This is a genomic window from Candidatus Clostridium helianthi (genome assembly GCF_045310795.1).
Classification (GTDB): domain Bacteria; phylum Bacillota; class Clostridia; order Clostridiales; family Clostridiaceae; genus Clostridium; species Clostridium helianthi.
The window spans coordinates 57,672-139,016 of record NZ_JBJIAB010000010.1 but is presented as its reverse complement, the minus strand read 5'-3'; the positions used below and the strand labels follow the sequence as shown (position 1 = coordinate 139,016).

At 30.1% G+C, this 81,345-nt stretch carries 75 protein-coding genes and 1 riboswitch (1 of these 76 cut by a window edge); of the genes, 3 read left to right on the top strand and 72 right to left on the bottom strand.

Going from position 1 to position 81,345, the window contains the following annotated elements:
• Nucleotides 1-33: 33 nt before the first annotated feature.
• Nucleotides 34-1,230 (bottom strand): glycan biosynthesis hexose transferase WsfD, encoded by a 1,197-nt coding sequence (gene wsfD / locus ACJDTP_RS10410; protein WP_406761128.1) that lies wholly within the window; start codon nucleotides 1,228-1,230, stop codon nucleotides 34-36.
• Between the two features lie 193 nt (nucleotides 1,231-1,423).
• Between wsfD and ACJDTP_RS10405 the strand changes: the two genes are divergently transcribed.
• Nucleotides 1,424-2,197, top strand: coding sequence for an HAD family hydrolase (locus ACJDTP_RS10405; protein ID WP_406761127.1), 774 nt, complete (start codon nucleotides 1,424-1,426; stop codon nucleotides 2,195-2,197).
• 589 nt (nucleotides 2,198-2,786) lie between these two features.
• Here ACJDTP_RS10405 and ACJDTP_RS10400 read toward each other — a convergent pair.
• Nucleotides 2,787-3,833, bottom strand: coding sequence for a DNA polymerase IV (locus ACJDTP_RS10400; RefSeq protein WP_077855374.1), 1,047 nt, complete (start codon nucleotides 3,831-3,833; stop codon nucleotides 2,787-2,789).
• 838 nt (nucleotides 3,834-4,671) lie between these two features.
• On the opposite strand from ACJDTP_RS10400, the gene ACJDTP_RS10395 reads away from it, so the two are divergent.
• Entirely contained in the window at nucleotides 4,672-5,103 is a 432-nt protein-coding gene (locus ACJDTP_RS10395; RefSeq protein ID WP_012060399.1) for a hypothetical protein, read from the top strand.
• Between the two features lie 21 nt (nucleotides 5,104-5,124).
• On the opposite strand, the gene ACJDTP_RS10390 is transcribed toward ACJDTP_RS10395, so the two are convergent.
• The gene (locus tag ACJDTP_RS10390; RefSeq protein ID WP_406761126.1) at nucleotides 5,125-7,710 is read right to left on the bottom strand and encodes a calcium-translocating P-type ATPase, SERCA-type; all 2,586 of its coding nucleotides are present in this window, start codon (nucleotides 7,708-7,710) and stop codon (nucleotides 5,125-5,127) included.
• A 756-nt stretch (nucleotides 7,711-8,466) separates the two neighbouring features.
• Entirely contained in the window at nucleotides 8,467-8,697 is a 231-nt protein-coding gene (locus tag ACJDTP_RS10385) for a hypothetical protein (RefSeq protein ID WP_406761125.1), read from the bottom strand.
• A gap of 193 nt (nucleotides 8,698-8,890) precedes the next feature.
• Here ACJDTP_RS10385 and ACJDTP_RS10380 point away from each other — a divergent pair, with 193 nt between their 5' ends.
• On the top strand, nucleotides 8,891-9,799 hold the full coding sequence (locus tag ACJDTP_RS10380) for an AraC family transcriptional regulator (protein ID WP_406761124.1): 909 nt from the start codon (nucleotides 8,891-8,893) through the stop codon (nucleotides 9,797-9,799).
• A gap of 267 nt (nucleotides 9,800-10,066) precedes the next feature.
• Here ACJDTP_RS10380 and ACJDTP_RS10375 read toward each other — a convergent pair whose 3' ends face one another.
• From ACJDTP_RS10375 to ACJDTP_RS10040, 68 genes are all read right to left on the bottom strand, one after another.
• Entirely contained in the window at nucleotides 10,067-10,873 is an 807-nt protein-coding gene (locus ACJDTP_RS10375) for a YitT family protein (protein ID WP_406761129.1), read from the bottom strand.
• 478 nt (nucleotides 10,874-11,351) lie between these two features.
• The gene (locus ACJDTP_RS10370) at nucleotides 11,352-12,998 is read right to left on the bottom strand and encodes a putative manganese-dependent inorganic diphosphatase (RefSeq protein ID WP_168980819.1); all 1,647 of its coding nucleotides are present in this window, start codon (nucleotides 12,996-12,998) and stop codon (nucleotides 11,352-11,354) included.
• Between the two features lie 781 nt (nucleotides 12,999-13,779).
• Nucleotides 13,780-14,547: a flagellar basal-body rod protein FlgG gene (locus ACJDTP_RS10365; RefSeq protein ID WP_406761123.1), complete on the bottom strand. Its 768-nt coding sequence runs from the start codon at nucleotides 14,545-14,547 to the stop codon at nucleotides 13,780-13,782.
• Nucleotides 14,548-14,729: 182 nt separating this feature from the next.
• Nucleotides 14,730-15,500, bottom strand: a complete 771-nt coding sequence (locus ACJDTP_RS10360; protein WP_271812056.1) for a flagellar basal-body rod protein FlgG — start codon at nucleotides 15,498-15,500, stop codon at nucleotides 14,730-14,732.
• A 195-nt stretch (nucleotides 15,501-15,695) separates the two neighbouring features.
• The gene (locus ACJDTP_RS10355) at nucleotides 15,696-16,316 is read right to left on the bottom strand and encodes a hypothetical protein (protein ID WP_271812053.1); all 621 of its coding nucleotides are present in this window, start codon (nucleotides 16,314-16,316) and stop codon (nucleotides 15,696-15,698) included.
• Nucleotides 16,317-16,710: 394 nt separating this feature from the next.
• Complete coding sequence (locus ACJDTP_RS10350) at nucleotides 16,711-17,439, bottom strand: FliA/WhiG family RNA polymerase sigma factor (protein ID WP_271812051.1); 729 nt, start codon at nucleotides 17,437-17,439, stop codon at nucleotides 16,711-16,713.
• Nucleotides 17,440-17,564: 125 nt separating this feature from the next.
• Nucleotides 17,565-18,206: a flagellar brake protein gene (locus ACJDTP_RS10345; RefSeq protein ID WP_270562962.1), complete on the bottom strand. Its 642-nt coding sequence runs from the start codon at nucleotides 18,204-18,206 to the stop codon at nucleotides 17,565-17,567.
• Nucleotides 18,207-18,218: 12 nt separating this feature from the next.
• Nucleotides 18,219-19,079 (bottom strand): MinD/ParA family protein, encoded by an 861-nt coding sequence (locus tag ACJDTP_RS10340; protein ID WP_168980813.1) that lies wholly within the window; start codon nucleotides 19,077-19,079, stop codon nucleotides 18,219-18,221.
• On the bottom strand, nucleotides 19,073-20,419 hold the full coding sequence (gene flhF, locus ACJDTP_RS10335) for a flagellar biosynthesis GTPase FlhF (protein ID WP_406761122.1): 1,347 nt from the start codon (nucleotides 20,417-20,419) through the stop codon (nucleotides 19,073-19,075). Before flhF ends, ACJDTP_RS10340 begins: the two co-directional genes overlap by 7 nt.
• Nucleotides 20,420-22,486 carry a flagellar biosynthesis protein FlhA gene (gene flhA, locus ACJDTP_RS10330; protein ID WP_406761121.1) on the bottom strand — a complete coding sequence of 689 codons (2,067 nt, stop codon included), beginning with the start codon at nucleotides 22,484-22,486 and terminating at the stop codon, nucleotides 20,420-20,422.
• A gap of 60 nt (nucleotides 22,487-22,546) precedes the next feature.
• The gene (locus tag ACJDTP_RS10325; RefSeq protein WP_406761120.1) at nucleotides 22,547-24,388 is read right to left on the bottom strand and encodes a fused FliR family export protein/FlhB family type III secretion system protein; all 1,842 of its coding nucleotides are present in this window, start codon (nucleotides 24,386-24,388) and stop codon (nucleotides 22,547-22,549) included.
• Nucleotides 24,389-24,401: 13 nt separating this feature from the next.
• A complete protein-coding gene (locus tag ACJDTP_RS10320; RefSeq protein WP_012060412.1) occupies nucleotides 24,402-24,671 on the bottom strand; it encodes a flagellar biosynthetic protein FliQ in 270 nt (89 codons plus the stop codon).
• Nucleotides 24,672-24,682: 11 nt separating this feature from the next.
• On the bottom strand, nucleotides 24,683-25,462 hold the full coding sequence (fliP, locus tag ACJDTP_RS10315) for a flagellar type III secretion system pore protein FliP (protein WP_017211341.1): 780 nt from the start codon (nucleotides 25,460-25,462) through the stop codon (nucleotides 24,683-24,685).
• Nucleotides 25,452-25,850: a FliO/MopB family protein gene (locus ACJDTP_RS10310; protein WP_023973274.1), complete on the bottom strand. Its 399-nt coding sequence runs from the start codon at nucleotides 25,848-25,850 to the stop codon at nucleotides 25,452-25,454. The genes fliP and ACJDTP_RS10310 overlap by 11 nt, the downstream gene beginning before the upstream one ends.
• A 9-nt stretch (nucleotides 25,851-25,859) precedes the next feature.
• Entirely contained in the window at nucleotides 25,860-26,351 is a 492-nt protein-coding gene (locus ACJDTP_RS10305; protein WP_017211339.1) for a flagellar basal body-associated FliL family protein, read from the bottom strand.
• Between the two features lie 80 nt (nucleotides 26,352-26,431).
• Nucleotides 26,432-26,623: a flagellar FlbD family protein gene (locus ACJDTP_RS10300; protein WP_017211338.1), complete on the bottom strand. Its 192-nt coding sequence runs from the start codon at nucleotides 26,621-26,623 to the stop codon at nucleotides 26,432-26,434.
• A 247-nt stretch (nucleotides 26,624-26,870) separates the two neighbouring features.
• Entirely contained in the window at nucleotides 26,871-27,962 is a 1,092-nt protein-coding gene (locus tag ACJDTP_RS10295) for a flagellar hook-basal body complex protein (RefSeq protein ID WP_406761119.1), read from the bottom strand.
• Nucleotides 27,963-28,121: 159 nt separating this feature from the next.
• Nucleotides 28,122-28,520: a flagellar biosynthesis protein gene (locus ACJDTP_RS10290; protein WP_023973277.1), complete on the bottom strand. Its 399-nt coding sequence runs from the start codon at nucleotides 28,518-28,520 to the stop codon at nucleotides 28,122-28,124.
• Nucleotides 28,521-29,531, bottom strand: a complete 1,011-nt coding sequence (locus ACJDTP_RS10285) for a flagellar hook capping FlgD N-terminal domain-containing protein (RefSeq protein WP_406761118.1) — start codon at nucleotides 29,529-29,531, stop codon at nucleotides 28,521-28,523.
• 11 nt (nucleotides 29,532-29,542) lie between these two features.
• A complete protein-coding gene (locus tag ACJDTP_RS10280) occupies nucleotides 29,543-30,889 on the bottom strand; it encodes a flagellar hook-length control protein FliK (protein WP_406761117.1) in 1,347 nt (448 codons plus the stop codon).
• A 94-nt stretch (nucleotides 30,890-30,983) separates the two neighbouring features.
• Nucleotides 30,984-31,421, bottom strand: coding sequence for a flagellar export protein FliJ (fliJ, locus tag ACJDTP_RS10275; protein WP_406761116.1), 438 nt, complete (start codon nucleotides 31,419-31,421; stop codon nucleotides 30,984-30,986).
• Nucleotides 31,422-31,695: 274 nt separating this feature from the next.
• On the bottom strand, nucleotides 31,696-33,012 hold the full coding sequence (gene fliI / locus ACJDTP_RS10270) for a flagellar protein export ATPase FliI (protein WP_406761115.1): 1,317 nt from the start codon (nucleotides 33,010-33,012) through the stop codon (nucleotides 31,696-31,698).
• 142 nt (nucleotides 33,013-33,154) lie between these two features.
• Nucleotides 33,155-33,940, bottom strand: a complete 786-nt coding sequence (locus ACJDTP_RS10265; RefSeq protein WP_406761114.1) for a FliH/SctL family protein — start codon at nucleotides 33,938-33,940, stop codon at nucleotides 33,155-33,157.
• Nucleotides 33,924-34,940, bottom strand: coding sequence for a flagellar motor switch protein FliG (fliG, locus tag ACJDTP_RS10260; protein ID WP_077309146.1), 1,017 nt, complete (start codon nucleotides 34,938-34,940; stop codon nucleotides 33,924-33,926). The genes ACJDTP_RS10265 and fliG overlap by 17 nt, the downstream gene beginning before the upstream one ends.
• Before the next feature lie 5 nt (nucleotides 34,941-34,945).
• The gene (fliF, locus tag ACJDTP_RS10255; protein ID WP_406761113.1) at nucleotides 34,946-36,514 is read right to left on the bottom strand and encodes a flagellar basal-body MS-ring/collar protein FliF; all 1,569 of its coding nucleotides are present in this window, start codon (nucleotides 36,512-36,514) and stop codon (nucleotides 34,946-34,948) included.
• A 21-nt stretch (nucleotides 36,515-36,535) separates the two neighbouring features.
• Nucleotides 36,536-36,853 carry a flagellar hook-basal body complex protein FliE gene (fliE, locus tag ACJDTP_RS10250; RefSeq protein ID WP_406761112.1) on the bottom strand — a complete coding sequence of 106 codons (318 nt, stop codon included), beginning with the start codon at nucleotides 36,851-36,853 and terminating at the stop codon, nucleotides 36,536-36,538.
• 11 nt (nucleotides 36,854-36,864) lie between these two features.
• Nucleotides 36,865-37,272: a flagellar basal body rod protein FlgC gene (gene flgC / locus ACJDTP_RS10245; protein WP_023973285.1), complete on the bottom strand. Its 408-nt coding sequence runs from the start codon at nucleotides 37,270-37,272 to the stop codon at nucleotides 36,865-36,867.
• 82 nt (nucleotides 37,273-37,354) lie between these two features.
• The gene (gene flgB, locus ACJDTP_RS10240; RefSeq protein ID WP_406761111.1) at nucleotides 37,355-37,759 is read right to left on the bottom strand and encodes a flagellar basal body rod protein FlgB; all 405 of its coding nucleotides are present in this window, start codon (nucleotides 37,757-37,759) and stop codon (nucleotides 37,355-37,357) included.
• A 685-nt stretch (nucleotides 37,760-38,444) separates the two neighbouring features.
• A riboswitch (cyclic di-GMP riboswitch) is annotated at nucleotides 38,445-38,534 on the bottom strand.
• A gap of 453 nt (nucleotides 38,535-38,987) precedes the next feature.
• Complete coding sequence (locus ACJDTP_RS10235; RefSeq protein ID WP_406761110.1) at nucleotides 38,988-39,245, bottom strand: hypothetical protein; 258 nt, start codon at nucleotides 39,243-39,245, stop codon at nucleotides 38,988-38,990.
• Nucleotides 39,232-39,417: a YjfB family protein gene (locus tag ACJDTP_RS10230; protein ID WP_406761109.1), complete on the bottom strand. Its 186-nt coding sequence runs from the start codon at nucleotides 39,415-39,417 to the stop codon at nucleotides 39,232-39,234. Before ACJDTP_RS10230 ends, ACJDTP_RS10235 begins: the two co-directional genes overlap by 14 nt.
• A gap of 60 nt (nucleotides 39,418-39,477) precedes the next feature.
• Nucleotides 39,478-40,314, bottom strand: coding sequence for a flagellin (locus tag ACJDTP_RS10225; RefSeq protein WP_271811994.1), 837 nt, complete (start codon nucleotides 40,312-40,314; stop codon nucleotides 39,478-39,480).
• A gap of 690 nt (nucleotides 40,315-41,004) precedes the next feature.
• The gene (locus ACJDTP_RS10220; RefSeq protein ID WP_406761108.1) at nucleotides 41,005-41,523 is read right to left on the bottom strand and encodes a KdsC family phosphatase; all 519 of its coding nucleotides are present in this window, start codon (nucleotides 41,521-41,523) and stop codon (nucleotides 41,005-41,007) included.
• Nucleotides 41,524-41,660: 137 nt separating this feature from the next.
• Nucleotides 41,661-43,271: an aldolase catalytic domain-containing protein gene (locus tag ACJDTP_RS10215; protein ID WP_406761107.1), complete on the bottom strand. Its 1,611-nt coding sequence runs from the start codon at nucleotides 43,269-43,271 to the stop codon at nucleotides 41,661-41,663.
• A 5-nt stretch (nucleotides 43,272-43,276) separates the two neighbouring features.
• Nucleotides 43,277-43,936 (bottom strand): acylneuraminate cytidylyltransferase family protein, encoded by a 660-nt coding sequence (locus tag ACJDTP_RS10210; RefSeq protein ID WP_406761106.1) that lies wholly within the window; start codon nucleotides 43,934-43,936, stop codon nucleotides 43,277-43,279.
• Between the two features lie 118 nt (nucleotides 43,937-44,054).
• Complete coding sequence (locus ACJDTP_RS10205) at nucleotides 44,055-45,116, bottom strand: radical SAM protein (RefSeq protein ID WP_406761105.1); 1,062 nt, start codon at nucleotides 45,114-45,116, stop codon at nucleotides 44,055-44,057.
• Between the two features lie 201 nt (nucleotides 45,117-45,317).
• Nucleotides 45,318-46,343 carry an NAD-dependent epimerase/dehydratase family protein gene (locus ACJDTP_RS10200; RefSeq protein WP_406761104.1) on the bottom strand — a complete coding sequence of 342 codons (1,026 nt, stop codon included), beginning with the start codon at nucleotides 46,341-46,343 and terminating at the stop codon, nucleotides 45,318-45,320.
• Nucleotides 46,344-46,464: 121 nt separating this feature from the next.
• Nucleotides 46,465-47,802, bottom strand: coding sequence for a 6-hydroxymethylpterin diphosphokinase MptE-like protein (locus tag ACJDTP_RS10195; RefSeq protein WP_406761103.1), 1,338 nt, complete (start codon nucleotides 47,800-47,802; stop codon nucleotides 46,465-46,467).
• 285 nt (nucleotides 47,803-48,087) lie between these two features.
• Nucleotides 48,088-49,572 (bottom strand): radical SAM protein, encoded by a 1,485-nt coding sequence (locus ACJDTP_RS10190; RefSeq protein ID WP_406761102.1) that lies wholly within the window; start codon nucleotides 49,570-49,572, stop codon nucleotides 48,088-48,090.
• Between the two features lie 13 nt (nucleotides 49,573-49,585).
• Entirely contained in the window at nucleotides 49,586-50,770 is a 1,185-nt protein-coding gene (locus ACJDTP_RS10185) for a glycosyltransferase family 2 protein (RefSeq protein WP_406761101.1), read from the bottom strand.
• A 9-nt stretch (nucleotides 50,771-50,779) separates the two neighbouring features.
• Nucleotides 50,780-51,895, bottom strand: a complete 1,116-nt coding sequence (locus ACJDTP_RS10180; protein ID WP_406761100.1) for a glycosyltransferase family 32 protein — start codon at nucleotides 51,893-51,895, stop codon at nucleotides 50,780-50,782.
• Nucleotides 51,896-51,915: 20 nt separating this feature from the next.
• Entirely contained in the window at nucleotides 51,916-53,430 is a 1,515-nt protein-coding gene (locus tag ACJDTP_RS10175) for an SPASM domain-containing protein (RefSeq protein ID WP_406761099.1), read from the bottom strand.
• A gap of 17 nt (nucleotides 53,431-53,447) precedes the next feature.
• Nucleotides 53,448-54,845: a glycosyltransferase family 2 protein gene (locus ACJDTP_RS10170; RefSeq protein WP_406761098.1), complete on the bottom strand. Its 1,398-nt coding sequence runs from the start codon at nucleotides 54,843-54,845 to the stop codon at nucleotides 53,448-53,450.
• 3 nt (nucleotides 54,846-54,848) lie between these two features.
• Nucleotides 54,849-55,955 (bottom strand): glycosyltransferase family 2 protein, encoded by a 1,107-nt coding sequence (locus ACJDTP_RS10165; RefSeq protein ID WP_406761097.1) that lies wholly within the window; start codon nucleotides 55,953-55,955, stop codon nucleotides 54,849-54,851.
• A 10-nt stretch (nucleotides 55,956-55,965) separates the two neighbouring features.
• Entirely contained in the window at nucleotides 55,966-58,566 is a 2,601-nt protein-coding gene (locus tag ACJDTP_RS10160; protein ID WP_406761096.1) for a hypothetical protein, read from the bottom strand.
• A gap of 44 nt (nucleotides 58,567-58,610) precedes the next feature.
• Nucleotides 58,611-59,336: an IspD/TarI family cytidylyltransferase gene (locus ACJDTP_RS10155; RefSeq protein ID WP_406761095.1), complete on the bottom strand. Its 726-nt coding sequence runs from the start codon at nucleotides 59,334-59,336 to the stop codon at nucleotides 58,611-58,613.
• A gap of 432 nt (nucleotides 59,337-59,768) precedes the next feature.
• Nucleotides 59,769-61,661, bottom strand: coding sequence for a glycosyltransferase (locus tag ACJDTP_RS10150; protein WP_406761094.1), 1,893 nt, complete (start codon nucleotides 61,659-61,661; stop codon nucleotides 59,769-59,771).
• Nucleotides 61,662-61,757: 96 nt separating this feature from the next.
• The gene (locus tag ACJDTP_RS10145; protein ID WP_406761093.1) at nucleotides 61,758-63,389 is read right to left on the bottom strand and encodes a flagellin N-terminal helical domain-containing protein; all 1,632 of its coding nucleotides are present in this window, start codon (nucleotides 63,387-63,389) and stop codon (nucleotides 61,758-61,760) included.
• Between the two features lie 250 nt (nucleotides 63,390-63,639).
• Nucleotides 63,640-63,969: a flagellar protein FliT gene (gene fliT, locus ACJDTP_RS10140; RefSeq protein WP_406761092.1), complete on the bottom strand. Its 330-nt coding sequence runs from the start codon at nucleotides 63,967-63,969 to the stop codon at nucleotides 63,640-63,642.
• Nucleotides 63,970-64,070: 101 nt separating this feature from the next.
• Nucleotides 64,071-66,383 (bottom strand): flagellar filament capping protein FliD, encoded by a 2,313-nt coding sequence (gene fliD, locus ACJDTP_RS10135; protein ID WP_406761091.1) that lies wholly within the window; start codon nucleotides 66,381-66,383, stop codon nucleotides 64,071-64,073.
• 109 nt (nucleotides 66,384-66,492) lie between these two features.
• Entirely contained in the window at nucleotides 66,493-66,867 is a 375-nt protein-coding gene (gene fliS / locus ACJDTP_RS10130) for a flagellar export chaperone FliS (RefSeq protein ID WP_406761090.1), read from the bottom strand.
• An 11-nt stretch (nucleotides 66,868-66,878) separates the two neighbouring features.
• A complete protein-coding gene (locus ACJDTP_RS10125) occupies nucleotides 66,879-67,172 on the bottom strand; it encodes a hypothetical protein (RefSeq protein WP_271811939.1) in 294 nt (97 codons plus the stop codon).
• A 26-nt stretch (nucleotides 67,173-67,198) separates the two neighbouring features.
• Nucleotides 67,199-67,576: a flagellar protein FlaG gene (locus ACJDTP_RS10120; RefSeq protein ID WP_406761089.1), complete on the bottom strand. Its 378-nt coding sequence runs from the start codon at nucleotides 67,574-67,576 to the stop codon at nucleotides 67,199-67,201.
• A 40-nt stretch (nucleotides 67,577-67,616) separates the two neighbouring features.
• The gene (gene csrA / locus ACJDTP_RS10115) at nucleotides 67,617-67,835 is read right to left on the bottom strand and encodes a carbon storage regulator CsrA (protein ID WP_406761088.1); all 219 of its coding nucleotides are present in this window, start codon (nucleotides 67,833-67,835) and stop codon (nucleotides 67,617-67,619) included.
• Between the two features lie 11 nt (nucleotides 67,836-67,846).
• The gene (fliW, locus tag ACJDTP_RS10110; protein WP_406761087.1) at nucleotides 67,847-68,266 is read right to left on the bottom strand and encodes a flagellar assembly protein FliW; all 420 of its coding nucleotides are present in this window, start codon (nucleotides 68,264-68,266) and stop codon (nucleotides 67,847-67,849) included.
• A gap of 15 nt (nucleotides 68,267-68,281) precedes the next feature.
• The gene (flgL, locus tag ACJDTP_RS10105; protein WP_406761086.1) at nucleotides 68,282-69,259 is read right to left on the bottom strand and encodes a flagellar hook-associated protein FlgL; all 978 of its coding nucleotides are present in this window, start codon (nucleotides 69,257-69,259) and stop codon (nucleotides 68,282-68,284) included.
• Nucleotides 69,260-69,278: 19 nt separating this feature from the next.
• Nucleotides 69,279-71,153 (bottom strand): flagellar hook-associated protein FlgK, encoded by a 1,875-nt coding sequence (gene flgK, locus ACJDTP_RS10100; RefSeq protein WP_406761085.1) that lies wholly within the window; start codon nucleotides 71,151-71,153, stop codon nucleotides 69,279-69,281.
• Between the two features lie 107 nt (nucleotides 71,154-71,260).
• Entirely contained in the window at nucleotides 71,261-71,671 is a 411-nt protein-coding gene (flgN, locus tag ACJDTP_RS10095; protein WP_406761084.1) for a flagellar export chaperone FlgN, read from the bottom strand.
• 2 nt (nucleotides 71,672-71,673) lie between these two features.
• On the bottom strand, nucleotides 71,674-71,949 hold the full coding sequence (locus ACJDTP_RS10090; protein ID WP_087701169.1) for a flagellar biosynthesis anti-sigma factor FlgM: 276 nt from the start codon (nucleotides 71,947-71,949) through the stop codon (nucleotides 71,674-71,676).
• Nucleotides 71,950-72,126: 177 nt separating this feature from the next.
• Nucleotides 72,127-72,933, bottom strand: coding sequence for a phage replisome organizer N-terminal domain-containing protein (locus tag ACJDTP_RS10085; protein WP_406761083.1), 807 nt, complete (start codon nucleotides 72,931-72,933; stop codon nucleotides 72,127-72,129).
• A 408-nt stretch (nucleotides 72,934-73,341) separates the two neighbouring features.
• Nucleotides 73,342-73,665, bottom strand: a complete 324-nt coding sequence (locus tag ACJDTP_RS10080; protein ID WP_406761082.1) for a hypothetical protein — start codon at nucleotides 73,663-73,665, stop codon at nucleotides 73,342-73,344.
• A 617-nt stretch (nucleotides 73,666-74,282) separates the two neighbouring features.
• Nucleotides 74,283-75,497: a flagellar motor switch phosphatase FliY gene (gene fliY, locus ACJDTP_RS10075; protein WP_406761081.1), complete on the bottom strand. Its 1,215-nt coding sequence runs from the start codon at nucleotides 75,495-75,497 to the stop codon at nucleotides 74,283-74,285.
• Nucleotides 75,481-76,479, bottom strand: coding sequence for a flagellar motor switch protein FliM (gene fliM / locus ACJDTP_RS10070; RefSeq protein WP_103697583.1), 999 nt, complete (start codon nucleotides 76,477-76,479; stop codon nucleotides 75,481-75,483). Before fliM ends, fliY begins: the two co-directional genes overlap by 17 nt.
• Before the next feature lie 22 nt (nucleotides 76,480-76,501).
• On the bottom strand, nucleotides 76,502-76,903 hold the full coding sequence (locus tag ACJDTP_RS10065; protein WP_017211296.1) for a chemotaxis protein CheW: 402 nt from the start codon (nucleotides 76,901-76,903) through the stop codon (nucleotides 76,502-76,504).
• A gap of 130 nt (nucleotides 76,904-77,033) precedes the next feature.
• The gene (locus ACJDTP_RS10060; RefSeq protein ID WP_017211295.1) at nucleotides 77,034-77,393 is read right to left on the bottom strand and encodes a response regulator; all 360 of its coding nucleotides are present in this window, start codon (nucleotides 77,391-77,393) and stop codon (nucleotides 77,034-77,036) included.
• A gap of 19 nt (nucleotides 77,394-77,412) precedes the next feature.
• A complete protein-coding gene (locus ACJDTP_RS10055; RefSeq protein ID WP_077840531.1) occupies nucleotides 77,413-78,015 on the bottom strand; it encodes a chemotaxis protein CheC in 603 nt (200 codons plus the stop codon).
• A gap of 194 nt (nucleotides 78,016-78,209) precedes the next feature.
• The gene (locus tag ACJDTP_RS10050) at nucleotides 78,210-80,273 is read right to left on the bottom strand and encodes a chemotaxis protein CheW (RefSeq protein WP_406761080.1); all 2,064 of its coding nucleotides are present in this window, start codon (nucleotides 80,271-80,273) and stop codon (nucleotides 78,210-78,212) included.
• Nucleotides 80,274-80,286: 13 nt separating this feature from the next.
• Nucleotides 80,287-81,054: a CheR family methyltransferase gene (locus ACJDTP_RS10045; RefSeq protein ID WP_406761079.1), complete on the bottom strand. Its 768-nt coding sequence runs from the start codon at nucleotides 81,052-81,054 to the stop codon at nucleotides 80,287-80,289.
• An 8-nt stretch (nucleotides 81,055-81,062) separates the two neighbouring features.
• Nucleotides 81,063-81,345, bottom strand: partial view of a protein-glutamate methylesterase/protein-glutamine glutaminase gene (locus tag ACJDTP_RS10040; protein ID WP_271811894.1) — the final stretch only. The gene runs 824 nt beyond the window's last position; 283 of the gene's 1,107 nt are visible here — the last part of the coding sequence; the start codon falls outside the window, past its right edge; its stop codon occupies nucleotides 81,063-81,065.

Sequence of the window (81,345 nt, the reverse complement as noted above, 5' to 3'; positions counted from 1 at the left end):
TAAAATAATAATATCATTCTTTAACTTTTATGTTTAGAAACAATATTTTCCATTAATACATGTGCTGAATGCGGGATATAATGCAAAAAAATATGATTTAGCCCCAAATCCTTTGTTTTCAGATTTCTCGTAATTACCCATTGCATTAGGTCTTATGGAATATCCATTATCAAATGCTATTTTTAACATTTTAAAAAATGCCCTTGGATGTGCAATATAATATGAGATTATTTTTGTTGTAGTAAATTTTTTATAATAATCCTCTATAAGCTGTTTATCATATAAATTAACTAAAGTCACATCATCATAGAAAGTTGTATCTTTTAATAAGGAATACTGCTCATTTAAGTTAAAAAATTTCATAACTTCATCAGGGTCTTCTTCATATAATAAAATCCCTCTATTCATTGCATGATATCCATTAATATATTGAAAATCTCCACTTATCTGCTTATAAAACAATATTGAACTTATTACAAATCCAATAGCTAAAATCATGGATATCCCTTTAAATAATTTTTCCTTATTTTTAAATCCTATTCTAATACATAATGCTGCAATTAAAATACCAACTGGCGAAAGCTGCTGTTTTGAACCTAAAAATATAAAAGAAGAAATTCCAAACAGCAATACATTTAGCTTGCTAAACTTATTGAATTCTGCCATATTTAATAAAATTCCTATGCTTAGCAAAAAGAAACTTATATTAATAGCTTCCCCATAAAAGGAATTATAATAAGCTAAATATGTTGTGTCACAAAATATAAAAATGGTTACTAAAGTTATTATTAATTTATGTTTTTCTTCAGTAACTTGATTTATTAATACCTTTACAATTAAATAAATTCCAATTGCCTCTACAAGTAAAAACATCCATGACATGAATCTTATATCTAAAACGAAATTTTTATTAAACATCTGGCTTATATAAACTGCTATCTTAATAAAAATTCCCTGAGTTGATATAAAGTTTTTTTCTATATCATTATTGTATTTATAAATTCCATAATACCTATAAAAATATCCGTTATATAAATCACTATCATTGGGATTTAATTCATATACACCATTTGAACTTATCACTCTATAGAAATCCCCATTATCTGCCATGCCAATAATAGGTTTAACAAACAAAGTAAATATGCCTATTATTATTACTAGGAAAAAAGCTGCTAATGGATAATTGATATTTTTAAAAATACTATTTTTCTTATTCAAAATATTTTTCATCTTTCTCCTTCATAAATAATAATTTGATTTTCCTCTACTTATAGGATGTGAAACAAGTTATAAATTATTCTTTAAAATGTAATCTATATGTACATATCTTCCATGGTAGAATCATTGCCTTTATTAGTTCTTAAATATATGTTATCATTTTATATGTATATATTTTAAATTCGAAGCATTGGAAGGAGATTTTATGATTAAATTAGTTGTAACAGATATGGATGGAACTTTACTAGACGAGAATGGTCACTTACCAGATGGATTTACTGATATCTTGGACCGTTTAAGAGCAAAAAACATAAAAATTGTTGCTGCTAGCGGAAGACCTTATTATACGCTACAAACTAACTTTGGCCCTGTAGGAAGATATTTATCTTTTATTTGTGAGAATGGAGCTTTAGTTGTTGATAATAATGAGATAATTTATAAAAGTGTTTTAGCTAAAGATATGGTTCAAAATGTAATCAGTGAAGCTAAAAAAGTCAAAGCAAATGCATTAGTAATATGCTCTCCAAATTGTGCATATATTGAAAATTATTCTGAAGAATATTTAACTGAAATAAAGAAATATTATACAACATTAGAAATTGTAGATGATTTAAGTAAAATTGATGATGATATAATTAAAATTAGTATTTGTAATTTGGAAGGTACTAATAATATAACTGACAGTGAATTAACCAATGATCTTAATATAGTTTCAACTGCAGCAATCTGGACTGACATTTCAAACAAAGGCGTTAACAAAGGCGTTGCTTTAAAGAGTCTTATGAATACTGATAATATATCAAAAGAAGAAACTATGGTATTTGGAGATTATTATAATGATATAGAAATGCTTGCTGAAGCTGAGTATAGCTTTGTAATGGAAAATGCTCCAGAAGACATGAAGCAATATGGTAAATACATAGCTGCAAGTAACGTAGAGCATGGAGTTTTAAGAGCAATTCTTGAATATGCTCTTTAAGCACAATCATAAGGTATTGTGAATCACTAGATACCTAAAGTGAACTTAAAGTTATATATGTAAATACCGAAAGGAAGGTCATGCATTTGTTCGGGTTACTGAGAATTTAGCTGTGAATTTCTAACAGTAGAAGTCGTACCCATTTCTGCATGTTCCTGTGGCAAAGTACAGGACAAGCAAAAATGGAACAACTTCTACTGAAGAAATATCTACAGCTAAATTCTCTATGTAACACCTCCACAAAAGCAAGACCTTCCTTTCTGATATATGCCATAATTAAAAATGTATGTTTTTCTTTATGTTCGGTATCTAGGTCATAAATAATCAAATGTATAGGTGAACTACTTAAAGTGATAGCAAAACAAAGAAATAGAATACATATATGTGAAGTCAGGCATTGAAAAATGAGCTGTTGGTATGTCTTAATGAGACGTTGTTCCATTTTGCTTGTCCAAATAAATTTGGAGCACGCATAAATGGGCACATCGTCCCATTTAGACATACCTAGCGAAGTTTTTCTAGTCCTGCGGAACATGTATGTATTCTATTTCGGGTGTTTATTTCTTCACTTTAAGTTCTGCACAATACATTATAACAAACTCATTTGCTGCACTTCTGTTTCTTTGAATGAAGATATGCTGACTCCAATCAGCCTTACTTCTTCTTTCAATTGCTCACTATCTAATAGCTCTTCTGCAACTTTATATATTTCAAGCTGAGTGCCAATATAATAATTTAATGTTTTACTTCTTGTATGATTTTCAAAATCCTTAGTTTTAAATTTAAGTGTTACAGTTTTTCCACTAACATTTTTTCTATTTAAAATCTCTTCAATTTCAAAAGAAAATTCTTTAATGTATTCTCTCAATTCTTCTTTATTTTTAGTATCGAATTTTAAAGTCCTTTCTTTTCCTATAGATTTTCTTTCACGAATTAACTCAACTTTTCTACCATCAATTCCTCTTATTCTATCGTATATCTCAATACCATTCTTGCCTAGATACTCTATATAAAATTCTTTCGGCATCTTATATAATTCTTCAATATAATATATCCCCATATTATTTAGCTTTGCTACTGATACTTTACCTAAACCATGAACCTTAGATATAGGAAGAGGAAATAATATATCAGGAATCATTTCTTTTCTTATTTCTTTGATTCCATTTGGTTTATTCCATTCAGAAGCAAGCTTTGCCAAGAATTTATTATAAGATATACCAATAGATAAAGTTAAACCAACTTCCTTAAATACTCTATTTTTAATATACCTTGCAGCCTCAATTCCATCTTTTATTTTTCCTTGAGACAAATCTAAGAAACCTTCATCAATAGATACAGGTTCTACTAGTGGCGTTACTTCATTAAATATTTCAAATATCTCCTGAGATACTTTAGCATACTTTCCATATCTCCCAGATACAAAGATTCCATTTGGACATTTCTCTCTAGCCATGAACATCGGCATGGCTGAATGAACGCCGTATTTTCTTGCTTCATAAGAACAAGTTGATACTACTCCCCTTTCACTTATCCCGCCTACTATAACGGGCTTACCTTTAAGATCTGGATTATCCCTTTGCTCAACAGATGCAAAAAAAGCATCCATATCTACGTGTAGTATTACATTATCCATTTTTATAAAATCACCTCTTTATGATTAACTAATTTTCAATATTTAATTGATCATGCATATAGATATCCAAATTTGAAACTAGATTTATGTGGTAACTTACCGAAATCATAAATATTTTGTTCCGAAAAGCTATGAAAATATCGCTGAAGGTTCTAATCAGCAGGTTATATCCAATTTAGCATGCTCCACCTTTCAGTTTGACAAGCTAAATTGGAACAACCTACAGCTAAGAACCTTTAACAGCTCATTTTCAAATGTTTTCTTCACAAATATATTTATGATTTCTAGTAACGATATGAGCTTAAAATTCTAGCAATTTTGTAAATCTGTTCATCTAATAAGTCGAATTCTTAAATTGGATACCTATATAGATAACCCGACTGAGACCTGAACTTATACATATAACTCGCCGAAATGAATAACATACTTTTGTTCCAGTTGGGATAATATTTCATGGTATTAAATCTAGTTTATCTATAAACAAATTGCACTCGTTTTTTTTATATAGCTTATAAAAAAATCTGTATATTATTATACAAAATAATCTATAAGTATTTTAACATATAAATCATTAGTTAATGAAACAATAATATATGGCATAAATCTTATATTTATATTAATTGCTATACATATATATTGCAAAAATAATACTTCATCATAATTCTAGAAATATTACAAGAATTTTAGCTGTAATTGTGAATTGTGAAATGTGCATTGTAAATTGCAACATATACATATTAAAAAGTTAGCTAATTTTATTTGACATATGGTATAATAATAAAGTATTTTAAGTATAATAGCGTTATTAGCGATATTTTTATGTAAAGGAGTAATTATTATGGGTCTTAAAGAAAAAATAGGTAGTAAATTCAGTAACTATTTCCAAAATGCTTATATGGAAAAGTATGGTGACAGAATTACAAGCATATCTGGAACTGTTTTATCTGTAAAGCTTATTGAAAAAAGTTATGTTATCTTCAATAGATTAATGGTTGAAATGGTTATAAAGCCTGAAGTTGGGAAAAAAGTTGTTAAGTGTTGGTATAAAAAGAATAGATGGTTTAAGAAACCTGAATTCATTGCTGTAAAGCAAGGTAACAAAGTTATTGTTATGGGTGTTACAGGTGATAAGGATAGTAAGAAAGAAAATTCTCAGGAAGTTCAAATATTTAACCTATTAAATCTTACAACTAAGAAAGATTTAGTGCCAATAGACCATAGCCAAATAAAAAAATCACGTCAACAAGCAAACAATATGATGAGAAGATAAAAAAAGGGCTAAGCCCTTTTTTTATTTTGTCTTTATTAATAAATATACACTGTTAATAAATGCTATTATCCCTGAAAAGAATATAACTATAAGCCATTGATTAAGAGATAATGCTACTGTATGAAATACATTTTGTAAAAATGGTACATATAAAACTGAGCACATTAGTGATATAGATATTAAAACAGCTCCAACTAAATAAGGATTTGTAAATAATTTAATTTGGAATATGGAGTATCTTTCTGATCTACATTCAAATACGTGTATTAATTGAGATAAAACTAATGTACATAATGCTAAAGTTCTGCATGTTTCTAAATTCATCTTGTAATATCTTCCTACCATGAATGATAGTAAGGTACACAATCCTATTAATGTTCCTCTTATTACTATTTTTTCAACTAATCCTCTTGCAAATATACTTTCCTTTTTTTCTCTTGGAGATTGTCTCATTATGTCTTGCTCTGGTGGATCAACTCCAAGTGCTATAGCTGGAAGTCCATCAGTAGCTAGATTTACAAGTAATATTTGTATTGGACTTAATGGATTAGGTAAATAGAATAAAGTTGCCAAAAACATTGTTAACACTTCTCCAAGGTTACAAGATAGTAAGTATCTTATAAATTTTCTTATGTTATCATATATTATTCTTCCTTCTTCTACAGCTGCAACTATAGTTGAGAAATTATCATCCATAAGAATCATAGATGATGCTTCCTTCGTTACATCTGTACCCGAAATTCCCATTGCAACTCCTATATCTGATTCCTTAATAGCAGGTGCATCATTTACACCATCGCCTGTCATTGCAACGATATTTCCTTTTTTCTTAAAAGCCCTTACAATTCTTAACTTATGGTTAGGTGAAACCCGCGCAAAAACTCTTACTTTTTTTATTCTTCCCTCTAATTCTAAATCACTTATAGCCTCGATTTCATCACCTGTCATTACCTGATCTGCTGTATTACATATATTCAAAGATTTTGCTATTGCAAGTGCAGTATTCTGATGATCTCCTGTTATCATTATAGGCTTTATTCCTGCAAGTTTGCATTTTAAAACTGCATCTCTAGCTTCTTCTCTTGGTGGATCAATACTTCCTGCTATACCTATAAAAATTAAATTCTGCTCTAACTTATCACTTTTTGTTAGATTATCTTCCTTATATGCTGCTGCTATACATCTAAGTGCTCTAGATGACATTGCTGTAATAAAATCACTAACTTGCTTTTTCTTTTGATATGTGAATGGTTTTATTTTGTTATTCTCTAGTATAAATTCACATCTATCTATTACTCTTTCAGGAGCTCCCTTAACGTAACATGTTTCATTTGCTCCCTCCTTAGCGCCTTCCTTGATTATAACCGACATCATCTTTCTATTTGAATCAAATGGTATATCATATATCCTATTTGCATCATTTATAAAATCTTCTAAATCATTAACATCATTAAAGAACATATTTATTAGTGCAGTTTCTGTTGGATCACCATGAAGTGCTTCACTCATTTTTTTCTTCGTAAAATCATAATTACAGTCATTACAATATACAAGAGCTTTCATGAACTTTGTATAATTACTTAGCTTCTCTTTTTCAAGTTCATGAATTCTGCCATTTAAATATACCTCTTTTACAGTCATCTTATTTTGAGTTAATGTTCCTGTCTTATCAGAACATATTACAGATGTACATCCTAGTGTCTCTACAGCTGGAAGTTTTCTTACGAGCGCATTTTTCTTAAGCATTCTAGACACACCTAGAGCTAGTGAAACAGTAACAATTGCAGCTAAACCTTCTGGAATTGCAGCAACTGCCAAGCTAACGCCAAGTAAGAACATCTCTGTTATATCATTTCCTCTAATTATTCCCATTGCAGTAACAATTGCACATATCACAAGGCAAATTACAACTAGGACTTTCCCTAGAGAGTCTAATCTTTTATTTAAAGGGGATTTTTCTTCTTCAATATTTTGAATTAGGTCTGCAATCTTCCCCATTTCGGTGTTCATTCCTATACAATCAACTTTAAATAATCCTTTTCCTTTTACTACAGTAGTTCCCATAAATCCTTCGTTATTCTTCTTTGTCTTTTTACCATCAGCTTTATATGGATTGGCTTCTTTGTTTACACCAACTGACTCACCTGTTAATAGTGATTCATCAACGACTACTGATGAACTTTCTATAAAGAATCCGTCAGCAGGTATCCTATCTCCAGCCTCCAAAATAACAATATCCCCTATTGTTAAGTAGATAGAATTTATAATCTGTATACTTGAATCCCTCAAGACTTTACATGTAGGTGCCGCTAATTCTTTCAGCGCTTCTAAAGATTTCTCTGTTTTAAATTCTTGGACAAATCCTAGTATTGCATTAATAACTATTATTATGAGTATTGTAATGGCATCTGCCTTATCTCCAATTATCCCGGAAATTATAGTAGATGCAATTAACACCCAAACAATGAAGTCATTAAATTGAGATAGAAATATTTTGAATGCTGATGCTTTATTATGGTGCTTCAATTCATTAAGTCCAAAGTTCTTAATCCTCTTTTCCGCTTCCTTAGTGCTAAGACCAGATGTCAACTCTTTTTCCTGTACCACAACTTTTCCTCCTAAATATAGAACTTTATATAATATATATATTTTCTATTATGAAGAATATTACTGTCCACTTAATTAATTTTCATCCTCTGTAACTCTTATGTACAGTCTTTTATTTCTTAATTGTTGATAATCCTTTTTAGGTTATCTTCTTAATGAGTTTAAAATTCTCTCTCTTAAACTCATTTTACTTGACTACTCCTATGGGATGGACATATAAATTGCGATAAAATTACTTATGGCAATACTATCAATAAGGATACTTGAAATTAATTACAATAAAAATGGAGGATACAAGTGATAAAACAGTTCTATAAAAGCAAATAGCAACAAGCAAAAATCTTGCCTGCTGCCATCTGTATATTATATTGAATGCTTATACTTATATTCTACTATTGTATTATCCCAAAGTAAATAGCAAGAAAATGCAGTAGAATCAATAGCTGCATTTTTGTATGAATTATTTATACTAGTCTCTTGATTTTAATGAAAACCATATGCTATACTAATCACGCCAAATTAACTAGTGGCAACTTAGGTCACTGCCTTTTCTATTTTTTAATTCATGTAGATAATTATTATGTTATGTACATAATATCTTATATCAGTTACAGTGTTCAACCAACTATGTGATTATGTAATGAATTTCTTTATTTCATATTTTTCCTTTGTGTTTTATTTATAAAAATTTATATTTCCCTGTAATTTTAATAAAAAAGTAGCAATTAGAACCATTCCAATTGTTGCTCTTATCTTTCAATTTAAATCTTCTAGTAACATTTTCATATTTTTTTCCTTCAAAAAGTCTATTAATTTATGTATTGCATAAAAATAATTTTTACCAGTAAAATAATATTTTTGCCCATTAATTTTTGTTGATATAGTATATTGAGTTAAAATTCCCATATCTCTCTTAAAACTTTTAACATCAATTTGCAGCTGATTATTATTCGAATCTTTAAGCATATATATTTTAAATACTGCCATGAAATATTCACCTCTTCTTAATTAACAAAATATATTCATAAAAAATATTTTAATTCTTTCTATAGGCGCATTGAAAAATCCTTCAATTTTAAATATAATTATATCGTCATTTAGTTATAATTAATATAGATATTTAGCCAAATTGTATAATTATTAAGACATTTTATTCATATAATTAAGAGAGGGGTATACTATGCAATCATTGCAAAAATACACAATAGATGTAAACTCAAAAGGTAAAGAACTTCGTTCCTTTGGAACCCCAATGTTTCCATTAGCTACATATTGTACCGACCTAAAAAGCTATATTGAAGACGAAGTCATTTGGCACTGGCATGAAGAAACAGAATTTTTTCTCGTAATCTCTGGAGAAGCCTACATCGGATTAGGAAGCAGTAATTATATACTAAAATCCGGTGAAGGTATATTTGTTAATGCTAATTCACTTCATACTTTTAAAATCAATAAAGGGGAAAGTTGTATTTATAAAAGTATTGTCTTTCATCCAAATATCATATCCGGTGCGCCTGAAAGCATTTTTGAGCAAAAATTTGTATTGCCATTATTATCATGCTCGCTAATTGATGGAGTAAAACTATCTCCTAAAATTAACTGGCAACATAAAATCATTCAAAATATTCAAAGTATCTGTGAAAATTACTATACTATGACGGATGGATATGAATGGCGAATACGAGAGTTACTTTTAAATGCATGGTATGAATTATTTCAGAATATGAAATCCAATATATATTCCCAGGAGGTACACCAATCTATTTTAAAAACTAGAACTAAGAAAATGTTATCCTTTATTGAAGCAAATTACGAAAATCATATTGGACTTAAAAACATAGCTGCTAGTGCTAATATAAGCGAAAGAGAATGTTCACGTTGCTTTAAAAAGGTTATAGGAACATCACCGATCATTTACTTAATGAAGTACCGTGTTTCAGTAGCAGCCAGATTATTACTAGATACGGATATTACAATTACAGAAATTTCTTATGCTGTTGGTTTTAAAAACCTTAGCTATTTTTCCAAAATTTTCAAAAAATATATTCAGTGCTCGCCTCAAAATTATCGTAAAAAATATGAAGAATAATATAAACTTTTCGTTGTAACATAATAATTTTTTATTCTTATATCATACAGTCAACGCCAATGTTATTAAAAAACTCTAAAATAGAATTCTATTTTTAATATATGTGAACATTTAAACGTTAAACCAAGTGTTTTTATCTCCTCATCACTTTCTAAAAAAGATTGTTCCATTCTCTTATGAGGCATATATAAAAATTAAAGCACTTACATTTCTGTAAATAGCTTTTGCAAAATTTATTATTATAGAATACATATCTATTAAATGCTGCTAGTGTATTGCTTTTTTTGCATACTTTTTCCCTGTCCCCTCAACACTTGTAATTGTAATTAATGCGTCCTTATCGAAATGATGTACAATCTTTTTTAATTTGGCAACTTCAAGTCTAGATAAAACCAAATATATAACTTCTGTTTCAGTTCCACTATAAGCACCTTTTCCACCTAATAAAGTAATTCCTCTGCCAAGTCTAGACATTATTGCCGATGATATCTCTTTGTTTTTATCAGAAATAATAATTACCGCCTTAGATTCATTTATACCTTCAACAGTTATATCTATTGTTTTAAAAGCAATAAAATAGGCTACTAGCGAATACATTGCCCTATCCCATCCAAATAAAAAACCTGAAGATCCTAAAATAAATAAATTAAAAAACATAACTATTTCTCCAATGGAAAATGAAGTCCTTTTATCTAAAAGAATAGCAACAATTTCAGTTCCGTCTAACGATCCCCCATTTCTTATAATTAATCCTACACCAACACCCAGTATTATGCCCCCAAATATAGTTGCCAAAAGTGTATCTTGTGTTATACCTGGAACTGGATGAAGTAGAGTTACTACAATCGAAAAGCATATTACTGAAAATATGGTTGAAAGAGCAAAAGTTTTTCCTATCTGCTTATATCCAATAACTACAAATGGCAAATTAAGTATAAATATAAATATGCCTAATTCTGTATTAGTTATGCGGCTTGCCATAATTGATATTCCAGTTATTCCTCCATCAATTATGCTATTAGGTATTAAGAATATTTCCAATCCAATTGCAGCTAAAATTGAGCCAAATACCATAAATATAACTCTACTAAATTCAATCAAAATGCCATTAGTCTTTTTCATTAAATCCCTCCCTCATTTAATTATAGTATTTTATACTTGATTTAATATTATAATTATATTGTAACATAGTTTTTAATACCTCATATTAATCATCTAAAAATTTACACTTTATTAACTTTTTAATTTTCTTTCACTCAATAAAAATAAACTCTTAATATTTCCTAATGTTACTATATTTTTATGCTGTATAGTATATGTTTTTCCTATGATGAAATACTCTCTGTAATTGACTCTTACATAGCTTCCATATCTAAAATCCTTAATTATATGCTTTTTAAGCTTCGAGTATTTGCAACCAAAAACAAATGCATGACCTTCATTTCGGTATTTACATATGTAACTTTATTCTTGCTTTAGGTATCTAGTGCACAATACATTTATTGTTTTAAAAAAAGAAAAAATCCCCTAAAGGATTTTTTCTTCTTTAAATTTATTTCATTGAGTTAACTACATTTGTAAGTGGTGGTATTACTTGTTTCTTTCTTGATAGAACTCCTGGTAAGAATGCCATTGAATCTACTAATTCAATATTGAATGTCTTTTCAACGTAATCATGTCTTTCACCTGCAACTAGCACTTGTGAACCTTCTTTTAATATATCTGTTAATAGTAACATTACTACAGCATAACCTTTGCTATCTGCTTCACTCTTCATGTAACTTAACATTTCATCTTTTAGTGGCATAAATCCATCGATGTCCATTGTGTTTACTTGCGCTACTCCAACTCTTGATTCTCCCATATTAAAAGGCTTAAAGTCTTGATTAAATATTTGAGATACAGTCTTTCCTTTTAAAGAAGTTCCAGCTTTAAACATTTCTTTTGCAAATTCTTCTAAACTTGAAATGCCAGCTATCTTAGCCAACTTATGACATATATCTTTATCTTGTTCTGTACAAGTTGGGCTCTTGAATAATAATGTATCTGAAATTATTGCACCACATAATAATCCAGCTACTTCTTTAGGTGGTGTTATATTACGTTCAAAAAAGCTTTTTCCAACTATAGTTGAAGAACTTCCTAATGGCTCATTTCTAAAGAATATAGGGTTACTTGTTTGTATATCAGCAACTCTATGGTGATCTATAATTTCAAGTACTTCAGCATCTTCTAATCCGTCAACTGATTGACCTCTTTCATTATGGTCTACTTGAATAACTTTTTTCTTATGCTTTGCAATAAGATGATATCTTGAAACAGTTCCTATTACTCTTCCATCTTCATCAGTTACAGGATAACTATGATATCTAGTTTCAGCCATAATATCTTTGATATCATCAACTAAATCATCTTTAGAAAATGATATTAAATCTTTAGTAGCCATAACATGACTTACAGGTATACTTTGAATTAATAATCTTGAAGCTGTGAAAGAATCATGAGGTGTACTTATTATAGTAACTCCTTTTTCTTTAGCTTTAGAAAGTAAATTTTCAGCAAGCTTATGTGCTCCTGTAATTATTATTAATGATGTATTAATATCAATTAAAGCTTCTTGTACATCTGGTCTATCCCCTACAATGGCAATATCATCTTTGTCTACAATTTCCTTTAAACTATCTGGTTGCATTGCTGTAACTGCAATTTTTCCAGGGAATGTTTTGCAATTTTCATTTATATATACACTAGTAGCAGAAAGCGTTTCTAATATATTTTCAATTGATGTATTACTTTTTCCTAATATATTATTATCCCATATATCCATAAATGATGATGTTAAGTTTGAAATAGAAAGAATCCCTACTAATCTACCATCATTTCCAACTACAGGTAGTGATTTTAAATGATTGTCTCTCATTATATTCCATGCTGCTTTTAAAGAAATATTAGAAGTTATTGGCCCAATTGTATCAATATCTAAATCTTCTACTTTTAATCTAACTGTTTCTAAAAGCCTTGGAGCCTTAACACCAAAATAATCTAATATAAATTGTGTTTCTGCATTTACATTTCCTAATCTCACAGGTATAGCTGGAATATTACCAGTCTTATTTTTAAACTCTGCGTAACCATATGCAGCACAAATAGAGTCTGAATCAGGATTTTTATGTCCAGTTACGTAAACTACATTTTCCAAAATAATTCCTCCTAAATTTTTTGTTTTACTTTAGTACATTAGGCACATAAAATAATGAATTTGCTATTTTTTTGATTGTGCCTTATATATAGATAACCAACTAAGACCTGAACTTATGCATATAACTCGCCGAAATGAATAACATATTTTTGTTCCAGTTTCTAGGTAATTATGATGGGTGATTCTAAGGCTATAAAGTTGCACCCAAAGTGCTAGCCTCAAAGAACAAGCTATGAACTAGCACATTTGGAACAACTTATAGCCAAAGAATCACATCCATCAAAATTACCAATGAAACATTCCACAAAAATATATTACCCATTTCTAGTTGGGATATATTTCATAGTATAAATCTAACTTATAATTGGCTTATCTATAAATTGACATATTAGAACAAGTATATTACTTAATTCACACATATTTATTTTACTTATAAAGTTAATTATTGTAAAGACTTTATTCAATTCACAATGCATAATGCACAATTCACAATTAATAAATAAATTTCTTGAAATTATATAAATATCCGATTTTAAAGCTAGACTTATGTGGAAACTTATCAAAATCATAAATATTTTGATTCCGAAAATCTATGCAAGTATCACTGAAGGTTATAAGCATTGGTTGTATACACTTTAGCATTCTCCAACTTTCAGTTTGACCATCTAAGCTAGGATAACCAATGCCTTGAAATTTCTTTTTCCAATCCAATTTCCAAGGGAAATTGTACCACAATTGTGCATTGAGAATTGTGAATTGAAAAAGGTGGCTAAGCCACCTTTTATCTCATATTATTTATCATACTCCAAAGATCATCCGCTGTAGTTACAGCCTTTGAACTAAGTTGAAAAGCTCTTTGTGTAAGTACTATATCTGAAAATGTTTCTCCTGCATCTACATTTGAACCTTCTAACATACCTTGTTCTATATTATAGTTACTACTTAGTGCAACTTGCGCATCTGAGCTTGGAACAAAATAACTATTTCCTATAGGTATAAAGCTCTTATCACCTATAGCTGTAAATACAGGAATGGTACCTATTTTAGCTACTTGTCCATCAACTTCCATGGATATTCCTCCATCTTTATCTATAGACATCTTCTCTCTATCTAACGCTGGATTTCCTTCTGAAGCCCCATTCTCATATTGAACATATACTTTCGTTCCATTTGAGTCTACTAAAGCCCCATTTGAATCTATTTTAAAATTACCATCTCTAGTATATACTATGCTTCCATCTTCCTTTGAAAGCGCAAAGTATCCTTTTCCATCTATTGCAAGATCTGTTTTTCCACCTGTTGTTAAGAGATTCCCTTGTTTATTGTTAGCATAGTTTACCCCTAGTTTAACACCAGTTCCAGTAATAGCCTTTTTTTCGACAAGCGGAGTCCCTCTTCTATCCAGTGATTCAGTTAGCAAATCTTTAAAATTTACATCTGTACTCTTATAACCTGTCGTTGAAATATTAACTAGGTCATTAGAAAGATAATCAAGCTTCTCTTGATACGCATTCATTCCACTCTTTGCTGTAGCAAAAATATTAAACATAATTTTCCTCCTTTACATTAGGTCTAACTCCTAAAAATATGTAACACTTATACAACATATTCATAACAATAGAGCTACATTTTAAATGATCGAATCTACTCAATATGAAAGAATCTATCATCTTCTCATGAAAAATTTCAGGCTAATTTTAACTCTATTATTTTAGTTTATATAATATCTTACTATACTCGACCTAATTCACTTGCAGCTTTTTGTACTGTTTCATCCTGCATTTTTACAAACTTTTGGTTTGTTTCAAATTGTCTTTTTATTTCCATAAGTTTTACTAGTTCTGTTGACGGATCAACATTTGAGCTTTCAAGAAAGTTCTGTCTTACATTTACTTTTGCATTATAAATAGGGTTATCCATAGTACTATAGTTATCACCAATTGGTTCCAAATTATTATAGTTTTGAAAGTCTGCTGTTAACAACTTGTCTACGGCTCCAACTCCATCGATATTAATATTATTGTCACCGTCTATTGAAAACTTTGAATCACCAACATATATTGGTTCTCTAGCACCTGTAGAATTGTTTATTCCTAATACTTGTGATCCATCATTAGTTATTAAATATCCTTGATCATTAATTTTAAAATTTCCGTCTCTTGTATAAACTTCTTGATTTCCATTTTGAGCTACAAAAAATCCTCTACCATCTATAGCAAAATCCGTCATACTATCTGTTGATTTAAATGCACCTTGTGTAAAAACTGTTTCAACATCATTAACTTTTACACCCATATTTAAATTTCCAATATCATTTTTAACATACTTGTCTCCTACAAGCTTTTGTCTATTAGATATCATCACATCTTCAAAGCTACTTTTCGTAAGCTCACGTTTTTTATATCCTGTATTATTAACATTAGCTATATTATTAGTTACTACTTCCTGATCATTTTGAAGCGCTATTAACCCTGAAACAGAAGTATAGAATCCTCTTATCACTTTAATTGTCCCCTTTCAAAATAGATTTACGTTCACTTTCATAAATCATACCTAAAGCTCTAGCCTTTTCCTCTATCTGGCTATCCGAAAGACTAGCAGTATATTTATATCCAAACATAAATATAACTCCTAAAACCAATCCTATCCCTATACCCAATAAGATCTTCCTATCCATGAGAAATATAAATTTATTTTTTATTTTTTGAATAAGCCTTTTACTAATAATACTTCCCCCTTACTCACAGATAATTCGCGACATATTTCATCTTCTGTTAATCCTGCATTTAAAAGTCTTTTTATGCTCTGAGTCTTGTTACTATCCGCACTTTCTGAAAAATTGATTTCAGATATCACTCCAATTTCTTCGTCTATATCAGTATCTGTTAAAGATTCAGTATATTCCTCATCTAGATCCATTATACTATCATCCACAATGTACAGCCTTTTAGATTTTTTATGATCTTCTGTATCTTCGCTATAATTTATACTGTCATCTATATCATATTTATCTAGAAAATCTTCAATTTCTAGATCTTCTTTATTTTCGTATCTTTCTTCACCATTCTTAAGCTCTTTTAAATCACTTTTTATTTTCATAATCTCTTCCTGTAATTCAGTTAGACTTTCTGCAATATCTCTTCTTAAAAGTCCTATTTCCATTTTATAATCATTTAATTCATCTTTACTATCTTGTAACACACTTTGAAATGATATATTTAATGCATCATTTTCTTTATTTATGTTATTTTCTCTCTTGATAGCACGATAATTATAAACTATTAAACTGAATCCTATTATCAGTAATATTAATGGCATAAAACACCTCTGTTCAATGCACAATGCTTAATGCTCAATTTACATTTCACAATGCACAATTATTTGTTAAATTCACACTGCTCAGTTCACAATGCATAGTTATTTATTGAATGCACAATACACATTTATTCATTTACAGTTTTCAGTCCACAATTTATTATGTCACACTTCATGTTACATTTTCACACTTCGAAAATATATTTTACTTTTTAATCACATAACAAAAATTAATACTCTAAATCAGAAGTATAATTCCAACTTTTTATATTCCAGTGCTTAAATTTTTAACGATTATCTACAATTCACAATCTATTTTAACCTAATCAACACATATATCTCTGCACAATCTTAATTATGCAATTTAAATTGTGCACTGTGAATTGTGAATTATGTATTAATCAATATAATGCAATTTTCTCATGCATTCTCTCAAGCTACTAATAGCTCTACTATGTAATTGGCAAACTCTAGATTCAGAAACGCTTAATACCGTTCCTATCTCTTTTAAAGTTAATCCCTCATAATAATAAAGATTTAATACTATTCTATCTTTTTCTTTAAGGAGATCGATTGCCTTTGTTAAAATCTCTAGTTGCTCCTTATCTTGCAAGTAAGCATCAGGACTTGGACTATTTTTGTCTTCTATAATTCCAATAAGGTTTACATCTTCATCATCTGAAAAAATCACATTTTCCAGTGATACCATTGAAATATAATTTATGTAATTTTCAATTTCTCCTACTTCACTTATAGATATCCCAAGATATTTTGCAATCTCATCATTTGTAGGTTCCCTTAATAGTTCTAGCTGCAATGTGTCTATCGCTTTATTGTATCTATTTAGTTTGTCCATTGCCCCTTTAGATATAGGTCTATTTTTCCTCAGCTCATCTATCATAGCACCTTTTATTCTTATAGACGCATATGATGAAAATTTCATTCCTTTCGTATTGTCAAACTTATTTAATGCATCCATAAGTCCAACCATACCATAACTAACTAAGTCCTCATATTCCATATATTTGTTCTTTCCAAACATAACCCTCGAGGCAATATACTTTACTAACGGGATATATTCTTGTACTATCTGCTCTTTTCCATCAACGTCTTTTAATGCGTGCATATCCTTATTACCTCCCCATAAACTCACTTCTCAATGTATATTCGCAAATTCTTTCAAATTTTACTTTTAAGCCATTAGAACAAAACTGGCCTTTTCTTTAGGTACAGATTTTTTAATTCACTAATTTACGCATTAGCTCTTTGCTTTCTCATTATTTCGAAAAGCTCTTGGATTATTTTTTCACTTTGAGCTGGAGTAATATCAATAAATCTTAGACCACACAATTTTTCTTTATCTGGAGTATTTTCAATTCTTACAATATCACACTTAATTTCGACTTCAATTTTGCTTAACTTTAAGCTAACCAAGATTAAATCTTCTTTAGTAATTTCTTCATTTATTTTGAATTTCAATCCGCCAGCACTTAAATCAACCATTAATCCATCTTTATAAGGTATCTTAGGAATATCTTCCTCATCGATCCCAGTAATTTTTTTATATTGAACTGGATTCAATAACCCAACTCTGAAAAAATTCCTTCTTTGTATTTTTACAATATTAAATGGTGTTGAAATTTTATAATATATTATGCTTCCTTCTTTACCTCTTGAAATTACTTCGCATGAAAAATTAAAGCATCCATTTTCACTTAAGTAAGTATTCATTTCGATCTTTTCACCTGAATGAAGCATTAAATAATCACCGTCACAAACGGGAACATTCATTTTTAAAAAGTCATCCTCTACATCCATTATTAGAGCTTTATATGCTTTTTCTCCTATTATTACTTCTACTCTATCATTAACTTTCAAGTTAAAATTAAGCACCTTAGAATCCTCCTATGAAAATATATTAAATAATCTCTTAAACATTCCTTTTGCTCCGTATGATGAATCCACTTCTTGTCCTAAAAGTTTCGAAGCTATTTTTTCTACATCTTTAGATGCATCACAATTAGGATATAATATAACAAAAGGTTTTTGCTGCCTAACACTTTGTACTAATTTTTTGTCTTCTAGTATGCATCCCAAATATTCAACATCCATCTTTAAAAATTTAGTAACTGCTCTATTGAATTTATTGTAAGTTTCTTCGCCTTCTTCTTTAGTAAAGGCTTTATTTACAATTATTTTTGCCTTAGTCTTAAGATTATAGTGATCTGTCGCTTTAATTAAACTATATCCATCTGTTAAAGACGTAGGCTCAGGAGTAGTTACAATAATTAACTCTTCTGAAGCTGCTATAAAAGATAAGACATCTTTATTAACTCCAGCCCCTGTGTCCATTAATATATAATCATACTCATCTAATGTCTCGAGTTTCTCTATAAATAATTTTTTTTGATCTTCTTCTAATTCTTGAGCTTTGCTTAAAGCAGACCCTGCTGGAATTAAATCAACTCCATTGGTTCCTGTTATAATTATATCTTTTATTTCCAATCCAGTAAATATAATATCAAATATATTGTGCTTGGGATATAATCCCATCAATACATCATCATTTCCCATGCCTAAATCAGCATCAAAAATCAAAACTTTCTTTCCTTTATTTTGAAGTAATATTGCTAGGTTCACAACAAAATTACTTTTTCCAACTCCGCCTTTTCCAGACGTTACTGTTATAATTTTTGTAGTTGTCTTATTTATTTCTTGTTCTTCATTGTTAATCAATTTTCGTAATGATTCAGCCTGATCTAGCATAGAATCTCCTCCCCTAGGATAAAATTAGCAATTTCTTCCTTTGTAGGCACCATTATATCATCTGGAACATTTTGCCCTATAGTTACAAAACTAACTGGTTTGTTAGCAATTTTAGCAATATTATATAAAGAACCATACACAGTAGTCTCATCAAGTTTAGTAATAATGATATTATCATACTCAAGTCCTGAATAACCTGTAAGTATAGATTTTATATCACTATTTTTAGTAGTTGCACTTATTACCATGTTTACATGATCAGGATTTGCTTTTTGAACAAATGCTCTAAGCTCTGAAATTTGCATAGCGTTTTTACTACTTCTTCCTGTTGTATCTATAAGAACAACATCACAATTATTCATTGCTTCAATAGCATCTTCCATTTCCTTCATTGTAATTACAACTTTAAATGGTATATTCATTATTTCTGCATATGTTTTAAGTTGCTCAATAGCTCCAATTCTATATGTATCTACTGTAATTAAGCCAACTCTCTTTTTTTCGATAAGTGCAAGTCTTCCAGCAAGCTTTGCTATTGTAGTTGTTTTACCTACACCAGTTGGCCCTACTAATACTACACGTCCACTCAAGCTCTTAGTGGATACTAAGATATCTCTCTCAAAAACTTCTCTCAAAGCTTCTACTTCATTTAAAGTCTCGCCAGAATTCATATTATCTATTGACTCTATAACTCCATCTTGCAATTCTTCATCAATATCCAAACTTTTTAGTCTTTCTTTCATAAAGTTTGCTGATACATCTTCGTTAGAAGTATTTTTTATAACTTTGCTTAAAAGACTCTTTAATTCATTAACTTCTTTATGTATTGATTCTATATTTGCATCATTATTTATAACCTTATCTATATAATCTATGTCATTTTTTTCTTTAATGCTATTTTCCATTTTTATAGAACTACTTTTAATTTCCTGTTTATTTATAGTTTCTTCGTATCTGTTATTACTAGATGCTTCCTTTTCAAGATTAGCATTATGTTCTAATATCTTATCTCTTATGGTATCCGCATTAGGAATTTCTCTTAACTCTTTTGAAACTGATACCTCATCCTGCATTAACTTTTTAATACTTTCTAACGAATTTTGAAACTCTTCATCCCTTTTATTGTACTTACTGCTATACTTATTAGAACTACTATTGTCATCACTTTGTGAATTTTCAATGGCTGCTGTAACCTCTATTACTTTCTTAGAAAATAAGCCTTTAAATCCTGGTTTTCTAACTTTTCTCTGACTTATTATAATAGCATCTTTTCCTAGTTCATATCTAATCCGAGTCAAACCTTCGTTCATATTTGCTACGAGATATTTTTTTATAATCATCTATATTCTTACGACTCCTTCACTATTAATTTGAACATCATTAGGTACTTCATTTAAAGAAATTACCATAATGTGAGGAAATACCATTTCAATTAGCTTTCTAAATACAGGTCTTATATTTGGTGATACAAGTATAAGAGCCTGATTGTTGTAAAAATAAACTGATTCTACAGTATTCTTAATTCCTGTAAGTATTTTTGTAGTTGTATCTGGATCTACTGTTGGGAATGATCCTTGTACTGATTTTTGAGTATTATTAGCTATTATTTCTTCTATACTTGGATCCAAAGTTACTACCGTAATTGTTCTATTTTCATCAACCACTTGATTACAAATCGTTCTAGCTAATGAGAATCTAACATATTCTGTTAGAACCTCTAAATCTCTAGTATTTTTAGCGTTATCTGCTAAAGATTCCATTATTGTAACAATATCCTTAATTGGAACTTTTTCTCTAAGTAAATTTTGTAGTACTTTTTGAAGTTCTCCGATACTTAGTAGATCTGGAATAAGTTCTTCAACAACTGCGCTATATTTTTCTTTCGCATTATCAACAATAAGTTTAACCTCTTGTCTTCCAAGCAATTCATATGAATGGCTCTTTATAGTTTCAGTCAAGTGAGTTACCATTACCGTTGTTGGATCAACCACAGTTAATCCCTTAATTTCAGCCTCTTCCCTTTGATCTTTATTTATCCATACTGCTGGAAGCCCAAAAGTCGGCTCAATTGTTTTTATACCTGGCATGTCTGAATTTTCTCCTGTTGGATCCATACAAAGAAGCATACTTGGCATTAATTCTGAAGAAACAACCATAGTTCCTCTGATTTTTACTATGTACTCATTTGTCTTTAATTGAAGATTATCTCTAATTCTTATAGGTTGAACAACAATACCCATTTCTATAGCACATTGTCTTCTAACAGATGCAATTCTTTGAAGTAAATCTCCACCAGATGCCTCATCTGCAAGTGGTATAAGTCCATATCCAATTTCAACCTCCATTGGCTCTACTGAAATTAAATTCATAACATTTTCTGGCTCTTTACGCTCTGCTTGGATAATTTCTTCTTCTTCCGATACAAATTCTTGTATCTCTTTGGCAGCTGCATCTTTATAAAGTAAATATGTTAATACGCCCATTGCCAAAGATGCTGCAAAAAATGGAATTTTAGGCATACTAGGTATAATACCTAGAAATAACATAATCGCACTTGCAATTCCTGTAGCCACCGGAAAAGCTGTCAATTGAGTAGATAATGTATTTCCTAAGTTTTCTTCACTTCCCGAACGTGTTACCAAAATACCTGACGCCGTAGATACTAATAGCGCTGGAACCTGGCTCACAAGACCGTCTCCAACAGATAAAATGGTATATGTTTGAGCGGCAGTCGCAGCCGTCATATTTTTTTGAAGCACTCCAATGATAATTCCACCTATTATATTTATAATAGTAATTACAATACCAGCTATTGCATCACCTTTAACGAACTTAGACGCACCATCCATAGCCCCATAAAAATCAGCTTCTGATTGCAAGTCTTTTCTTTTCTTTTTTGCCATAGCTTCATCTATTATTCCAGAGTTTAAATCAGCATCAATACTCATTTGCTTACCTGGCATTGCATCAAGTGTAAATCTTGCAGATACTTCTGCAACTCTTCCTGCACCGTTAGTAATAACCATAAATTGAATTACTACTATAATCAAAAATATTATAATACCAACTACATAATTACCACGTATAACAAAGTTTCCAAATGCTGTTATAATAGTTCCTGCATCTGCTTCTGTAAGTATTAGTCTTGTTGATGAGATGTTAAGTGCCAATCTAAATAATGTTGTAACCAGCAATAATGTAGGGAAGACTGAAAGCTGCAATACATTAGTTGTGAACATTGTAATTAAAATTATGATTATTGAAATTGTTATATTTAAAGCTAAAAGTAAATCTATTACCTGTTTAGGTAAAGGTATTATTATCATAAGAACTATCGCTATAACACCAAATGCAATTAATACATCTAGATTATCTTTTACCTTTAATTTTCTATTGCCAAACTCCAAAGATCAAACCTCCCTTTTTTGTCAATGCACAATTCACAGTTTTTATTGTGCATTTAAATTTTATTTCTTCTTAAGTTTCATTACTACTACTAAAATTTCTGCAACAGCTTGATATAAATCTTGCGGTATATCGTCATCTATTTCTACCCTATCGTACATCAGCCTTGCAAGAGGCTTATTTTCGATAACCGGCACTTCATTTTCTTTAGCAATACTTTTTATTTTAAATGCCACATAATCAGCACCCTTCGCTACAACTTTAGGTGCCTCCATATCTTTTCCTTCTTCATATTTTATAGCAATTGCTAAGTGAGTAGGATTTGTTATTACAACTGTAGCATCTGCAACAGATTGCATCATTCTTTTCATTCCTAATTCCCTTTGCCTTTGCTTAATTTTCCCTTTTAGCTTAGGATCTCCTTCAGATTGTTTGTATTCATCTTTAATTTCCTGCTTAGTCATTCTCATTTCTTTATTATGCATTCTAACTTGTAAAAAGTAATCAATAGCTGCAATAATCACCAGCACAATGCATATCTGCTTAAAAATTCCTACGACTAAATTTTTAACTTCGTCGCTTAGGGAAGGTAGATATAAATTTGAAATTCCCAATATACTTTGGTAATTTCCTGATATGTATTTATAACAAATAATTGATATTATAGTTATTATAATTAAATTTTTAGATAAGTCTACCATACTTCTTTTTGATATCATGTTCTTCAAACCATTTAAAGGATTTAACTTTCCAAATGATGGTTTTAATGGTTCAGCAGTTATTATAAAACCTGTTTGCAGCAAGCTTGCAATAATTCCTCCAACCATTATAGGTAATGCAAAAGGTAATAAATAACTTCCTATCTTTATAACAGTAGTAATTGCTAAATTAGAAATAGTTGCATTATCAAAATCTTTTATCATGGGAAAATTCAAAAAATAGATCAAAACATCTTTAAATCCACTTGTTAACATCCCCCATAAAGATGATATTAATAACGTACAAATAACCATTGTAATTGCTACAGATACATCCTTACTTCTTGCTATTTGTCCTTTATTTCTAGATTCTGACTTTTTCTTAGGTGTTGCTTCTTCAGTCTTATCATCACCAGCAAAAATTAGAACTAAAGGTACCGCAGGTATCAAATTAACTATTTCCCGGAAAATATTTGGTAGATTGTATATAGCTGTTCCAATTAACTTCAACATTAATGGAAGCAATATGATATATGTAATAAGTCCTAATAAATTTTTTATAGGCATTCCAAAAATCATGATTGGAATTGTTGGTACTGTTCTAGAAATCAATCCCAAACACACGTCAGTTATAACAATTATTAAAACTATTGGTATTGCTATTTTCACACCTAAAGCGAAATAGTCAAAAATAGTCTTCATAACCCCCATTAAGGTTTCTTGATAGACTATAGTTTTACCAATAGGTACTATCTTTGTGCTTTCTACCAGCATATTTATAACAACATGATGTCCATCAACTATAAAAAAGAAAGCTAATGAAACAAAATATGATAAATTTCCAAGTAAAGTCGATGTAGTCTGAGTTGTTGGATCTAGCACTGATACCATTGAGAAACCTGCATGAATATCCATCCATTCTCCCGCAAGCTTTACCACTTGGAAAATTAAATTAGTTATATATCCTAATATTAAGCCAGACATTATCTCACTTATAGCATAAAACACCAGCATGTAGCCACTATTTAAAGCACTCAATGTAGAATGATCTATCCCTGCTACAATTCCAAATGATAATATAAGTGAAAATACTCCTTGCATAATTTGTGGTGTTCCAGCTGGGAAAAATATTTGAACAGATATAAAATATGAGGTTATCCTCAAAAAAATTAGAAACAATGCAAGAAAGTAGGATACATCCACCATACAGTCCTACCCCCTATGTAATAACTTTTGAAATCAAATCAAAAATCCTATTTGTGAAAGACATAATTGTTTCAAGCATCCAGCTCCCCAAAAATATTCCAACAATTGCTGCTGCTATTAATTTAGGAACAAAAGTTAATGTCTGCTCTTGTATTTGAGTTGTAGCTTGTATAATACTTATTGCTAACCCCAATACTAGAACTACTATTAATATAGGGGCTGATACTTTCGCCGCTGTTATTATTGTATCCTTAACTACAGCATTAAGCATTGTCTGCGTCATCTTATTTCACCTCACATAAAACTCTGTATCAAAGATTTCACCAGTAAATACCATCCATCTACCATTACAAATAATATCAATTTAAAAGGTAATGATACCATTGTAGGAGGTAGCATGAACATACCCATAGACATTAGAACACTAGATACTACCATGTCTATAACTAAAAACGGTAAATATATTAAAAATCCTATTTGAAATGCTGTCTTTAATTCACTTATCGCAAATGCTGGGATTAATGTTGTAAATGAAACATTCTCTTTTGTTAAATTCTCTTTATCTACTCCACCTATTTCAACAAATAACTCTAAATCCTTTTCCCTCGTTTGTTTGAGCATAAATGATTTTAGAGGTTTAGATGCCTCTTCAAAAGCTTGGTCTTGAGTTATTTTATTCTCCAAATATGGCTGTATTGCTTTAGTATTTACCTCATTATAAACAGGATTCATAATAAACAAAGTTAAAAATATAGCAAGTCCTGTCAATATTTGATTTGGAACAGCTTGTTGTACTCCCATTGCACTCTTAAGAAATGAAAACACTACCACTATTCTGGTAAAAGATGTCATCATTATCACTATTGATGGCAATAATGCTAGGATCGTAAAAAATATTAATATTTTAATACTCGATACATAATCCTGCGGTGTGCTATTTCCGTCTCCAAAAGATACATTTAGTTGCGGCACGCTTGTACTACTTGGAGCCGCATATGCACTTATAGTGCAAAACATCATAATTCCAAGAGCCATCATGAAGGTAAATGCAATTCTCTTTTTATTATTTTTCATGCTTCTCTTCCTTTGATTTTATATTCTTTGTAATCTTAGAAAAGTTCTTTTTCGATTTTAATACTAAATTAGTATAATATTCTGCCATTTCCTGCGATGCTTTCTTTTTATCTTCTTCAATATTATCAATTTCTTCTCTTGATAACTCTGATAATTTTTCCATATGCCCTGCAGTACTAGTCATTATATATCCTTTTTCTCCGATTTTAACTATTAATATAGAATTATCTTTTGTTACTTGCACTCTTTCAATAACCTTAATATATTTATTATTATTAATAACATTAAATTTTGAATTTGCTAACTTAAAACTTAAAAATATTAATCCTAAAGTAACTCCCAAGGCCAAAATAAGCTGTACAATCATTCCTAAAAATCCAAAATTCATATCTCTTACCTACTGAATTATCATACTTTTAAATCTAACATCAGTAATCTTGCCTTTTGTTAAATCCTTATTAATAGAATCAATTAATTGTCTTTTTATAGCATCCCTATTCGCTACATTATTTAAATAATCAGCCTTTTGGCTCTTAAAGAAAAATATAATATCATCTCTTACAACCACTTGATTAGCTGTCAATTCTTCCTTTAGTTTAGTCTTAGTCTTATCATAGCCTAAAGCAAGTTCTCCCTTAAAAAATCTTTTACCACCTTCATCACCTAAATTTACTGTAAATTCAGCTAAATCCATATACTCATTTTCAACAACAACTTCTTGAGCATCTACTGTATTTTTAGTTTTCATAAATAAATACACTCCACCGAAAGCTGCTGATCCTAATACTAATAATCCTAAAATAAATAAAACTATCATAAGACCTTTGCCACTTTTACCTGACTTTTCACCTTTTTCTTTTTCCTTGTCCTTACCTTTTCCTAAAGCCACTATTACCACTCCTTACCACTTGCAACAATTAAAGTATTAACCTTTTTATTATTAGCTTTATTTTAATAAACTCCCTATAATTATATTTTATAAGTAAAAATTTTGTTTTTGTATTTTATAACTGCCTGTCTAACTTCTTCTACGCTTTCAAGTACTATATATTTTCTTCCATTGGTTAATGTAATTATTGTTTCAGGCACTTCTTCTATTTTTTCTATATGATCTGCATTTAATATGAAGTGCTCATGGTTCATCCCAGTTACATCTATCATAAAATTCTCCCCCTTTAATAATAAACTGTACAGTTCACAATACACACTTAATTATTATTATATTCACTATATTATTTAAAGTATATAGGTTTTTTATAATACAATAACTTACCAATTGTGCATTGTGAATTGTGCACTATAGAAAAATATTACTTATTAAATAAAATCCCCTGCTAGTATTTAGTTGCAAGCTGGGCTTTCACCCAACCTGCTTTAATATAATATTAACTATCTTTTATTATCTAGGTTATCTCATAAGCCCAGTAATTGTTTGTAGAATTTCATCTCCTGTAGTTACCATCTTTGATGCAGCTTGGAAACTTCTAGTTGCTGTGATCATATCTGTAAATTGTTCTGTTAAATCTACATTTGAACCTTCAAGGGCTCCTTGAATTAATGAACCGAAACCACCTTGATTCCCTGTTGCAGTAGTTGTTGAAGATGATGTACTAGTATCTATCTTTCCTGTTTTATAAACTATAGGCCCTGAGTTAGAGGAATTTATGCACATATTGCCACCAAGCTCAGTCAATCCTTCTGGATTTTTAAAACTTGCCATAGCAATTTGACCGATTGCAGCTCTCTTACCATCTCCTAATACAGCTGTAATAATACCATCTTTTCCGATTTCAAATTTCTTAACAGGCTGTGTTACAGCACCTGATGCACCTGGAGTTCCTGAAATAGTGACACTATCTGGTATTACTAAAGGTCTCATTGTATTATCAGATACTTTTAAATCTTTAGAATCTGCATTTACATAGTTAGCACCTATAACATTATTTGTTGAATCATAAGCTAAACTTTTAGCACTAGCAGTTCCACCATCATTTGTAGCGCTAGTTAAATAATATCCCATAATTCTATGCCCATCAGATGTTAATAAATTTCCTTGATAATCCAATGTAAGATTTCCATCCCTTGTAAACAAAGTTTCTGAAATTTGTCCAGTGGCATCAGAGGCTGCCGCATTTGGTGCACCTGTAGCTTGATCAGCACCAATTCCAGAATTCAAATCGCCTTTAGATACTACTAGGTATCCATCACCATCAATACATACATCAAGGCTTCTACCTGTTGATAATGCATTACCTTGTCCCATAACTTTGTTAATACTTGAAAGTTGTGCTCCTAACCCTATCTGCTTAGCATTTGTACCTCCAAGTACTGAAGTAGGTGCTGTTGCCTCAGAAGAATTTTGATAAAGCATATCCTTAAATCTTGCACTTGAGGATTTAAAAGCTGTTGTTCCTACGTTTGCTATATTATTACCTATAACATCCAATTTAGTTTGGTTAACCTTCATTCCGCTTATCCCAGAATACATACATCTTAACATAAACATACCTCCCAATCTTTTTTCAATTTATATAACTTGCTTCTGTCGATCCACAAGTTCAGGCTTCCGTAACCAATTCACAATTATCAATTCCTAATTCACAATGATTGTGCATTGTGAATTGTGCATTGTGAATTATGCATTGTCTAAAGGTCCAGCCTATAAAATTACTACGCTATCTACGTTCGTAAATATATTATCTTTCGCTCTATCCTTTTCTACAGCTGTTATTAGAGTCTTGTTTTCAACACTAGCAATTAATGCAATATCTTTATATAACATAACTGTATTTTTAGAATTTTTATCCTGAGCTATTTTAAAACCCTTTTGTATTTGTTCCATATCTTCTTTAGTAAAATTAATCTCATTTAATCTTGAAGCAGCATGCTTTGATACAGTAAAACTCTGATCTCTATTTTTAACACCATCTAGTACATCCTGAAATTTTGCTTCCTTCTGTTTGCTATTAGGACTATCACCTATAGCCTTTTGAGAATTTGCAAATTGCCCAATATTCCCTACAGAATAAGCTTGTCCATTAATAATTCTATAACTCATTTATACACCTGCTATTTTAGCTAGAATTGCATTTTCTGCATCTGTCGAATCATTAGTTGCACTTGAAATTGTATTTATTGTTCCATTTAAAGATGCATTCGTAGTATCACCTGCTGTTCCTGTATTAGTATTTGTAGCACTATTTGCTGTTTTACTATTTGTATTAGTATCTGTAGAACTAGAATCAGAAGTTGTTCCGCTGCCACTAGAATTACTGTTACTTGAACTGTTTGTACCTGTTTCACTTGTACTTCCATTAGCAGTATTGTTATTTAAATTCACTTTCATATCATCATCTGCCAGATCTCCAGCTCTTACTATATCTCCATAATCGTAGGTCTTATTTTCTCCTGTTGGCTTACCGTTATCATCCAAAACATCAACTTTTATCTTTACAGTAGCACCACTGACAGTATCAATATAAGCACCAGTAATCTTTCCTTTTATTAAAACAGTCTTCTTTTTATCATCTAAAGTTGCAATCACAACTTTTTCTTGTTTATCTGCTAAAGCTGAGGCGGCTAAGAAATCAGAATTAAGAGCAGTTCTACTATTTGCGTTAGTATTAGAATCAGTTGCTTGCACAGTACCAATTATATTTTCAACTGCAACTTTTTCTTCTTTTCCATTAACTAACATGCTCAAATATGTTCCACCAGATTCTTTTAATACCTGAGTCACATAGCCTTCCACATAGTTACCACTATCATCTTTTTCATTAGTTATTACTGTTCTACCAACCATTTGCTGGTATGATGAATCTGACATAGTATTATTTAAATTCTGCATTTGCTCCATTGATGCAAATTGAGCCATTTGACTCACATATGCACTCGAGTCTTGATTTTGGGTTGGATCTAAATTACTTAATTGAGCAGATAATATCTTTAAAAATGAATTTTTATCCATAGTATTATCAGTTTTCTTTAAGATCTTGGTTCCATTATCAGTTGTCCCTGAACTCGCAACATTCACTGTTGAATCATTTAATGGGCTTACTGTAGTACTCATGCTTCTACCTCCTATGCAAAAAATTCTATATTGCTATCATTAGCTTCAATATTTTCCACTAAATCTTCTTCGCTAGATGCTAAACTATTTGCTGCATTACTATTTCTAGTATTATTTCTTCTTTGATCCTCTGAAAGCTGTCCACCAAAACTTTGTTCGCTAAAAAATGTAGTATCATCTTGATAAAGCTCAATATTTACATCTGATATTTTTAAGTTTTGCTCTCCAAGCTGCTTTTTAATATCTGATAAGTTTTGTGAAATTAAAGCACTTGTTTCTTTTGAATTAGCTTTTAGATTCGCCTTTATTAAGCCATCCTCTTGAACAAGCTTTATAGTTATCTCCCCTAAATTCCCCGGGTTAACTTTTACAGTTAATTCCTTAAGTGAATTAGTGTTCATAAACTTAACATCTTTTATTAAATCATCAACAAAAGTAGCTTTATTAATTGTAAGTCCTCTAGCATTATTTACACCTTGATTCTGTATTACTGAAGTTCTAGATGCAAACAAGTTAATTTTATTTAATGAATCATCCTTATTATCATCAACTAAAGAATTTAAGAACTTTTCCTCTTTTGAAGCTGTCGGAGTATTATTTTTTGATGCTGAAGAATTATCATTTTCACTATTGTCTTGAGAATAATTTTTACTTAACATATCTTCAAGTGTTAAAACTTTATTACCTGCATTCTGCTTATTTTCTAACAGATCGGATATTTCAGACATTATTCCTTTTAAACTACTTTTAGTAGATTCTGTAGCATTTTCTTTGATATTACCATTCAAATTTCCTAAAAGTTTTTCCATTAAGTTTAGAGAATTAGAATCTAGATTACTCTTTGCGGAATCATTTTTTAGTAATTCCATTATCTTTTCCATAATACCATTTAACCCACTATTAGATAGTGTGTTGTTAGTTCCATCAACCCCAACTTTAGAATTAATTGCTCCATTTGCACTTATGCTATCCTGTTTTATTCCCAATTTAGCTAGTAGGCTTAACAATTCTGATAATATGTCCTTCAGTTTATCCTTAGATGCTGTCTTACTTTCCTTTTCTAATTCCTCAAGCTTTTCATTTAGTTCTTTTGTATCCTTATCAGTATTTTTAACTCCAGTTGAATTTTGTTTTTGATTTGCAGAAGATACATATCCATTATCTTCATGAGCCTTATAATCACTTTTTGATTTTAATACATTTTTAAAATCATCTTTCCTAGAAGTGTATGAATTATTCAGCGTCTTAGTAACTTCTGAAGCAGATTTGCTTGCAAAATTTGTACTAGAAGTAAATGACTTTACCATACTATCTAAGCTGTTTGACGAACTATTTGAATCTTTTGTAGCTGTAACCATTATTTTCACCTCCTTTCAAGCAATTTAATTCTATTTAGATGAAATTCAATTAAGATCAACTCCATTTCTACCTCTAAATCATAGATTAATATCTTTAATTTTTCTGATTTCTCACATATGCATAAAGAGCTAACTCATCAATATTGATTTGTTCTATTCTATCCTGCTCTTTTACATATTCAGAATACTTCTTTTCCTTTAAGGTCTGAACAGTCTTTCTTTCCATCTGTTTAGCCGTTAAATCTTTTCTTCTACTTTCAATCTCCTGATTTTTTACTATTAAATCTTTCTCTGTAGATTTTATTCCACTTTGAACACCCTGTATGTAGTATCTTTTTAATTTCTGATACACAACATCCTCATTTGGAGATATACCGTTATATTTTTGATAATTTGCCTTAAGTTCTTCTAACTTTTCTTCAATCTTCTTTTTTTCTCTCTGACTTTCAGTAAATAATCTCTTACTTTCTTCCTCTTTTTCCATTCTCATTTCAAGGAGCTTTTCTAAGCCAAACTTAAATCTCTCAGCCAAAATAACTCACCTTCTTTTTATAATTTACAATTTACAGTGCTAAATCCACAATGCACAATTTAAAATTCACAGTTCTAAATGCACATCGCAATGCACAATTCACAGTTTATCTTTGAGCATTCAGTCATTATTACTTCAAATACAAATTGCCACTTTCCACTTGTAACTTTCAACTTAGCATTCATCAATTGTAACTTGGCACTTTAATCTTGTATCTCTCAAGTTTCCACTCATCACTTGTGACTTTCAGTTTGCAACTTGTAACTGCGCCTGACTATTTAAACATTGATATTAAAGAATTTTGTGTACCTTCAAAAGAAGTCTTTTCATCAATTCCCTGACATAGAAAATCATTTAATGCCTCATTATAGTTAATTGCCATATCTATCTTTTTATTGCTTCCTTTAACATAAGCCCCTATATTTATTAAATCCTCAGAATCCTTATAAGTTGCTAAAAGATCTCTTGCCATAGATGCAGCTTCTTTATGTTCTTTTGGCGCTATTGTATTCATAAGTCTGCTTACACTATTTAAAATATCAATGGCTGGATAATGATTTTTATGTGCTAAAGATCTTGATAACACTATATGACCATCTAATATTCCTCTAACAGCATCTGCTATAGGCTCATTAAAATCGTCTCCATCAACAAGCACTGTATAGAAGGCAGTTATTGAACCATCTATAGATGTTCCAGATCTCTCCATTAGTTTAGGTAATTTAGCGAATACTGAAGGCGTATATCCTTTGGTAGCTGGTGGCTCCCCTATTGCAAGTCCAACTTCTCTTTGTGCCATTGCAAATCTAGTAACTGAATCCATCATAAGAATTACTTTTTTACCCTTATCTCTGAAGTATTCAGCAATAGCAGTAGCCGTTAATGCTCCTTTTAGTCTTATTAAGGCTGGCTTATCTGATGTAGCACACACCACAACAGATTTTTTCATACCTTCTGGTCCTAGATCCTTTTCTATAAATTCTAGAACTTCTCTGCCTCTTTCACCTATTAGTGAAATAACATTAACATCAGCTTTTGCCTCTCTTGCTATCATTCCTAGTGTAGTACTTTTACCAACTCCACTACCTGCAAAGATACCAATTCTCTGTCCATCGCCACAAGTTAAGAAACCATCTATTGCTCTTACTCCAGTAGGCATTATTTCCTTTATTCTTTTTCTCTTTAATGGGTCTGGCGCATCATTTTCTAGTGGATACTCTTCTCCATCCATAGATATACTGTCGCAGTCTAAAGGATTCCCAAGTCCATCTATAATATGACCAAGTAGCTTATCTGAACATTTTACACTCAACGGCTTACGTTGTGGTACAACTCTACATCCAGGTGAAATTCCTATTAGTTCATCAAGCGGCATCAGAATTACAAACTCATCTCTAAAGCCAACAACTTCACAATTTACAGGAACATTTTTCTCATTATATATTATGCAAAGTTCACCAACAAAAGCCTTAATCCCTTGTACTTCAATAGTAAGTCCTATTACTTTCTTAACAACACCTTCACTATATATTGTTGAAGCATCACTTGCTTTTTTAATAAGTTTATCAAAATCCAAGTCTAAATCCAGCATTTAGAACTACTCCTTTACAGTTCCCAATGCACAGTGCACAATGCACAATTAGTGATAAAACCCTAAAAGGATTCTTTTAATTTTCAAGTCTTATAAAACTTGTTCCTCAATTGTGAATCGTGAATTGTGAATCGTGAATTATTTATCCTAATATTGCTTTTCGTATTTGTTCCATTCCAATATCCACGCCTACTTTTACTATACCACTGTTTTTTTCTAAAACTGCATTTCCAGGTTCCATAAAATCATCTGCAAGTACAAAGATTTCATTTTTTATATTATATGATACCTTCCATCTTTCCACCTGCGATTTTAATTCTTCAACATGTGTTGAATTCACCTTTAAAATAACATTTTCTTCTCCTTTTGAGATTTTAAAAGCTTCTTCAATAATATTATTCATCGCTTCATTGGTACTTAGTGTTTTCTTTGTAATATTTTCCGCAATTTCTAGTGCCAACTTTACTATTTCATTTTTCTTAATTTCTAGATATTTCTCGTAATTTTCATGAGCAGATTTTAGCATCAATTCCGCTTTATTAACAATATCTGCCGCCTCTGCCCTTGCATTTTCAATTGTTTCATCATAAGCTTTCTTATAACCATCATCGTATCCATTTTCTAATCCTTGAGCATATCCTTTTTCATATGCTTTTTTCTCTGAAGCATTGGCATCCATTTGTGCTCTTAAAACAATAATCTGCTTTTCATTTTTAGCATCCTGTATTATCCTTTGACCAATATCTTCATACCTTTTTAGAAGTTCTTCTGGATCAATCTGTGGAGCTTTTACTACAATTTCTTCTTCCTCTTTTTCCTCTTCTATTTCTTCAGATGCTGCCTTTTTACTAACATACTCTGTTGAAATGACTTTACTTGTTCCTGACTTTGCAAAGTCCTTTTTTATTAATCTATACGATGATTGCATCTTCTCCACCTCTTGCAATGATGATTTCATTAGCATCATCTAACCTTCTAATAACAGAAACAATCTTTTGTTGTGCTTTTTCAACATCCATAAGCCTTACTGGTCCTAAGAATTCCATATCTTCCTTTAATGAAGCAGCTGCTCTCTTAGATTGATTCCTGTATATAGCATTTGCAACTTCATCAGAACATCCTTTAAGTGCAAGTGCAAGATCTCCAACTTCCACTTCTCGAAGGATTCTTTGAATTGATACATCATCAAGAGAAATAATATCTTCAAATACAAACATTGAACTCTTAACTTTATCTGCAAGTTCTGCATCTTCTCTTTCTAAACCTTCTGTAATATTCTTTTCTGTTGTTCTATCAACTGCATTTAAAATACTAACTAAAGTTTCTACACCACCTAAAGTTGTCATTTCAGTTCTTACTACTGAAGATAACTTGCTCTCAAGTACAGCTTCAATTTCTTTAATTACCATTGGTGACGTATTGCTCATAGTTGCTATTCTATAAGCAACTTCACTTTGCGTCTCTTCTGGTAGCTCTGCCATAACTTGTGCTGCTTTATCTGGCTGCAAGTAGCATAAAATTAAAGCTATAGTTTGAGGCTGCTCTGATATAATCACATTTAATAATTGATGAGAATCTGCCTTTCTTGCAATTGAAAAAGGTCTATATTGAGCTGTAGCCTCTGATACTTTATCTAGTATTTCACTTGCTCTTTGAGTTCCTAATGCTTTTGATAATAATGTTTTAGCATAATCCATGCCGCCTTCAATTATATAATCTCTGGCTTTATTCATTTGATAAAATTCATTTAATATTTCTTCCCTTTGTTCTGGGGTAACAGACGTAATATTAGCGATTTCATAAGTTATTTTTTGAATATCCGCCTCTGGTAGCTTTTTCAATATCCCAGATGAGGCTTCAGGTCCAAGAGTTATGAATAATATTGCTGCCTTATGCACCCCTGTCAATTGATTTGGTTCTTTTGACATAGCCATCACCTCTCATTTTCAGTCAACCATGACTTGATTATTTCTACTACTTGTTCTGGTTTTTCTGTAGCATATTTCTTTATTTCTTCCTCTAAGTGAGATTTTTGAGTCTTAGCCTCAAATTCTATTGGTTCAAAGACATCATCCGGTTCTTTAGGTAATATAGTATCATCAATTAAAGTATTTAATAATTGTTCATTTTCTTCTTTCTTCTTCTTTCTTCTCTTTGTAACGAAGAAAATAATAATACCTAAAAGCAATGCTCCTAAAATTCCTGCAACAATCATCATCTTATTCTTACTAGCTGTAGCTGCCTCTGCATTCATAGCATCAATTTCTGACTTAGCCTGATCTTGAGCCGTTGTGTCAAATGCCATTCCAACCACAGAAACCTTATCTCCTCTAAGTGTATCTAATCCAATTGCATTTCCAACTGCATTTTCTAATGTTTGTTGTGTTGCAGCATCTAAATTTCCATCTACCATGACTGATGCTGTAAGCCTCTTAACTTCACCTGGTGCACTAATAACTTTAGATTCACTTTTACCTACTTCATAATTTGTCTTCTGATCCTCTTTACTTGAAGTTGAAGGATTATTATTTGTAGCTGTAGTTGTGTTACTCATATTATTATCAACAGGACTTTGACTTGTAGTTGTTGATCCTGAATTATTTGTTTCCTTAGAATTTTCTTGACTTACAATTACTTTATTCGGATCTACTACTGTTTGTGTCTTTTGTTTTGAGTCAAAATCTAAATTTACATTAACAGTAGCCTTAACTTTACCTTTACCAACGATTGGCTCCAATAAGCTAACAATTGCCTTTTGCATTCTATCTTCATAGGCTTTTTCGGCATCTTGTTGTTTTGATATTGTTCCAGAGCTTACTGAATTACCTTGATCAGAATTTATATCCTTAGTAAGCAAATTCATGTTATCGTCTATAACATCTATGTTTTCTCTAGGTATGTTTTCAGTTGCCCCAGATACTAATGCTACTATTGATTTAACCTGATCTTCGCCAATAGTTGTCCCTTTTTTTAATTTTAGGTAAACTGCTGCTTTTCCAGGTTCTTTATCCTTTACAAAAACAGAATCCTTAGCCTCAGTTATATGTACTCTTGCTTCTTCTACTTGTGGAAAACTTTTTATTGTCTTTTCCAACTCACCTTGCTGCATTCTAACTTTCTTTATTTTAAATTCTTCATCCGTCATTCCAAAGGAACTTCCACTATCCATTAATTCATAGCCTTTACTTCCAGATGTCAAAGTTGGTGCCAGCTCCAGCCTTAATTTGTCCACTTGATCCTTAGGAACCCAAATCGTATTTGTGTTACTATCTATTTTAGTTTCAACTTTTTTTTCATTTAAACTATTAACGACAGTTTGAGCATCAGCTGCATCAAGATCAGAAAATAGTACTTGATATTTGTTAGAAGATGAGTAAAAAATCCCACTTATAATTGCAATAATAACTGCCACGATTGCTACTATTATAGCAGCTTTTATCTTCTTATTCTTGGATTTAAACTTTTCCAAAAGCCCCTTAACTTTTTCTAAAAGTTTTTTCATTATTAAGCTCTCCTCACCTTACTACAATTGCAACCTCGATAATTGATTATATCCTTCCAATAACTTGTCTCTAGTTTGTGCTAAAAACTGAAGACTTAAACTAGCCTCCTGATTCTTAACCATAACTTCATCAATATTAACATCATCACCTTTAATAAACTTTGTTGCAGTCTCATCAGCCTGTGTCATCTTACCGTTAGTATCATCTACTGCCTTTTTTAAGACATCTCCAAAACTAACTGAGTTATTGCTTTCATTATTGCTCTTATCATTATTGATATCTTTAAATTTATTATTAAATATAATTTCATTTTGTGCAAACTTATCTTCTATTCTCATTTTTCATCCCCCTACTTACCAATTTCTAAAGCTTTTGAAAACATGCTCTTTAAAGCATTAAAAGTATCAACATTTGCCTCGTAAGATCTAGTTGCTACCATCATATCTGCCATTTCATTTAATACATTAACATTTGGCATTGTAACGTATCCATTGCTATCTGCATCTGGATGCGTTGGATCATATACCTTTCTTAAAGGTGATGGATCATTTTCAATTTTAACTGCTTTAACCCCTGCCATATCCTTATTGGCATCAAGAGCCTCTTGAAACACAGCTACTTTTCTTACATATGGACCCTTACCATCTGCACTTCTTGTTGTGCTTGCATTAGCCATATTGGAAGTTATAGTATCCATTCTTAATCTTTCTGCCGAAAGACCTGTTGCACTTATTTGCATAGAAGTAAATGCATTCATTTATAATCCTCCTTTATCTAATCAATAATTCCAAATTTCCTAGCTTGTCTAAATATACTTCCTAATTATGTATTATTTATCACTATTTAATAACGGTTTTTAAATTATTAAATTTATTATTTATGTCAGTTATTAACGCATTATATTTAAGAGTATTTGCCGCTTGATTTACCTTCTCTATATCTAAATCAACATTATTTCCATCACTTCTCATACTAGTACTCCTATCCTGTTCAATTGATATATTATCACCGCTATTTGAATCACTACTTGAAAAGTGACGTGGATTAGTGCGTTTTAGCTCCAATTTTGAGAAATCTCCCTGATTCTTTAAATTTTCCTCGAATACTACATTAAATCTCTTATAATCCTTCGTATTGACATTTGCCATATTATTAGCAATTGTTTTAGCTCTAACATTTGATGCTTTAATTCCTTGTTTAATCAATTCATAAGTAGCATCTGAACTAATAGATTGTATTGCCATAAATTCACATCCTTACATTTCGCCTTCTACTTGCATAAATATCTAAAACTTTCAGTACAAATATTTTATTTTACACATTATAAGGAATATGTAAAATAAAATGCTTTTTCCCTCACAATTTTTGCCTAAGTAAAATATTACAATTTATTTTGACCAATTAATAATTTAATTATAGAATAACTATGCAATTTTATCTATATTTTTTTGAAAAATGTTTTCCAATTTATTTACTAATTCCGATTTTTTTGGTTTTATTGTAATATTGTCCCACATAATAAATCTTCTAAAATAAATTAAATGTCATTTTTAGACTTTCTGCCGTATTTATCCGTACTGTGACCTACCATATATCTAAAAAATAAAAGGTGTCTATAAATTATAGGCACCAAAAATATTTAAAGCAAAATAAATATAAACTTTATTAATATGTTGCAAAAATAATTCTTGCAATATTTTTAGAATTATCATGAAGAATTATTTTTGCAACATATATATAATTATCTTATGCCTCCTCTTGTAATACTCGCATGCTAACAAATAATAAAACAAATCAAGTAAAATGAAAGGTCTTACTTTAAACTAGTTTTTATTAATATTCGAGATAACATTAACGCGACATTAGATAAGCTCAATTAGTCTTCAATATATTTTTTTATGAAGCTAAGAACTAAGTTTCACTTTATATTTTGGCAACCTGACAATCGTAGAAAATAAAATTCCCCTTAGACTCATGGCTTTGCGGCCTTATTTTTCAATAAGTGTGCTAGTATCAATATAATTTATCCTTTTAAATTATAAAGTATTTTTGTCTATTTCACCACAATTATTTTTAATTTTCGATAAAATCATCTAATAAATTATGAATTTCATTTTAATTTGTTCAATAATTTTCGATAATCGAATTTTGTATAAATATAAATCTAATATTTATGAAAAATATCTTAAAATTAATATTTTATTAATATCTATAAGTGAATTATAGCCATATTTCGTGTACTTAGCATTTTATTATTATGATTCCTCTAATTTGTTTGATATTCAATGGATATACGGTATTGTACATATATTCTACATCCTCCATTTTTCCCTTAAACCCACAAATTTAATCTACTACTTTATCTTCTCCCTAAATAAATGCAGATCTATTTGAAATATTTCTTTATAAAGCAAAATAAGCATCAGCAACTATTACATTTTAGTCACTAATACTTATTCAAATAATTTTTATTTATAAATCTTTTTCACTTTCAACATTCAGAGCTCTAATTTGCATTGCTAGATTATTTAGTTTAATATTCATCTCTCCTAACTCTTCTTTAGTAAAATTATTATTCTTAGCCATTTCTGCTACTTCTCTCATTTCTAACAACTTGTCTTCAATAATATTAAGCATTTTTTGTCTATAATTTATCCATTGCAACTCTTGTTTTAATTCTTCTTCGCTTAATTCTTTGCTTTCATATTCGGACATATTAAACTCTTGCATCTATGTAATTTCCTCGACTAGGATCTACTGCTGCATTTTTCATCATTTCAGTCATTTGCGATGCATTTTCTTTTCCTGCATCCATTGCAATCTTCATAACAGCTATTCCTGCTGACTCAGCCACTCTTGATTGAGTCATTGACATTGATAATTGTGCTATACCCATTTCCATAAAAACGCCTCCAATATTTTAATCACTACAGTGCTAACTGGTCACTAGCTAAATATTTTCTTACTTAACATTACCCAAAATATTCAATACATCCTTTGGGAAATTATTACTTTGTGCCATTAATCCAATAGAAGAATTAACTAATAATTGGCTTTTTGAATATTTCATCATTTCTTCTGCAATATCTGCATCACCAATTCTACTTTGAGTCGTCTGAATACATATATCTTTATTTCCTAAATAATCAGCTGTTCCCTCTAATCTGTTCTGTATCGCTCCATATTTACTTCTCATTTTACTTATCATTTGAGTTGCCTTATCAATAGCACCAACAGAAGTTTTTAAATTATTTACCTCCAAATCACTTATTCCTAAATTCTCACAGCTAACATCAAAAAATGGAATTTCAATATTTTCATCATCCATTGATCCTACTGTTGCTTTTATTGTTTTAGTAGAACTTTCATTTAAAGGTGTCGAACTAGCTACAGATAATTTCATGCCATTAAATTCGGTATTATTTGCTAAGTCATTTATATTTTTCTTAATGCTATCAATCTCGTTTTGAATATTTTTTTTGTCTTCATCTGTTAATGCTCCAGATCCTGCACCAACTGATAGTTCTCTCATTCTGCAAAGATTATCATTAATTTCTTGAAGAGCTCCATCAAAAGTTTGAAGCATTGAATTTGCATCTTGAATATTTTTACTTGCAGCATCATTTGTCATTACCTGTATCTTTAACGTTTCATTCTTTCCTATTTTAGCCGGATTATCTTTGGCTGAATTTAGTTTTGTACCATTACTAATGTTATTTGACGCTTTAGATTCATCATTAATTCTATTTTTATATGTTTTATATATACTTAAAGAATACATATTATGAGTAAGTCTCATTTTACAGAACCTCCTTTACTTTATTTCAAATTATACCCGTACATCTATATTGATGCCTTTACATGTATCTATGTCCGTATTACCACTCATCATATCTGACATTTGAGCTATATCCATAAAATCAGATCATTTCTTTTGACAACTCTCTAATCCTTATTATAAAATTAAATTAACAAGTAATTCTACTCTTAATGCTTATATCTAACTATAATTTATTGTCGTAAATACTAGAATTATCTTTAGCAATATGATTTGATTTTTTTCTTGTTATTACCATAAATTTAAATTTCTCAAACTCTATTTCAGCAACAAATTTTTATATAGTCTCTTAAAATAAAAATCAGAACAAAATCTATCTACGAAGTCCCAATGCTCACTCATCGTCTATATTTTTTTCAAGCTCTCTACTTTCTTTATCTTACTCAATATCTAATATTCTCTAAAACTTATATATATGATACAATTAAATTTCTATATTTCGGATTAATTGAGAGATGTTAGCTTACTAAAATTTTAAGTGTAAATTTATTATTATAATATATACCTTACTATGCTTAACTAAGTGTCTCTATCTCTGAAATACTTAATTTGATAGTTACAGGCATCCTAAATTAACCGAATAATTACTAATACCAACGAAATGATATGTCTTAGCTACATAGTTCTAACATGCCTTTATATAATCAATTTTCAAATTTCATTTCTTTGCACTTTCCTCAATTTAAATAAAAATTCAATGAACTCCCTAACAGCTCCTCTTCCTCCATCCATTTTACATACATAATCTACATACTTTTTAATAGTATCTGAAGAATCTTGAGGACAAGCTGTGACTCCACAAATTTTTATACACTCCAAATCATTTATATCATCACCAATATACGCAATATTGTTTAAATCAATAGCATATTTGATTGCAATATTCTTTAGCACCCTCACTTTATTATCAATTCCTTGATAAATTTCATTTACTCCAAGTTCATTAGCCCGAACATCAATTATTTTAGATTTTCTCCCAGTAATTATTGCAGGAATAACCCCTTCTTCTTTAAGCAAAACTGAGATTCCCAACCCATCTTTCACGTTAAATGCTTTCATAATTTCACCATTTTCACTAATGTAAATATCTCCATTAGTCAATGTCCCATCAACATCCATAACTAACATCTTTATATCTATAAATTCATTAACTTTTGATAATTCTTTCATTCTCTCACCATCTCTTAAATTTTTCACAATTTATGTTTACAAGCACTCTTTTATGTAACAAAAAAGAATTATTGACAATCATATTTCTATTATATAAAGCATTTAACTACTTAATGGTAAAGATTTCATATTAGGCACTACTTAAATACCTCTTGAAATTTAGATGGTGTAATAAAACTTATTTTACATTTTGATTGACGTGTAGCTTTATACTCCTCCAACATGCTTAGTAATTCTCTATTAGCGTTTTCCGAACTAATAAAATCTAATTTTCTTTCTAGTTCTTGTCGTGCATAATTATCATAATATGCATTATTATATCCATCAAATCCAGCTAACGCTATAGAATTAACATTAAATAAATCTAATAATCTAAGTAAAAGTATGCCTGAATTATCTAACTGCTCCCATCCACACTTTACTAATTTTCCAAAATCAACTGAAATTTCATCTTCAATTGTATTTTTTGAAATATTAGAAGTAATAATTTTTTTATATCTTTTATATCTGCTATCATGTTTCCAATAATTATACCTTTGTCTATTTGAAAAGTAAATATAGTCAATCTTATATTTATCAATTATAATATTAACACTAATAACTATAGGATTATATTCATTTATATATTTCAAGATTACACTTTCAAATGTTACCAATGTTTTTCCTGGCAAAATAATTAGTATATCTCTTCCCATAAAAATTTGTTTGAGGATATGTTTTTCCTTAGAATCATCTTTGAATGTATTCACATACTCAACATATGTTTTTTCCAAAAGATTATAGTCATACCTTTTTCTATTTGTAGAACCTATTTTATTTAAAATAAATCTCATATCTTTACTTGATATGCTAGCTTTTTTAATTAAATATGAAATATTATTTACATGTGCACTATATGAACCTGCTAAATAATATGGAATTGAATACCCCCATTCGCATCTTGCCTTTATGCTTTCGATATAATTATCAATTAAATCGAGAATAATATCTATATCATAGTTAGCATTAAACTTTTTATTCATATATTGAAGCATTAATTCAGTATTAGTATTACCAGCACCTCTTCCAAGTCCGCATATAGTTGAATCAATAATTACGTTTCGTAGTCCTTGAGAAAATTCAACAAATTCTTGCGATAACGCAAAAGACATTTGTAAATTATTATGCGAATGAAAACCTATAGAGCTCGTCTTAGTTAAATTATTATTAATTAGATAAAAAACCCTCTGTAAATCACTCTTATACATTGAACCAAAAGTATCCACAATAGAAAAAGCATATGGTTCAAGTGGATTAACCATTTCAATAAATTCTATTAGTTCTTTATCTGAATAACCTAAAATATCTACAGGTTGCACATATAATTTATAACCCTTTTTAACAATTTCACGACAGAAGTCTATCACCTCATAGCGTTCATCCTTAAAAAAACAAGCACGTATCCCATCTATTGCACCGCCGTCATAATTTTCCAAGTTACTTATTGAATACCTACTGTAATCAGCTAACAGAACAAAAGAAGCTTTTTTCGTATCCTTTGGTAAGTATTCCTTAACTTGTGATATGTTATTATAAATTGTTGTTCCCAATTTATGTTCTTCATTTTTTAAAAAACCACATTCAATAATATCAATATTAGATTCTAGTAAGCCACATATAATTCCTTTAATAGTTGTATCTCCAAATTCTGCATCTACTAAATATCCGCCATCTCTTAACGTACAATCTAATAATTTAATATTCAACATTTTAATCACACCTCCTTTTTTAATAGTGACATATATAATGCATTAGCAATCTCAAAATCTTCAAAATTATCAATATCAACACTCTCTATTTTCGATACTTCACAAATATATGGTTTTATACCAATCCTTCTATTATATTTTTCAAAAACTTCTTTTCTAAAAACGTATGCTGCTGATACTTCACTGTAAATTGGAGTTAAGTCTTGAGTTCTAGGAATACGACTTGCATCAAAATTTAAAGGTTTATCATTTTTCCACAATAAACTTTGAATTTTATTAGCTGTAAATGCAGAATCGTATTCACCTCCTAACACCTTATTAATGCATTTAGAAATATTATTGTGGGATACAAAAGGAGATGTTGCATGTGATACAACATATATATCTGAATCAATTTTAGATTTAAATTCCTTAATAATATCTTGAGGTGTTGCAGTAGGAGTATCTAAAATTTCACTCCTTTGAATATATCCTATTCCCTTTGGTAGATATTCTTTTATTTTAGGATTGCTGCAAAACACATATATCTCATCTATTTCAGTAATTCTTTTTAGTGTATTTAGAATAAATTTAATTAATGGAGTCCCATCATCAAAACATTTTGTATTTTTATTTGGTAATCGTTCATTGTTCATTTTTATCGGAACAAAAGCTACAATTTTCATTTTTACTACCACACTCCAACTATTAAAATCAGTTCAATAGATTCAACATAAATTACTTAAAACAGTACAACTTCCACCTATATATAATTTGCTATTGCTTCTATAAATAGATTTGTTTTTACTTTGTGAAATGCAATGTGCACTTTTTACATTGTGGTATTTTCCACCATTCACCACAATAATGAGCATTTCTAATAGCCTTAAATTTATCTCCATTCCAAATTTCTTCAATGGATTTATCATTTATATTACCTAAAGAATATTCTTCTTTATAATTTTCGCAACAAGCTTCAGTTTCACCATTCCAATTAATTGTCATTCTTTGCCACAATTGAGAATCAGCAAATAAACAATCCTTTATATTTTGTGAACTTCTCTCAATAGTATTATATATCTCCTCATCTGAAATGATAATATTCTCTTTATGTTCTTTGTTGAAACTTATAACATCTACAATATTAGAAAATAATTTTTTAAAGTTTTCAACTTCAGATATGGTATCCTTTGTCAATACCATTCCAGCTCTAACTAGAGTTCCATATGCCTGCTTCTTATTTCTAATTTCTACGAACTTTTTTATATTATTTAAAACATCTTCATATACTGCTCCAATTCGAATTTTCTCATATAGCTCTTTTGAAGGCGCATCAAAAGAAAATAACATTTTATCCAAACCAGCATCTATAATTTGTTCAGAAATTTCTGGTGTAAGAAGTACTCCATTGGTATTCATTATTATATCTACCACACCCTTCTCCTTTGCATATTTAATCATATTAACAATATCAGGATTTATTAATGGTTCTCCTCTATGAGTGAGCTTAATAGCATACACATTACATCCATTTTTATCTGAAACTTCGTCTATTATTCTTTTAAACATATCCATAGACATCATCCCTAAGTTATTGAAGCAATTTACATTATTACTTATAGCAATTGTTCTAGGACACATAGGACATTTCAAATTACATATGTTTGTAGGCTCGATATCTAGATTTAATGGAAATCTTTCTACTATATTATTCTTAGCATTATCATTCCATTTTTTACGATATTCCCAATACTTTTTAGTCTTTCTTTTTTCCCAAATAGGATAAATTCCACCCTTTATTTCCGAATATAATACATTTATTGGAATATTAATCTTTGCATTCTCCTTATTATTGAGCACACCCATTTTTATTCTCCTTTTATAGATAAATTAAGTATTTTGTTAATTTACTCCACTTTCAAAACTCTTGTTTAAATTATTGATTGATTTTATAATCATCTTTATTGATTAACTAGATTAATTGTAATAAAATATTACTCTCAATTTAAAATATGTATGGATTCCAATATTACTTCTCTCTTGTTTTTAATAACCATCGGCAAATGATTAATTCAACCATTTTATCATTCTTTGATAAGCTTCCAATAACCCGATTGTCGGTTTCCACCCTAGCTGCTTCATCTTTTCTGCTGACAATCTAATTTCTGTCTTAGGTGCAAACCCATAGTTATGCTGATTAGCTATATCTATTATTACTTTAATTCTATTTTTAGCAATTTTTTGAGCTACTAGCTCTGCCATCTCAAATATGGTCATACTAGTTTCTTCATTTACTATGTTATATGCTTCACCATCTTCCCCTTCCAATAGTAGTTTAAAAATCGCAACGATTGAGTCTGCTGAATAACAGTAATTTCCTCTAGAATCTCCCATTGTATGAAGTATAATATCTCTATTTTCTATGACAGATTTAGCAAATTGGGCAAAAACTCTATTTTCTTCTGGTAATATTCCGGCCCCAAATGTTTGTGCCAATCGCGCAATTTTTATCGGGACATTATATTCAACATAATATGAATAACAGATATTTTCCGCCATTCTTTTCCCTAGAGAATAACAGCTTCTTGTATTTAAAATTTCTATACTACCTAAATCATTTTCAGTTAATATTTGCATTCCTTTAGATGTTGCTCCATATACTTCCATAGAAGAAAGATAAACCATGCTTTTTACTTGTTTTTCATTAGCAAGCTTGCAAATATTCATTGTTCCATTAACAATTCCTCCAGACACTTCTGTTGGATGTTCTACCATATCTTTAGAGCGTGTAGTAGCAGCGCAATGAAAGATAAAATCCACCTTATCTTTTATTAAAGGGAGATTACACACATCACCCTTTATTAATTTAACCTTACTATCATGATACATAAATTCTGCTTTAGCTACATCTCTCACTATAGCAATAACTTTAATATCATATTTATAGTCATTAAGAAAATTCAAATAACGTATTATTAATGACCCTATAAACCCCGTTCCACCGGTAACTAAAACTACTTTTCCGCTTAACTTTTCCCAATTTAAATTCGATGATAATACATATTTAAAATCATCTAATAATATATCCTTCATATGATCGTTCCCTCTATTTTACTAATTTTATGAAAAATTAGATATCTAATCTCTATTTAATGTTTTTATCATTTTCCAATCACTCTGTATTTTTTTTATATACTATCACAAGAAATATATATTAAAACAAACTATCAAAATTCACTCTTTCAAACTCCTCAACAGCTCCTCCACGTGTTGCATTATATATCCTGAAATTATGCTGACGTGAGTATAATTCTGCCTTTTTAAACGCCGAAAATACAGCCTCATAATTTGGAGGATTTATTTTTTTCATCTTTCCAAAATAATCATCTATAAAATGGTTACTATTTTCCTTTAGATTAGCGGTAAATTTCATATCAACGCCTATAATATAAATTTCTTCAAATCCCATATATGCAGCTATCTGAATTGAAGAATATATCACGTTCCATCCTTCATACACCCCATTTACGATATCAGAACTAAATCCTGGCATATGTGGCAGATAGCTCTGAGCACGCATATGAATTTTTTCAAGGTTGTGAGTCTCCCTACCATCCCAAATATCCTTTATGTAATCACCAATAAACTTAGTACATTCAACTGTCGCTAAAACTTCGTTATAAAATTCAATTATGCATTTATTATCTTGCATCACAAAATAGTCTGGTCTCCATTTCACTTTATCATAAACTTTATATATCTGATTGCAAGCAAATGTTGTTTCATTCTTTTCGCACAGTTTTTCCAGATCTTCTGTCCTAATACTTGGTCCATTACCTATGATAAAACATCTCTCACCCTTATGAATATCCTTATATTTGCTTAATTCAGGATTTCTATTTTCTCCAAACAGGTCTTCAGTATTACTAAAATCTGCTATCATAAAATCTCTTTTTTCTTCTGCGAGAATATCTCTTAACGTACTTCTCTCTCTTGATTCAAGAAGAACTAAAAGATCGATATCATTTTGTATTTCTGAAAAATCTCTTACTGGGTATCCATAGTACTCTAAATCCTCCTCAACCTGGCTGTAAGAATTAATTATATACTTTACACTTAAATCACCAGATTCAGCATTTAACATATCAATTAATATCTTTGATTTAAATGGCTCACCTTCTATTGCTATAGAGTGATATCTTCCAGTATCATAGTATTTAATATAATCAATAATTCTCAACTGATGTTTAATGTCATCCACTACATTAAAATGTTTGCCAACATAATAATCATATTCAGAATATATATAATATTTCATTATCCCCATCTGCTGCAACTGACTTTCTACTTCTTCCACTCTGTCTTTTACTGATATTACGATTATATAATTACACGCTATCTTTTCTAACTCATTAATAGATAGTATATGTTTTCCACAATACTCCTGGCCGCACTTACTACTATCAACAAAATATTCAATCAAATCCTCTCCAAAACAATCAAAAGCAATTTTACCAAGATAGCCTGCACCAAATAAAATATATTTTTTCATAAACAGCCTTTCCTCTTTTCTATAAAAACATAATTAAATCTTTTATTACTTCATTTATTTCCTTATTGATGTTTCTCGCTTTAATATTGTAAGGAATAAACAAATCAAAATTTTCACCATTTATTTAATCAATTATACTAAAATTAATTTTACAAGCGCATTCATTTTAAATACTTTTATCCTCAAGTGTAATATTCTTAAAATATAGATATTTATTTCTTTTTTCAACTCATATATAAGAATCAACTTTAAGCTCCGGATTAATATTTGTATTGCATCTGCTAATTAATACAGATAAAATGAATCACAGTATTCACAATGCTTCCAATTTCTTCTACCCTCAGATATGCATTTTCTTATCATCTGATACTGTTTTCCATACCATACATCAAGTATCGACTGCTTTGTCAGATCTCCTAATGTATTTTTTCCAATTGGGTCATTACAACAAAGCGAGACTTTTCCATCAGGCCTGACTATCATTTGCTCAAATGGAAGTGCACACTTAGCATCTCCATATGAGACAAGCTCTTTACGATTTGGTGCATCTCCACCTCTCGATGTTAAAATTTCCTGCGGCTTACGAAGAACAATCGTTACTTTTCTACGAAGCTCTGGATGTTCTTCAATATATTCCTTAATCTCACGGCATGGTTTTATGAGTTTAAGATCCTGCATGTAGTTATCAATAATAAGTTCATCAAGATAAGGTATAAGATCTTTAAATTTTTGTAATGTAAACAATGTCCCATTCGTAAACATATGAATACGTGCATTAGGAAGATGCTCTCTTGCATATTTATTTAGCTCCACGATTCTTTCATCTAACAATGGTTCATTATTAGAAAAAGTTGATAATTCACCTGAATAATTAAGTTCTTCAAGCTGTCCTATTATACTCTTAAATAATTCCATACTCATCCTTTTCTCTACACGAGGATCTATTATTTTATTAACAGGACAGAATGAACATGTTCCGTTACAGCGATTAATTGTTTCAATTTCAATGTAATCAAATAACTGCACATCTTCTTTTGCAATCCTTACAAATGAATCTATAGCTTCAATAATGCTATTATTGGCAACAATTGAATTCCACTGTTCTTCTGTATTATCATTTTGTAAACCTTCGTATGGATTTATTACTATTTCATCCGTTTCATAGTAACCATTCTTCTTAAAAGGATTAATTACTAGTGTTTCTTTTTTCACCACCTGTTTAAGCTTAACACCTAGTGCAGCATTATGAGCTCCTGCTGCAACGATAAAGCAGTCTGCTTCAGATACTGCTTCATCAAGTGTACATATCTTATATGATAGCATGTTCTTTCCCAAATAATCCCTGCTTTGATCCGCTGCAACAACAAATTTAAGCTTATCTCCAGAGCTACTGTTCATTATTCTTGATATAAGCTGTTCTGTATAGCCATCAATTCCATATACTGCAATCGAGGTTACATTAAGCTTATTAAGTCTGACTTCTATATCTTTTATGAATTTTTCATATGAAGGCGAATAATAAATATAATTTAATATACCATTTTCTTGAAGCTGCTCTGCTATCTGTGTTAAATAATTGCTTGAAATAACCACCTGGTAACGATCTGCAATCTTCTTATACTCATCAAAGCTAATAATTTTCTTTCCTAGAATATTTTTGCCAACTTTGACTTTATTATTATCCACAAAGTATTCCACGTTCTCTTCACCATAATGTTTCAATGCCATCTTTCCGAAATTGCCTGCTCCAAATAAAATATATTTCTTCATATAACTTTCTCCCTTAATTCTTTATTTCCACCGGCTTTTTCCATATTATCAATGACTCATCTATTCCTCTATCAGTAAGACTATTCTTTATATCATCTGCAACTATTTTAGTCCTTGTAGCAATAACTATATATTCCCATGATACTTCTTCAAGCTTATCAGGAGTATCAACATTGAAATTATTTTTCTTATATGAAAGATAATTTTTGTCTACCCACAATGCAATATTACAAAATCCTGTTTCCATAATCTGCTTATGATATATCTGTCCTATCTCTCCAGCACCATAAAGAACTATATTGCTCCCTTGCTTAACAGAACCGTATGGAAACAATAAATATGAATGAAAAATAGTGTATAAATCAATTCCAAGTTCCTGCCCTATTCCCTGATTAAGAAACTTTAACATGTGATAATTAAATTGTGGTTCTATAAGATACCAGTATTCTGATCGCTTCATACGTGAAAACATATTTTTATACAACGCATTAAAACGTTCAAAGTAATACTCGTCATGGGCACTGGATACTGAGTTTTCTCTTTTTCTATAATGATAAGGAGATTCATTTATAATACAAACACATTCTGAATCTAGGATTGCCGAATATACACAGGCACTATCTTCACCATTCCATATCTTTTCATCAACTTGCATCTGATTATCATATAAAACTTCTCTCTTATACAGCTTATCCCAACAGCTTGGCGAAAGCCCCCAGTCGAAATATGTACCCGTATATAGCATCGTTGGATATACATTCTTTACAAGCTCTTCTCCTCGATAAACACCTGCTGGAATTATATTTGAGACAACAGTTATCTCGTTCATAAATTCCTCTTTATGGGCACATACAACAATATCGGCATTGTTCCTTTCCATCTCTTCTGACATAATCTCATACATTTCAGGCTCAATCCAGTCGTCACCATCTACGTATGCTATGTAATCAGCGGTTGCAGCTTTTAATCCAGCTTTTCTTGCACTTACAAGACCACCATTTAACTTATGTACTACTATAATTCTTGAATCTTTTTCTTTATAGAAATCGCATATTTCTCCACTTTTATCTGTAGAGCCATCATCTACAAGTATAATTTCTAAGTTATTATATGTCTGTTTCATAATACTTTCAATACATGTTTCTACATATCTCTCTATATTATAAATCGGAACAATTACACTTATCTTTTCTTTCATTTAATCCTCCTATTCTGAAAAAGCTTTTTCCATCTGTTTTTTAACTTTTAGTTCTTCCTCGGGAAGCCATGATGCTGCAAAGTGATGAATACTATATGTATTTTTAGTCATCCTGCATCTAAATGTATTCTGGCTTATCGGACAAAGATATTCAACCGGATATATTGTCATACCATCTACAATCTGAAATGTCCCATCTTTAATTAATCCGTACTTTTCAAGCTCATCAGTCTGTAAAACCGTACTTGGTCTTAAATCTAATGTTCCATCTTCTTTAATAAAATGAAAACTTTCATATGCATCTCTTAATTTTTTAAGCAATGGAAAACCTTTAACAGCACCAAATCCTGATCCTGTATTAATACGCTCTGCGGTTTCAAATCCTAAAAATGCATCATTATAAAGGAGTTCATCTAAATTTTTTACTATTTCAACATCTGTGTCAAAATATATGCCACCATATTGATATACTATATCAAGCCTTGCATAATCAGGTACAAATCCCCATTTTTTATTTTTATACGCATCATCCATATATTTTACTTTTGTAAAATCATAGTTACTCTCATCCCATTTCTTTATTTCATAGTCAGGACAAAATTTCTTCCATGATTCAATGCATCTTTTCGCTTCAGCAGGCAACTCCCCATTTCCAACCCAAAAATAATGAATTATCTTTGGTATCTGAAGTGTATCATTACGTTTGAAATTATTAGGTGGCAACTTAGCATTCCACATTACATCATCTGCATCTATTAGATATTGATACCTTGAAATATACCAAGATAAATCTATCGTATAACATCTAGTATCGTTAAGATCAATAATTTTCTTTATCTGATCAACTATCTCCTGATAATGTAAACATGTAATAAGAACTATAGTATCATCCGTTTTATTCATTAACAAATAATCAACTGGCCTTATGGGAATCTCTGTATTATTTAATACTTTTACTTGCCCCCATTTTTTAGAATCATTATCGATAAAATAACTGATATGTTTTTCAAATCCTGGATGATCACCTGCTATTTCAATAGGGACATTGCCAGCGCAGAAGCATACAAGTTCTTTGCCCTTTAAATTTTCTATAAATTTATGATATTTTCCTGTTGCCTCAATCATTTTAACCCTCCTCCGTTTTATTAATACATAAAGAATACATCACAATACTGACATGTTCCATAATGCTTCCTGCCTTTAGATAGTGCTTCTCTTGCTTCCTGATATTTCTCACCATACCAGACATCTAAAAGACTCTGTTTATTTAAATCTCCTAATGTTATTTTTCCCAACGGATCGTTACAACATAAGCTGACTTTTCCTGTCGGTCTTACGACCATCTGCTGAAATGGATGGATACACTTCATTTCTGGATATGTAGGCATTTCTGTCCTATTAGGAGCATTTCCCCCTCTTGTTGATAATATATCCTTTGGCCTGCGCATACATACTGTAACTTTTTTCTCTAATTCTATTTTTCCTGTACAATATTCTACAATCTTTTGGACTTGTGGTATAATTTTTAGTTCCTGATTATAGTTATCAATAGCAAATTCATCTAAGTACCCAATCAATTTTTTAAATATATCGAGCGTTAAAAGAGTTCCATTTGTAAACAGATGGAACGTCGCATCCGGCAAATGCTTTCTTGCATAATCATGAAACTCTACTATTCTATCATCAAGTAGTGGCTCATTATTGGAAAATAAAGAAATTCTTCCAGTATAATGAAGGCTTTCTAACTGATTAATGATTGAATGGAATAATTCTTCACTCATATAATGCATTTCCCTTGGATCAACATTTCTATTAACAGGACAGAACGAACATACTCCATTACACCTGTTGAGTGTTTCTATTTCTATAAGTTTAAATAGTGGTGGTTCATCCTTTATCTCATTTATAAACGCTATAGCGCTATCCTGATAACAGTCATTTCCAGCTGTTCTTTCAATCCATTCGTCTTCGGTCTCAAGATGTGCTGAATTATAATGATTTGAGACTAAGACATCTTCATCCCCAAAATATCTTATTCTGAATGGATCAATAATATTAAACTCAGCATCATTTTCTCTAATATATTTCTTAAGACGTTCAACAATAGCAAGATGGTACTTTTGCGTTACTATAAGTATACCTTCTATTCCATTTGCAACTTCTTTAAGACTTCTTACTTTTACACCTCGAACCTCTTTTACCTGTTCAGAATCCTCCTGTAATATAACACTAGTAATTAGAGATGGATATATAATACTTATCATATGGATTAACGTTGATGCATCTCTATCATTACCATATAAAGCTATTGACTTATATTGACTTAACTCACAATTAGTTAGAAGTTTCTCATGTTTCACTAAAACTTTATAATTGATTACTGAACTAAAACCTGCTGCTTCAAGCTGTGCAGAGATTTCTTCTGAAATCGGCCAATCCACGCATATTACAATTATATCTGCTTTATGACTTTTTTCTAATTCGCTAAATGAGATAATAGTCTTTCCAATATAGTTTTTCCCCACCTTACTTTGTGCATTATCACAAAAATTAATTACATTCTCCTCTCCAAAATAATTCAGAGCTTCTTGTCCAATCCTACCTGCTCCAAACAATATAACTTTTTCATTATTTAATACTTTCGTTTTTAGTTGTGTCATATACCAACGTTCCTCCTTTATGTTAATCTTATAACCCCAATAATTCTGTCCGCCATTTCAGTAAAAAATATATCATTTAAATGGCATGGTGAACATCCATGTCTTGAGTTAATGTCTGAAAAATAGCTTTTACTATCATTACCATCAATTATTTTAATATCCTTATATTTACTTGCTATCCTTTTATATATGTCATTTATCTTTGCATTTTTTAGTCTTATAAGTTCTTTATCTTCAAACTCATTATCTGAATAATATTCACCATATTTTTCTGAAAGCAGGTTCTTTATTAGTATAATTTTTAATGAAGTATATTCTTTAGCTAAATTTAATACATTTTCAATATCTTCATATGATATCTCAGTATCCATGTCATTTGGCTGAGCATCAATAAACAGAAAATCTGTATCGGCTAAGACCTCTATTTTATTATACTTTATGACATCAGTCATCGAAGACCTTGTTACATTATCAATATCAAATGGTATCTGATTTACCATACAGTACAGATTATTGCTTCCTAATGTACAAAACTTCATACCATATGGTGTTTCCCAGCCATAAAAATATTCACTAAGAAAACTTATTAACTCGTTAATATATTTCTCAGAATTATCTATTCTTTTTAATTCCCTTACTGAAAATGATGTAAAGCGTACCGCAAAGCGCTCTAAATACCTTTTATATTTGATAAACTGATTCCTTTTTTTCATTTCATCACAGACATATCTTAGCGCTTCAACTGCGTGTTTGCGATTTTCAATATTATTTAGTATACTTCCATCACGGTTAATTCTGTAATACAGTAATTTTTCTTTTACATGCGCTATTCTATTGCATGAAGCGGCAATCATAGCATATGTTGATGTATCTTCATATGCTATGTCTGGAATCACTATATTACTGCTAATGAGAAGTTCTCTTTTATATAACTTTATCCACATCGCCACATCCGCTCCATATAGAAGCTCCGGCTGTTCACTTATTGAAGTTACTTCCTGAGTATATAATTTAGTGTTAAAGGCGAATGTTTTACCTGTTTTATCATCTACTTTATAGTAATCACAAAAAACCATATCTGCATCATTTTTCACAATGGAATGAACTAGTTTTTCCACAAAAGTAGTATCTATCCAGTCATCCGAATCTAAGAAAGCTATGTAATCTCCACTTGCAAGTTTAACTCCATAGTTTCTTGTGCTTCCTAATCCTTCATTCTGTTTCCTAACATATATAATTCTAGAATCTTTCTTCCTCCAGATTAAACATTTTACCTCAGAATCATCAGTAGAACCGTCATTAATTAATATAATTTCCAGATTTCTATATGTCTGATTAACCACACTTAATAAACACCTATCTATATATCTGCTTACATTATATACCGGTATTACAATACTTACTTTAGCATCCATCTACTATAATTCCTCCATTATAAACTCTGCAATGTTCCAGCTGATGATATCTTTATCATCGAAAATATCGCTAACTTGAGGCACTTCGATTATACGTTTATACCCCCCTTCAGTGTTATGGTTTATATATGTAATAAAATAATCAGCAGTATTTATATCTGTTGTAAGCTGATTTTCATCAAAAATAACTTTTTTGACTGAATTTTGCAAAAGTGCATCATTAATTACATACACTTTCTTCTCATTAAATTTTTTTAAATCTCGATCTAATTTTCCAATCATTTCTATAAATTCTATTAGTAGATCTTCAATCTCTTTGCTATTTTCATCTTTCCATTTTTGATAAGCAAATCTGGCTTGACCTAATAATAATTTTTTTATCTCTAATTTATATTTGTCTTGAATATTAAACCTTAAAAACCTCTCATTCATAAGTTTTAGTGATGATATTATATCTTTTATATTTTTTGCATTATTAGATAGACTACCTTTTCTATTACGGTAATAATTACATAATGCATCAGGCACGTACACAACTCTTTCAGAAAGTGCTGCTAAAATCGGCGTACATGCAATATCTTCAAAGGTAAAGTCTGGATATTCAATTTTGTTCTCAATAAACAATTTCTTTTTATATATTTTTCCCCATGCAAAAGTTCTAATTTTATTAATAATTGAAGTCTCCGACAAAACTGATACACAATTAGCATCTAATCTGATCTTTGAAACATTCTTCTTCATAGTAAGACTATCAACATAATATATATCACATAATCCAATGTCAGCATTAGTAGACTTCATTGCATTTATAATTTTTTCAATATATGTATCCTCAAGCCAGTCATCTGAGTCTAAAAATGTTATGTAATCATAATGTGCGGCTTTTATTCCTACATTACGCGCACTTCCAAGCCCTTCATTTTTCTTTGAAATATAAATTATTCTACCATCTTTTTTTGCCCATTTAAGACAAATATCTTCACTTTTATCTGTTGATCCGTCATTAATGATTATTATTTCAATGTCTTTGTATGTCTGATTAATAACCGAGTGAATACAACGCTCTAAATATGAGCTAACATTATATACAGGTATTATTATACTGACCATGCTCTCTCCCTTATTTTAAGCAGCTAATTGAATAATTATAAATCGCAGAACCTGCTAATTCATTATCTTTCAAATCTATATGTCTGCTTTTTTCCTCTATTTGATTCTTATTATCAGATACCAGGTAACTTAGCAATTCCATAATTGTAACCTTATTACATTCACAACTAACCATATCATACTTATCAATAATATTATAACCTTTACTGCCAAAATGTAAGTAAGCCTTAATGTCCACATCACTCCAAGCATTCGATAGAACCATTCTTTGGTCTGCACACGTTTCTTCCTTAAAGTCTATCTTTTTATACATGTTATCATAAATTGAATAGCATAGCATTTTACTATCTTCATATCTAATATAAGAGAGAAAATTAGTAAATTGCAATATGTCTTGATTCGGTTGATTACATGTTGTCGGTAGTTTTTGAAATGGTACTGCTTCTTCATTCTGAATATTAATTTTAACCACCATATTACCATTTATAGGAAACGCAAGCAAATAGCCATTATAGTAATACTCAATGTGTTCAAATCCCTGATTTTCATAAGTCATCACTAAATCAGGTGGGAATTTTCTAAATTCCTCTACAGTATCATTCTTGCAGTTCCATTTTAAAATAACTACTTCATTACCAACCGAAATCCAGTAATCATTACCATCATAAACAATACTTGAAAATTCATATTTGTTATCACCTACTTTTCTAATGTCATAACTGGCATCAATTAAATTAAACATTAAAACACAATTGCCTTGCCAAAAAGGAAGTGCGATTGTATTATCATTTACACAGTTGCATGAAATAAATATAGCCTTCCTTTCATTGTAAATCTTATCATTTATTTCTTTATACCAATCTGTATAATATGTCACCTCATCCGATATCATGTCAACCCTTACAATTGCAGGATATCTACCCGGAATAAGATATACATAATGCCCAACCTGTACTGCTCCAAAAAACAAATTAAAAAGTTCCCTATCTTTCATTAAGTTATAATCTAAATCAATATTTTTAAAACATCCACTTTTTATATCATATTTATATATTTTTTTTCCTCTTCTTGGTACAAGTAATAAATAGTCTTTATATCTTACTATTTTTGAATATTGTTGTACATCAGTTGTTCTTGCGGATGGAATAGACGTTACGTACTCTGCTTCCGCCTTATCGATATCTAATTTAAAAATTCCATTAATATTAGCTCCGGTAAACCAAGCTTCATTACCATCATAAGTAAGATTATCAAAATATATGTTTCTATTTGCTGGTGAGAAATCATCTGTAATTTCGACATTCTGTATCATTATTGGTTTTCCCGTCTTTTGATACAACGCTACTACGCTACTTCTATCTCCATAATAGGCATCTGATATCGCAATTGCTCGGTTCAAATCAGCGGTATCATCATATATTCCCCAACCTTCCGCTTTATAATTATCAATAATTTCCTTATATGTTTTTAAAACTTCTGGTGTCAATGCTTTTATTGTGGTCTCACTTAACGGATGCGGTCTCCAAAGCAGAACCACATCTGGATTTTCTTTAAAAATCTGAAGAACATCCTTTAACTTTTCAATCATTTTTTTCTTGTAATCTAGTAATATCTTAATTGATGTATTGTACAGGATTACCTTTTTCCTTATACCATCCTGCTTTATAATCAGTTTTTCCCATTCTTCTGGAATATCTACATCTTCTCGTCGCGTGTTCAATACCTTATCAAATTTAGGACTCCCTAATGCCAAAAACTTCTCTTCAGCAATTCCAAATCTATCTTTACAATTATATTGTTCTTCAAATTTACAAAATTCTTCTATATACTTCTGTCTTGCCTTTTCCGATTGTACAATTACCCGGTCAGCATACATAGTACCTGGCAATACTACAAAATGCTCCGGAACATCATCATACATATCCACAAAATATGGAATATATACGAGCATATCAGTATATTTTTTTAGTTCTTTTGCATAAAATGCAGGATGAACACTAGTCACATAATTATTTTCATCATATGGATTATGAATATAAATCACATCTGGTCTGTGTTCAGAAATACTGTATTCTTCCCATGATGTAATCGGCACATAATCTGGATATTCATTTCCTTCATAATACATCTGACCAAATGTTCCATCTGATTTCCTATCAAAGTATGGAATTGGAATTACATAACAATCACATTTTTCATCTTCCTTTGCTGCTAACCATACACTTTCCATACTATCCCACATAGATGCCTTATATGGTAAAAATACAACTTCTCTGTTCGAATCTGGCAAGTCATTTCTGATGCTATTACCAATCTGAATCAACAAACTTCTCATTTTTTTTAATAATTTCTTTATTTTTTGCTTATCAGAAGAATTTTGGCTAATCTGATATACCAACTCACAATATTCTTCCAACAATTTAACTGCATTTGTTTCTTCAGGCTCTATTTCTTCAATCGTAGTTCCAATTTGTATAGCACTTTCTTGGCACTTAATTAGAACCTCCATAATATCACCATTATTATTCCCAAGAATTTTACTAATCAAATCATTAGATTTTTCGAGTGAATATATTATGGATAAAAGCTGTTTTTTTAAATATTTTTTCAATTATTTACATTCCCCTCTTACTATAATATAAACCTTTAATGCAATTAAATCCCAAATATCTGTTGATTCTCTTCCGCTTCAAATAAAGCTTTCAAGATATAGTAATCCGACGGAGTAGTTATTTTTATATTATATGTAGAGCCTATTACTGTATATAGTTCATGACCATAATATTTCATAAGCGATGCTGAATCAATCATCCAATTAATCCCCTCGCTTTTTGCTTTGTTATGTGCCTCCATAAGTTCATCCAAATAAAAACATTGGGGTGCCTTTGCTATTCTCGCCTTATCCCTATTTGCTATTTCTACAATCTTCCCAAAATCATCTGTAGAACATATTGTTTCAACTGCATAACTAACAGTAACTGAAGATCTATGTTTTTTCACCATTTCAATATTTTTTGTTATTAATTCATCATCAATGAGAGGCCGAACGCCATCATGCATTATAACTACGGTTTCTGCAGAATTCTTATATTCATCATATATTGCTTTTAGTCCGTTATAGCACGATGCTTGTACAGTTTCTCCACCTGTGACCAGCCATTTTACTTTTTTTATATAATTTCTTTTTATTTCTTTTTTTAGTTTGCTCTCCCAACCCGAAACGCAAACTACGGCTATGCTATCAATCAATGGATGTTTCTCAAAATGCTCTATTGTATGAATAAGGATTGGTTTCCCATGAAGCGTCAGAAATTGTTTGGGCGTTGTTCTATTATTCATTCTTACACCCGTTCCACCTGCAAAAATTAAAGCTATATTCATTTTCACTACTCCCTGTCTATTATTTTTATTATAGGTATAGTTTTACTTTATCCTACTACAATACTCTTCATATAAGTTTTCTTGATATCATAAATTTAATTTTTTTCTATGATAGAACATTTAAACATATTATTTATATAATCTTTTGCTGTACTTATATTTTTAGACATATTTCAAGTAAATTAGCTTGTTTTTCTTAAGTATATATTATTAATTTCCAATAATATTAATCTAGATAATTTGCTACTTAAAATTTTTTATATTTAGTATTTTACTTCCAATTATCAACCTTTATAAATCAGAATTCTTTATAATTCCCCTATATATTAGTTTACTTCTTTAATTTGTACATTATGTGATTCAAATTATATATATTATTTTATATTAGTATAATTTGAATTTCAACAACTTATAAACACCAATATGTCAATATTATAGTAAGTTCTCTTTTTCATTACTATATTTACTCAAAACACAATCGATATCATTTATATTCTTATCAATATCTTTGATCCATCTTAAATAACATATTATCGTTTCTACTGAATATCCAAAATCTAATGCATTTTTAAAACATGTAACAGCATTTATATAATCTGTCAACTTATAATAGCAACATCCCATTTCAAAATATATATTTGATGCAAATTTATTCCCACACCTTAAAGCATCAGACAAAATATTAATTGCATAATCATATAAACAATTCTCTTTTAGTATTTTTACAATTGGAAAGACCATCTCTGCACTTTCAAATCTATGTACGCTATCTAGATACATATTTAATACTTCCCTATTATTTGAAACTAGTACAATTTCCTGTAATATTTTAGTATAATGCATCAGATTATCTTTTTTAAGTAAGACTTTTTCTTTTCCCAAGTATGAATTTATTATATTTATGTATGCATCGTCTACAATATTAATTATTTTATGAATTAAGACAGTTTTTTTACTAAATATAGCTGAAACAATAGCTAATACTTTAAATTCTTCTGATTTTTCTATTAAAAACGCATTATAAAACATATCGAAAGATTTTTCATAATAGTTATTTGAAAAAAATACAAACATTAATGATATATCTTCATTGTTATAAACTTTATTCCATATATTATAATAATGCAACAATAGTTCTCCATGTTTTATTTTCATTAATGCAGTAATAATAATTCTTATATCACCTTCGGAATTATTATAAATAGTATTTAATAAAGCAACTGTATCTCCAACCTTTTCATTTTTTAAAAGTTTTATTAATGAAATAAGCGTTGATTCATTATATTTATTTGCTTTTAACGATTTATAATAATAGTCAAAAGCATTTACCATATCATTTTTTAATTCAAATATCTGACCCATATAATAATAGATAATATGTAAAGACGAAGGAATCACATTCATTTCTATCCCATTATATTGCTTTTGATATTCCAAAGTCAGATTGAAGCATTCAAGCGAACTCACATAACTACATTCAAAATAATCTACTATAGCTTTATAATAATAGAACATTGGATGTTTATTAAATATATCCATAGCTTTATTTATTACTATTCTTATTTCATCACTACTGTATTCCAGATTAATCATTGATTCTATTACATTCTTATAAACTTTACTATTAAACCCAATTAATGTTATGTTACTATCTATGAACTTATTTCCATTTTCTATAGCAAGTTCATATTTACCTAATGCAAAATAGCTATCACATAGATAATAATATCCAGTATAATCATTTTTCTTTATCATTGTTTCTTCAATTAATTCTATATTTCTTTTAACTTTGTTTTCTATTATATCTGAAGAGTAACCAGTATGATATATAATAATATCATCGTTGTCAATAATATACCGAGATAAAGGTTTATCTAGTCTATCTAAAACCTCATGTATATCATTTTTGAATTTAATCTTAGGCGAATTTCTAAAGATCCTAATTGTTGGATTCACATCTTTCACTAAACCCAAGTTTCTATCTATATTAATTAACTTGCTTACTACGCAATCTATTTTTTTCATACTTAAAGAATTTAAAAGATTTTCTATTTTATCTGTACTATCAAAATATTCATCTGCATCTAGAAATATAATCCAATCTCCTTTTGCTTTTCCAAGTGCAAAGTTCTTAGCTCTACAAAAACTATTATTCCATTTATAATAATATACTTTTGCACCTAATTCTTTTGCAATAGTAACAGTATTATCATCTGAACCAGTATCTACAACAATAATCTCACTTACAATATTCTTATAACTTTCTATACATTTTCCTATATTTTTCTCTTCGTTTTTTACAATCATGCATGCAGATATTTTCATTTAAATCTCAAAACTCCCTTCTTCCAATTAAAGGGCCAGAGTTTACACCCTGACCCTTTATTATAATTTTAACAAGTTAAACTTTATTATTTAAAATTATCTTAATAATTGAAGAACTTGTTGAGGTTGTTGATTTGCTTGTGCAAGCATAGCTTGAGCAGCTTGTGAAAGAATATTATTCTTTGAGAATGTTGACATTTCTTTAGCCATATCAACGTCTCTTATTCTTGATTCAGCTGAAGTCAAGTTTTCACTTGATGTTCCTAAATTATTGATTGTGTGTTCTAATCTGTTTTGAATAGCTCCAAGCTTACCTCTTTCAGATGAAACAGATGCAATAGCTTTGTCTAAAGTATCAAGTGCTGATTGTGCACCAGCTTTTGTAGATACATCTACTCCTGATATTCCTAAAGCAGCTGATCTCATATCATTAATACCAAATGTAATAGTTTGACCTCTATTAGCTCCAATTTGGAATGTCATTCCGCCATTTCCACCTGATTCTGTTTGAGCTTGAGTTAATCCTAAATCTTTAACAGCTGTTTTTCCAGCTAAATCTGATAAGCTAATTGGGCCAGATTCACTAACAATTTCAAACCTTCCATCATTTGTCGCATTCACCTTAACATCTGCAATATATCCTGGCTTATCTGAAGATGTAGCTCCTGCTGCAGTATTATAAGAAGATATTGCATCATTTATATCATGTTGTAATTGAGTTGCTGCAGACGACATAGTATCTCCAGCTGATATAGCAGTTGTTATACTAGCTTGCAGATTAACATCACCTATTTTGAAATTTATTTTATCCGTAGTTGCTACATTTGACCCGTTATAAGTGCTATCACCAGTATCTCCAGTAGTTCCAGCTGTACCCAAGAATTTTCCACTTATTCCTGTAGCAGCACTTGATTTTATAGCTGATGTAGTTCCTGTCGAACCACTTTCTATAACTAATTTATTAGCACTATCAACATATCCACTAACATGTGCTACCTTAGCTCCAGATTGATCAATAGCTTCATTTATCTTTGAAACAATTAAATCTTTAGCGGCATTCATACTAGTAGTTGTTGCACCTGAACCTGTACCTGCTTTTATAGTTGTTTTTTCAGCTTCACTAAGATTTTGCCAATTAACAGTTATTTCGCTTCCATCTATTGTAAGTTTACCTTGAACAAAATCTGAATCTCCAACTAAAGCTGTTGATGAATTCATTGCTGATGTTGCAGTTACTGATGCCGAAGTAAGTTTAGCTACATCTATTCCTGTTGTAGTATCTTGCCCAACAGCAGCCCCAGAAGTTTTTAAACTACCATTTAATAGTTTTTGAGTATTGAACTCAGTTGTATTACCTATTCTGTCTATTTCACTCTTTAATTGTGAAACTTCATCTTGAATTGACTTTCTATCAGCATCAGTATTTGTTCCGTTTGCTGATTGATCTGCAAGTTCTCTTATTCTTTGAAGAATGCTGTGTGTTTCATTTAACGCACCTTCTGCTGTTTGGATCATAGAAATACCATCTTGAGCATTAGCTGAAGCTTGGTCAAGACCTCTGATTTGTCCTCTCATCTTTTCTGAGATAGCTAATCCTGCCGCGTCATCTCCAGCCTTATTAATTCTAAGACCTGAAGAAAGTTTTTGCATTGAATTGCTTGCACTTGCTGAGTTTGCATTCATTCTGCTGATTGCATTGTTTGATGCTAAATTGTGATTAATTATCATAATATATTCCTCCTTGATTTTTAAGTTTTGGACTTCCCTGTCCATACTTTATTATTTATATCAACTCTTAAGAGTTAATAGCTTATAAGCTTTATATTTCTATATTCGATCTAATTAGATATTACTTTAGCCATTATATATAATTTTTAAAACTTTTTATTAATTATTTTTCAAGTAATAAATATTTAAATCTTATATTTTTATATTCGTTAACAAATCATACTACTTTATACTGTGTTTAAAACTTATTTTAAACACTTTTGTTAAATACTCTGGCTTTATTTTCAAAGCTATTATAATTTGTATTAGCTTGTCTTGCTTTACTTAATTTTTCAATCTGATTTCTAACTTTAACCTTTTCTTTTTTTATTACGGTTTGCAATTCTTCTTCTAACTCTAATATTCTTAGCGAACTTCCAATAATTTTAATTTCTTCTTTATCAAATTCAACTGTATTTACTAATTGTAAAATATTCTCTCTCTTTTCAATCAAATTATTTAACTCGCTGCTATTTTGAATATTATTAATTAGAGATAAAGTTAAAGTTCTATACTCTTCTAAATATTCACTTACATTCATAAATCTCACCATCACATCATTTTAGTTTTCAAGTAAAACATTAAAAAATTACTATAAACTAATTTTTTCTTTAATCGGCTCATTAATGTCATTTATTATCTTTACTTCCCTAACATACTTGCTAAGGATGATTGTTGCGAATTCAATCTCTGCATGGCTGTTTCTAAATCTGAATATTTCTTGTATAATGCATTTTCTTTATCTGTAAATGATTTATTCATATCAGCTATTAATAATTTTTTCTTATATATATTATTAGTTAATGTGTTATTACTCTCTGTACTACTTCCTGCCAATCCAGCTTTCTTTGCCAATGATGAAGTACTAGTTTTAAATTCGTTGTATAAAGCTGTTTTAAGCTGAGTTAATGCCCCACCTTTATCCGTAGTTGATGCTGCTCTTGTAAATAAATCTTTTACATCTCCTGCGTTTTCTTGCAATGCTTTTGTTAATTTATTCTCATCTATAGTGAGCATTCCATTTTTATCAGCATAATTTTTAATTGGCGATATTCCAATCTTCTCCAAACTCAATCCAGATCCTGATATAACCGTTGAAATAGCGTTTTTCATTTCACTTACTATTCTTTCAAGATCACTATCTTTTCTTAGTAATCCTGTTTGAGCTTTCTTTTCCCAAGAAGTTATTTGAGATTCTGTCATTGCCGCCTTTTGTTCATCTGTTAAAGGCATATAATCTTTATCTCTTGTTTCAAAAATTTTTGTATTCATACTTTGTAATAGAGTATTATAATCATTAACAAACTTTATAATATTGTCTTTTAAAGATGTAACATCGGTTGATCCTGTTAATTTTACCGAAGTATCTGCTGATGTTGTTAAACTACCATCCCCTTTAATTGTCATTGTAGTTCCGTCAGTGGTTTTAAAATTCATTGTATCAGCAGTTCCAAGTGTTACTAAACTATTCGTTCCTGTATCAAATTTTTGTATTGTCGTCGTTCCATCATCTGCTATTGTTATTTTACTATTGTCTGTAAGTGTATATTCAGTTTGGGTAGACTCTGCTGTTTTTGCAATATAATCTCCTAAGAGGTTTATTGATGATGCTGTTATATAATTGGTAGTTACTGGTGGATCTATTGTTAATGTATTATCATTTTTAATTGTCATTTTAGTTCCATCAGTAGTTGTAAAATCTATTGTTTCTGTAGCACCAAGGGGTGTTATTCCATTAGTTCCTGTTATTGTTGTTGTTCCATCCTCTTTTATTGTTATTTTGCTATTATTTTTAAGTGTATATTGAGTTTCACCAGTAACACTAGTATTTACCCCTGTAATATAATCCCCTAAAAGATTTATTGATGATGATGTTATATACTTGTTAGTTGTTGGCGAATCTGTTGTTACAGTACCATTAGTATTAATTGTTGTTGTTGTTCCATTGATAGGTAGCAAATTAATTGGTGCGTTAATTGGCGTTGTTCCATCAGCGTTTGTTATTGTTGTTGTTCCATCATCAGCTATTTTTATTTTACTTCCATTAGTAAGCGTATATTCTTTACTAGTAGATTCAGCTACTTTACTAATATTATCACCAAAAAGACTAGTTATTGATGATGTTGTTATATATTTACTTGTTAGAGCTGCACTATTAGTTACTCCCTTAAAAGTAAACTGTACATTATCAACAGTTACAACATTATCGGTTGTTTTATGCGTAGTGTCATCTATTACATAAGTATTATTATTACCATTTTTTATAGTAGCATGAAGGTATTTATCTGTTGCCGCCTGGCTATGATTATTAAGTGTAAATCCGCCTCCACCAAAAGCACTTGCAGTAAAATTTACACTATTAGTAAATTGACTATAAGTTGCTGTTATAGTATTCTTATTCAAGTCATCCAATGCTGTTTGAGCAGTTGTTTTATCTCCAGCGGTTGTTCCATTTATAATATTACTATACGTCAATTTCTGAGCTGCTACTGCCGCATTATAATTAGCTACTGTTTTACTTCCATCAACATCTACATCAAAGGTTATTGTTGCAGTTCCAATTTTTATTGTTTTTCCATTTCCAGTTTCAGTTGCAAGATCTAGTTTATCTGTTGCTTTAGCCGCTAATTGAGTGACACTTACTGTATAATTATCAATACTTGCTCCTGCCAACCCTTTCGCCGTTACCTTATCACTACTACTAGAATTATAAGTTTGCGTTTGATAAGTACTACTAGACATCAAACTACCTGTCTTTATTACATCAAGATATTTGTCATAAAAATCTGATGCATCGCTCATTATTTTTTTATATTGTTCTTGTTGGTATTCCATAACTTTTTTGTTTTGAACTTCTTTATCAATTCTGGTTTTATATCCTTGCATTGCGCTTTTAACTAAAGTATCTACATCTAGTCCCGAATTGGTTCCAGTTATTCTTTGTATCGTTGACATTCTTTTCACTCCTTTTTGTACAATTTACTTATAATTCAGAATTATAGTCATTAATTAAATAATATGGCTAAAGGACATTCATTTTAAATTAAAAATTTATAATTGCTAATTATTTCTTAGATCTCTTATAAGCTTCTTTCCATGTTTCATTAATATCTTCGATAAGTGGCAGAATTTCATCTATTATCTCTAAATCTTTAGTCATATTTGCTTCGATTAATTTATCTTTAATAAAAGTATATACTCTCAACAATTGAACCGCCCACTCACCTGCACTTGTATCTAAACTAACCATAAGTTCTGAAAATATATCCTGAGTTCTTACTAAAGCATCATGTGCTTTTTTTATATCTTTATCCACTATAGCTTGTCTAGCTATTTTACAAAATTTCACTGCACCTTCCACAAGCATCAGAAGCAACTGTTCTTTTGATGCATAATTTACAGAATTGTTTTTGTAAACATTATATCCATTAGAATACATCCTAACTCCTCCTATTTTGTTGTATCTAAAATTCTACCTTTTGAATTACTTTCATTTATTTTTTCCACTTTCTCCACTTTGATATCTATATTTTCATGATTATCCTTTATTCCATCTATCGTGATATATCTTTTTTTTATTTCTTTATTAATGGAATTCTCGTTGTCATTGCCACACTGACTTCCTTCATCTTTTAAATCTTTATTTACATTGATTGATTTTCCAGAGTGAACCTTATCTTCTTTAGTTTCTTCCTGCATCTTTTTTCTTATATCAGTATCAATCTTATTTAATTTAAATTCCAAATAAAAAACTCCCCTTAGAACTTATATCAAGCCTTCTTATCTAATAAGCCAACTTGTTTTAGCATACTTGCAACCATGTCCAAAATCTTTTTTGGTGGAATTTCTAATACAACTTCTTTAGTATTTTCATCTATTATTTTTACCATCATTGTCTTCATTTCTTCATTATAAGTATATTCTGCGTGAGTCTTATCATCTTTTAAAAAATTGTTAAGTTTATTTAATGCATTATCTATATCTTTTTTATCATATTGCTTATTATTACTTACTTCTTGAGACTGAGTTTCAATTTTTTGCACTTGCTTAGCTACTCCCTCTGTACTACTTGTTCCATAATCAGATACATTTGAATTTTGATAGTTATTATAATTAATTGAATTTTGGCCTACACTATTAACATCCATGTCTATCATACCTCCATGTTTAGAACCTATAATAAAGCTCTTATTTTTTCTTTATGTTTTTCAGCATACCAAGATTAATCTTACTAGCTTCTTTATTCTCATTTTCTACTTCCTCATAAATTTCTTTTCTTAATATTTGAATAGATTTAGGTGCGTTTATTCCGATCTTTACACTTCCGTCATCTATCTTACTTATAACAATTTCAATATCATCTCCAATCATAAGAGATTCACCTTTTTTTCTAGTTATAATTAACATTATATACCTCCTTATATTAAAGGACTTTTTACTTTATATTTAGGATTATCTAATATTATTTGTTCCCCAATATTATCAGAAGTATTTATAACTATAGGTCCTTGCAAGTTAGTTGTTATTTTCTTCACATCTGAATTTAATGTTACTGTTGTGATCACATTAACTTGATCTGGAGACTCTATTTTTAAATTTTTAATAGTTTCTTCACTTAATACAAACTCATAGTCTTTAAAAAATTCATATGGTGATGTTACAATCATTGCAATTTCATTATCTTGTAGTGATTGGAGCAATTTAAATGGTTCATAATCCTCTAAATCTAAAAGTATAAACTCCTTTAAATCACTTAACCCTAATAGTCCCTTCTTAAAAGTAATGATATTCTTTTCTTCATATTCTATTTCACCATAGATTTTAGATATAAATTTCATATTTTACTCTCCTAACTATAAATAACTTAATATAGTCATCGGTAATATTTTCGCACTTGTTTGTAAAGAAGCTGTATACACAGTCTGCATCATTGAGTAATTCATAGTAGCTTCTGCATAATCCACATCTTCTGTTTTTGATAATATATCCGTCATATTATAATTTTCAGTTTCATTATTTCCTTGTGCAGAATCCATTCTATTTTGCATCGTTCCAACATCTGATCTCTTTTGCAGTAAGTTAGTTGTAACTGACTGTATGTCTTTTAAATGTGTAGTTGTTAAATTTGCTACATTTCCACCTGATCCCAAATCAGTTACTATATTAGATAAAAGATCTGATACATTTACAGTCTTTCCGCTCTTATCTGTAAATTCTAGAATTTCACTTGCAGTCTTGTTATATTGACTTTTTACGCCTTGAGATATATCAACTTCTAATTTTGATTTAATCTGGTTTTGTACAGTTGCATCAGTAATAGCTACAGTCCCATTATTTCCAATGCCCTTTCCATCTTTATCTGCATATTCTAAAACACCATTTACAACAGTAGTTGGTTTTGAGCCTGTTTTAGTACCACCAAAAATATATGATCCATCAAAACTAGTATTTAAAATTTGAGACAATTCATTAACCTTTTCTTTAACTTCATCTTGAATCGCAGCTCTTTCATCTGGTCCATATGATCCATTCCCTGCATTAACAAGTAAAGTTTCTATTCTTCCAAAAACATTTCCCATCTGCGCTAATGCTGTATCCGTTGTATCAAGCCAATTAGATGTATCTTTTATATTTTCATTGTACTGCTTATTGTACGACATTTCTGTATTTAACTGCATACTTCTAGATGCCGTATAAGGATTTTCTGATGCCTTTTGTATTGTCTTTCCAGAAGCTAATTGATTTTGTAGTGTTTTCATATTATTCAAATTATTCTTCATATTTCTCAAATAATTTGAAGTTAAAATATTGCTAGTTATTCTACTTGACATAAATTCATCCTCCTAACTCCTATTTTTTCAATCCATTTATTACAACATCTAATAATTCATCAATAGTAGAAATCACCTTTGCATTTGCTTGATAAGCATGCTGATATTGTATTAAATTTGTAGTTTCTTCATCTAATGATACGCCTGAAACTTGACTTCTTTGATCCTGAAGATCAGATAATATTCCCTCCTGCGTATCCTGCTGCCTTCCTGCTTCTTGCGTTGCTACAGCGATATTATTTATTACACTTTTATAATAAGAATCCACTGTTGAACCAGTAGTCCCTGCATTTAACTTCAAGCAATCACTGTCTGAAAAACCTGTTGTTCCAGACATTCCAACTGATGTTAAGAAAGTTTTTCTATCAATTTTTGACAAATCTGTTCCAGCTGCTATATTACTAAAATTCATCTTTATAGTATTAAGATTAGCAATTGCATTTGCTCTTTTTCCATCGCCTTCTCCGCTTGCTGAGCTTGTATTACAATTTAATTTACTAGTATCCGTTAGCAAATCCTCATTAATTCTTATATTCTTCGCTGTTAGACCTTTATCGGTAGATGTTGTTGTTTTGTTCGTCTCATCATAAGTTACAAATACAAGTTCACTACTTGATAAATTAGTATTCGCTGTATCCAAACTCCCTACCTGCAATGCATTAACGCTATAACCAAGCGCTGCTGCAAGCCTATCTAAATTGTCCATATATCCTTGTATTGTCGCTTGTACAGATTGGTTGGCTGCGATATATCCTTTTACATGATTATTATCCACATTATTTACCGCTGTTCCAGAACTTGTATCATATTTATAAGTTTGAAAGATCTTAGTTTTAAGTTCTGTTAGCTGAGATGCACTTACTGTTCCTCCATCTCCGACTTCCACTTCTTTATTACTACTATCTTTCATTGTTAATTTTCCGTCTTTATCAGTTATTAAAATTCTACATTGTGTCAATTCATCTTTTAATGACTTAGCATCTGCTGCTGATCCAGTCTTTATTGTAACAGTCTGAAGTGTTGAGTTTTCATTTCCTAAAGGATAGTATTTTACTGTAACATCTCCAGTAAGATTTCCTGACGAATCTGTAGCCGCTGTCACAGTGTCTATATAAGAAAGTCTGGAATATCCCAAATCATTAGGATCTGACTTTACAAATGCTGAATTCGGATATTCTGTCGATGAAAGATTTATCGTATCCAGATTCTTCCTCTCAAGGTTTATTCCAAATTTATTGCTTAATTTATCAACAAGATTATCTCTTTTATCCATTAAATCATTAGGGGTTTGTCCAACCGCTGAAACACTTCGTATTTCCTTATTTAATTCATTTATCTGATTTAAATAACTATTAACATCAGTAACATCACTTTCTAAAAGCTTCTGGCTATCTTGATTGGCCTTTTCCAATTGGTTATATGTATAATTTATTGCATCTGCAAGAGCTTGAGCCTTCTTGATAGCCACTGTTTTTACATCTGATTTATCTGGAGTTTTTGATACTTCCTGAAATGCACTGAAAAATTGACTTGTAAGTTCCTGTATTCCTGTGTCAGATGGTTCACCAAAAATATCTTCAACTTTTGATAATGTTTGATTTTGCTGAGTATAAAATCCAGAATCTCCTGAAGCACTTCTATATTGATAGTCTATAAAGTAATCTCTAATCCTTTGTATTGATGTTATTTCAGCACCAGTTCCAACTTGTCCAGCTCCAGTTGTATCAAATCTTGACATTCCACCAAAAGGTCTTGTTGTCTGTGATACTGCTCTTTGCCTTGAATACCCTTCCGTATCTATATTCGATATATTATGCGAGCTTGTATTAATATTTCCCTGCTGTACCGTTAATCCTCTTCTCGCAATAGTAAATGTATCAAATAATCCTGCCATTTTTATTCCTGCCCTTCACTCGCTTACATCCATGTATATATTTAACTTCCTTATTATTAATTATTAAAATTTATCTCTTCAAAATCTCATTCACCATTTAGCAATAGTTATCTGGATAAATTTCCATACGAATTATAAGTCTTTATCTCTCTTCTAGGATTTATTATTTCTAACATCTTATTATTAAATACTATTTGCTGCTTCAATAACATATCATTTGTTTCCTTTTTCATAATAGTACTATTTAAAGTAGTTTGTATTTTTCCATATAGCTCCTTTAACTTATCATTGTCAGAATTATAAACTATATCCTTAATATTTTGCTCACCTGTTAAGTTTCTTCTCTCTATCTCTTGTTTAGCAATCTTCTTACCGCATTCATTAATCTTATCAACTAATCCTTCTAAACCAAATACATCTTTACTCATTATCATTTTATATTGAGTTTCTAACAATTCTAAAAGTCTTTGTAATTCTTCCTCTTGGCTTTGTATTAATTTAATAAGTTCATTTATCATACTTATGCCTTACTCTCCTTCATTGCATTTAACATACTTTTTGCAGTTAATCTTGCATCAACATTGTATGTTCCGCTATCTATTTTATTTTTAATATCTGCTATTTTTTTTTCATTTTGTATATTACTATCTAACGAGTAACCTTTAAGACTTTTTCCAAGTTCCGAAATTTCAATTCTATCTACATCATTAGTTTTCTTTGTCTTTTCGACAGCTTTACTACTATTCGAGTTATATGCATTTATATATGTCGATCTACTTATTCTATCAATACTCATAATACATTTCTCCATTTCTTAGGCGCTGAAATAAAATAACATTTGTTACTCTTTTGATTGTGCCTTACTACTTCATTATTATACTTATCGTACTTTTCTTTTATAAGTTTATAGAAAAGTCAATAAAAAATAATTTGTGCAACTATTTTAATAAAATATTCATAATATATGTTCTTATTAATCAAAAGACCACTCTGCTATCTTACGTTCTCCTTCCCCCAATATGATTTCACCTTCACTAAACCAAAAGATATCATTATCTTTATTTCCTCTATCTGTAATATTATCAGAAACATCTTCATCATAAGATTCTATATCACTCTCGTTTTTCTTTTTGTTTACTCTTTTCTTCTTCTTACTTGAATTTTTCTTAACCTCAAAAATTACAGTAGAATTATTATGTTGATCACTCTCCTCCTTCTTTGCTTCAATCACATTACTATTATCATCACTTTCATTTTCACTATTTGATTTCTGATCATCTACTTTTAAAATCGCTATTTCATTGTCCTTATTTTCTTTAGTATCGACTTCTTCTTTTTCTTTTATAGGAATCACATTTTTCGGACTTACTTCTATGCCCTTATTTTTATCCATATCAATCTTTTCTAGAATCTTTGTCTCATTTTCTTTTTTCACACTTTCAGTTTTTTCTTTAACTTTGATATTTTGATGCTTTACGAAATTTTTCACCTTGTATATATTATTGTCTACGATTTCAATCATTTCTAAATTTATTAGAACATCAAATGCAGCTTTTACTTCACTGATTTCTCTATTAAATTCTATTGATAAAGTCTCTACTGTGTATGGAATATTTCTTGACATATATAATTCTCCCTCTTGATTTACCTTTCCAGCCAAAACAACCACCCTATTCCAAACATAGTGAATAAGATCTCTATTAGTCATCCTATCTATTATTTTAAATTTTGTGTCCTCATACATATCAACTCTAAATCTCACATATCTTCTCTCTTTCATATTCATCAATCCCTTTCACATATATTAATAATTTAATTCACAAAAGTTTTCTTACACTTAAAAAGTTCCGCATTGTAGAAATGTTCTGTATTGCAGCATAGCTGCTCTTTTCAGTAGTGCATAGCTGCTCTTTTTATCGGGGCATATTTATATGTTAACAAATCAAATTTACAAAAGTGCTCTTACACTCAAAAAAGTTCCGTATTGCAGCATAGCTGCTCTTTTTATAAGTGTATATTTATCCCTCCAATTAATATATACGCAAAAAAAGAAATATATAAAGGGTTCTAACAAAATTTTTTTATTAAATTATAATTTTATAACTGGGTTACGGGTAATTATTCAGACGCAAAAAAAGCTCAGTGCTATATAACACTAAGCGAATCTAAAACTTTTTAAATCACATTATTATTTAATTGCTTTTATTTTAGCTATATCATACCAATTTTTAGATGTTATCATTTCAACATTATTAAGATCATGCTTTATGCTTGTTATATCTTCCGCAGTTCTTTCCACTTGTTCATGTGTTGATTCCAATTTCTTCTCAATTCTTTCTTGACCTTTTTTAAGTTCTTTAACATCTTGTTTAAGTACCTTAACATCTTCTTCGATTCTACTAATTTTATTTTCTATCCCATTAATCTTAGCTTCTATTCCACCAATTTTATTTTCCATTGATGTAAATCTTAATTCAAGCCTTTCAAGGATATTTAAAACTTTATCTTCCATTTTCTCACCTCACATATTTATTAGTAAGTAAATTAATTATATCATAATTTTATATTAGTTCTACTATTATTTTTAATGTATATGTTGCAAAAATGTTCCTCATCATACTTTAAAAATATTCCAAGAATTTTAACCTTAATTGTAAAATGTGCATGGTGAATTGTAACATATATATAAATACCCAAATTACAGGTTTGCCTTAATCAGAACCTTCCATCAAAATTTTCATATTCCTTAGGAATACAAATGTATTTAATTTTTCTAGATTTACCGCATATGTTTAATTCTCAAAATGATGCAGATAAACCAATTATAAACTAGATTTATACTATGAAATATATTCCAACTAGAAATAAGACTTATGCTTTTATGGAATGTTTCATTAGGAATTTGATGGCTCTGATTCTTAGATTAAAAGTTGTTCCAAGTATGCTAGCTCAAAGCTCGCCTTTGATGCTAGCGTCTTGGATGCAACTTGTGATCTTAGAATCACCCATCATAATTTCCTTAGAAACTGGAATAACAGCATAATTCTTATTTCAGCGAGCTATATGCATAATTTTAGGTCTTAGTTGGTTTATCTATATCCAAAAATAAAAACTCCCGAGAGGGAGTTTTTATTTTAATCTCTTTATTCTTTCAACACTACTTACTATATTTGTTATTCTTATTCCAAAGTTTTCATCAACTACAACAACTTCACCTAAAGCTATTTGTTTTCCATTAACTAATATTTCAACTGGTTCTTCTGCAAGTTTATCTAACTCTATTAATGAACCTGTTCCTAAATTTAAAATATCCTGTATACTTTTCTTTGTTCTTCCTAGAACTACGGATATATCTAAAGGAACATCTAATATTAAGTCAATATTCTTTATTGGCGGAACGCTATTTTGCGGCACTAATGGTTCAAATGTTGCTGCATGAACTTCTACTGGCTGCTGCATTCTTGGCTGCTCATATTGTGGTTGTTGATATTGCTGCTGATATTGAGGTTCTGGTTGATATTGTTGTTGTGGCTGCTGTTGAACAGGCGCTGGCTGTTCATATATTTCTTTATTTACAATTGTATCTTTTTTATTATCTTTTTCTGGTTCTGATGCCGCCACTTCTTTTTCTTTATCTTCACCAGTCATTATCGCAACAATATTTTTAGCTGTCTCTATTGGAAATATCTGCATTATATTACTATCTACAATATCTCCAATAGTCATTCTAAATGATACTCTTACTATTGGTTGATCTTCTGGTATTGCGTCAGAAATCGGTATAGATCCATCAACTACAATTTTGGCGCTTGGTGGTGATATATCAACTTTTCTTCCAAACATAGTAGCCATTGATGTAGCTGCAGAACCTATCATTTGATTCATAGCTTCTGAAACTGCACTAATCTCTATTTCAGACAAATCATGAGCTTCAGTAACATTTCCATCTCCACCCATCATAAGGTTAGATATAACTAAACCATCTAATGTTTTTATAATTAAAATGTTTCTTCCTATTATCCCTGCAATATATTCAATATCTAGAACAATATTTGGTGTTTCAAAGCCTTCTTTTATTTCTTTCAACGTAGTTACACTAACTACCGGAGTAGTTATGTTAACTTGCTGATTTATAAGCTGATATAAGGCAGTTGAAGCTGATCCCATGGAAATATTTCCGATCTCTCCAAGCAGATCCTTATCAATATCACTTATAGCTTCGGTATCTATTTTATTATCGCCAGCTGACGTATCTGCACTTTCAGCTCCAGTAGAAGCTAAATCTTCACCTGCTAATAACGCATTTATTTCTTCTTGTGATAAAAAGTTATTGCCCATACCCATTCACTTCCTTATCCGTTATATCTAAAATCATAACACCTGCATTCTTTCCTACTACACCCGGCTTAGCATAATAACATTCTTCATTACCTACATATACTTTTATTGGTGATGAACTCTTATTATCAAGTTTAATTACATCACCTACTGTTAGTTTCAAGAAATCATCTACTGTTATATTAGCAGTTCCAAGTTCCGCTATAATTTCAACATCAACTTTATTGATTCCTTTTTCTAATTTTTCTCTCGATTCAGCCATCGATGCTTCATTATCATTCTTAAATGCATATTGTACTACTAATTTATCTAATATTTTCTCTACACTTAAATAAGGAAGACACATATTAATAAATGTGCTTCTCTTATTCATTTCTACTGAAAATGTTATTAATGCCACAGGATCATTAGGTGCTAGTGTTTGATTGATTGCCGGATTAGTTTCAATTGCTTCTACTTCTGGCTCAACTTCTAATACCGAATCCCATGCTAGCTTTAAATTACTTATCATTCCGGTAGTTACTTGTCGCATTATATTCTTGTCTATATCTGTAAATTCTTTTGTTTCAGCTTTTCTATTTCCCTTTCCCCCAAGCAAAACGTCTATTACTTGAAGAGAAAATTGAGGATTAGTTTCAAATATTATTGTCCCTGACAATGGAGCCATTTTAAATATTGTAATAATGGTAGGGTTTTGCACAGAATGAATAAATTCCTCATATGTTATCTGCTCTACAGATTCTATTTTCACCTTAACATTTTGCCTAGTCTGACCCGTTAAATAGTTGGAAATAATTCTTGCATAATTATCATGAATTAATTCAAGTGTCCTTATATGCTCTTTTGAAAATTTTTGAGGACTCCTAAAATCATAAAGTTTAACTTTATGTTTTTCTTCATCTTTACCAACATCTTCTGACTCTAATTCACCTGTAGATAAGGCAGACAATAAGGCATCTATTTCACTTTGTGATAAGACATCTGCCATATTTTTCCCTCATTTCAATAAACTAATTTAATAATTTGTCGATATCTATTATTGTAAGAAGTTTTTCGTCATAATTTAATATTCCCTTAATGTAAGGCTGTGCTTTACCTGCATCTTTTTCTATTTTCTGTATATTTTTCTCGTCTATATCTAAAACTTCTTCAACCTCATCCACTGATATTCCAATTTCTTCATCTTCTACTGTTAAAATAATTATATTATTTTGTTCTTTTCCAGGAGTTACATCAAGTAATAAATTTATGTCAACAAGAGATTTAATGCTCCCACGTAAATTTATTAATCCTTTAATATAACTCGGAGCCTTAGGAACTTTTGTAATCCCCATAGTATCATTGATACTTTGGACTCTATCTGTTTCTACTGCAAAATGTTCTTCTCCTAGTTTGAATACTACTATTTGCATTCATACTCCTCCTCTACAATAATATACAATCAACCATTGATAATTGACACTTAAATTAAAATTTCTTTAAAATTTGCAAAGATTTATTTATAGCCTGTTATAATTCATTTCTTGTATTATTGCTTTTATATTAACCTACAACTTTCTTTATAGCTTCTAAAACTCTATCCGCTTGGAATGGCTTTACTATAAAGTCTTTTGCTCCGGCTCTTATTGCATCCATAACCATTGATTGTTGTCCCATTGCTGAACACATGATTACTTTAGCATCTGGATCAAATGCTTTTATTTGTTTAACTGCTTCAATTCCATCCATATCTGGCATAGTTATATCCATTGTTACTACGTCTGGTTTTTCTTTTTTATAAAGGTCTACTGCAACTATCCCGTTATTTGCTTCACCTACTATTTCAAAATCATTTTTTTCTAAGATATCCTTTATCATCATTCTCATGAACGCTGCATCATCCACAATTAAAACTCTAGCCATACAATTTTACCTCCAAAATTTAATTTATTCCTATAGATTTCAATATTTTCTCTAACGAACCCGGCATAGGGATATAATAAAAATGTCCTCCTATATTCTCTTCTGTATCACTGTCTAAGAATACAGTTTCAATATCTAGTATATATTCATCATATTGATTGGACTCAATAAATGTAGTTGTGAGTATTGCACCTAACATATCAAATGAAGTTGCAGGCACTGATGGTGCCATAACAAGATTAGTTAACTGTGCAATAGCATTCATATATGATGCTGATATTATATTTGCTATCTCGCATAATACAGAACTTCCCATTTCACTTTCTGGAGACTGCTTACTTCCAACTAATTTTTTTATTACATTTTCAGCTGTTTCCTGTTCGAATACTAAAAGCATATTTCCTGAAATATCGCCTAGCACTCTTACAACTGTTCCAGCTACAGCACATTCTCCACTTTCTTGAAATACTTCTTCTAGTCTTACTACGTTTACTGCTGGTACTGTCATATCTACTTTTTTTCCCATCATCATAGAAAGAGCAGTTGCTGCATTACCTGCACCTATGTTAGAAACTTCTTTAAGTGCATCTAATTGCAAAGTGCTTAAATTAGAATACTCCACTTATAACCCTCCTTTAAAATTTTTCACCCTAAAGGGCCAATCATCTCACATTTATATATTATTATTGCTGTTATAACATAACAATAATAATATATCTTGTCCACTCCAAACCTTTAGCCTTTTGCTCATTTTTATGGAATTATAAGTCAAACTAATTTTAATTAGATTTAAAAATCTTACTTAAAAATTTCACTTTATAATAATGCCCCTACATCTAGTATCAGCGTTACTAAACCATTACCAAGTATAGTCGCACCAATATACTGATCTAAATTCTTTAATGTTTTTCCGAGTGGTTTTATAACTATTTCTTGTTGCCCAAGTAATGAATCGACTAATAAACCTATAGTTTTATCACCTACATTAACTATTATAACAAATTTCTTATCAGTATTACTAGCCTCTATATCTAAAGTTTCATTTAATCTTACTAACGGAATTACATTTTCTCTATAAATAATAACTTCTTTTCCATTACTTTTCTTTATATTTTCCTCTTTATAGTCAATTACCCTATCAATAAATCCTAATGATATTGCTAATGTTTCCTCTCCTACCTTTACAAGTAAAGCTTGTATTATTTGTAATGTAAGTGGAAGCTTAATTACAAAAGTTGAACCTTTGCCTTCTTCACTTAGTAGATCTACAGTACCACCGAGTGCTGCAATTTTTGTTTTAACAACATCCATTCCAACTCCTCTTCCTGAGATATCTGTTACAACTTCATTAGTACTAAATCCTTGAGCAAAAATCAAGTTCTTAATGTCACTATCTGATAATCCTTCTGTGTTTATTCCTTTTTGCTCCGCTTTAGCTTTTACTCTTTCAAGATTTATTCCTGCTCCATCATCTGATACCTTTATTAATGCTTTTGTTCCTTCTTGGTATGCAATAAGCTTCACAGTTCCAACTGGAGGCTTGCCTTGTGCAATTCTCTTTTCAGCAGATTCTATACCGTGATCCGCTGCATTCCTTAATAAATGTATTAATGGTTCACCTATTTCATCAATAACAGTTCTATCAAGTTCAGTATCAGCGCCTTCTATAACAAAGTTAATTTCCTTATTTAATTCTACTGATATATCCCTTATCATTCTTGGGAATCTATTGAATACTGTATCTAGTGGAAGCATTCTAATTTTCATGACTAAATCTTGAAGATCAGATGTTGTTCTTCCTACTTGTTCCAATGTTTCATTTAACTCTTGTGATTTATGAACATTCACGATTTGTTCTAATCGAGTTCTATAAATTACAAGCTCAGAAACCATATTCATTAAATTATCTATTCTCTCTAAGTCAACTCTTACTGATTGATGTGCTTTCTTAACTTCTTTCTTTTGAGTAGGCTTTTTAGCAACTGGTTGCTTTGTCTCAACTTTTGCTTCAGCTGGCTTTTCTTCTGGAGCTTTTTCTATAACTGGTAACTGTGGCACTTCTTTTACTTCTGCTTCTTTTGGAGCTATATCTGAGCTTTCTAATTCTATTAAAGAAGCTTCAACTTTTGCAACTTCTGAAATTCCATTTACAACAGTTAATATTTCATCTACAGTATTTTTAGTTACTAAGATAAATTTCAATTCAAAATCAAACTCTTCATTTTCAATTTCTTGAGTTGATGGGTCTGATTTTAATATTTCTCCGTGATCTTCAAGATCTTTAACTATTAAAAATGCTCTTGCTGATTTTAATAAAGTGTTTTCACTTAATGTTACTTTTAATTCAATTGAGTTAAATCCTTTTTCTCTAGCTTGTCTAATAACAGATGTGTCATATTGATTTAAATCTAAATCAAATTCATCACCTGATATCATTTTATTTTCATCTTCTGACTCAATTTCACTAGCTTGTGTTTCTTCTTGCAAGTTACTCTTGTTTCCATTTTCTTTTATATCAGCTAAAGCTTTCATTATTCCATCTATATCTATTTTTTCCTCAGAACCTTCTTGAACGTTGTCAACCATCTTTTCTAATGTATCAAGACAATCAAACAATACTGTCACTACATCCTGAGTTACTTTTAGTTTTCCTTCTCTGAATTCAGCCAATACATCTTCCATCTTATGGGTAAGTTCTGCTAAATCAGTAAATCCCATAGTCGCTGCCATCCCCTTAATTGTGTGAGCAACTCTAAATATTTCATTAACCTTATCTGTATCATCTGGATTTTGTTCTAAATCTAATAGTGATTCGTTCAATGTTTGTAAATTTTCTAATGACTCCTCTAAAAACATTGACATATATTGAGATGTATCCATCCTTACTCCTCCTCTATATCTTTTTATAAATAAAGGTTGATGCTTTTTCAAATCCATAGTCTCTATAATTATAAATGCTCTCTGTAGCTCCTACAAATAAAAGCCCACCCTTTTTTAATGAGTTACTGAATTTTTTATAAATTTCTTGTTTAACATCATTATTAAAATAAATAACTACATTTCTACAAACAATTAAATCAAAGCCAGTATCATATCGGTCTAAAATCAAATCATGTTTTTTAAAAGTTACCATATTCTTAATTTTAGACCCTATATAGTATTTATCGTCCCTTACTTTAAAATATTTACTTAAATCTGTATTATTTACACCTTTCATTTCATTTTGAGTATATTCTCCAAGCTTTGCTCTAGAAAGTATAGTATCATCTATATCTGTAGCTATTATATTATGTCTTCCATTTGGCGCTAACTTATCCAATATTATTCCTAATGAATATGGTTCACAGCCTATTGAACAAGCTGCACTCCAAATTTTTAGACTTGAATTATTTGGTAGTAACTCCTTTGCAATTTGTTTTTCTAAATCAGTAAATAATTCTGGATTTCTAAAAAATTCTGTTACGTTTATTGTTATGAAATCTAAAAACTTTTGTCTTTGCTCTGGATTACTTTTTATAGACTTGGAATATTCATCTAATGTTTTTATACCAACTCTTGTCATTAAGCTGTTTATTCTTCTATTTAGCTGTTCTGGCTTATATGCTGATAAATTTATACCCAACTCTTTATGAACCCATTTGTGAAATTCATTAAAATCCATATTTCCTCCTATAACTGTTTAATTATTTTTACTATATTTTCAGCTATTTCATTAAGTGGAGCCACTAAATCTACTTTTCCAGTTTCAAATGCAGCCTTTGGCATACCATAAATTGTACATGTAGATTTATCCTCTGAAATTGTTATACCACCATTATCTTTTATGTTTGCAGTCCCATCAGCACCGTCTCTGCCCATTCCTGTAAGAATTACAGATATTAAATTTCCTCTGTACACTTTTATAGCAGAATTAAATAACTTGTCAACTGCTGGTCTTACTCCCCATATAGGC

Excerpts from the sequence above, each read along its gene's own strand:
- ACJDTP_RS10145 (WP_406761093.1), bottom strand. The coding sequence starts at position 63,389 with ATGATAATTAATCACAATTTAGCATCAAACAATGCAATCAGCAGAATG.
- ACJDTP_RS10265 (WP_406761114.1), bottom strand. The coding sequence starts at position 33,940 with ATGCAATCATCGTATAGATTAATAAAAAAGGACTTTGCAAAGTCAGGA.
- ACJDTP_RS10200 (WP_406761104.1), bottom strand. The coding sequence starts at position 46,343 with ATGAAGGATATATTATTAGATGATTTTAAATATGTATTATCATCGAAT.
- fliS (WP_406761090.1), bottom strand. The coding sequence starts at position 66,867 with ATGTATTCTAATGGATATAATGTTTACAAAAACAATTCTGTAAATTAT.
- ACJDTP_RS10220 (WP_406761108.1), bottom strand. The coding sequence starts at position 41,523 with ATGAAAGAATTATCAAAAGTTAATGAATTTATAGATATAAAGATGTTA.
- ACJDTP_RS10405 (WP_406761127.1), top strand. The coding sequence starts at position 1,424 with ATGATTAAATTAGTTGTAACAGATATGGATGGAACTTTACTAGACGAG.
- ACJDTP_RS10400 (WP_077855374.1), bottom strand. The coding sequence starts at position 3,833 with ATGGATAATGTAATACTACACGTAGATATGGATGCTTTTTTTGCATCT.
- ACJDTP_RS10380 (WP_406761124.1), top strand. The coding sequence starts at position 8,891 with ATGCAATCATTGCAAAAATACACAATAGATGTAAACTCAAAAGGTAAA.
- ACJDTP_RS10365 (WP_406761123.1), bottom strand. The coding sequence starts at position 14,547 with ATGTTTAATATTTTTGCTACAGCAAAGAGTGGAATGAATGCGTATCAA.
- ACJDTP_RS10355 (WP_271812053.1), bottom strand. The coding sequence starts at position 16,316 with ATGCCATTAATATTACTGATAATAGGATTCAGTTTAATAGTTTATAAT.
- flgB (WP_406761111.1), bottom strand. The coding sequence starts at position 37,759 with ATGGCAATACAATCTATTAGTTCAGATGCTACTTATGAATTGATTAAA.
- ACJDTP_RS10065 (WP_017211296.1), bottom strand. The coding sequence starts at position 76,903 with ATGCAAATAGTAGTATTCAAACTAGGAGAAGAACATTTTGCAGTAGAA.
- fliP (WP_017211341.1), bottom strand. The coding sequence starts at position 25,462 with ATGAAAAATAATAAAAAGAGAATTGCATTTACCTTCATGATGGCTCTT.
- ACJDTP_RS10290 (WP_023973277.1), bottom strand. The coding sequence starts at position 28,520 with ATGAGTTATAGAATTATTAATGGACAAGCTTATTCTGTAGGGAATATT.
- ACJDTP_RS10210 (WP_406761106.1), bottom strand. The coding sequence starts at position 43,936 with ATGAAAATTGTAGCTTTTGTTCCGATAAAAATGAACAATGAACGATTA.
- ACJDTP_RS10060 (WP_017211295.1), bottom strand. The coding sequence starts at position 77,393 with ATGGCTAGAGTTTTAATTGTGGATGATGCAGCGTTCATGAGAATGATG.
- ACJDTP_RS10090 (WP_087701169.1), bottom strand. The coding sequence starts at position 71,949 with ATGAGTATTGATAGAATAAGTAGATCGACATATATAAATGCATATAAC.
- ACJDTP_RS10325 (WP_406761120.1), bottom strand. The coding sequence starts at position 24,388 with ATGGTGGATGTATCCTACTTTCTTGCATTGTTTCTAATTTTTTTGAGG.
- ACJDTP_RS10080 (WP_406761082.1), bottom strand. The coding sequence starts at position 73,665 with ATGGAAGATAAAGTTTTAAATATCCTTGAAAGGCTTGAATTAAGATTT.
- ACJDTP_RS10180 (WP_406761100.1), bottom strand. The coding sequence starts at position 51,895 with ATGATTGAGGCAACAGGAAAATATCATAAATTTATAGAAAATTTAAAG.
- ACJDTP_RS10185 (WP_406761101.1), bottom strand. The coding sequence starts at position 50,770 with ATGAAAGAAAAGATAAGTGTAATTGTTCCGATTTATAATATAGAGAGA.
- fliT (WP_406761092.1), bottom strand. The coding sequence starts at position 63,969 with ATGAATGTAAGTGAATATTTAGAAGAGTATAGAACTTTAACTTTATCT.
- ACJDTP_RS10165 (WP_406761097.1), bottom strand. The coding sequence starts at position 55,955 with ATGGTCAGTATAATAATACCTGTATATAATGTTAGCTCATATTTAGAG.
- fliW (WP_406761087.1), bottom strand. The coding sequence starts at position 68,266 with ATGAAATTTATATCTAAAATCTATGGTGAAATAGAATATGAAGAAAAG.
- flgL (WP_406761086.1), bottom strand. The coding sequence starts at position 69,259 with ATGTCAAGTAGAATAACTAGCAATATTTTAACTTCAAATTATTTGAGA.
- fliD (WP_406761091.1), bottom strand. The coding sequence starts at position 66,383 with ATGTCAACGATACAAAGAATAACTGGAACCAATTCGGGACTAGATGTA.
- ACJDTP_RS10285 (WP_406761118.1), bottom strand. The coding sequence starts at position 29,531 with ATGAGTACTACAGTAAGCCCATTAAATGATTCAACAGTGAATGTTGCG.
- ACJDTP_RS10205 (WP_406761105.1), bottom strand. The coding sequence starts at position 45,116 with ATGGGTGTGCTCAATAATAAGGAGAATGCAAAGATTAATATTCCAATA.
- fliI (WP_406761115.1), bottom strand. The coding sequence starts at position 33,012 with ATGCTGGATTTAGACTTGGATTTTGATAAACTTATTAAAAAAGCAAGT.
- flgK (WP_406761085.1), bottom strand. The coding sequence starts at position 71,153 with ATGGCAGGATTATTTGATACATTTACTATTGCGAGAAGAGGATTAACG.
- ACJDTP_RS10150 (WP_406761094.1), bottom strand. The coding sequence starts at position 61,661 with ATGAAAATATCTGCATGCATGATTGTAAAAAACGAAGAGAAAAATATA.
- ACJDTP_RS10050 (WP_406761080.1), bottom strand. The coding sequence starts at position 80,273 with ATGGATACATCTCAATATATGTCAATGTTTTTAGAGGAGTCATTAGAA.
- fliM (WP_103697583.1), bottom strand. The coding sequence starts at position 76,479 with ATGGCAGATGTCTTATCACAAAGTGAAATAGATGCCTTATTGTCTGCC.
- ACJDTP_RS10340 (WP_168980813.1), bottom strand. The coding sequence starts at position 19,079 with ATGCTAGATCAGGCTGAATCATTACGAAAATTGATTAACAATGAAGAA.
- ACJDTP_RS10045 (WP_406761079.1), bottom strand. The coding sequence starts at position 81,054 with ATGGATTTTAATGAATTTCACAAATGGGTTCATAAAGAGTTGGGTATA.
- ACJDTP_RS10235 (WP_406761110.1), bottom strand. The coding sequence starts at position 39,245 with ATGCAAGAGTTTAATATGTCCGAATATGAAAGCAAAGAATTAAGCGAA.
- ACJDTP_RS10225 (WP_271811994.1), bottom strand. The coding sequence starts at position 40,314 with ATGAGACTTACTCATAATATGTATTCTTTAAGTATATATAAAACATAT.
- ACJDTP_RS10310 (WP_023973274.1), bottom strand. The coding sequence starts at position 25,850 with ATGAATTTTGGATTTTTAGGAATGATTGTACAGCTTATTTTGGCCTTG.
- ACJDTP_RS10175 (WP_406761099.1), bottom strand. The coding sequence starts at position 53,430 with ATGACACAACTAAAAACGAAAGTATTAAATAATGAAAAAGTTATATTG.
- ACJDTP_RS10120 (WP_406761089.1), bottom strand. The coding sequence starts at position 67,576 with ATGGATGTTAATAGTGTAGGCCAAAATTCAATTAATTATAATAACTAT.
- fliF (WP_406761113.1), bottom strand. The coding sequence starts at position 36,514 with ATGAAAAAACTTTTAGAAAAAGTTAAGGGGCTTTTGGAAAAGTTTAAA.
- ACJDTP_RS10085 (WP_406761083.1), bottom strand. The coding sequence starts at position 72,933 with ATGAAAGAGAGAAGATATGTGAGATTTAGAGTTGATATGTATGAGGAC.
- ACJDTP_RS10170 (WP_406761098.1), bottom strand. The coding sequence starts at position 54,845 with ATGGATGCTAAAGTAAGTATTGTAATACCGGTATATAATGTAAGCAGA.
- fliE (WP_406761112.1), bottom strand. The coding sequence starts at position 36,853 with ATGAGAATAGAAGATAAGTTTGCACAAAATGAAATTATATTTAATAAT.
- flgN (WP_406761084.1), bottom strand. The coding sequence starts at position 71,671 with ATGATAAATGAACTTATTAAATTAATACAAAGCCAAGAGGAAGAATTA.
- ACJDTP_RS10350 (WP_271812051.1), bottom strand. The coding sequence starts at position 17,439 with ATGCACGCATTAAAAGACGTTGATGGAAAAGAGCAGATAGTACAAGAA.
- ACJDTP_RS10280 (WP_406761117.1), bottom strand. The coding sequence starts at position 30,889 with ATGGTTACAGCTACAAAAGATTCAAATAGTTCGTCAAACAGCTTAGAT.
- ACJDTP_RS10195 (WP_406761103.1), bottom strand. The coding sequence starts at position 47,802 with ATGAAAAAATATATTTTATTTGGTGCAGGCTATCTTGGTAAAATTGCT.
- flhF (WP_406761122.1), bottom strand. The coding sequence starts at position 20,419 with ATGATTATAAAAAAATATCTCGTAGCAAATATGAACGAAGGTTTGACT.
- fliG (WP_077309146.1), bottom strand. The coding sequence starts at position 34,940 with ATGTCAAAAGAACCAAATCAATTGACAGGGGTGCATAAGGCAGCAATA.
- ACJDTP_RS10295 (WP_406761119.1), bottom strand. The coding sequence starts at position 27,962 with ATGTTAAGATGTATGTATTCTGGGATAAGCGGAATGAAGGTTAACCAA.
- csrA (WP_406761088.1), bottom strand. The coding sequence starts at position 67,835 with ATGTTAATTATAACTAGAAAAAAAGGTGAATCTCTTATGATTGGAGAT.
- ACJDTP_RS10155 (WP_406761095.1), bottom strand. The coding sequence starts at position 59,336 with ATGAATATAGCTTTAATTTTTGCAGGTGGAACGGGTGTAAGAATGAAT.
- fliY (WP_406761081.1), bottom strand. The coding sequence starts at position 75,497 with ATGGGTATGGGCAATAACTTTTTATCACAAGAAGAAATAAATGCGTTA.
- ACJDTP_RS10230 (WP_406761109.1), bottom strand. The coding sequence starts at position 39,417 with ATGGAAATGGGTATAGCACAATTATCAATGTCAATGACTCAATCAAGA.
- ACJDTP_RS10375 (WP_406761129.1), bottom strand. The coding sequence starts at position 10,873 with ATGGTATTTGGCTCAATTTTAGCTGCAATTGGATTGGAAATATTCTTA.
- ACJDTP_RS10385 (WP_406761125.1), bottom strand. The coding sequence starts at position 8,697 with ATGGCAGTATTTAAAATATATATGCTTAAAGATTCGAATAATAATCAG.
- ACJDTP_RS10320 (WP_012060412.1), bottom strand. The coding sequence starts at position 24,671 with ATGACGCAGACAATGCTTAATGCTGTAGTTAAGGATACAATAATAACA.
- ACJDTP_RS10215 (WP_406761107.1), bottom strand. The coding sequence starts at position 43,271 with ATGTTGAATATTAAATTATTAGATTGTACGTTAAGAGATGGCGGATAT.
- ACJDTP_RS10300 (WP_017211338.1), bottom strand. The coding sequence starts at position 26,623 with ATGATAGATGTAACTGGGATGAACCATGAGCACTTCATATTAAATGCA.
- ACJDTP_RS10190 (WP_406761102.1), bottom strand. The coding sequence starts at position 49,572 with ATGAAGAAATATATTTTATTTGGAGCAGGCAATTTCGGAAAGATGGCA.
- ACJDTP_RS10395 (WP_012060399.1), top strand. The coding sequence starts at position 4,672 with ATGGGTCTTAAAGAAAAAATAGGTAGTAAATTCAGTAACTATTTCCAA.
- wsfD (WP_406761128.1), bottom strand. The coding sequence starts at position 1,230 with ATGAAAAATATTTTGAATAAGAAAAATAGTATTTTTAAAAATATCAAT.
- flgC (WP_023973285.1), bottom strand. The coding sequence starts at position 37,272 with ATGAATGCATTTACTTCTATGCAAATAAGTGCAACAGGTCTTTCGGCA.